Raw genomic sequence first — 110,184 nt, forward strand, 5'->3', positions numbered from 1 at the left:
TTGAGTCCCCTGAAGGGCCGTCGAAGACTACGACGTTGATAGGTTGGGTGTGTAAGCGCTGTGAGGCGTTGAGCTAACCAATACTAATTGCCCGTGAGGCTTGACCATATAACACCCAAGCAATTTGATGCTCCTAGTTGAAGAAACGAAAGAGACCAGATTGCGGTGTGTGAAGACGAAAGAACCGAAAGTTCGGCTCTGCTCACAAAAGCAGCACAAAACACCGAAAGCTGTCACATACCCAATTTGCTGAAGCGAGGCCAACTGGTCACGACTCAGTACCCGAATTTCTTGACGACCATAGAGCGTTGGAACCACCTGATCCCATCCCGAACTCAGCAGTGAAACGATGCATCGCCGATGGTAGTGTGGGGTTTCCCCATGTGAGAGTAGGTCATCGTCAAGATTAAATTCCGAAACCCCAATTGCGAAAGCAGTTGGGGTTTTGTTTTTGTCCGCAGGAAAGTTCCTACACAGTTATTCAGGGTCTCCAGTGCGAAATATCCCCTGACATTGAAAGTAATCGCCCTGGAAATTCCTCCTTTAATCTGGTTTCGCAGACCACTGATCTGCAGTCACCGGCAATCACAAGGAGCGAGCAATGTATTTTGAGATTTACAGGCAAATCCGCGGCACCGTCCTGACTGGCAAGGGCCAATGGCGGTGGCGGCTGAGGGCGGGGAATCATGAAACGATTGCCAGCGGGGAGGCTTACGTCAACAAGGCCGATTGCGTGCATGCAATCAGTCTGATCAAAGGGACCTGCGAGCAGACCCCGATCAAGGAAGTCTAGGTAGAGAGCGGTGAAGCTGCTCGTACAGAGCAGCTTCGTTTCAATCCGCCTTACGGCTGGGTATGGCCCAGTTTTCTCTTGATCAGTTCGTAGACGTCCTTGTGGGTGGAGTTGTGCAGGGATTTGTCCTTGCAGGCCGAGGCGAGGAATGTCTTGACCTCTTCCCTGGCATGCGGGTACAGGTTGGCGACGTAGTCGGCTTCGTGTGCCTGGGTGCAGTTGAAATGTTTGTCGTCTTTGGCTTTGTCTCTGGCCATGGTGCCGCTCCTTGTGATTGCGCATGTTTTGGATGACGAGGGTGGTTTTTCACCTCGTGCGTCGCTGAGCTTAGGGACTCAAGGGCTGCCTGCCAGGGATTCCAGGTAAAAAGGAAGCGACTGTAGGACGAAGCGTGGTCCAGCATTTTGCTTAAACGTGAACGGCGTCAGCCTGTTGAACCTGAGTTGGATAGACGGCAGTCGCACCAGCTACCTAAACTGTCAGCAGATTTGGAGATCGGGGGCAGTGGATGAATCGCAACGAACTTCGCAAGGCGGATATCAACCTGATGGTGGTATTCGAAACACTGATGCTCGAGCGCAATGTCACTCGGGTGGCGGAGAAGCTGTTTCTCGGTCAGCCGACCATCAGCTCTGCGCTCAACCGCTTGCGTGCGATGTTCAATGATCCGTTGTTCATACGCGTTGGCCATCGCATGGAACCGACGGCGCGGGCAGAGGAGATCATCAAGCACCTGTCACCGGCACTGGACTCCTTGTCCGTGGCTTTGAGCCTGACCCATGATTTTGACCCGGCCAGCAGCACGATGTCGTTCCGCATCGGGTTGTCCGACGATGTCGAGTTCGGCCTGTTGCCGCCATTGCTGCGAGCTCTGCGCCAGGAAGCGCCTAACGTGGTGTTTGTGGTGCAGCATGTCGATTACTGGCGGATTCCCGACTTGCTGGCGTCCGGCGATATCACGGTGGGTATCAGCCAGACCCGTGGCTTGCCGGCCAATGCCAAGCGCAAGTTGCTGCGGCACATCCAGCCCAGCATTTTGCGCGCCGATGCCTCCGACACACCGCTGACCCTCGATGAATATTGCGCGCGACCGCACGTGCTGGTGTCCCATACCGCCAACGTCAGTGGCTACGCCGACGAGTGGCTGGCAGACATCGGCCGCACGCGCCAGGTGGTGCTCTCGGTACCGCAATACAGTTCTTTGCCGGCACTGCTCGCCGGGACGGACCTGATTGCCAGCCTGCCGGACTACACCGCCGAGGCGATGGCTGCATCGGGAATGCTGTTCAAGGAACCCTTTCCGATCCAGACACCTACTCTGGACCTGTCCATGGTCTGGCTCAGTCATGTCGATACCGACCCCGCCGAGCGCTGGTTACGCTCGCGGCTGGAAGCGTTCATGAGTGAGCGTGCCGTTTTGCCGCTGCCTGAATGAACAGGGCGGCGCTGTGTTATATGTACGACCCGTCCACCCACCTACAGGAACCCGCTCATGCCTCACCTGCACATGGAATACACCGCCAACCTGACCGATCTGAATGCCGATGTGGCATTGATGCGGTTGAACAATACATTGGTGGGTTCCGGTCAGTTTGCTGCCGAATTCGACATCAAGAGCCGCGCGGTCAAGGTCGACACGTTCAAGGTCGGTACGGCACTGGCCGAGCGGGCGTTCGTGCATGTGAAACTGGCGCTGTTGAGTGGTCGTTCCGCAGAGATCAAGAAACAGCTGTCTGAAAGCCTGCTGGCAGTGGTGCGGGACCTGTGTGAGTGGCCGAGCAGCCTCGAGGTCCAGTTGTGCGTGGAAATTCTCGACATCGATCGCGACTCCTACAGCAAGACCGCCATCAACAACTGAACATCAGGCTGACTCCTGCTCGACGCAGGCCTGGATCACTTGCGCTCGCAGCCAGGTGTTGGCGCTGTCCTGGTCGACACCCTGGTTCCACTGCATGTCGAGGGTGAAACCCGGCAAGCCTTCGGGCACTTCACAGTGTTTGAAGGTGTCTGCACTGGCCAGCAGTCGCTGGATGCGCCGGGGCAAGGTCAGGGCATAGTCGGTACCGGTAATCAGCTTCAGTGCTGCACTGTAGCTGTTGGCGCGTGCGACGATCTGGCGCTGTTGTGCCTGCTGCGCAAGCCAGCCGTCGACCATGTTGGTGGCGGACGTCCAGGGTGTCGGGAACACGTGTCGACGTTCGACATAGGTTTGCAGGCTCAAGCGTGGTTCCGCTGGTGTGGCGCGCTTGTCGAAAACACATACCAGATCGTCTTCGAGTAGCGTCTGCGATTTGAAATCGACGTGACTGCGATGGAAGTTCGGACCGAAGCACATCACCAGGTCGAGGCTGCCTTCGCGCAACGCTTCGGCTGGGATATCGGCCTCGAGTTTGAACACATTGACCATCACCGGAAGATCGGCGAGGTCAAAGGTTTTCAACAGGCGCGGCAGGATCAGTTGCTCGAAATATTCCGGGGCGCAGATGTTGAAGGTCACGGGTTGCAGGCCAGGGTCGAACGTGGGTAAGCCGGCGTGACACAGGTTGATGCTTTCGAGGATTTTCAGCACGTGAGGGTACATCGCGCTGGCCTTGCCGGTGGGCTGCATGCCGCCGGTACGGGTGTTGATGAACAGTTCGTCCTCGAAACTGGTGCGCAGTTTTTTCAGGCAGTAACTCACTGTGGACTGGCTGACGCAAAGCGTCTCGGATACGTCGGTGACGCTGTTCTGCTCATACACGGCGACGAACACCATGAGGTCCTGCATGTCGAGTTTTCTAAGCGAATTACTGTTCAGCATCCATTGCGTCTCGCTGCGTCCCTTGCGCTGACCGTGCGCAAGGGTGGGGGAATGATCCTAGCGGAATGGGCGAGCAGGGAGAATGCCTTGCAGGACGTTTCGCCCAAGACCGTGTCAGCCCTGGACCATCGCCGACACGGCGCGGCGGCTGGACATCAATAGCGCGAACATGCCGAGGCCCACCAGCACTGCGCCGGCCATTTCCTGCGGCAGCGGCATCTGGCGCCCCCAAAGCCAGTGAAACAAGGTGATAAACAGTGTGCTCAGGTAGATGTAGGAAATCACCGAGGACGGCGCGATCACGCCGATGGCCCGATGCAACAGCCAGAACGTCGCCAACGTTGCGAACACGGCCAGGTACATCAGCCAATAGAAATCGTTGAGCGTCAGTAATGATGCTGAGCGCCAACCGCCACTGAATCCACAGAACACCAGCAGAAACAGCGCACCAAACAGCATGTTCCAGAACGTCATAGGCACCGGCCCGCGCCCCTTCAGGCTATCGGCTTTCAGGCGTTGGCTGAGAGGGGCGTAGAGTGCCATCGCCAGGCAACCGATGCCGTACACCGCCAATGCATACGACGATGGCAACTCGCCGGGATCGGTGCCTTTCATGATCAGCAAGACTGCCCCGGCAGCGGCGAGCAGCATCGGCATAATCCGTTGTTTCAGGCGGCCGTCAGGTGTCAACACGGCTTCGAAACCCAGGGTCAGCAGCGGCACCAGCGTGAACATCGTCCCGGTGTTGACGGCCGAGGTGTAGCGCAATGCTTCGAACAGCGAGCCGAAGTACAGCGCCAGCAGCATGCCGAGCACAGCGTGGCCGAGCAGCCCACGGGAGGTCATGACGGCATCGCCTTTAAGCAGCAATAGCGGCAGAAACACCACGGCACAAAACAACAGGCGCAAACCGGTCAGCAGGATCGGGTCGATGGCCTGGCTGACTTGCGCCGCCGCGGAAAACGACGCAGCGATCAATAAGGCCCAAAGCAGCATGCTGGCGTGAGCGACGGCGAAACCGGTGGTTTTCATGGCAGGCTCCGGGTCAATGGATGTGGCGGGTGTAGTGCCTTGGGTTGAAGCGCAGGACCATCAACATCATCAGCGCCATGACCGCTGTCAGTGACCACCAGGCCCATTCAAAGCTGCCGAGCTGGTCGCGGATGATCCCCGCCAGCAGCGGTGAAAGGCCGGCGATCAAGTAGCCGATGCCTTGAACGAATGCGGTCAGGCCACCGGCGCGCAATGGATTGTCCAGGTGATCCAGCGATACGATCAGGCTCATCGGGAACAGGCCGCCAATGCCCAGCCCCAGCAGGCAGGGCCACATCAGGCTCAAATGCTGTGGGCTCAGAATCAGTCCGCAGAAACCGGCGATGATCAGTGTCAGCAATACCATCAGCACGACGCGGCGGTCGCGGCTGCGATTGGCGATGACGGGCGTCAGCAGGCCCGACAGCACTTCCATGGCGGTCAGAAATCCGAGCAGCAATCCGGCGTGTTGTTCGCTCCAGCCCTTTTCCACGTAGTACGGCGCCAGCCAGGCCAGGACACAGGTGTAGGACGCAGTGCCCAGGCCAAAGAAAATCGCGAGCAACCACGCGCGGGAATTGGCGAAGTACGAACCTCTACTGAATGTCCTCGAATCCAGTGTTGGCATCCCCGCGCTTTGGCTGCGCCAGAAAAGCAATGCCAGCACGGCGAGAACGGCCCAGATTGCCAGGCCCATACGCCAGCTGCCGGTACGCTCCATCACCAGCGGCGCAAAGGAAGCACCCATGGCGGCACCGCCCATGATCGACGTGACGTAGAGCCCCATGCACAGGGCAACGTGGTCGCTGAAGCGCGATTTGATCAGCGCTGGCATCAGGGCCTGGATCAGGGCGATCCCGATGCCTGCCAGCACCGCGCTGAGAAGCAACTCCGCGGCTGAATCAAGGAGCAACCGCGAAATCGTGGCCACGCCGATGATCAGCAATGAGAACACCACCGTGCGCTGCTCGCCGAATCGCTGGCTGACGCGCAGGCCGACAAACATCGCCAGTCCCATGGCCGTCACCGGCAACATTGTCAGCAGTGAAGCCTGGCTGAAGCTCAGCGCAATGTCGTCGCGAATCGCCGAGAGCAGAGGCCCGACAGCGGCCATGGAAGGTCGCAGGTTCAGGGCAACCAGGACAATGCTGAACATGAACCAGAGGGCAGGGCGGGAAGTGGCTCGGGTGTTTTCCATGATCGGACCTTGAACAATAGGGTTCCGATTAGGCGCACGAGGCCTGGAGGCGGCAAATCAGAAATTCCGGCGAAGTATTTAGAAATTAAATACAAGTCGCAGCCAAATGTTTAGCCAGACGATATCCAAGGTTCTTCAAATCCTGATTTAACGACTTAACCCATCGTGTGACGCTGCAGGCCATCTGTTTTCTGCGGTTCTCTCTATGGACGGTTGGCCAGTCGCAATCCACTTCAAGGCATCCATCGACGCTCGAGCGTCGAGCCTTCTTCGTCGATTCACGCCCGCCACCGCGCCAAACCTCTCTGCACTTCCTTCTGAACTGGCCTTCTGGGCGCTGTGGCATTGCCGCCATGCGCGCCCGCCGGATTCCTGCTTTTTCCGCTGATTGTTCCTACATATTCCGCTTGATGGCGGGATTAAAGTGCGGGTGCTTTTGCGTACCCGCCTGACACGGAAAAAGAGAGTTCCCATGAGTAGTGCCACGACCTCGTTTGCCTCCAAGCAAGAAGCCCTGACCTTTCTGGAGCAGAACCCGGATATTGAAATGTTCGAGCTGTTCATCCTCGACAACAACGGTGTGCCGCGGGGCAAGCTGCTGCATCGTGACGAGTTGCTGGCGGTGTATGAAAGCGGGCGACCATTGCCGAGCACCATCCTCGGCCTGACCATCAACGGTGATGACGTGGAGAACTCCGGGCTGGTCTGGGATGTCGGTGATATCGACTGTCGGGCCTACCCGATCAGCGGCAGCCTCACGCGTATGCCATGGCGTCTGATACCGACCGCAGCCGTGCAGGTCAGCATGCATCCGACGGAGGGAATGCCCGCCACCATTGCCGATCCTCGTCATTTGCTGGCGAAAGTCATCGAAGGCTTACAGGCTGACGGTTATTACCCGGTCATGGCGGCGGAATTGGAGTTCTATTTGCTGGATCAGCAACGCGACAGCAATGGCCGACCGCAACCGGCACGGGATGTCGATGGCGGGCGGCCGCACGGCACCCAGGTCTATGGTTTGCGCGAGCTTGAACAGATCGAGCCGTTCCTGGCCGATCTCTATAGCGCCTGCAAGCTCCAGGGGATTCCGGCGCGCACGGCCATTTCCGAATACGCGCCGGGGCAAGTGGAAATCACCCTCGAACACCGCTCCGACGCGCTACAGGCGATGGATGAAGCGGTGCGCTACAAGCGTCTGGTCAAGGGGGTGGCGCACAAGCACGGCATGACAGCCTGTTTCATGGCCAAGCCATTCGATGACCTGGCCGGCACCGGGATGCACATGCACGTGAGCCTGGCGGACAAGGATGGCAACAACCTTTTCGCCAGCGAAGCCCCGGATGGGACGCCACTGCTCAAGCAGGCGGTCGCAGGCATGCTCAGTACCTTGCTCGATTCGCTGTTGCTGTTTTGCCCCAACGCCAACTCCTACCGTCGATTCCAGGCCAACAGCTATGCGCCACTGGCGGCCACCTGGGGCGTGGACAATCGCACCGTGAGTTTGCGCGTACCGGGCGGGCCGGCATATTCCCGGCACATCGAGCATCGAATCTGTGGCGCAGATGCCAATCCTTATCTGGCGGCTGCGGCGATTCTGGCCGGTATTCATCGCGGTATCCGCGAACAACTCGACCCTGGTACGCCGGTGGAAGGCAATGGCTACGCCCAAGCTGCGAGACTGTTGCCGACAGACTGGCTGACCACATTGCGATCGCTGGAAGGTTCGAGTTGGGCCAAAGAAGCGTTCGGCGGGGAATTCCTCGGCGTCTACCTGGCGGTGAAACGCGCCGAATATCGTCAATTCATGGGGGAGGTCGGTGAGCAGGACTGGCGCTGGTATTTGCATCAGGCTTGAGTCGAAGCTGCACCGGAGCTGAACCATTCTCAAATAGTCTGGAAGTATCAGGTTGGTTTTATAAGCTAACTAATCGTTGGCTTCTTTTTCACAAAAAATTGATGGTTGGCTATCTAAAATTAGAGCTGTCTCGGTAAATGAAATTTTCACATTTGCCGAAGACACTTTTTTCAGGACCCGCCGAATCTCATGCTTAAGATTAAAGCCGTGCGCCCCGAATGGGTGACACTGATTGCCAGCGCATTTTTGTTAGTTGGCTTCAATTTTGTACTCTGGCAGCACCTGTTCGAAATCACCGCGTCCGATGGCAAAGGCATCGTCATGCGCGTGGCCTTCGGGGCGATGATCTTCGCGGCGTTCAACATTGTGCTGACCCTGCTGGCGTTCCGGCCGGTGCTCAAGCCGGTCCTGACCCTGCTGTTCATGATCAGTGCGGGCGTGGCGTATTTCATGAGCCAGTATGGTGTTCTGATCGACACCGGCATGTTGCGTAATTTCGCTGAGACCAATGCTACGGAAGTGCGCGACTTACTGTCGCCTAAGTTGTTTGTATTTATTGTGCTGCTCGGCGTTTTACCGTCTTGGCTGTTGTGGAAGACACCGGTTTATTATCGTCGCTGGCACCGTGAGCTACTCAGTAAAGTTCTGGTGACTTTTGCCTCGGCAGCGGTCATTGGTGGTGTTGCACTGGTTAACTATCAAGGCCTGTCTTCGCTGTTTCGCAATCACCACGAGTTGCGCCTGATGGTGGTACCAAGCAACTACATTGGTGCCTCGGCTGGTTTCTTGCGCGAGAAAGTAGCAACTGCACGGCAACCCTTTGTCAAAATCGGTGAAGATGCCCAGCGCAATCCGGTCTGGCAAACACACGGGCGTAAATCCCTGACGGTTCTTGTCGTGGGTGAAAGTGCCCGGGCGGAGAACTTCGGCATCCTTGGCTATAGCCGTGACACCACGCCGAAACTGAGTAAGGAAGACGGCCTGATCGCCTTCACCGATGTGCATTCCTGCGGTACTGAAACCGCCGTGTCGGTGCCTTGCATGTTCTCCAATATGGGGCGCAAGGACTACAACGCCAGCAAGGCAAAGAACGAAGAAGGCCTGCTGGATGTGCTCAAGCATGCGGGTATCGACGTGATCTGGCGTGACAACCAGTCAGGCTGTAAAGGTACATGCGATCGCGTCACCATTCAGGACGTCAGCAATCTGAAGGACCCGGCGCTGTGCGCCAATAGCGAATGCCGCGACGAAATCCTGCTGCAAGGACTGCAACATTTCATCGATACCCTGGACAAGGACACGGTATTGGTATTGCACCAGATGGGCAGCCACGGTCCGGAGTACTTCAAGCGTTATCCGAAAGAGTTCGAACGCTTCACCCCGGTTTGCGAGAGTAATGCCCTGAACAATTGCAGTCGCGAAAGTATCGTCAACGGCTACGACAACACCTTGGTATATACCGACCATGTGCTGTCGACATTGATCGATCTGTTGCGCAGTAATCAGGAAAAAGTGGATACCGCGATGCTGTATCTGTCGGACCACGGCGAGTCCCTGGGTGAATACAACTTGTTCCTCCACGGCACGCCATACATGCTGGCACCGGAGCAGCAAAAGCATGTAGCCATGTTTGCCTGGTTCTCCAACAGCTATAAAAAGTCGTTTGCGGTAGATACCCACTGCCTGCAACAGAGTCGTGAAAAACCCCTGAGCCAGGACAACCTGTTCCATTCGATGCTTGGGCTGCTGGAGGTCAACAGCAAGGTCTACAACCAGGACCTGGACATGTTTGCCGGATGTCGTGGTCCAGTGGCCAACGGCGTGTTGGCCAAAGATTGAGTGCTTCGATTTTGTTTCACGCGGCGGCCGCCGACCTGCGGCCTGTAGAACTTTTATCAAGAGCCATTGCACATGTCCGCTCAGCCCCCATCCGCCATCGAGCTTGAGATCGCCCGGCGCTACGACCGGGAGCACGCGCGCGTCTGCCTTCAGCCGCAAGCGCCGGGTCTGGTCGGGCGTCTGGCGCTCTGGCGTGAGGAGCGGCTGGTGCGCAAGGCACTCAAGGTCGCCGGCGAGCCGGGGCTGATCCTCGACGTGGCCTGCGGTGTGGGGCGTTTCTGGTCGGTGCTGGCCGAACATGCCAATCGGGTGATTCTCGCGACGGATCCGTCCCAAGACATCCTCGATCATTCCCGTACACATCACCCGCAGAGTTTGTTGAAGCGGGTCAAAACCTTTCAAAGCTCTGCGTTCTCGATTGGCTTGTCGGAGAACGCGGTTGACTGCATTTTTTGCATGCAACTGTTTCAGCACCTCACCAACCCGGAACATCGTCTGGCGATGCTTGGCGAGTTTTACCGGGTCAGTCGCGATACGGTGATTGTCGCGGTGCGCCTCGACGGTCTTTTCAAGGCCGCGCGCTCGGGTGTGGAAGGGCCGTTACCGAGCAAGACCGAGGTGGAAAGCGAATTCAGGCAGGCGGGTTTCCGTTTGCTCAGCCATCAGGACTTTTTCCCCGGTTGTGCGCGGATGCGGGTCTATGTGCTGGGTAAGACCAGCTAGCCCGACTTTGTAGGACTATTCTGTATGTCACGCAGTAATTTTCGCTAACGCTCTTGTTCAGTGGATGCGCGGAAATCGCCGGGGGCGATATATACTGCGCGCCATTCTTCAAGGGAGAGCCGTGTGGCCATCGATATTCACTGGATTCGCGACAACGATAGCCTCGGACGGTTGTGCGCCGAGTGGCAACAGTTGCCATTCGTTGCCCTCGACACCGAATTCATGCGGGTCGACACCTTCTACCCAATCGCCGGCCTGCTGCAGATCGGTGATGGCGTTCGCGCCTATCTGATCGACCCGCTGACCATCGACAACTGGCAGCCATTGGCCGCGTTGCTGGAAAACCCGGCGGTGCTCAAAGTTGTCCACGCGTGCAGCGAAGACCTCGAAGTCCTGCTACGCCTGACCGGCAGCCTGCCGGCGCCACTGTTCGATACGCAATTGGCTGCCGCTTACCTGAACCTCGGTTTTTCCATGGGTTATTCGCGGCTGGTGCAGGAAGTGCTCGGCATCGACCTGCCCAAGGGTGAAACCCGTTCCGACTGGCTGCAACGTCCGCTTTCCGAAACCCAGATCAGCTATGCCGCCGAAGATGCCGTGCATTTGGCTGAGGTCTTCGTAAAGCTGCGTCCAAAGCTGTCTGACGACAAATACGTCTGGGTCCTGGAAGACGGCGCCGAACTGGTGGCCAACCTGCGCCGCGAGATCGACCCGTACGAGGTCTATCGCGATGCCAAGCTGGCCTGGAAGCTGTCCCGCGCTCAACTCGCCGTTTTGCGTGAGCTCTGCGCCTGGCGTGAAAAGGAAGCCCGGGTCCGCGACCTGCCGCGCAACCGGATTATCCGCGAGCATTCGTTGTGGCCGCTGGCGCGTACGCAACCGGATAACCTCGGCGCCCTGGCGAAAATCGAAGACATGCACCCGCGTACCGTGCGTCAGGACGGCCAGTTTCTGCTTGATCTGATCAAGCGCTCTGGCAGTGTGTCGCCAGATCAATGGCCGCTAGCCGTGCCGGAGCCGTTGCCGGTGGACGCTGCCGTTCTACTCAAGCAGATGAAAGCCATCGGCCAGGCCGAAGCCGAGCGCCTGAACATCGCGCCGGAACTGATGCTGCGCAAGAAAACCCTGGAAGCGCTGCTCAAGAGCGGCTTCCCCAATGGTCCCTACCAATTGCCTGATTCGCTGCGTGGCTGGCGCCGCGAATTGATGGGCCAGGCGCTGCTCGACAGCCTGGCCACCGCCGGAGAACAGCCTTGAAACGTATTTGTTCCATCTACCGCAGCTCGAAGAGAAACGAAATGTACCTGTATGTGCTCAAGAGCGATGCTCTGGAACGCGTGCCGGATCCCCTGATGGCAGCCTTCGGCAAGGCCATCCACGCGTTCGACCTGGTGCTGAGCCCCGAGCGCAAACTGTCGCGCGAGGACATCACAGTCGTGCTGGAAAACCTCGAAAAACAGGGTTATCACCTGCAAATGCCACCTGCCGAAGACGAGTACATCGAGCACTTGCCGGAAGAACTGTTGCGTCGCAACGATCCGATGTGAGCGGCAGACAGGCTCTGTTCAGAGTGGTTATGAAACACTGATTGATTTTAGCGATGGCAGCATCGACGGAGCACTGCTCCGTCGGCGGCCGTCTGCACCGTTTTTGAAAGGTTTGAAGCATGCGCGTCCTGATTGCTGAACACGACCATCCCGTGTACGCCCAACTGTTGCGCGAGGCGGCACCGGAACTGGAGGTGCTGACCAGTGGTGATTCCGCCGAACTGGCCAGCCAGGCCGCCGATTGTCCGGTGTGGCTCGGCCAGCCTGATTTGCTGGCGACCCTGTTACGCCAGGGCCATCAACCGCAATGGCTTCAATCGACCTGGGCCGGTATTACGCCGCTGCTGGCCGATGGCTTGCCGCGGCACTATCGGCTGACCCGTGCGGTCGGAATCTTCGGCCAGGTCATGGCCGAGTACGTGCTCACGTACATGCTCGGTCACGAACGTGAAGTGCTGGCGCGACTGGTCAGCCAGGTCGAGCGCAAATGGGACAGCCGCCATGGCCAGAGCCTGGCGGGGCGTAAGGTGCTGATCGTCGGCACAGGTGATATCGGCCAAAGTGTCGCGCAGTTCCTCGTGCCGTTCGGCGTCGAGTTGTATGGCGTTGCCAGCAGTGCGCGGGAACAGGCGCCGTTTATCGAAGTCGGTTCACTGGCGGATTTGCCGCGGCTGGTCGGTGAAGTCGATTACGTGGTCAATCTGCTGCCGAACACGCCGGAAACCCACGATATCTACGACGCGGCGCTGTTCAAGCATTTCAAGCCGACCGGGTTGTTCATCAACGCCGGGCGCGGTGTGGCGGTGGTCGATGCGGATCTGGTGGAAGCCTTGAAAGAAGGGCATCTGGCGGGCGCGGTGATCGACGTGTGCCGTCAGGAACCCTTGCCCCAGCGTCATCCGTTCTGGACGGCCTGGGGCCTGCTGCTGACCGGCCACAGCTCGGCACCGACTTCGCCTTCGATGATGGTGAAGCTGTTTGTCGAGAACCTGCGGGCGTATCAGGTGGGAGAAGCGTTGCGTGGGGAAGTGGATTTCGATCGCGGGTATTGATACCGCCCCAATCAAAAATGTGGCTTAGAGGGTGAAATCACCTTCAGCCGCCAACTCGCTCAATGGACGACGCGGGCTCGGTTCTTCTCGGGCTTGCAGGTAATCCGCCAGGCTTGCCTTGTCCCCCAGCTTGCCCACCGCGACGGCGGCGTGCAGGGCGTAGCCTTCAGGAATGTTCAGCTCCTTGCGGGTCAGCTCCTGGTCGAAGCCGGCCATGCCGTGGGTGTGCCAGCCGCTCAGGCTCGCTTGCAAGGCCAGGTGACCCCAGGCGGAACCTGTGTCGAAGGTGTGCCACAGGGCCGGGGTTTCTTCGGTGGCGCCAGGCACGGCGAAGGTGGTTTTCGAAATCACGATCACCAGGGCCGACGCATGTTGCGCCCAGCTGCGGTTGAATTCGTTCAGCAGGCCCAGGTAACGCTCCCAGTTCGGCGTGTCGCGACGTGCGTAAAGGAAGCGCCAGGGTTGCGAGTTGTAGGCCGAGGGTGCCCAGCGGGCGGCTTCGAAGAAGCTCAGCAGGGTTTCCTCTGGAATCGTTTCGCCAGTGAAGGCGCGGGGCGACCAGCGATCGGTGAACTGAGGGTGAATGGCGTAATCGGCAACGCGTGGGTTGGCACTCATCAAGAGATTCCTTGCTACGTTTGAAAGTGGGAGCGACGCAAAACCCTACTTGGCAGCGCAAAAACTGACAAGCCCGTTCTACCGACAGTCGCCAATGCTTGGCCCAAGGAGCTTCGGGCACTAGACTGGCGGCCTTTTCACCACCTGATGTCGATGCTCGAACCATGGCCGCCAAAGTAGAACCGTTCTGGATACGCAAAACCCTCGATCAACTCGATCAGGAGGAATGGGAGTCGCTGTGCGACGGCTGTGGATTGTGCTGCCTGCAAAAGCTTGAAGACGAAGACGACAACAGCGTCTATTACACGCGCATCGCCTGCAAGTTGCTGGATCTGAAAACCTGCCAGTGCAAGGACTATCCCAACCGTCGTGACTCCGTGCCGGACTGTATCCAGCTCACGCCGGGCAAGGCCGACGAATTCAAATGGCTGCCACCGACTTGCGGCTATCGCCTGGTCAGCGAAGGCAAGGACCTGCCGTTGTGGCATCACCTGGTGTGCGGTGATCGCGATGCCGTTCATCACGAGCGGATTTCCCAGTCCGGGCGCATGCTCGCCGAAGGCAGCGTGCCGGAAGATGACTGGGAAGATCACCTGATTTTCCGCGCAGGCTGATGGCCTGAGGTTCAGCATTTCACGAAGGAGTGTGTATGGCTGTGGGATGGCGGCAGGCGTGGATCGTTGGATTACTGGCCGTGAATTCGCCCGTATGGGCTGCGAACAAGGTCAATCTGGATTACCACGTGCGCCTGCTGCCGCAGAGCGATCAGGCCGAAGTACGCCTGACGCTCGCCCAGGGCTCGGCGGTACGCAGCCTGGATTTCGACCTCGGCGACGGCAGCCACTACAGCGATTTCAAGGCTGATGGCCAATGGCAACTAACCCCCGGCAAAGCGGCGCGCGGTGTCTGGCGTCCGGCTGCCGACAAGGCCAGCCTGACCTACCGGGTGAACATCAGTCACGGGCGCAAAAGCGGCAGCTTCGACGCGCGCATGACGCCAAACTGGGCGTTGATGCGCGGCGACGATCTGGTGCCGTCTGCCAGACTCGATCAGCAGGACGGCATCGAGCTGATTGCACGCCTCGAATTCGAGCTGCCCGGTGGCTGGAAAAGCGTTGAAACCGCGTGGCCACGAATCGGCCCGAATAAATTCCGTATCGATAATCCTTCCCGACTGTTCGACCGGCCCACGGGCTGGATGCTCGCTGGCCAGCTCGGCAGCCGCCGCACTCGTCTGGGCGAGACCGAAGTCACCGTAGCCTCGCCGCTGGGGCAGGGCATGCGCCGTATGGATGTGCTGACGCTGCTGACCTTCGTCTGGCCGCAAGTGCAGGCGCTGTATCCGCGACACCCGGGCAAACTGCTGATCGTCGGGGCCAATGACCCAATGTGGCGTGGCAGCCGGTCGGCGCACGAGTCGATCTACCTCAACAGTCGCCTGCCGTTGGTCAGCGAAAGCGGCACCAGTGCCCTGGTCCGCGAGTTGGCCCAGATGTTCGGGCGGATCAACGGCAAGCAGCGCAGTGACTGGATCAGCGAAGGCTTTGCCGAGTATTACGCCATCGAACTGGTGCGTCGGGCGGGCGGCATGAGCGATGAGCGCTACGAGAACCTGCACGGCAAACTGGTCAGGAACAGCCAGAAAGTCACCACGCTGCGCGGTGAGCAGGTCAGCCCGGCGCAGGTGGCCAGGGCGGTGGTGTTGCTACAGGAACTGGATCGCGAGATTCGCCTGAAAACCCACAACAAGCGTTCGCTGGACGACGTGTTGCGCGGGGCGATGCGGCTGGGGGATATCGATACCCAGGCGTTTGTTCAGCTCAGCGAGAGCGTGATCGGAGGTTCTTCAAAAGTGCTCAGTACCGAGTTGATTCAGTAATACCGCCATTCGCGAGCAAGCCCGCTCCCACAATTGATCTGTGCCAGACACTAAACCAATGTGGGAGCGGGCTTGCTCGCGAAGAGGCCAGTGGCTTCAGCGCAAATCCCGATTCAAACCCCGGCTTTCGGCGACTTCAAGGAATCATTGCCGGTAACGGTGGCGGTTTTGGTCGCCGCCTCGGCATTGGCCTTCATCTGACTCAGCTCCTCACCCGCCCGCTGGATTTTCGCCCGCACGTTGTTCATGTCCTGACGGCCTTTCTCCAGCAGGCTTTTCGCCGAGCTGTGGCCGGTAATACCACGGGCCAGGGCCACGCCGCCGATGGCCACCTGGACCAGGCCAAAGATGCCGCCACGCCGCAGCCCCTTGCCCACCATCACCACGCCGCCGGCCAGGGAGCCAATACGTTCCCATCCCTGCACGTTCTGCTCGGACGGGCTCTGGAACGGGGTGGATTCGATACGCTCGACGCGTTTGAGTTCGCTCATGGTCTGTCTCTCCAGGCTTCGGTGATCGATAGTCAAGCTGACAGCCTGGGCGGGCAGCTTGTTCAATCGGATGTGCGGCGATTCAGCGGAATTTTGGCCCGGAGCGGGTATTGAGCCCCTTGGACATGCGATCGTAGAGCACGACGTTGACCGTGGCGGCCAGGTTCATGCAACCGGTGGTCGGAATGTAGACCACGTCTTCGCACCAGTCGCGAATCTCTTTATCCAGCGATCCGTCTTCCGGGCCGAAGATGTAGAGCGCGCGATCCGGGTGGGTGTATTCCGGCAGCGGGCGAGCGCCCTCGACCAGTTCCACGGCGACGGGCACACAATTGAGGGGCAGGATTTTCTTCAGGTCGTCGATGCCGATCAGCGGGATGTCGTAGTGCACGCGCTTGGTATCGGTGACGAAGTCGGCGGCGCGCTCATAGCGCTTGCCGGTGTAGAACACCGACGCCACGCCGTAACAGCCAGCGGCGCGCATCACCGAACCGACGTTCTCCGGTGATTTGGGGTTATACAAACCAATGCAGCTGTACCGTTTGTCTGCCACGAGCGGGGTGCCTTTCGGGAAAAAAGCGCGATTATACGGGGATTGGGGCGGGGGTGTTCGGTTTGAGATTGGTGGTGTCTGAGCGATTGCTATCGCGGGCAAGCCCGCTCCCACAGAGGTCTCTGTCGTACACAAATTTTGTGTACACCCGAGAACCTGTGGGAGCGGGCTTGGTCCGGGCGGCGATCCGACGAAGAGGCCGGTTCAGGCACTGAAGATTATTAATCTTCTTTTTTCATCAACCCCGCCAATGCGGCAAACGGGTTGTGCGTGGCCTTGGCGATTTTCGGCGTGCTCAGCGAGCCTTCGTCGAAATACTGCTGGTCGGTATAACGCGAGTGCTCGTTATCGTGGCAGTACAGGCACAACAGCTCCCAGTTCGAGCCGTCCTGCGGGTTGTTGTCGTGGTTGTGGTCGCGGTGGTGCACGGTCAGTTCGCTCAGGCGCTTGCCGGAGAACTCACGGGCGCAGCGGCCACAGACGTGCGGGTACATCTTCAGGGCCTTGTCGCGGTAGCCCATTTCCTTGTCGCGCTGGTTGTCGGCGAGGATGCGATCCAGTTTCGAAGTGTTGGTTGGGGTGGACGAACTCATGGGTTCACCTTTGTAAAATGACTAATGACGGTATTAAGCGAAGTTTAGCTCAGCCCTTGAGCTTCTCGGCAATCCAGATGGTGTGGCGGGTGCCCTTGTTGCCGTGGGCGAAGACCTGCACTTCCTCGGCCTTGAAACCAGCCTTCTTCAGTTTGTCGGAAAACTGCCGGTCAGCGCTGGCCGACCACACGGCCAGCACACCTTTTGGTCTCAGGGCCTTGGCGCAGGCGCTCAGGCCGCCGGCAGAGTACAGCCAGCTATTGGCTTTCTGGGTCAGGCCTTCGGGGCCGTTGTCGACGTCGAGCATGATCGCATCGAAACCCTGGGGTTCGGCTTGCAGGACTTTGGCCACGTCTTCCATGCGAATCACGGTCCGCGGGTCTTGAAGCGGGTTTCCGGCTTTCTCGCCGAGTGGCCCGCGATTCCATTCCACAACGCCAGGCACTAATTCAGCAACCACCACTTCGGCGGTCTTGCCCAGGTGCTTGAGCGCCGAAGCGAGGGTGAAGCCCATGCCCAGGCCGCCGATGAGTACCCGCGAATTCGGCCGACCGGCGACCTTGCGACACGGGATCTCGGCCAGGGCATCTTCGGAACCGTGCATGCGCGTGTTCATCAATTGTCCGCCATCGCCACCCTGGATCTTGATGACGAAATCCTCGCCGTATTCGAACAGGCACAGGGCACCGCCGTTTTCAGGAATGGGGGTGGTGTCCAGCAGAACGAAACGTTTCATGGGGCTCACTTGAAGAAAATTGGCAGAACTCGGGAGGGCAAACAGACGCAGTTGGGAGTAGCCTGTTTATGACGACAAGGCCAACGGAGCCATTGATGAAGCGCACCATTCTAACGGTCATTGCCCTGGCCGCGCTCTCGATAACTGCAGTGCAGGCTCAACAGCTGCAATCGATTCCCGTCAGCCCCGCGCCGATGCCCGGCTCGCCCGGCACGGCGACGCCCACACCGTACCCGCAGATCAGCCCGGCGCCTTTGCCTAAAGTCGGCCCCGGCAGTAGCGGTCCGCCGTTGGTGCCGATTGAAATGCCGAGCCCGCCGACCAAGGACCAGCCCGTGCCGGGGCTGGAGCCCAATCCGCCGAAACCCAAGTCGCCGGGCGGCTAGACCTGCTGCGAGAGCAGTTGGCCGTCGGCCATGCGCAGGCGTTTGGAAAGGGATACGGCGAGGGCGCGGATGATCTTGGCGGCGATTTTCGGTGCGTCGTTGAGCATCTTTTCCAGCGAATCCTTGCCCAGGTTGAGCAACTGGCAATTGCTTGCGGCCACGCAACTTGCCGAGCGTCGTTCGCCATCAAGCACGGCCATTTCGCCGAACGAGCGGCCGCTGCGCAACGTGGCGATGGTGACTCGTTGCCCGTCAGCGGTGGTTTTCTGCACCGCCACCTGACCGGTGTGGATGATGCACATGAAACTGCCCGCATCGCCCTCCTGGAAGATCTCCTCGCCCTGGGCAACAGTGCTGATGCTGAAGTAGCCCGAAGCCGCGGCGAAGTCCGCCGGCAGCAGTTGATTGAACAGGCCGCAATCCATCAGCCAGTCGCGAATTTCGTTGTTCAGAAAGGTTGATTCAGACATGTCGTCACGGTCTTTTTTGGGATTGTTGCTGACTCGAATTCACCGCAAATCCCCTGTGGGAGCTGGCTTGCTCGCGAAGGCGGTGTGTCAGTCAACATCTCTGCTGAATGTTACGGCCCCTTCGCGAGCAAGCCCGCTCCCACATGGGTATTGTGTTGTATCGGCTAGCGGTGTGCGCAATTAAGACAGGCACACCGCGCCAGGTTCCTCAGGCAATACCCAATACCTTGAACAAAAATGCATATTCGAGTGCTACGTCACGCAATCCCTGATATCGACCGCTCATCCCTCCATGCCCGGCACCCAGTTCGGTCTTGAGCAGCAGGGGATTGCTGTCGGTCTTGGTCGCGCGCAATTTCGCCACCCACTTGGCCGCCTCCCAATACTGCACGCGGCTATCGTTGTAGCCGGCGATCACCAGGGTCGCCGGATAAGCTTGTGCGGTGACGTTTTCGTACGGGGCGTAGGCCTTGATCCGATCATGGACGTCCGGTTCTTCAGGGTTGCCCCACTCGTCGTATTCCGTGACGGTCAATGGCAGGTCAGGGTCGAGCATGGTGTTGAGTACGTCGACGAACGGTACTTCGGCGATGGCGGCGCCAAACAACTCTGGCCGTTGATTGAGCACCGCGCCGATCAGCAAGCCACCGGCGCTGCCGCCACTGATCGCCAACTGCGGTGCAGTGGTGAAGCCCAGGGCGATCAGGTGTTCGGCGCAGGCGATAAAGTCGCTGAAGGTGTTGTGCTTGTGCTCCTGCTTGCCGGCGCGATACCAGGCTTCCCCCAGTTCGCCGCCGCCACGCACGTGGGCAATGGCAAATGCCATGCCGCGATCCAGCAGGCTCAGGCGCGCATGGGAAAACCACGGGTCGAGGCTTTCGCCATAGGCGCCATAGCCGTAGAGGTACAGCGGCACGGGTTTGCCCAGGTCTGCGCGTTTGATCACCAGGCTGATGGGCACTTGCGTGCCGTCCGGCGCGGTGGCCCACAGGCGCTGGCTGACGTAGGCGTCGGCATCGAACGGGCCGAGCACCGGGGTTTGCTTGAGGACTTTCTGCTCGCCGGTCGCCAGTTCAAGCTGGCGGATTTGCGCCGGACGGTTCAACGCTTCGTAGCGCAGGCGAATCCGGTCGCTTTCGAATTCCAGGCTGTTTTGTACGTGCAGGCTATAGGCTGCGTCTGGCAGTTGCACGCGATAAGGCGCCAGGCCTTGTGGGTGAACTTCGATGACCGGCAAGCCGCCGACCCGCAGGCTGAGAGTCATGGCCCGGGTGTTCAGGCTGATGCCGTCGATCATCACCGTGTCGCTGTGGGGGATCAGGTTCTGCCAGTCGGCTTCGGTCGGCGCGGCGCCGGTATCGACAGCGGTGCACAAGGCGAAATTGATGCCGTCACGGTTGCTGCGAATGAACCAGGTCCATTGACCGTCGAGTACGCCGTGATCAACGTCGTACTCATGCTCCTCGACCCGTGGCGCGATGCAGGTAAAGGCTTGCTGCGGCTGGTTGGCGTCGAGGACCCAGGCTTCGCTGGTGGTCTTGCTGCCCACGGACAGCAGCAATTGCTGCTCGGAGCTTGAACGGTAGCAATGCATGAAGAAGCGCCCGTCCGGCTCATGGAACACTTCTTCGGCCGCCGTGCCGTCCAGGCGATAGCGATACAGCTTGTGCGGGCGATGGGTGTCATCCAGTTCGCCAAAGAACAGCGTCAGGCTGTCGTTGGCCCAGGTCATGCTGCCGTCGCAGTCTTGGAATTCCAGTTCGCTGACACGTCCGTCCGACAATTCCTTCACGAACAGCGCGTAAATCTCGTCGCCGCTGGAGTCGATGCTGTAGGCCAGGCGCTGGTGGTCCGGGCTGATGCTGAACGCACCCAGGGAAAAGAAACCGCCGTTGGCCAGTTCGTTCGGGTCCAGCAGCAGTTGTTCGCGGCTTTCGTCGAGGGTCAGGCTGTCATCGGCCGGGCGCGGGCAGCGGTAGTGCCGGGCGTACTCATCGCCCGCCGTGGTGCGGGTGTAATACAGATACGGTCCCCACGGTGAGGGCAGGGACAGATCGGTCTCGAGAATCCGCCCCTTGATCTCTTCGAACAGGGTTTCACGCATCCCGGCCTGGTCGGCGGTTTGCGCTTCCTGATATCTGTTTTCGGCTTTCAGGTAGTCGAGCACTGCTTCGGTGTCGCGCTCTTGCAGCCAGGCATACGGGTCGGAGCCATCAGCCATGCGGGCAATCGGAGCGTCGTGAGTGTTGGCGGATAGGGGCATGAAGGGCTCTCGAACAGTGTACGGAATAGGGGCTGGTAACATGGATAGCGCCCAACAGTCAGGCATTGATGCAGCCTGATGGGCGAAAAGCCGTTATCATAAGCGCCTCTTTGCCTGCCTTGCCATGGACACCATGACCGAGAACGACTATCTGATCGCTTGGGGCCTCTACGCCTTCGCCGCTTTGGGCTGCCTGTTGGTGTGGATGCGCTTGACCCGCTGGATGTGGCGTTGGCTACGCGAGCCGCTACGTCTGGCGATGGCCGTGCTGCTGTTCAGCCCGACCATCATCGACCCGGTGAAGGACAAAGTCGCACCGGCTGTCGCCATTACCGCGCTCGACCTGTTGTTCAAGGTCGGCAACAACGCCTGGCGGGCGATTTCCGATCTGTTCATGTACGGCATGATCGCGTTCGGCCTCTATCTGGTGCTGGTGGCGATCCGTTTCCCCATCGAACGCGCCTCCAACGCCCGCAAGGAACGTGAGGCTGCCACCAAAGCTGCCGTCCGCGCTGACGAGCCTGAGGATGATCAACCGTTCGGCGGTGCCGGCGATGATCGTTACGGTCGTCCTCCCGTGCCGAGCAATCCTCAGCGGATGCGAGTCGAACCCCGTCTGTAACCTTGCCCCTGCGATTGAGCGAGAGTCCGAGCATGTGTGAGTTATTGGGCATGAGCGCCAATGTCCCGACCGATATCGTGTTCAGCTTCACCGGTCTGATGCAGCGCGGCGGACGCACCGGCCCGCACCGCGATGGCTGGGGCATTGCCTTCTATGAAGGCCGTGGACTGCGGCTGTTCCAGGACCCGGCGGCGAGCTGCGAGTCGGAAGTCGCGAACCTGGTGCAGCGCTATCCGATCAAGAGCGAAGTGGTGATCGGGCACATCCGTCAGGCCAACGTCGGCAAGGTCTGCCTGTCCAACACGCATCCGTTCGTTCGTGAGCTGTGGGGGCGCAACTGGTGTTTCGCCCATAACGGCCAGTTGGCGGATTTCCAGCCTGCGGCCAGTTTCTATCGCCCGGTCGGCGACACCGACAGCGAAGCGGCGTTCTGCGATTTGCTCAACCGCGTGCGTGCGGCGTTCCCCGAGCCAGTCGAGGTCGAAGTGTTGCTGCCGGATCTGGTGGCCGCTTGTGCCGAATACCGCAGCAAAGGCGTATTCAACTGCCTGCTCAGCGACGGCGACTGGCTGTTCTGCTATTGCTCGACCAAACTGGCGCAAATTACCCGTCGCGCACCGTTTGGCCCGGCGCGCTTGAAAGATGTCGACGTGATCGTCGACTTTCAGGCCGAAACCACACCGAACGATGTGGTGACCGTCATCGCCACCGAACCCCTGACCGAAAACGAAACCTGGACCCGTTACGAACCGGGTCAATGGAGCCTGTGGCGACGCGGCGAATGCGTCAGCCAGGGCCAGACCTCATAAGGATTCAACCCCCCATGTTGCTCAGTTATCTACGGCTGGTGTTGTTTGCGGCGGGCCTGTTGATCGGTGTCCAGGTGTCGGGCTTCATCAGCGATTACGCCAAGCGGGTCGAGGCGCATCTGATCGAGGCGCAAGCCGGGTTGAGCGGGTTCCAGAACACCGCCAATCAGTTCTTCAAGGGTGACATGCAAGCTCTGGTGGCCCACTACCGCGCCAGCGAAGACCCGATCTTTCGCAGCGATGCCGACAGCCTGAGTAACCTGCTGACCCGCCAGGTGGCGTTGGACAAGCAGTTTCAGGCAATGCAAGGCCCGTGGTACATCCGCTTCCTGCAAGTGGTGCTGGCTGCTGATCCGGACATCCGCAAGGAAACCTGGAATGGCTACAGCTACCAGATCCTGTTGACGCCCGAAGCGATGGTTTGGGGCATGAGCGGCGCGTTGCTGCTGTCGTTCGGGATCGAGTGCCTGTTCCGTCTGATCGACTGGGTGGTGTTGGGCGGCAAGCGTCTGCGCCAGAGCCGGCCGATCGAAGAGCGGGATTTGCGCGGCTTGTAACACCGTCGAACGTCAAGGAGCCGGCAAGCCGGCTCCTTGCTTGATTACCAATCAATCGAATAGGTCATGCTCAAGGTACGGCCTTCGGCGTTGGGGAATGGCGCTCTGGCGTTGGCCTGGGCGAACAGGTTGACGTACGTGCGGTTGGTCAGGTTGTACACCCCGCCTTCCAGACGACCGACCGGCAAGTACACGGAGCCGAGCAGGTCCACCAGCGTATAGCCTTCGATGTCGCGCCCGTTGTTGTCCTTGGCGGCAGCGTCGTAACTGGCCAGGTGCATGCCTTGCAGGCGCAGGGTGTAGTCGTCTTCGGCGTAGCCGACGAACAGCGTGGTTTTGGCCGGTGAAATGCGTGTCGCCGGCAGATCGATCCATTTCCCGTTCTGCTCGGTCTCGCCTTTGGCCCAGGCATAGGTGCCACCCACCGACCAGTGATCGGTCGCGAGGTAGGTCAGGCTGTTTTCGATGCCGCGAACCCGCTCCTTCTGGTTGATCAGACGCAAGACACGGTTATTGGCATCGTAGAACTGAGTCACGTCCGAGGTGTTTTCATAGACGGTGACGTCGGCCTGCCATCGGTCCCAGTCACCGCGCCAGCCCAGCTCGTAGCTGTCGACCTTGATGGCCTGGGCGTTGAGGCTCTGGATGTCGAAGGTGCTGTTCACGTCACGCAAAAAGCGCTGGATGTCCGGCAGCGAAAACCCCTGGCTGTAATTGGCGAAGACGTCCTGATGTTCACTCAGGTGATAGACCGCGCCCAGGTTATAGAGCGTTGCATCGTACTTGAGGGTGTCACCGGGCAGGATGGCGCGTACGCCGGTCTGGACGATCTGACCGTAAGCGATGCTGTCGGAGACCTCGCTTTCGATCCATTCGCGGCGCACACCGCCACGCAAGGTCCAGTCTCCGATGTCCCAGGACATCTGCCCGAACAGTGCCTTGGTGGTGGTTTCGATATCCGGGCCCATCTCGTAAGTGGTGCCAGTCTTGGTGTAGGTCAGCCCTTTGAGGGTGTATTGGTCACCGCGCTGGCGGGAGCGTTCGTGATCATAGTCGGCGCCCCAGACCAGGTTGCCCGTGGCGCTGCCGATGGCCGGCAACGGCGTGTCGATGGCCGCACGCAGGCCGTAAACATCCTGCACGCTGTTGTTGTCGGCGATCCCGGCCTTGCCCCGCGACAGGTCCGGGAAGAACAGCGCATCGGCCCGGCGCCAGTAGCTTTCCAGTTGCAGGCCCTGGCCGTAGAAGTCGTTGTCGGTGTAGTTGAGGTTGGCCGCCTGGTTATGGGTGTAGGGCTGGTCGTCGAGTTTCAGTCCTTTGACCGCCACGGCCTCTTGCAGGTTTTTCGGGTCTTTTGTGAAGTCAGTGTCCTGCTGGTCCTTGTAGTCCTGCAGCGACAGGCTGAGTTTTTTATCGGCATCCAGTTCGTAACCGAAACGACCTTGCAGGTCATAGGTGTCGGTGTCCATGTTGCTGCCCTGGGATGTGTCCTGAGGGATGCGATTGCCGTTGCCGTCGTACTGATCGTTGCGCTGGGTCAGGTCGGCGGACACGTACCAGTCCAGGGCATCCTTGCGCCCGGTCGCACTCTGAAAGGCCTCGTAGGCGAAACCCTTGCTGTTGAGGTTGTTGCCGGTGGTCAGGCCCAGTTTGCTGCTGTAGGCAAGGTCCTGACCCTGGTTGCGCTTGGTGATGATGTTGATGATGCCGCCCGAAGCGCCGGCGCCATAAATGCTGCTGGCGCCGGAAACCACCTCGATGCGTTCGATACTGGCCGGTGCGATGCTGTTGAGCTGGCGGAAGTTGTCCCGCGTGGCGTTCTGCGACACGCCGTCGATCAACACCAGCATGTTGCGCCCGCGCAGGGTCTGGCCGAAGTTGCTCATCCCGCCGCTGGACGGCGCCAGACCGGGAACCAGTTGCCCCAGAATGTCGGAGACCCGACGCCCGGCGCCACTCTGTTGGCGGATCTGTTGTTCGTCGATCACTTGGACCGAGCCTGGAATCGAGGCAATGGTCGCTTCGCTGCGCGTCGCGGAAACGACGGTGGCCTGCATGTTCAATGTGCCGGGTTGCTGGTCGGTGTCCTCGGCCCAGGCCTGGGCGCTGAAGGAGCCGAGTAGCGGAATCATCAAAGAAAGTTTGGTTCGGGTCATGAGTTAGTCTTTTTTTAGTCGTGATAAGTGTGGGTAGACAAGATTGCGGGGGCAGGGGTGGAGGTGAATGAGCGCACCCAACGGATCCCGATGGCGGCCAGTGCATAGGTCAGCGCCACCAGCCAGAAACTGTGGGCCAGCCCGACCAGCCCCATGCCGATCCCGCCGAGGACGGCACCGAGCAGAGCGCCAGCCTTGGCCGCGCTGTTGCCCAGGCCGAGGGCAAAGCCCTGCTGGCTTGAAGACACGGTGTTGGCGATCAGCGCATAGGCGACGGGGAGCAGTGCGCCTTGCCAGATGCCCCAGACCAACCGGCTGACGAGAAAACCCAGCCATTCGTTAGCCAGTGCCGTGGCCGCGAGCGTCAGGGCGCAGAGCCAGGCAACGCCTTCGATGACACGCAAGGTGTAAGCCGGCTGCCAGCGGTCGAACAGACGCCCCCACAGCGGGGCGGAGATGGCCAGGGTCGCTGCACTCGCCGCGTAAGTAGCGCCGATCAGCCAGCCCGGTGCGTGCAGAATGTCGGCGACGTACAGCGCGTAGAAGGGTTGCGGCATCATCTTCGCGGCTTGAATCAACACGATCACCAACAGGATTCCACCGAGCCAGCCTTTAGGCAGGGCCACCGGCGCAACCGGTTTCTTCGTCGAGGCTCGCGCCTTGTCGGCCGGCAGGAAAAAGCTCCCCAGTGCACACAGCAGGCAAATCGCCGACGCGCCATAACAGAGCAAGGCAAACCCCGAGATGTCCATCAGCCAGCCGCCCAGTACCGGGCCGATCAACGAGCCGACGGCGGTCGCCGATTGCAGACGGGCCAGGGTGTGACCGCGCCGGGAACTGTCGCAACAGGCCAGGGCATAGGCTTGCGCGGCGGCGAGAAATCCGGCCAATGCGCCTTGCATCACGCGAATGCCCACCAGCAGCCACGGGTCGAGGGTAATCGCCGCCAGCCCTTGGCACAGCGCAAGTGCCAGCAACGCCCGAACGATCATCGGCTTGTGCCCGGTGCGATCACCCAACCGCCCCCACGCGGGCGTCAGCAGCATGGCCGCCAGCATCGGGCCGGCATACACCAGCGCCGAAAGCAGCGCGGTGTAGCCGGCACCCTCTGGCCCAAGCAGATGCTGGATCTGCAAGGGCCAGAACGGGCCGCTCATTTCCATGGCACCCATGGAGACAAACTGGATGACGATCAGCAGTCGCAACGCACGGCTATCAGCGAGCATCGGCGTTGGTTCGCAGCGGATTACTCAGGCGTCCGACGATGTCGGCGTGGCTGTCGTGCAAGCGCATGCGCATGAACGATTTGGCCGGCCAATCCTGTTCCAGCAGGGCCTGACGCTCGCTTTCCCAGCGTGCCGGTTCGACGTGCTCGCGCACGCTCTCGAAGCACTGTTGAACGTGCGTAGCCAAGCGCTCCCAAAGGCTATTTTCCGGCACATTCCAGTGGCGGGCGCAGAGCAACGTCAACTCACCGAGGTGGCACATGAACGTGGTGTGCAGGAGCTTGTCGCGGACAAAACCGGCGTCGTCGTACAGGGTCATTTTCGGATCGTGCAACTGGATATCCAGGCCCTTGGCGTGCAGGGTTTTGCGATCAATGCGAATGTCGCCGAAGTCACGCAGCAGCAGCCGATTCAACTGCCCGTCAGCGCCCATCACCATGAAGCTGTTTTGCTGGTGCGCTTCGAACGCCACGCCATACATCAGGTAGATGCCCAGCAGGCTCGGGACGGCAATCGACAGGTAATCATCGAAGAACGCCAGCATGGCCTCGCTGTCGTCACGGCCCTGAGCCAGTTGCACCCAGTCACGCAGCAACGGTTGTTCGAATTCGTTGACGGCGAACAGGCTGCCGACCGGCACGGCCAGTTCGCCTTCTTGCAGCAGGGTCAGCGGGTTGTCGCGGTACAGCACGGCGGCATGTCGGGACCGTTCGTCATTGGCCGGTTGTGGCGCGTAGTGCACGCCGATGCGCTCCGGCACGATGTTCAGCAGGCGCTGAATCTGCGATTCATGATCGAGAATCTGCAATATCAGTTGGCTGATGCGCGGACCCATCCGGGCCGAGCGCGGCGACACGGTGCGCTGCACGCTGGTCAGGCGCAAGGCCACCGGCAGTTTGACCATCGGCGCAACGCGGCTGGCCTCAGGTACGACCGTGCGGAAGGACATGGTCGGGTGACCAGTGAAGGCAACGATGTCGGTGACGATCAGCAGGTTGTCGGCGATCTCGCCGGCGAACGAATTGGGCAGTTCTTCATTGGCTTGCCATGGGTGCGACGGCAGCGGGAGGTAGTCCGCTGCCTCCAGGCCCCGTTGCTGCAAATGGCGCTGCAATTGTTCGGTGACCTGCGGGAAGTGGCCCTGCCACCAGTCCCAGTAATCGGCGGTGCCGGCCAGTGACTCGACGTGTGCGTACTGACGGTGCAGGGCGCACAGCACAATCGGAAAACTCGCTTCGAATTCTGGTGAGAAAGCGATGACCTGCGCAGTGCTCAAGCCCAGTTTGGTCTTGTAGTTCGGATGCCAGGGGTGGCCGAGCGTGCCCCACTGCTCGAGCAGTGACGTCGGGTTCTGGTGGTCGGGGCTGGCTTTGAGCCAGGCGAACAGATTGTCGTTGTGCTCGGTGTCGATCTGCTCTCTCAGGCGCTCGGTCCATCCATGGTGGAACGCCAGGCACAGGGTGTCGTTGCTGTAGCTATCGTCCAGCTCGCGGGCCAGACGTTCCAGTACCTGCGGGGAGGCGGGCGGGTTGAGCTGAGTGCTGAGGTGAGCGAGCAGTTCGCTGGGCAACTGGATTTTGTGGGGCAGGCTGTCGGGGGTGTGCAGGACGATGCTGCCACGCACGTCCCAGCTGTTCATTCTTCCGCCCGTCAGGTGATCGAAGCAAAGCTGCGCACCGTCGCCAAGCGGCAGCCAGCAACGATTGTTGTCGTCGTATTCGCAGGCGTCGGGGTTGATCAGACCTTCGCGAAACAGCGCCTGGATCAGGCGTTGGAAGCAGCGCTGGGCGGCGGGCTCCAGGGCATTGCTCAAATGGTCGAGGGTGATGCGGTGGGACTGGAAGGCCGGAGTGCCGAGGGCTTCGCTCCAGTTTGAGAGCAATTGCTGCTGTTTTTGCGTGTAAGCGCGCATCGAGTCCGACTCCTTCTGGACAGTGGTTTAGCTGAATGCGCGCAGAGAATACATTTTTCAAATTATAATGCAAATGATAGTAATTCCTACTTGTAGTATGGAGAACTCCTTTTCAGAGGCTGGCCAGGGGTTTGCTCAAGACCATGTAGCGCTCGCCCACCTTCCGCGCATACTCCTCCAACACCTGCTGACACAAGGCCACAATCTCCTCGACCCACTCAACGCCCACCCGCCACGACACCACCACCTGCAAGTTCGGTGGTCGTTGATCGATGTCCAGCAAGGTCAATTCACCGCGCGCCAGTTCCTCGGCCACCAGCACCGGCGGCAATGCGCCGATGCCAAAGCCGTCGCGCAGCAGCCGGGTAATCGCCGACACCGAGTTCACGCAGTTCAGACGTGGCGCCGTCACGCCATTGGCCTGCATCAGCGCCAGCACTTCCTGATGCGGGTGAGAGTTTTTCGAGTAGGTAATGATCCGCTCTTTCGCCAGATCGGCGACGCCTGAATACTCACGGTTGTACAGGGAATTGCTGGCGACAATCCAGCCCATGGGGTGGCTGGCCAGTTCCAGGCTGCGCACGCTTTCCTGGCGCAGCAGGTCGGTTTGCAGGATCACGTCGAGAAAGCCTTTTTGCAGCTGATCGCAGAGGTTGAGCGAGGTATCAGCCACCAGTTCGATTTCCACCAGCGGGTAGTGATCGGTCATCTGCGCCACCAACGGGCTGAGCCAGGTGTGGATTACCGTGTCCATCACGCCGATGCGCACCCGTCCGGCCTTGCTCGAACGGGTCTCGATCGACTGCTTGAGTGCCTGCATGGTGTCCATCATCTGCTCGGCGTAATCGAGCACTTTCAGGCCTTCGGGCGTCAGGCTCACGCCGCGCGAATCCCGCAGAAACAGCTTTACTCCGAGCTCGCCTTCAAGCACTGCAATTCGGCTGGAAATCGACGCCTGGGTGGTGAAGAGCTTGTCGGCGGTCAGGCGAAAACTCTTGAGTCGGGCGACCCAGACGAAGGTCTCGAGAAACTTCAGGTTCATGGGATAAAGATTTCTTATGTCTAAGGCGGGTTTTTATTAGTTGGACGCAGCAGGGGCGCGCGTCCAAAAATCGACGCATCCGGTTCCCACGATAGGCGTCGTCGGGGCTCAGAACAATACCAATAAAATCAGCGCGGAGATTTGCCATGAGTGCGCCCGACACCACCTCCATTGCGAAAGCCTCGGCCCGTCCGGGACCTTTCGACTGGTATCGCAACATCAATCAGCAGGAACGCCGCACCTTCTGGAGCTGCAAGATCGGCTATGGCCTGGACGGCATGGACACCCAGATGCTCAGCTTCGTGGTGCCGACCCTGATTGCCATGTGGGGCATCACCACCGGCCAGGCCGGGCTGATTCACACCAGCACGCTGATCGCTTCGGCCATCGGTGGTTGGGTGGCGGGGATTCTGTCCGACCGTATTGGTCGTGTGCGCACGCTGCAACTGACCGTGCTGTGGTTTGCCTTCTTCACCTTCCTCTGCGGCTTTGCCCAGAGCTACGAGCAACTGCTGATTGCCCGCACGTTGATGGGCTTCGGTTTCGGCGGCGAGTGGACGGCCGGCGCGGTGCTGATCGGCGAGGTGATTCGTGCCCAGGACCGTGGCAAGGCTGTTGGCATGGTGCAATCCGGCTGGGCGCTGGGTTGGGGGCTGACGGCGATTCTGTATGCGCTGCTGTTCTCGGTGTTGCCACCGGAAGACGCCTGGCGCGCGTTGTTCATCCTCGGCATCGTGCCAGCGATTTTCGTGATATTCGTCCGCCGTCTGGTCAAGGACCCGGAAATCTATCGTGAAGCCAAAGCCAAACAGGAACCGAGCAATCCGTCGAAGTTCTACGAGATCTTCGCCCCCGGCATGCTCTTCACCACGATACGCGCTTCGTTGCTGACTACCGGCGCGCTGGGCGGCTACTACGCGATCACGTCCTGGCTACCGACGTTTCTGAAAAACGAGCGCGGTCTGAGCGTACTCAATACCAGCGGTTATCTGGCGATGGTGATCATCGGGTCCTACGTGGGTTATGTCATCAGCGCCTATTTGACCGACATCCTCGGACGTAAAAAGAACTTCATCCTGTTCGCCGTGGGCTCGTTCACCATTGTGTTGCTGTACACCCAACTGCAGGTCAGCAACGGCGTGATGCTGTGGCTGGGCTTTCCGCTGGGCTTCTTCGCCTCGGGGATTTTCAGTGGAATGGGCGCATTCCTGACCGAGTTGTTCCCTACACGCATTCGCGGTTCGGGCCAGGGTTTTTGCTACAACATCGGCCGGGCGCTGGCGGCGTTGTTCCCGCTGCTGATCGGCCTGCTCAGCCAGACCGTGCCGCTGAGTGTAGGCATCGGTGCCTTTGCGGCGGTTTCCTACGGCGTGGTGATCCTCGCGGCCCTGAGCCTGCCGGAAACCCGTGGCAAGCAACTCGACGCCCAGTAACTGATAATCTGCGGGGCTGTCTTATAGATATGTCCCGCAGCTAAAAAGAAAAAAGCCTACAGGAGTGTTCAGCGTGAGCCGCCTGCTATTGAACTGCGACATCGGCGAGAGTTTCGGCAGCTGGACCATGGGTCTGGACGCGGAAATCATGCCCTACATCGATTGCGCCAACATCGCCTGCGGTTTTCACGCCGGTGACCCGAGCATCATGCGCAAGACCGTCAGCCTGGCCCTCAGCCACGGTGTGCAAGTTGGCGCGCATCCGGCCTATCAGGACCTGGTGGGATTCGGCCGCCGCTCCATGGCCTATGCCACCCAGGAACTTCAAGACATTCTGCATTACCAGATCGGCGCCCTCGACGGCATCTGCCGGGCCCAGGGTGGGCGAGTCAGTTACGTCAAACCCCATGGTGCGATGTACAACGACATGATGGCCAACCCGGCGCAACTGCGCGCTGTGCTGCAAGCGGTAGCGTCCTATGACCGAAATCTGCCATTGATGTTGATGGCCACCCGCGACAACAGCGCCGCCCAACAACTGGGCGATGAATACGGTGTGATCCTGTGGTTCGAGGCCTTTGCCGATCGTGCTTATGACAGCGCCGGCAGGCTGGTGTCGCGACAGCTGCCGGGAGCGGTGCATCACGACCCGGAAACAATCATCGAACAGGCGCTGACCATCGCCCGTGGCGATCCGCTCACCGCCAGTGACGGCAGTGCCCTGCATTTGCAGGCCAACACCCTCTGCGTGCACGGCGACAACGCCAGTTCGGTCGCTGCTGTGCAACGCATCCGTGAAGCCTTGAACCGGCAGAGCGCGTCATGAAGCTGCGGGTGGAAGTGGTGGCGCTGGATTGCCTGATGGTGCGCCTGTTCGATGAAATTGCCGAAACCAACATGCCGTGGATGCTGGCGGCCAGTGAAAGTCTGCGCACGGCATTCGCCGGGCATCTGATCGATCTGGTGCCGTCCTACACCACCTTGATGGTGCATTACGACTTGACCGCGCTGAGTCCCGCCCAGGCCCGGGAGTTGATTGCCCAGGCACTGATCGATCTGTCGCCCAATGCGCGTACGCGCGGCACCTGTCATGTGTTGCCGGTGTGGTACGACTTGAGCGTCGGTCCGGAGCTGAGCCTGTTGTCGCAGCGCAGCGGATTGGCGGTGGAGGAGGTGATCCGTCGTCACTGCGAGCGTGAATATCAGGTGTTTGCCCTGGGTTTTGCACCGGGCTTCGCTTTCATGGGGCTGGTAGAAGAGGTGCTCGCCGCGCCGCGTCTGAACACGCCACGCAAGAAAGTCGCGGCCGGCAGTGTCGGTATCGCCGAACGGCAGACGGCGGCCTACCCGGTGGTGTCGCCGGGGGGCTGGAACCTGATTGGCCGCACGCCGGCCAAATTGTTCGATCGCCACCGTGACGGCTACAGCCTGATGCAACCCGGTGACACCGTACGGTTCGAAGCGGTCGGCCATGCCGAATTCATTAACCTGGGCGGTGACGATACGCCACTGGAGGCCCAGGCATGAGCCGTCTGATGATTGAAGCGAGTACGCCGCTGTGCCTGTTGCAGGATGCCGGTCGATTCGGCGTACGGCATCTGGGCGTGACCCAGGGCGGAGCCGCCGATTGGCGTTCGATGGCTTGGGCCAACTGGCTGTTGGGCAACGGGCTGGATGCGCCGGTAATCGAAATCACCCTCGGCGGATTCACCGTCGTTGCCGAGGATGATTGCGTGCTGGCCTTGGCCGGAGCGGATCTTGGTGCGCAGGTGGACGGCGAAGCGCTGGCGCCATGGCGCAGTTTCAGGCTGCACAAAGGCCAGCGTCTGCAATTCACCCGGCCGTTGCTCGGTGCCCGGGCCTATCTGGCGGCGCCGGGTGGGTTTGATGCACCGAAAGTGCTGGGCAGCAGCGCGACGGTGGTCCGCGAGGAACTTGGTGGCCTGGACGGAATGGGCCATGCGCTGGGTAAAGGCGCGTCATTGAGCTACTCGGGGAACTCGCTGGTATTGCTGCGGGAGTTGCCGAACGAATACGTGCCGGATTTCACCGGCGAGCCATTGCTGGATCTGGTGCTTGGTGCGCAGATCGGCGAGTTCAGCGGGCAGAGCCTGTTCGATGCGTTCAACAGCGTGTGGAGCCTCGACAGCCGAGCCGACCGGATGGGCATTCGCCTGTTGGGTACGGCGCTGCAGTACCAGGGCAAACCGATGATTTCCGAAGGTATACCGTTGGGTGCGGTCCAGGTGCCGCCCGACGGGCAGCCGATTGTGTTGCTCAATGATCGGCAGACCATTGGTGGTTATCCGCGTCTGGGAGCGTTGACGCCGTTGGCGCTGGCGCGATTGGCGCAATGCTTGCCGGGGGCGCGGGTGCGGTTGCGGCCGGTGGTGCAGGATGTGGCGCACCGCGAGCAAGTCCAGTATTTACGTAGTCTTACAGACCGCTAAAAGCTTCGTCGGATCGCCGCCCGGAGCAAGCCCGCTCCCACATTGGTTTTGTGTGCGACACAGATCCAATGTGGGAGCGGGCTTGCTCGCGAAGAGGCCTTCACAGGCGACGAATTTTTACTTGGAAAGAAACCGCATCCCTTCCTCCAGCCCGCGAAGGGTCAGCGGATACATCTGGTCCTCGATCAAATCCCGCACAATGTTGGTCGAAGAGGTATAGCCCCAGGTGTCCTTCGGATACGGGTTGATCCAGATGAGCTTCTTGTACTTCTCCTTGAAACGCTGCATCCACACGTAACCGGCTTCTTCGTTCCAGTGCTCGACGCTGCCGCCCGCCTGGGTGATTTCGTAGGGTGCCATGGCGGCGTCGCCGATGAAGATCACTTTGTAGTCGGCACCGTACTTGTGCAGCAGGTCCATGGTCGAGGTGCGCTCGGAGGTGCGGCGCATGTTGTTCTTCCACACCGATTCATAAATGAAGTTGTGGAAGTAGAAGTACTCCAGATGCTTGAACTCGGTCTTGCAGGCCGAGAACAACTCTTCGCAGATCTTCACGTGCGCATCCATCGAACCGCCGATATCAAACAGCAGCAACAGCTTGACGGTGTTGCGCCGCTCCGGCCGCATCTGGATGTTCAGCAGGCCGGCATCCTTGGCGGTGTGGTCGATGGTGCCATCGATGTCCAGTTCCTCCGCTGCCCCCTGACGGGCAAACTTGCGCAGGCGGCGCAGGGCGACCTTGATGTTGCGGGTGCCCAGCTCGACCGAATCGTCGAGGTTCTTGTATTCGCGCTGGTCCCAGACCTTGGCCGCCTTGCCCTGGCGCTTTCCGGCATCGCCGACCCGAATGCCTTCCGGGTTGAAGCCGCCGGAACCGAACGGGCTGGTGCCCCCAGTGCCGATCCACTTGTTGCCACCGGCGTGGCGTTCCTTCTGTTCCTCGAGGCGTTTCTTGAACTCTTCGATCAGCTTGTCCAGGCCGCCGAGGGACTGGATCGCCGCCCGCTCTTCATCGGTCAGCGAGCGTTCGAACTCCTTGCGCAGCCAGTCTTCGGGAATCAGCGCCTGCAGGTGGTCGTCGAGTTTTTCCAGGCCGTTGAAGTAGGCACCGAACGCCCGGTCGAACTTGTCGAAATGCCGCTCGTCCTTCACCAGGATCGCCCGGGACAGGTAATAGAACTCGTCCATGTCGGCGAAGGTCACGCGCTGTTTCAGCGCGTTGATCAGGTCCAGCAGCTCACGCACCGAGACCGGCACCTTGGCTGCGCGCATTTCATTGAACAGGTTGAGCAGCATGGCATCAGCCTCTTAGCGGGTGCCGCGACGGCTCATGAACGCCAGACGCTCCAGCAGTTGCACGTCCTGTTCGTTCTTTACCAAAGCACCGGCCAGCGGCGGAATGGCCTTGGTCGGATCGCGCTCGCGCAGCACCGCTTCGCCGATGTTGTCGGCCATCAGCAGTTTCAGCCAGTCCACCAGTTCGGAGGTCGAAGGCTTCTTTTTCAGGCCCGGCACCTTGCGCACGTCGAAGAACACGTCCAGCGCTTCGCTGACCAGGTCTTTCTTGATGTCCGGGTAATGCACGTCGACGATCCGCTGCATCGTGACACGGTCCGGGAAGGCGATGTAGTGGAAGAAGCAGCGGCGCAGGAAGGCGTCCGGCAGCTCTTTCTCGTTGTTGGAGGTAATGATGATGATCGGGCGCTTCTTGGCCTTGATGGTCTCGTCGATTTCGTAAACGTAGAACTCCATTTTGTCGAGTTCTTGCAGCAGGTCGTTGGGGAATTCGATGTCGGCCTTGTCGATTTCGTCGATCAGCAGGATGACCCGCTCTTCGGACTCGAAAGCTTCCCAGAGCTTGCCCTTTTTCAGGTAGTTGCGAACGTCGTGAACCTTTTCCGTGCCCAGTTGCGAGTCGCGCAGGCGGCTGACCGCGTCGTACTCGTACAGGCCTTGGTGGGCCTTGGTGGTGGACTTGATGTGCCAGGTGATCAGCTTGGCGCCAAAGGATTCGGCCAGTTGCTCGGCGAGCATGGTCTTGCCGGTGCCCGGTTCGCCCTTGACCAGCAACGGCCGCTCCAGGGTGATGGCGGCGTTGACCGCCAGCTTCAGGTCATCGGTGGCGACGTAGGCCTGGGTGCCTTCGAACTTCATCTGCTAATCCTCGAACGGTAACGCCGACCTGTACGAGGCAGGGCGGGGGGGCAATAAAAGAGTCAGCCCCGACTATAACGCGGTGCCCGGTCGACTGTGAACGCAGACGGCTTATTCAGTCTCTGAATGGGGCGTCACATCTTGACTCAGTCTCGGCTGCTGGCCAGTATTGAGCTATCGCCATTTTGGCGATAGCTTGCCGGGCATGTCTACTAAATACCGATTTCGAGATACGTATCGCATTCAGTTGCGAGAGAAGGATCATCCACCGCCCCATGTTCATCTGACCGGTGGCGGGCTGGATGTAATGCTTAGCCTGGAAACCGTCGAAGTGATGGTAGGCAAGGCACCGCTGCTGATTATCAAGGAGGCGCTGGAATGGGTCAGGGCTCATCAGGCGCAATTGCTGGAGGATTGGAAACGATGCTACCCATGAAACGACCACGGCTGCTGGCCGTACAGGCACTACCGGAATATCGCCTGCAGCTGACCTTTATTGACGGTCAGCAACTGACTCTGGATCTGAGTCGTGACCTGCTGACCTTTCCGGGCTTGCAGTCATTGCAGGGACGCGCGTTCGATGGCGCGGCTCTAGGTGATGATGGCTGGTGCGTCGAGTGGTCTGAGCAGGACATCCAGATTGGTGCAGACACGTTGTACCTGGATGCGATCGCACAAAATGCCTCCGACGAAAATACCCGGATCTTCATCGACTGGCGCGCTCGCACCGGGCTGACACTCACGCAGGCCGCCGAGGCGCTGGGGGTCAGTACCCGCAGCATCAGTCGTTACAGCGGTGGCAGGGAAGCGGTGCCCCGGTCTTTGGCATTGGCCTGCCTGGGCTGGGACTACTTGCAGTTGCAAGCGAACGTTCCACGGGCGGCCGAAGAAACAGGCCGCTACACCGTCACTCGTAAAAGTTAACCGGCTTGCGGCTTGGCAAGGCGATGTGTGGAGTTATCAGCAGCACAATCAGGCCGATGAGGGTCCGCAGGGGCCAACTGTATCGACGTTTCATGGTGGCAAATCTCTGACGATCCAAAGCCATTGACTGCACTGATAAGCGGACGTTCGACCCGACTGGACGCCTGCGGGCAAGAGGCTTACCTTGATGCCCTATTTCAATGCTGTCGTTAAGGACCCAGCCATGAGCCGCATTTTCGCTGACAACGCCCACTCCATCGGCAACACGCCGCTGGTGCAGATCAATCGCATTGCGCCGCGTGGTGTGACCATCCTGGCCAAGATCGAAGGGCGCAACCCCGGTTACTCGGTCAAGTGCCGGATCGGCGCGAACATGATCTGGGATGCCGAGGGCAGCGGCAAACTCAAGCCGGGCATGACCATCGTCGAACCCACCTCCGGCAATACTGGCATCGGCCTGGCCTTCGTGGCCGCCGCCCGTGGCTACAAACTGATGCTGACCATGCCGGCGTCCATGAGTATCGAACGCCGCAAGGTGCTCAAGGCACTGGGTGCCGAACTGGTGTTGACCGAGCCGGCCAAAGGCATGAAAGGCGCTATCGAGAAAGCCGGTGAAATCGTTGCCGGCGACCCGTCTAAGTACTTCATGCCGGCGCAATTCGACAACCCGGCCAACCCGGCCATCCACGAAAAAACCACCGGCCCGGAAATCTGGAACGATACCGACGGCGCGGTCGACGTGCTGGTGGCAGGCGTCGGAACCGGTGGAACCATCACCGGGGTTTCACGGTATATCAAGAATACCCAGGGCAAGCCGATACTTTCGGTAGCGGTGGAGCCGGCGGTGTCGCCGGTGATCACCCAGGCCCTGGCCGGTGAAGAAATCAAGCCGAGCCCGCACAAGATCCAGGGCATCGGTGCCGGTTTTGTGCCGAAGAACCTCGATTTGTCGATCGTCGATCGAGTGGAGTTGGTCAGTGACGAAGAGTCCAAGGCCATGGCCTTGCGCTTGATGCAGGAAGAAGGAATTTTGTGCGGGATTTCCTGCGGCGCCGCCATGGCAGTGGCCGTTCGGCTGGCCGAGACCCCGGAAATGCAGGGCAAGACCATCGTCGTGATCCTGCCGGATTCCGGTGAACGTTATCTGTCGAGCATGCTGTTCAGTGATCTGTTTACCGAACAGGAGAATCAGCAGTAAGCATTAAACCATTGGCGGATCGTGGCTGGCGGTGATGGCTGAGGCGTTGTCGCGGGTTGCGATCTATTGATGTGGTCTGGTTGATGATGGATTTGCATCAGCCAGCGTTCAGGCGCCTTATGTTAAGAAATACTTTGTTGCACATTCATTAACATTGAATGTTAAAAAGTGCAGGTTTTTCACCGGGTCGGTAGTGTTTATCATGCTGGCAGCCATGTCGGGCAATGGACTTGGCGCAGTGTCGTTTATCTTCAAAGGAGTTGTTGATGACCTTATCGTTTGCCGCGAAGGCCTCGTTGTTGCTGCTGTTTCTCGGCAGCACCCTCTATGTGCATTTACGCGGTAAGGCGCGCTTGCCGGTTTTGCGCCAGTTCGTGAACCATTCGGCACTGTTCGCACCCTATAACGCCTTGATGTACCTGTTTTCCGGTGTGCCTTCGAAACCGTATCTGGATCGCAGCAAGTTCCCTGAACTGGATGTGCTCAAGGACAACTGGGAGGTAATTCGCGACGAAGCGATGCACTTGTTCGACGAGGGGTATATCCGCGCAGCGGCAAAGAACAACGACGCCGGTTTTGGCTCGTTCTTCAAGAAGGGCTGGAAGCGTTTCTATCTCAAGTGGTATGACGAACCGCTGCCTTCCGCCGAAGCCTTGTGCCCGAAAACCGTGGAACTTGTCAGCAGCATTCCCAACGTCAAAGGCGCCATGTTCGCGCTGCTGCCAGGCGGCAGCCACCTCAACCCGCATCGCGATCCGTTTGCCGGTTCCCTGCGTTATCACTTGGGCCTGTCCACCCCCAATTCCGATGATTGCCGCATCTTTGTCGACGGTCAGGTGTACGCCTGGCGCGATGGTGAGGACGTGATGTTCGACGAAACCTACGTGCACTGGGTCAAGAATGAAACGCAAAAGACCCGTGTCATCCTGTTCTGCGATATCGAGCGTCCACTGAGCAATCGCTTCATGACCCGCATCAATCGCAGTATCAGCGCCTGGCTGGGTCGCGCCACCGCCCCTCAGAACCTGGACGACGAGCGTGTGGGCGGGATCAACCGGGCCTATGCCTGGAGCAAGAACTCCAGCGATAAATTCAGTGGCGTGGTCAAGCAATGGAAGCGGCGCAATCCCAAGGCCTATCGGGTACTGCGCCCGGTACTGGCGGTGGTGGTGCTGACGTTACTGGGGTATTGGTTGTTTGGCTGAAGCCGGATACAGAACAGAAAAACCGCTCGTTGCGAGCGGTTTTTTTATTTCCGGGGAGTCCCGGGCAACCCCTCCAACCGCACAATGCTGATTCTGTGTCAGCTGTCATTACTGGCCTTTTGGCCGAGTCGTTGCAATCCATGTCAAACGCTGGTTATAGTCGGCGCACGGTGAGTTTTGGACTCACCTTTTTATCCCTCGAGCAAAGATCAGCCCAATGCCTGCATCCCTCATCAACGCGGTAGTCGATTCAGCGGTCAACGCTGGTGTCGTGCTGTGCGGGAATCAGCAGCCCGGGCAGATCAGTCATTACCCCCCACCTGTCAGTAGCACGTCGGTGTGCGCAGTCGCATCACCGCCAGGCGTTGGCATTTCGGGCTGATCAGCTGCCTTCTGCTGTTCCCCATGCCTGCCTGAAAAACTACTGGATTTCAGCTTTTTGCTGAGTTGGCTTTTTGCCTGACTACAGGTGGTATTCATGTTTGTCCTTTCGAAAAAGTCCGCGCTCGCGGCGGCGTCCACGAGCCTGTTCGTTCTGCTGTGGAGCAGCGGGGCGATTTTCTCCAAATGGGGGCTGGCTCACGCGTCGCCCTTTGCCTTCCTGATGTTTCGTTTCGTCATCGCCCTATGCGGCCTGGTGTTGCTGGTGCCGTTGCTCAAACTGAAGTTGCCCAAGGGCGGCAAACCGATGCTGTATGCGATGGCCACCGGTGTGGTGTTGTTGGGGGCTTATCAGATTTTCTATCTGCTGGCCCTGGACTTTAAAGTCACGCCCGGGGTGATGGCGACCATCATGGGCGTGCAGCCGATACTCACCGTGGTGGTGATGGAGCGCCAGCGTTCCTGGAGCCGAATGTTCGGTCTGGCCCTGGGGCTGACCGGGTTGATCATGGTGGTCTATCAGGGCATCGGTCTGGCCGGGATGTCGTTGGCCGGGATGCTGTACGGGTTGCTGGCGCTGGCGAGCATGACGTTCGGTTCGATCATGCAGAAACGCATCACCGACAATCCCCTCGGCACATTGCCGGTGCAGTATCTGGCCGGACTGCTGTTGTGCGGGATTTTCGTACCCTTCCAGCCGTTTCACTTCGAGCACAACAGCGGTTTCATCTTGCCGGTACTATGGATGGGGCTGGTGGTATCGGTGCTGGCGACGCTGTTGCTGTACCGCTTGATCGCCCGGGGCAATCTGGTGAATGTCACCAGCCTGTTTTACCTGGTGCCGGCGGTAACGTCGGTGATGGACTATCTGATCTTCGGCAATCGCCTGGCGATGTTGAGCCTGTTCGGCATGCTGTTGATCATCCTTGGTCTGGTATTCGTCTTCCGTAAAACCGCGTAATTGCGAGGAAACCCGATAAGGCCTGGAGCAATGCTCCGGGTCTTTGTGATTTTTGGCGTCATCCGCAACGCAACAATGCTACCGGTCAGCCACCAAGCCCGGCTTCAACACCAACCACAACGCCAGCGAAATCAACAACCCGCCATAGATATGCGCCATCGACAGCGGCTCATCGAGAAACATCGCCCCCCACAGCACCCCGAACGGCGGGATCATGAAGGTCACGGTCGACGACTTTACCGGGCCGATCGAACTGAGCAACCGGAAGTAAATGATGTAGGCAAACGCAGTACACGCCAGCCCCAATCCCAGCAGCGACAACCAGACCTTCCATCCCCCCCAACTCGCCGGTGGCTGGCTGATCACGCTGTAGCCGAACAACGGCAACATGAACAGGGTCGCTCCGAGCATGCTGCCCAGCGCTGACAGGCGACTGTCGAGCCCACCGGCCTGATCGAGCCAGCGTCGGGCGAGAAATCCGGCGAAACCGTAGCAGGTGGTAGCGAGCAGGCAGGCGAGGGCGCCCATCAGCAGTTGCATGTCGAACGCCACCGGACCGGCGCGGGTCAGGACGCCGACGCCAAGCAACCCGAGGAAAACCCCGCCGAGCTTGGCGGCGCTGAGTCTTTCATGGAAGAACAAGCCGCCGATCAGCACGCCCATCAGCGGCGTGGTGGCGTTGAAGATCGCCGAGTAACCGGCCGGCAAGACTTGCGCCGCGACCGAGTAGAGCGTCGCCGGGATGCCGGAGTTGATCACCCCGAGCAGCATCACGGTCTTGAGTTTTCCCTTGAAATCCCAACTGATGCGCATCAGGCCGAGAATTACCAGCAGCCCGACAGCGGCAATCGACACGCGGAAAAACGCCGTGGGAATCGTGCCGATCACCGGGGCGATGATGCGCATGAACAGAAAACTCGCACCCCAAATGGCCGCCAGTGACAGTAAACGGAAAATATCGACGGGGTTCACAGCGCGGTCCTTCCTTGGGGGAGGGGCGAAAGTGTTGCTGAGTGTGTGATCGATGGCAACCGAAAACCGGGCATTTAATTCGTCCGGAAAATTACGCTTCTCCTGCCCCCGGTTCACTGGCTAAGCTCAAGCCTCCCGAATTCCCGCAGAGGTCTCACCATGCCGCAGCAATGGCCAGCCGCCGACATCGCCCGCTTGATCCTCGATGGCTTTGACGATTACCGCGAGCATTTTCGCCAGATCACCGACGGCGCCCGGGCTCGCTTCGAACAGGCCCGGTGGCAAGAGACGCAGTCGGCGTCGGCGGCGCGGATCAATCTGTACGAAGACAAGGTCGGTGAAACGGTGGCGCGACTGCGCACCGCGTTTGACACCGACACCCTGGACGTCAGCTGCTGGCCGCTGGTCAAAAGCGCCTACATCAGCCTGATCGACCTGCGCTTCGACGATGAACTGTCCGAGACCTGGTACAACTCGATCTTCTGCGGGCTGTTCAGCCATGACCTGATCAGCGACGGCTGCATGTTCATCCACACCACCCGGCCGAGCCTGCGCCGTGCCCGGGCCGCGCAAACCCGCACCTACAAGCCGCAAGGCCAATTGTCGGCGATGCTCGCCAGCATCTTCGCCGACTACCGCTTCAGCGAGGATTACGCCGACCTGTCCGGTGACCTGAAGCGCCTCGAAGCGCAGTTGCGCGAGAACCTGCCGGATTGGGTGTGCAAGGACCCGGAGCTGAGCGTCGAGCTGTTTTCCTCGGTGCTGTACCGCAATAAAGGCGCGTACCTGGTGGGGCGCATCTACACCACCGACGAGCAATGGCCGCTGGCAATTCCCTTGCTGCACCTGGAAGGTCGCGGCATCCAGATCGATGCGCTGATCACCGATGAGGCGGACGTGTCGATCATCTTCTCGTTCACCCGTTCGTACTTCATGGTGGATGTGCCGGTGCCGGCGGAGTTCATCGGCTTCCTGCGGCGTATCCTGCCGGGCAAGCACATTGCCGAGCTGTACACCTCGATTGGCTTCTACAAGCACGGCAAGTCGGAGTTCTACCGGGCGCTGATCAATCACCTGGCCAACACCGACGACCAGTTCATCATGGCCCCCGGCGTGCGCGGCATGGTGATGAGCGTGTTCACCCTGCCGGGTTTCAACACCGTGTTCAAAATCATCAAGGACCGTTTCTCACCGTCGAAAAACGTCGACCGCGCCACGGTGATCGAAAAGTACCGCCTGGTGAAAAGCGTCGACCGCGTCGGGCGCATGGCCGATACCCAGGAGTTCGCCGATTTCCGTTTCCCGCTGAGCAAGTTCGATCCGGCGTGCCTGGAGGAATTGCTGGAAGTTGCGCCGTCCACGGTGTCGGTGGAAGGCGACACGGTGCTGATCCGCCACTGCTGGACCGAACGCCGCATGACTCCGCTGAACCTGTATCTGGAAAACGCCAACGAGGCGCAGGTGCGCGAGGCCCTGGAAGACTACGGGCTGGCGATCAAGCAACTGGCGGCGGCGAACATCTTTCCCGGCGACATGCTGCTGAAGAACTTCGGGGTGACCCGTCACGGTCGGGTGGTGTTCTACGACTACGACGAGATCTGCTTCCTCACCGAGGCCAACTTTCGCCATATCCCGCAACCCCGCACCCCGGAAGATGAAATGGCGTCCGAACCGTGGTACTCGATCGGACCACTGGACGTGTTCCCGGAAGAGTTTCCACCGTTCCTGTTTGCCGATTTCGGGCAACGCAAGTTGTTCGATCAGCTGCATGGCGAGTTGTACAACGCCGATTACTGGAAAAGCCTGCAGGAAGCGATCCGGGCGGGGAAGGTGATTGATGTGTTTCCGTATCGGCGTAAAGGGCTGGATAACGAATAGGAACAGTTGCAAGCGGCAAGCTACAAGCGGCAAGTTAGAAGCCGCTTTTAACTTGCGGCTTGTAGCTTGCCGCTTGAAGCTGCTTTTCTGCGACAATCCGCACCCTTGCGCCACTAGACGACTGAATTGCGTACCCGATGACCGACGAATCGCCCTCCATCGACAAACTGCTGAAAAACCTCGATCACGCCATGCTCGCCGACCGCCACCGGCTGCGGCGGCAGTTGCTTGAGCTGCGCAAGAAACCCGACGAGGCCAGACTGGGCCAGTGGGTGACGCGGATGCAGGCGTCCTGTGAGCAGGTGCTGGCGCGCAAGGCCAGCCTGCCGGTGATTCGTTACGACGACAGCCTGCCGATTGCCGCCAAACGCGACGAAATAAAAAAGGCGCTGGAAAAGCATCAGGTGCTGATCATCGCAGGTGAGACCGGCTCGGGTAAAACCACCCAGTTGCCGAAAATCTGCCTGGAAATCGGTCGCGGCCAGCATGGCCTGATCGGCCACACCCAGCCGCGCCGGATCGCTGCGCGCAGCGTCGCCAGCCGGGTCGCCGAAGAACTCGGCACGCCGCTGGGCGCGCTGGTCGGCTATCAGGTGCGTTTTGAAGATCAGAGCGATTCCAGCACCCTGATCAAGCTGATGACCGACGGCATCCTGCTGGCGGAAACACAGAACGACCGCTACCTGGAACGCTACGACACGATCATCGTCGACGAAGCCCACGAACGCAGTCTCAACATCGACTTCCTGCTCGGCTACCTGAAAACCCTGCTGCCGCGCCGTCCCGACCTGAAAGTCATCATCACCTCGGCGACCATCGACCTGGAGCGTTTCTCCAAGCACTTCGATGACGCGCCGATTGTCGAGGTGTCCGGCCGCACCTTCCCGGTGGACACCTGGTATCGTCCGCTAACACTTGAGCAGGACGAAGAGGGCAACCGCGTCGAGGACGACCTGACGGTGGATCAGGCGATCCTCGCCACCCTCGACGAAATCGCCGCCTATGAGCGCAGTGAACGCCGCAGTCCCGGTGACGTGCTGGTGTTCCTGCCCGGTGAGCGCGAGATTCGCGACGCCGCCGACATGCTGCGCAAAGCCCAGCTCAAACACACTGAAATCCTGCCGTTGTACGCGCGCTTGTCGCCGGCCGAGCAGCAGCGGATTTTCCAGTCGCACCCGGGCCGTCGCGTGGTACTGGCGACCAACGTCGCGGAAACCTCGCTGACCGTGCCGGGCATTCGCTATGTGATTGACAGCGGTACGGCGCGCATCAGCCGCTACAGCTACCGGGCCAAGGTCCAGCGTCTGCCGATTGAAGCCATTTCCCAGGCCAGCGCCAACCAGCGCAAGGGTCGATGCGGGCGGGTTGAGCCGGGCATCTGCGTGCGCCTGTACAGCGAAGAAGATTTCATCGGACGTCCGGAATTTACCGATCCGGAAATCCTGCGCACCAACCTCGCGGCGGTCATCTTGCAGATGCTGCATCTGCGTCTCGGCGAAGTCAGCGCGTTCCCGTTCATCGAGCCGCCTGACGGCAAAGCGATCAGCGACGGTTACAACCTGCTGCAGGAGCTCTCGGCGGTGGACCGCAACAGTCAGCTGACCCCTCTCGGTCGCCAACTTGCACGCTTGCCGGTGGACCCGCGAATGGGCCGCATGCTGCTCGAAGCGGCGAAGCTCGGCAGCTTGCAGGAAGTGCTGATCGTCGCCAGCGCCATGTCGATCCAGGACCCGCGCGAGCGTCCGCCGGAGCGTCAGCAAGCGGCGGATCAGGCCCACGCCCAGTGGAAAGACGCTGACTCGGACTTCGCCGGGCTGGTCAATCTGTGGCGCGGTTTCGAAGAGCAGCGCCAGGCGCTGACTGCCAGTCCGCTGCGTAACTGGTGCCGCAAGAATTTCCTCAATTACCTGCGCCTGCGCGAGTGGCGCGACTCCCATCGCCAGTTGAGCCTGATCTGCCGCGACATGCAGCTGAGCCTCAATAAAGAGCCGGCCGATTATCCGAAACTGCACAAAGCGGTGCTGGTGGGACTGCTGAGCCAGATCGGCCAGAAAACCGAAGACGGCGACTACCTCGGCGCGCGTCAGCGGCGGTTCTGGATTCATCCGTCGTCGGGCATCGGCAAGAAGCGCCCGCAATGGCTGATGACCGCCGAACTGGTGGAAACCACCAAGCTTTACGCGCGTATGGTCGCCAAGATCGATGCCGACTGGATCGAGCCGCTGGCCGGGCACCTGATCAAGAAAAACCACTTCGAGCCCCATTGGGAGAAGAAGCGCGGCCAGGTCGTGGCGTTCGAGCAGATCACCCTGTTCGGGCTGATCGTGGTCGGGCGCCGGCCGGTGCATTACGGCCCGGTCGACCCGGTGGTGTCCCGCGAATTGTTCATCCGTGAAGCGCTGGTGCGCGGCGAGATTCAGTCCAAGGCCAAGTGTTTGTCGGCCAACGCGCAGTTGCTGGAACAGCTCGACGAACTGGAAGCCAAGGCCCGTCGTCGCGACATCCTCGCCGACGAAGAAACCCTGTACGCCTTCTACGACGCACGGCTGCCGGCGGAGATCCACCAGACCGCGACCTTCGACAGCTGGTACCGGATCAACAGCCAGAAAGACCCGCAATTGCTGATCATGCGCGAAGAGGACGTGCTGGCCCGCGAAGCCAGTGAAGTCACCGCCCAGTATTACCCGGATACGCTGCACATCGGCGATCTGGAATTGGCCCTCAGCTACCACTTCGAACCGAATCACCCACGGGACGGCGTGACCCTGCGCGTGCCGGCACCGCTGTTGCCGATGTTGCCGCCGGAACGCCTGGAATGGCTGGTGCCGGGCGTCATCGAAGCCAAGTGCATTGCCCTGGTGCGCAACCTGCCCAAGGCCTTGCGCAAGAACTTCGTGCCAGTGCCGGACTTCGTCAAGGCGGCCTTGCAGCGCATGACCTTTGCCGAGGGCTCGCTGCCTCAGGCCTTGGGTCGCGAGCTGCTGCGCATGACCGGTGCGCGGGTCAGTGATGAAGCCTGGGCCGAGGCGGCGCAGCAGGTCGAAAGCCATTTGCGGATGAACCTGGAAATCGTCGACGCCCAGGGCAAGTTCCTCGGTGAGGGTCGCGATCTGGCCGAACTGACCGCACGTTTCGCCGAGGCCAGCCAGGCAGCATTGGCGGTGCCGCAAACCGCGAAGAGCCAGCAGCCGGTGGAGCCGAAAGTATTCGCCGCCGTGGCCGAGAAAACCCAGCAGAAGATCGCCGGGCTGTCGATGACGGTCTACCCGGCGCTGGTGGAGGAGACCGGGATGGTCAAGGAAGGGCGCTTCTCGACCCCGGCCGAGGCCGAGTTCCAGCATCGCCGTGCCCTGCAACGCTTGCTGATGCAGCAACTGGCCGAACCTGCCAAATTCCTCCGTGGCAAATTGCCGGGCCTGACCGAACTGGGCCTGCTGTACCGCGACATGGGGCGCGTCGATGCGTTGGTGGAAGACATTCTGCTGGCCAGCCTCGACAGCTGCATTCTTGAGGGCGAGGACCCGTTGCCGCGCGATGGTGCCGGATTGGCGTCGCTGGCGGAGCGCAAGCGTGGCGCCTGGACCGAGCACGCTGAGCGTGTGGCGAAGCTGACCCTGGAAATCCTCAAGCTTTGGCATGGCCTGCAAAAGCGCTTCAAGGGCAAGATTGATCTGGCGCAAGCCGTGGCCCTGAACGACATCAAGCAGCAGCTCAGCCACTTGGTCTATCCGGGGTTTGTCCGGGAAACGCCGATGCAGTGGCTCAAGGAGTTGCCGCGTTACCTCAAGGCGATCGAACAGCGCTTTGAAAAAATCGGTGCCCAGGTGCAGCGCGACCGGGTCTGGAGTGGCGAATTGAGCGGACTGTGGGCGCAATACCAGACCCGCGCCAACAAACATGCCCAGGAAGGCAAGCGCGATCCGCAACTGGAGTTGTATCGCTGGTGGCTGGAGGAATACCGGGTTTCGCTGTTTGCGCAGCAGTTGGGAACCAAGGTGCCGATCTCCGACAAGCGCCTGAACAAGCAGTGGTCGCAAGTCGAGCCGTAGGCCGGAGGCTGGTGCAATACCCTGTGGGAGCAAGCCCGCTCCCACAGGTCAGGTGGTGTGTCAGTGGGAGTTTGATCCAGCAAAAGGGGCGAAATGCCCACGTTTATGGCAAACTTCGCGCCTATAAACGCCGGCCCCGCGGTTTTGAGCCTTCACGGTCTCGGGCAGGTCGGAATAAAGCGATGCCAGGTTTTCGTCCCCCGGACGGGAATAGACCCTTTGTGTATTGGTACGACTGTGCCAATGCTTTCTGCCTGAACAGATTAGAGACACGACCATGCATAACGTCGTCATCAGCGGCACCGGCCTGTACACCCCGGCCAACAGCATCTCCAACGAAGAGCTGGTGCAGTCTTTCAATACTTATGTGGCGCAATTCAACGCCGACAACGCCGACTCCATTGCGCGCGGTGAAGTCGAAGCGTTGACCGAATCCAGCGCAGCCTTCATCGAAAAAGCTTCCGGCATCAAGAGCCGCTTTGTCATGGACAAGGAAGGCATCCTCGACCCGCAGCGCATGGCTCCACGCCTGCCGGAGCGTTCCAACGACGAGTGGTCGGTGCTTTGCCAGATGGCCATCGGCGCGGCCGAACAAGCCTTGCAGCGCGCCGGCAAGACCGCCGCGGACATCGACGGCGTGATCGTCGCCTGTTCCAACCTGCAACGTGCTTACCCGGCCATTGCCATCGAAGTCCAGGAAGCGCTGGGCATCCAGGGTTTCGGTTTCGACATGAACGTGGCGTGCTCCTCGGCGACCTTCGGTATCCAGACCGCCGCCAACAGCGTGCAACTGGGCCAGGCCCGGGCGATCCTGATGGTCAACCCGGAAGTCTGCACCGGCCACCTGAACTTCCGTGACCGCGACAGCCACTTCATCTTCGGTGACGCAGCAACCGCGGTGATCATCGAACGTGCTGACCTGGCGACGTCCAAGTACCAGTTCGACATCGTCAGCACCAAGCTGCTGACCAAGTTCTCCAACAACATCCGCAACAACTTCGGCTTCCTCAACCGCGCGGCACAAGAGGGCATCGGCGCCAAGGACAAACTGTTCGTGCAGGAAGGCCGCAAGGTGTTCAAGGAAGTCTGCCCACTGGTTGCCGAGCTGATCAGTGAGCATCTGCAAGAGAACCAGCTCAACGTCAGCGACGTGAAGCGCTTCTGGCTGCACCAGGCCAACCTCAGCATGAACCACCTGATCGTCAAGAAACTGCTGGGTCGCGACGCCACCGAACAGGAAGCGCCGGTGATTCTCGACACCTACGCCAACACCAGTTCCGCAGGTTCGGTGATTGCGTTCCACAAGAACCAGGACGACCTGGCCGCCGGTTCGCTGGCCGTGCTCAGTTCGTTCGGCGCCGGTTATTCGATTGGTAGCGTGTTGCTGCGCAAGCGCTGAGTTTGAATTAACTGTCGCAGCAGATGAAAAGATCGCAGCCGAAAGCTGCGATTTTTTTTGCGGGGCTTTTGTGGCGAGGGAGTTTGCTCCCGTTCGGCGACGAAGTCGTCGTAAAACAGGCTGATGCGGCATGTCTGGCAAATCGAGGTGACTGGTTCTGGGACCGCTTCGCAGTCCAGCGCGAGCAAGCTCGCTCGCCACATGAAGCTGATTCGATGGGGAGGGGAGAGAAAACAGTCTCGCGTTGATGCATCGGAGGATGATGGGGACCGACACACCAACGCCAGGCTGTAAAAGGAGCCCGGGCTTCCTTGCCCGAGTCGTGTAGCGGGGTGAATCAGAACTTGGCTTCGGCATCCAGTTGCAGGGTGTTGATGTCCGAATCGGTTTTCTTGATGTTGGCGTTGGTCTGGTCCGAAGTCGCCATGAAGTAGGTCGCGCCCAAGGCAAAGTTCTTGTCCAGATCGTAGCTCACTTTCATCTTGCTGCCGCGCGAACCGGTGAAGCCGTTGGCGAAGTCGGAGTCGGTGAAGGCACCCACCACAGCGTTACGCTGCACGTCGCGGTAGTTGTAGTCCAGGTTGAAGCCGTAGACCTTGGACTTCACACCAGCCAACCAGCCAGTGTCCTGGTCGTTGCTGGCATCGGTGTTGTTGACGTACTGACCGTAGATCGACAGCGGAACTGGCAGGTTGGAGAAGTCGAGCTGACCAAAGCCTTCGTACAGTTTGAAGGTTTCGCCCGGGCTGTTGCCGTTGACGGCCAGTGCGCATGGCGTGGTGACGGTACCGGAGGTAGGGCAGGCACTGCTGCTGTCGTTGTCGTAGGAGTAGATACTGCCGCCCAACGTCATTTTCATGCTGTCGGTGATGGCGAAGCGACCACCCAACTGGCCAGCGTATAGGCGCAGGTCGTGTTTGAACTGCACGCCTTCACCGTCGACGTTGTCCTTGAGGGTGTAGTGACCGGCGCTACCGAACAGCTCGGTGCTGCCGCTCAGCGGGTACTTGTAGGTGACTGCCACACCTTCCGGGTTGATGTCGCTATCCCAGATGATGTCGCCCATGCTCACCCATTGTTGCGGCATCTTGCCGCCAACCAGGTGCAGGTTCTTGATCGCATCCGGGTGGTAGTCGATGTAACCCTGGTCCAGCCAGATCTGCTTCTTGTCGAAGTAGTTGTTCAGGTCCTGGTTGGTCGAGCGAGCGTCGTCGTTGTTGCCGGTGGCGATACGGATACCGGTGTCGACCTGCGGGTTGATTTCGCTGTAGGCACCCAGGCGGGCACGAATGCGCTGACGGTCCTGGTCCTTGTTGTTTGGCACGCCATCGTTGTGCACGGTTTCTTCACGGAAGCGTACGTCACCCTTGAACTGGGTCTTGGCGGCCCATGCCAGCTTCTGGTCGAAGGTGCTCAGTGCGTCGGTTTTCTTCGCGGTTGCCGCGATTTGCTCGTTAGTCTCTTGCTGAGCCTGACGGGCGATCTGTTGGTCTTTCTGATCCCTGGCCAGCTCGGCTTGCAGTTCGCTGTACTGCGCGTTGGTGATCGAGCCGTTAGCCTTGAGCATGTCGAGCAGTTTGGCGTCGACTGCGGCACTGGCCGGAACACTCATGGCCAGCAACAGGCCGCCGCACAAGGCCGCCGCAGTTTTCGTGGAAGCAAGACGCATATCAATCTCCGAAGATGAGAGGGGATGACAGAGCCATCCGGGACACAACCGACCATTTAGTGGCGGAAAACAGTGACCGGGTATAACCCGGCGCTCTAAAAACAGGCGCCAGTATCGCGATGGTTTATGACAGAGCAGTGGCAATGTGATGTCATGTCCGTGACGATACAAAGCCGCCGTGAACTATTGAGTTAGAGCACTGTCGTCGTTTTGCCCGTGTGCATTGCAGAGCGATAGGCGATACTCGCGAGGCTTTCACGCCATGAAGAGTGAGGATGGTGATGCCGTTGCAACGCCTGCAAAAATTGTCAGAAATCGCCCCGCAGCAGTGGGACGCACTGGTGCCCGAGACTCAGCCTTTTCTGCGTCACGCTTTTTTGAGCGCACTGGAAGACAGCGGCAGCGTCGGACCCCATACCGGCTGGCAGCCTGAGCATTTATTGCACGTCGAAGGCGATCGACTGATCGCCGCGCTGCCCGGTTATCGCAAGTGGCATTCCTACGGCGAGTACGTGTTCGATCACGCCTGGGCCGATGCCTGTGAGCGTGCCGGCATCGACTACTACCCTAAGCTGTTGACCGCGGTGCCGTTTAGTCCGGTCACCGGGCCGCGGCTGTTGGCGGCCACGGTCGAAGACGGCTTCGAGTTATTGAAAAGCCTGCCGGGCTACCTTGAGCTTGAAGGGCTCTCCAGCGCGCACATCAACTTCACCGATCCGTTCACTGACGCGGCATTGAGTGAGCAGCCCGGCTGGCTGCAGCGCGTTGGCTGTCAATACCACTGGCAGAATCGCGGCTACCGGGATTTCCAGGACTTCCTCGACGTGCTCAGTTCGCGCAAGCGCAAACAGATGCGCAAGGAGCGCGAGCAGGTGGCGGGGCAGGGCTTCGAGTTTGAATGGCTGGAGGGGCGGGATCTGAGTCAGGCGCAATGGGATTTCGTCTATGCCTGCTACGCCAATACGTACGCGGTGCGCCGGCAAGCGCCGTATCTGACGCGGGAGTTTTTCAGCCTGCTGGCCGAACGCATGCCGGAATCGATTCGCGTGGTGCTGGCCAAACAGGGTTCACGGCCGGTGGCGATGGCGTTCAGTCTGGTGGGGGGCGACAGCTTTTATGGCCGTTACTGGGGATGCCTGGCGGAGTTTGATCGCCTGCATTTCGAGACCTGTTTCTACCAGGGTATGGACTATGCCATTGCCAACGGTTTCCAGCGTTTCGATGCCGGGGCACAGGGCGAGCACAAGTTGATTCGCGGGTTCGAGCCGGTGATCACCCATTCCTGGCACTACTTGCGGCATCCGGGGTTGAAAGCTGCGGTGAAAGACTTTCTGGAGCAGGAGCGGTTGGGGGTGCTGGCTTATGCAGAGGATGCGAAGTCAGCCTTGCCTTATCGACAAGGCTGACATTCACACCGTGCAGCGTGTCAGTTTTCTTCTTTGCCCAGCCAGCGATACAGCACGCCGCCGACCACTGCACCGAGTAGCGGTGCGACCCAGAACATCCACAGTTGTTGAATCGCCCAGCCGCCAACGATCAGCGCCGGGCCGGTGCTGCGAGCCGGGTTGACCGAGGTGTTGGTGACCGGGATCGAGATCAGGTGGATCAGCGTCAGCCCCAGGCCGATGGCAATCGGTGCCAGGCCTGCCGGTGCACGTTTGTCGGTGGCGCCGAGGATGATCAGGATGAACATCGCGGTCATCACCAGTTCACAGACAAATCCCGCCGCCATCGAATAGCCGCCAGGCGAGTGTTCGCCGTAGCCGTTGGACGCAAGGCCCCCCGCCAGTTCGAAACCGGGTTTGCCGCTGGCAATGAAATACAGCAGGGCGGCTGCAATCACGCCGCCAATGACCTGGGCAATGATGTAGGCCGGCAATTCATTGGCCGGAAACCGCCCACCCACCACCAGGCCGAGGGATACCGCAGGGTTGAGATGGCAGCCGGAAATATGGCCGATGGCGAAAGCCATGGTCAGCACTGTCAGGCCAAACGCGAAGGACACCCCGAGCAGACCGATCCCCACATCCGGAAAAGCCGCCGCCAGCACCGCACTGCCGCAACCACCCAACACCAGCCAGAACGTACCTACCAACTCTGTAGCCGAACGTTTTAACAGAGACATGAGAGTGAGCCCTTTCGAGATTATGCTGCCTTTAGCATCCAGCCGATGGACTGCAGAACCACCTCCAGAACATTGAAGTGAGTACAGCACGGTTTTTTCAGAATTCCAGCAGGCATAAAAAACCGCCAGGACCCGTTGTTGACAGGCTCTGGCGGTTTTTTGGGGGCTATCGGTCGCGCCAATCCTTGTGGCCGCCGCAATACTCAATCGATCCCGACAAACCCACCGGTCTGGTGTTGCCACAACCGCGCATACAAACCGCCATGGGCGAGCAGTTCGGCATGGGTCCCGGTTTCGGCGATCTTGCCGTTTTCCAGCACCACCAGCCGGTCCATCCGGGCGATGGTCGAAAGCCGGTGAGCGATGGCGATCACGGTTTTGCCCTGCATCAGGGTTTCGAGACTTTCCTGGATCGCCGCTTCGACTTCCGAATCCAGTGCCGACGTGGCCTCGTCCATGATCAGGATCGGCGCGTCCTTGAGCAGTACACGGGCAATGGCGATGCGCTGGCGCTGGCCGCCGGAGAGTTTCACCCCGCGCTCACCGACGTGGGCATCGAAACCGGTGCGGCCTTCAGCGTCCGACAGCGACGGAATGAAACCGTCAGCCCGGGCCTTGTGTACCGTTTCCCAGAGTTGGGCGTCGGTGGCGTCGGGCTTGCCATACAGCAAGTTGTCACGGATCGAACGGTGCAGCAGCGACGTGTCCTGGGTGATCATGCCGATGCGTTCGCGCAGGCTTTCCTGGCTGACGTCGGCGATGTTCTGGCCGTCGATCAGGATGCGTCCGCCTTCCACGTCGTACAGGCGCAGCAGCAGGTTCACCAGGGTCGACTTGCCGGCACCGGACGGGCCGATCAGGCCGATTTTCTCGCCAGCCTTGATGGTCAGGTTGAGGTCGCCGATGATCCCGCTCTGCTTGCCGTAGTGGAAATCCACCTGTTCGAAGCGCACTTCGCCACGGGCCACCGCCAGGGGTTTGGCCTGGTCGCGGTCGGTGACGGAGACTGGTTGCGAGATGGTCTGCAGACCGTCCTGGACCATGCCGATGTTTTCGAAGATGCCGGTCACCACCCACATGATCCAGCCGGACATGTTGACGATGCGGATCACCAGGCCGGTGGCCAGGGCAATCGCCCCCACGCTGATCAACGACTGCGTCCACAACCACAGGGCCAGACCGGTGGTGCAGACGATCAGCAAGCCGTTCATGCTGGTGATGACCACGTCCATGCTGGTGACCACGCGGCCGGCCAGTTGCGCCTTCTCGGTCTGTTCCTTGATGGCTTCGCGGGCGTATTGTTGTTCGAAGTTGGTGTGGGCGAACAATTTCAGGGTAGTGATATTGGTGTAGCCGTCGACAATCCGCCCCATGAGTTTGGAGCGCGCATCGGAGGCCACCACCGAGCGATCCTTGACCCGTGGCACGAAGTAACAGAGGGCGCCGATGAAGGCGAAGATCCATGTCAACAGCGGGATTATCAGGCGCCAGTCGGCTTCGGCGAACAGCACCAGGGAGCTGATGGCGTAGATCAGCACATGCCACAACGCATCCACGGCCTGCACGGCGGAATCGCGCAGTGAGTTGCCGGTTTGCATGATGCGTTGGGCGATGCGCCCGGCGAAGTCGTTCTGGAAGAAATTCAGGCTCTGCTTGAGCACGTAGCTGTGGTTCTGCCAGCGGATCATGCTGGTCATGCTGGGGCTCAGGGTCTGATGCACCAGCAGGTCATGCAGGCCGACAAAGATCGGGCGCAGCACCAGCGCAACCACCACCATCCAGGTCAGTTCGAGGGCGTGATCCTGGAACAGACTGACGTTCGGCGTCCCTTGGGCCAGGTCGATGATGCGGCTCAGGTAGCTGAACAGCGCCACCTCGATCAATGCACCAATCAGGCCGACGATCAGCAGGGCGGCGAAGCTTGGCCAGACCTGCTTGAGGTAATAGGTATAAAAAGGAAAAACCCGGTCCGGCGGAGACGCCGTCGGTGCTTCACGGAAAACATCGATCAGTTTTTCAAAGCGGCGATAAAGCATTGGTTATTCGCCCGCGAGCGGGCTCTCCTTTTAACGGTTTGAGCGTTGCCGGCAAACACCGGCAACGGCTCGGACATCCTTGTCCAGCTTAGTCTCAGTCGATGCGCTTGGCCGACTTGATGAACACCGGATCGGCCGGAACGTCTTTCATGCCGCCACGAACGGTGGTTGGCGAATTGACGATGATGTCGACCACGTCCATGCCTTTGACGACTTTGCCGAACACCGCGTAACCGTCGCCCTGGTCAAGGAAGTCGTTGTCCTTGACGTTGATGAAGAACTGGCTGGTGGCCGAGTCAGGCACCGAAGTACGGGCCATGGACAAAGTGCCACGAACGTTGACCAGGCCGTTCTGGTGCTCGTTCTTGATCGGTGCCTTGGTGTCTTTTTGCTGCATGGCCTGGGTGAAACCACCGCCCTGGACCATGAAACCCGGGATCACCCGGTGGAAAATCGTGTTGTTGTAGAAGCCACTGTCGACGTACTCAAGGAAGTTCTTGGTACTGATCGGGGCCTTGACCGGGTCCAGTTCGATTTCGATCTGGCCGTTGGTGGTGTCCAGCAGCACATGGGGGGCCTTTTCCGGCGTCGCGGCCATCAGGTTGGCGGCAAACAGTACGGAGCCTGCGGCGAGGGCGATTTTTTTCAGCATGGGTCAGTGATCCTGAGTGGTGGTGTCGACTGCGGTCAGAAACTCCAGCAGTGTTTGGTTGAAGTGTTCCGGTTGGTCCAGCGGCGTGGCATGGCGTGAATCGGCGATCACCACCAGCCGCGCGTCGGGCAGCAGTTTTACGTAGTTTTCCTTCAGCGCCACCGGTGTGTAGTCACGGTCGGCGCTGACGATGAGGGTTGGACAGGTGACCTTCGAAAGTCGTTCCTGAACCCCCCAGCCGACAATGGCATTGAAGCTGGCGAGATAAGCATGTTTGTCGTTTGTTGCCCAGCGTTTGGCCATCTTTTGTCGCAAGTCGGCCTGCTCGGGCTTCGGAAACAACTTGTCGCCCAGCGCCTTGCCGATGGCGCCCAGGCTAAGGGCGCGCGTCAGGCTCCAGCGCTTGAACCACTGCCAGTAGTCATCGCGGCTGCGCAGTTTGACCTCGGGCGCGCTGTTGACGATGCACAGGCTCTTGAGCAGTTGCGGCTGATCCACGCCCAGTTGGAAGCCGATCATGCCGCCCATCGACAGGCCGACATAATGTGCCGGACCGAGATTGAGGTGCTCGATCAGTGCAATCAGGTCAGCGCTGAATCCAGCAATGCTGTAGCGCTCCCGGGGTTTGTCCGAACGGCCGTGACCGCGGACATCCGGGACGATCACCCGGTAGCGGGTGGCAAGTGCCGGGATCTGTTTTTCCCAGTCCAGGGTGCTTGAGCCCAGACCGTGGACCAGCAGCAACGGCGTGCCGTGGCCATATTCCTCATAGTGCAGGTTGCAACCTTCGTGTTCGAAATAGGCCATGCATACACTCCGTGTCAGGCTTGTTCGGGGGCGGCGAACGGTGCGTCCAGTGGTGCGGTGTCAAACGTACGCAGCAGTTCGATGAGAATCTGCGTGGCCGGCCCGAGCGGTTTGTCCTTGTTCGAATACAGGTAAAAGCTCGGGTTACGGCTACCGCCCTGATCCAACGGTAGCAGCTTGAGCGTACCTTCCTTGAGTTCCCGTTCGATCATGTGCCTGGGCAGCCAGGCAAACCCCAGACCGCTGCTGACGAAGGTCGCGGCGGTGGCCAGGCTGCCGACGGTCCAGCGCTGTTCGGCACCGAGCCAGCCAACGTCCCGTGGCTGCTGGCGGCCCGAGTCGCGGATCACCACTTGCATCTGGCTTTCCAGGTCCTGGAAGTTCAGTTCGCGGTTGAGGCGGTGCAGGGGATGCTCCGGATGGGCGACCGCGACGAACTCGACGTCGCTCAACTCCGCGCCCAGGTAACCGGGAATACTGAACCCGGTGATGGCCAGGTCGGCCACGCCTTCGAGCAGGACCTCCTCCACGCCCGACAGCACTTCCTCACGCAGCCGCACCCGGCAGCCACGGCTTTGCGGCATGAACGCGGTCAAGGCGCGGACGAGGCGGGCGCTTGGGTAAGCGGCATCGACCACCAGGCGCACTTCGGCTTCCCAGCCCTGCTCCATGTGATGGGCCAGGTCTTCGAGTTGACTGGCCTGTTTCACCAATTGCCGGGAACGGCGTAACAGCACGCCGCCGGCTTCGGTCAGCACGGCTTTGCGTCCGTCGATGCGCAGCAACGGCACGCCGAGCTGATCCTGCATGCGGGCCACGGTGTAGCTGACTGACGATTGCGAGCGATGCAGCGCCTCGGCGGCCTGGGCGAAACCACCGTGATCGACCACGGCCTGCAGCGTTCGCCATTGATCAAGGGTCACGCGGGGCGCTTTCATGTTGAGCTCCTCTTGTCCTAAGCTGGCAGCCCTTATTGGAGGCTGCTGAATGAAAAAATTCTGTTGTGTGCTGCTGGCGCTGCTGCCGCTGACGGCGATGGCTTACCCGATCGATGTGAAAAAAGACCTCAACGGCATGAAGATCGATTACCAGACCTACGACACGGATAGCGACATCGGCTCCATTCAGGTGGCCAACTACGGCGACGTCGATGCCAGCTGCAAGGCCGTTTTCATCAATGGCCCGGAAGCACCGCGTACCCGCAAGATCGACGTATCGGCCGGCAAACACAAAAATGCCACCGTCAAGTTCACCCGCAGCATCATCAAGCTGCGCATCGAGCTGACCTGCACCCCGAAATGACAGCGATCTCCTGTGGGAGCAAGCCCGCTCCCACAGAGGCATGGGTTGCTTATAAACGAATTTATTGATGGGTTATAGCAGTTATTTGCGCTTTTTCATCGATATGACTCTGTTTAACCTTCACTCCATCGACCTACCGCATTCTCAGATGGAGGCTACATCCCATGTCCCGCGTTCTGATCATCGAAAGCAGTGCCCGTCAGCAAGACTCGGTTTCCCGCCAACTGACCCAGACCTTCATCAGCCAGTGGAAAGCCGCTCACCCGAATGACCAGATCACCGTCCGCGACCTGGCCGTCAAGCCGGTGCCGCACCTGGACATCAACCTGCTGGGTGGCTGGATGAAACCCGCCGAGCAGCGCAGCGACATCGAACAGGCGTCCTTGGAACGCTCCAACCAGTTGACCGATGAATTGCTCGCCGCCGATGTACTGGTCATGGCCGCGCCCATGTACAACTTTGCGATCCCCAGCACCCTGAAAGCCTGGCTCGACCATGTGCTGCGTGCCGGCGTGACCTTCAAGTACACCGAAACCGGTCCGCAAGGCCTGCTCAGCGGCAAGCGCGCCTATGTGCTGACGGCTCGCGGCGGCATCTATGCCGGCAGCACCGCCGATCACCAGGAACCGTACCTGCGTCAGGTCATGGGCTTCATCGGCATCCACGACGTGACGTTCATCCACGCCGAAGGCATGAACCTGGGCGGTGACTTCCAGGAGAAAGGCCTGAACCAGGCGAACGCCAAGCTCTCGCAAGTGGCCTGACCGGTTAATCGCCAGATAATCGCTGGATGGTCTAGTGACCTGGCGCAACCCTTCAAGGCTGTACGCGCATCGAACCTCCCTTCGCACTGGTTGCTCCTGAGTGCCCTGGCCCGATTGAACGCTTTAGCGAGATCGGGCTTTTTTTTGCCTGCGATCTGACAAACACCTACAAAACTCTGTGGGAGCGAGCCTGCTCCCACAGGATTTGGCGTATTTTCCGACAGCTTTCGGGGATCGCGATTCAAAGCGAAAACCGCTATCGTCGCCGCCATTCGAAATGAGGCGAGCATGGGCTATCTACTTTTTGTCACGCTGATCCAGGCGTTTTCCTTCAGTTTGATCGGCGAGTATCTGGCCGGTCATGTCGACAGTTATTTCGCAGTCTTGGTACGTGTGCTACTGGCGGGGCTGGTGTTCATTCCACTGACCCGCTGGCGCTCGGTGGAACCGGCGTTCATGCGCGGCATGCTGCTGATCGGTGCGTTGCAGTTCGGCGTGACCTACGTCTGCCTGTACCTGAGCTTTCGCGTACTGACGGTGCCGGAAGTGCTGCTGTTCACCATCCTCACGCCGCTGCACGTGACCCTGATCGAAGATGCGCTCAATCGCCGTTTCAATCCCTGGGCCCTGGTCGCGGCGCTGGTGGCGGTGGCGGGGGCGGCGGTGATTCGCTTTGACCGGATCAACCCGGACTTCTTCATGGGGTTCCTGTTGCTGCAACTGGCCAACTTCACCTACGCCGCCGGTCAGGTGCTCTATAAACACCTGGTCGCCCGCCACCCGAGCGATCTGCCGCATTACCGTCGCTTCGGCTACTTCTACCTCGGCGCACTGGCGGTGGCGTTGCCGGCGTTTTTGTTGTTCGGCAAGCAGAACTTCCTGCCTGAAGCGCCGTTGCAATGGGGCGTGCTGCTGTTCCTCGGCCTGGTCTCGACCGCTTTGGGGCTCTACTGGTGGAACAAGGGCGCGTGCCTGGTCAATGGCGGGACGCTGGCGGTGATGAACAACCTGCATGTGCCAGTGGGGTTGCTGATCAACCTGCTGATCTGGAACCAGCATGAGGAACTGGGGCGGTTGTTGCTCGGCGGTTCGGTGATTTTGCTGGCGGTGTGGATCAGTCGGTTGGGTATACGCAAGCCGATAGTGGCACGCTGAACCCTGTGGGATTGTGTGATGCCTTACTGTTACTTCGGGGCTAACTGCCCCACCAGAAACTCGATAAACGCCCGGGTCTTCTGCGGCACCCGCCGGGCTGACGAATACACCGCGTTGATGGTGATCGCCGGGGCCTGCCATTCGCACAGCACCGGCATCAGTCGCCCGGCCGCCAATGCATCCTCGACGATAAAGTCGGGCAGCAGGGCGATGCCCATGCTGGCCTCTGCAGCCTGGGCCAGCAAATCACCGTTGTTGGCGTGCAACGGCCCGGTGACATTCACCCGCTGGGTTTCCTTGCCATTGCACAGTTGCAGGCTGACACCACTCTGTAGATACCCGTAGTTCAGACATTGATGGGCGCGCAGATCCTGCGGAGTCTGCGGAACACCCGCACGCTCGAGATAAGCCGGGGATGCCACCATGATGCGCGGCGCGGGCGCCAGTTGCCGGGCGATCATCGTCGAGTCAGGCATGCTGGCGATGCGGATGGTCACGTCAAAGCCGCCCCGCACCGGGTCGACCTGCTGGTCGCTGAGCACCAGTTGCAGTTCGATGTTCGGGTGCTGTTCATGAAACAGCGGAATCAACGGCCCCAGCCGCCGAAGACCGAACGACATCGGCGCATTGACCCGCAACACACCGCGTAACTCGCCGATGCCGTCACGGGCGCGTTGCTCGGCCTCGTCCAGTGCCGCCAACACCTCCCGTGCTGCATCGAAATACTCGGCCCCGGCCTCGGTCAGGTGCAGGCTGCGGGTGGTGCGTTGCAGCAATTGCACGCCGATGGCTTCTTCCAGCGCCTGAATCTGTTTGCTGACTTTCGAGCGCGGCACGTCCATGGCGCGGGCGGCTGCGGCGAAGCCGTTCTCGCCGACCGTGACGACGAAGGCGCGCATGCATTCGATGCGATCCATATTGTCCCTATTTTAGAATCAATGATTCTCTATTTTAGGTAATTGTCCCTTTTATCGCCAGTCCCTAAAGTGACATCCAAGCCGACAACAACGCCGCTGAAGGCAACGTCGACTAACCCCTTACCCATTCGAAGTATCGACATCAAAAGGAACGCGCCATGTCTATTCGTGAACTGCTCAACCCAACCAACTCCGCCCTGATCCTGATCGACCACCAGCCGCAAATGGCATTCGGCGTGCAGTCCATCGACCGTCAGACTTTGAAGAACAACACCGTGGGCCTGGCCAAGGCGGCGAAGATCTTCAACGTACCGACCATCTACACCTCGGTCGAAACCGAAAGCTTCAGTGGCTACATCTGGCCTGAATTGCTGGCAGTGCACCCGGATCAAAAGCCGATCGAGCGCACCTCGATGAACTCTTGGGAAGACAAGGCGTTGGTAGACGCGGTGAAAGCCACCGGGCGCAAGAAGCTGATCATTGCCGCGCTGTGGACTGAGGTCTGCCTGACTTTCCCGGCGCTGGAAGCCCTGGCCGAAGGCTACGAGGTCTACATCGTCACCGACGCTTCGGGTGGCACCAGTAAAGAAGCCCACGACATGTCGGTGCAACGGATGATTCAGGCCGGCGCGGTGCCAGTGACCTGGCAACAAGTGTTGCTCGAATACCAGCGTGACTGGGCACACAAGGACACTTACGAGGCGGTGATGGAACTGGTGCTGGAACACAGCGGCGCGTACGGCATGGGCGTGGATTACGCCTACACCATGGTGCACAAGGCACCGCAGCGGCAGGTGAAGTAATCCATAAATACATCAGTAACGATGCGGTTCATGTGGGAGCGGGCTTGCTCGCGAAAACGGAGTGTCAGTCGACATCAATGTTGAATGACCCACCGCATTCGCGAGCAAGCCCGCTCCCACATTTGTTTTTGGGTGTTACATCCTGCGTTTTTCGGCTTCGGGAAGATGGCTTGCGCCCAGTACCGCCGGCAATATCCCCGCCCGCAAATCCGATCCACTCGGCTGCTGATAAAGACTCAACCCAAACTCCGGCAGCACCGCCAACAGATAGTCGAAAATATCGCCCTGGATCCGCTCGTAGTCGGCCCACGCCGTGGTGCGAGTAAAACAGTAGATTTCCAGCGGAATGCCCTGGGCCGTGGTCTGCATTTGGCGGACCATGCAGGTCATGTTCGGCTGGATCCCCGGGTGACTCTTCAGGTAGGCCAGCGCATAGGCGCGGAAAGTGCCGATGTTGGTCATCCGCCGACGGTTGGCCGACATGGCCGCGACGTTGCCCTGGGCTTCGTTCCAGGCCTTGAGTTCGGCCTGTTTGCGGCTCATGTAGTCGGTGAGCAAGTGCACCTGGGACAGCTTCTGCTCTTCGTCGTCACGCAGAAAACGTACGCCGCTGGCGTCGATGAACAGGCTGCGTTTGATCCGGCGGCCACCGGAAGCCTGCATGCCGCGCCAGTTCTTGAACGACTCGGACATCAGGCGCCAGGTAGGGATCGAGACGATGGTCTTGTCGAAGTTTTGTACCTTGACCGTGTGCAGCGTGATGTCCACCACATCGCCGTCGGCGCCCACCTGGGGCATCTCGATCCAGTCGCCGACCCGCAGCATGTCGTTGCTGGTCAACTGCACGCTGGCGACGAACGACAGCAGCGTGTCCTTGTAGACCAATAGAATCACCGCCGACATGGCACCCAGACCCGACAGCAGCAACAGCGGCGAGCGGTCGATCAGCGTGGCGACGATGATGATCGCGCCAAATACGTACAACACCATTTTCGCCAGTTGCACATAGCCTTTGATCGAGCGGGTGCGGGCGTGCTCGGTGCGAGCGTAGATGTCCAGCAGGGCGTTGAGCAAGGCGCTGACCGCCAGCAGCAGAAACAGGAAAGTGAAGGACAGCGCGACGTTGCCGAGGAAATTCAGGCTGGTTTTGCTCAGGTCCGGCACCAGATTGAGACCGAACTGGAGCACCAGCGAAGGCGCGATCTGCGCCAGGCGATGGAACACCTTGTTCTGTAGAAAATCATTGACCCAGTGCAAGGCCGGCTGGCGGCCGAGCATTTTGGCCGCGTGCAGAATGAGGTAACGCGCCACCCGTCCGAGGAACAGCGCAATTGCCAACAGCAGCAACAGCGACAGGCTGGAGTGCACGAGCGGGTGCTGGTCGAGGGCCCCCCAAAGGTCCAGGATGTTGATCCAGAGCTGTTTGATATCCATGGTCGAAAACGATTCTTCTGTAAGGCGCGAAAGGGGATTAGAGCATTTAAGACGCTTTGTATTACGTTCGGGGAAAAATCAGGCAACAAAAAACCAACTGTTTACCGCCATTTGTATAAAGAAACTCGGCCTGAGCGCTCGAAACCGTTACCCTATGCAGCTGTTTTTTTGCATTTCTTCGAGGTAGCACCCGTGTTTTCCCAATTCGCCCTGCACGAACGCCTGCTCAAAGCCGTGGCCGAGCTGAAATTTGTCGAGCCAACGCCTGTGCAAGCCGCGGCCATTCCGCTGGCGCTCCAGGGGCGTGACCTGCGGGTGACGGCGCAAACCGGTAGCGGCAAAACCGCTGCATTCGTTTTGCCCATCCTCAACCGTCTGATCGGCCCGGCGAAAATCCGCGTCAGCATCAAGACCCTGATCCTGCTGCCGACCCGCGAACTGGCCCAGCAGACTCTGAAAGAAGTTGAACGCTTCTCGCAGTTCACCTTCATCAAGTCCGGCCTGATCACCGGCGGCGAAGACTTCAAGGTCCAGGCAGCGATGCTGCGCAAGGTGCCGGACATCCTGATCGGTACGCCGGGCCGGATGATCGAGCAGTTGAACGCCGGCAACCTCGACTTGAAAGAAGTTGAAGTACTGGTGCTCGACGAAGCCGACCGCATGCTCGACATGGGCTTCGCCGAAGACGTTCAGCGTCTGGTGGACGAGTGCACCAACCGTCAGCAGACCATGCTGTTCTCCGCCACCACCGGTGGTTCGGGCCTGCGCGAGATGATCGCCAAGGTCCTGAACAACCCTGAGCACCTGCAGCTCAACGCGGTCAGCCAGCTGAACGACACCACTCGCCAGCAAATCATTACCGCTGACCACAACCAGCACAAAGAGCAGATCGTCAACTGGCTGCTGGCCAACGAGACCTACCAGAAGGCCATCGTCTTCACCAACACCCGGGCCATGGCCGACCGTATCTACGGCCGCCTGGTGGCGCAGGAATACAAAGCGTTCGTGCTGCACGGCGAGAAAGACCAGAAGGATCGCAAACTGGCGATCGACCGCCTGAAGCAGGGCGGCGTGAAAATCCTCGTGGCCACCGACGTCGCCGCTCGCGGTCTGGACGTGGACGGCTTGGACCTGGTGATCAACTTCGACATGCCGCGCAGCGGCGACGAATACGTGCACCGCATCGGTCGTACCGGCCGCGCCGGTAACGATGGCCTGGCCATCTCGCTGATCTGCCACGGCGACTGGAACCTGATGTCGAGCATCGAGCGCTACCTCAAGCAGAGCTTCGAGCGCCGCACCATCAAGGAAGTCAAAGGCACCTACGGCGGACCGAAAAAGGTCAAGGCCTCGGGCAAGGCCGTCGGCGTGAAGAAGAAAAAGACCGACGCCAAGGGCGACAAGAAGAAAACTGCCGCCAAGACCCCGACCAAGCGCAAGAGCGCCAACCGGCCGAAGAGCGATTCCCTGGTCAGCAAGGACGGCATGGCCCCGCTCAAGCGCCGCAAGCCGGAAGCGCCGGCGGCTGAGTAAGTCGATGCCGTGACCAAAAAAACCGGACAAATGTCCGGTTTTTTTATGCTCGAAATTCCTCAAACGATCAGCTTTCGGCTTTCTTGTCTGTCGTCTGCAACTTTTTCAAACGCTAATCAATCAACTGGTATTTATCCGGCAAATCCTTGCTGGCCGTGCCCAGACCCATCTTCTGCAACTCGTCGTTGATCTCTTTGGTTTTGGCCGGATTTTGCTCGGTGAGCTTGGCCACTTCCCGGGCCAGTTGCTCGCGCTTGGCGGTAGCTTTCTCGGGGGGGGGGAGGCCCAATCGGGGAGGGCGCAGGCGAAGTTAGTGGCGAGAGTGAGCGTCAGAAGGGATTTCATGAGAGGCCTCGGGATCCGTGTTGGGCGGTTAATCGGTTGAGGCTGTGGGGTTCGGAAAGTTCATACCGCTGCTTCTGTAGGATAAATACGCTCTCGGAAATACCGTCGCCTGGCCGCCGCTTTCCCCCCTTGTATCAAGAAACGTCCTGCATACCGGTCGGAATCGCCCGATTTAACCGCTACCGTTCGTCCCCCATACTTTTCGAATGGATCCATTATCTGACGTCAGGATGACGGCTCTCTAATATCGCGCCGCTATTGTGCTATCACCTTCCGCTTCGAGGGATCGAACATGTACTCACCCGCCCTTGTGGCGAGGTTGTGCCTGGCTTTGCTGTGCCTTTCTCCGCTGAATTCTGCAAGTACTGTCACCACCCCGGGTGACACTGATCTCATCCGCGAACGTCAGGATCGTCTGCTCGAAGAGCAACGTCGGCGTCTCGAAGATCTCAAGGAATTGCCCAGTAAGGAAACCAAACCCGTTCAACCCGCGGCGCCTGCGGACACCCGTTGTTTCCCCATCACAGACATCGAACTCAAGGGCGCCGACAGCCTTTCCGATAGCAAAAAAAAACGTCTGCTCAAGCCTTACATTGGCCAATGCCTGGGCGTCACTCAGCTCAACGAACTGCTGAAAGTCATCACCGATCACTACATCGCAAAAGGCCTGGTCACCAGCCGTGCTTATTTGCCGCAGCAGGATTTGTCCGGCGAGCACCTGAAGGTACTGGTGGTCGAGGGCAAGCTCGAAGGGTTGAAAGGCGCGCAGGGCAGCAAGCTGTCGGACCGTGAGCTGGGCATGGCATTCCCCGGAAAAACCGGTGAGTTGGTCAACCTGCGCGAAATCGAGCAACTGGTCGATCAACTCAACCGCTTGCCATCGAATCAGGCACAGATGGAGTTGGCACCGGGCAAGAACGTTGGGGGCAGCGAAGTACTGGTCAAAAACTCCCCGCAAAAACCCTGGCGCGCCGGGTTGTCCCGCAGCAACGACGGCATGCGCAGCACCGGCGAGCAGCAGTGGGGCACGACGTTTGATTGGGACAGCCCGCTAGGGCTGGCCGATCAGTTGAATCTGCGAGGTGGTCACGATGCGGTGAGCGATCACCAGCGCACCTCCAGCAACACAATGCTCAATTACAGCCTGCCGTGGGGCTGGTGGAACTTCAGTTACGCCTACAGCCAGAGTGACTATCGCTCGTTGGCCCAGGCCAACGGCTTCAATTTCAAACAGATCGGCGACAGCGAAAACCATCAACTACATGCTGAGCGGGTGATCCATCGCGATGCAGTGAGCAAGACCTCGCTCAGCACTGGCTTGTCGTACCTGCGCACCAACAACTTCATCGAAGGTAGCAAGCTCAAGCTGAGCAGTAACCGCATCAGCGAAGCAAAGTTTGGGATCAATCACGGTCGGCGAGTCGGCAGCGCATTCGTCAACCTCGACCTCGGGATGCAAGAGGGTATCGGTGCGTTCGATGCGCAGGGCAACGATCACCCAGGCCCTGGCGAACCGAACGCGCGCTACCGCAAATACACCGCCACGGCGAGCTACTTGCAGCCGTTCAAGCTATGGGGCGAGTCACTAAGTTTCAGCAGCCTGATGACCGGCCAGCGCAGTGAAGACGTACTGTTCGGCCCGCAGCGCACTAGCCTCGGCGGGTTGTCGTCGATCCGTGGTTACAAGGACCAATCCCTGTCCGGTGACAGCGGCGGTTACTGGCGCAACGACCTGCGCTGGAGCCGGCAGGTCACCCTGGATTGGCTGCGCTCTGTGTTCGCTGAATACGGCACCAGCCTCGGTTACGACCAGGGCGTGATTCGCAACGATCGCTTCAACGGCGATCAACACGGGCGCATGTCCGGCAACTCGGTGGAGGTGTTTGCTCGCGGCCAGCACCTCGCCGCGAGCGTGACCTTTGCCCATTCCCTTGAACGTCCGGACGCCCTGACCGAGCGCGAAGCGCCGATCTGGTTCCGGATGGATTTCTTTCTCTGATTTCGCCTCACCGAGACCTTCGACATGGACGCCCGCCAATACGCCTTCCTGAGCCGCCAGCCTTCTGCCGCAGTGAGATCGCGCGAGCACTTCTGCGGCATGCCCAAGCGCGGTCTGGCGTTCCTGTTGGCGAACGTGATGTTCTGGCAACCGATGTGGGCGCAGGCCGACGGCATCGTGGTAGCCACGCCGGGCACCAGCCTCGGTCAGGCGGGCAACGGCGTGCCGATCGTCAACATCACCGCGCCCAATGGCAGCGGGCTGTCACATAACCAGTTTCACGATTACAACGTCGGTACCCAGGGCGTCATTCTCAACAACGCCACCGCGCGTACTCAATCCACCCAACTGGGCGGGATCATCGTCGGCAACCCGAACTTCAATGGGGTCGCCGCGCAGATCATCCTCAACGAAGTCAACGGCGGCAGCCCGAGCCAACTCAACGGTTACACCGAAGTGGCCGGCCAATCGGCACGGGTCATTGTCGCCAACCCTTATGGAATCAGCTGCAACGGCTGCGGCTTCATCAATACCCCGCGCGTGACATTGACCACCGGTAAACCCGTGCTGGATAACGGGCGCGTGGATCGTTATCAGGTGGATCAGGGCAGCGTCTCCATCGACGGCGCAGGGCTGAATGCCAACAACGTCGACAGCTTCGAAATCATCACCCGCAGCGCGAAGATCAACGCCAAGATTCAAGCAAAAAACCTGACGATTGTGGCCGGTCGCAACGACGTCAACGCCCAGACGCTCAGTGCTACTGTTCGCGCCGATGACGGCAGCGCCAAACCACAATTGGCCATCGACAGTTCGGCGCTGGGTGGCATGTACGCCGGGGCGATCAAACTGGTCGGCACCGAGGCCGGGGTCGGGGTGAAGCTGGCCGGTAATCTGGCCGCCAGTGGCGGTGACATCCAGATCGATGCCAATGGTCATCTGAGCCTGGCCCAGACTGCTGCCGCTGGTGCAGTCAACGTCACAGCCGCGAGTCTCGATGCCCAGGGACCGGTTTATGCGGGCACCAGCCTTGCAGTCACAACCTCGGGAGACCTCAACACACAACAAAACCTCGCTGCCCGCGACCGCATCAGCCTGTCCAGCGACGGGCAACTGAGCAATCAGGCGGTGATCGAAGCCGGCGTCAACGCCGACAACAGCCGCAACACCAGCGGTGATGTCAGCCTCGCTGCGCGGAACCTCACCAACAGTGGCAGCGTGATCGCCAGCCGTTCGCTGCAAGCCACGGTGGCACAGACCCTGTCCAACCAAGGTGGGACGCTGAACGGTCAAGGCAGCGCGCAAATCTCCACCTCGACCCTGGATAACCGTCAGAGAGGTCGAGTGTTGAGCCAGGGCAGCCTGGGCGTCACCGCCAATCAGGTGTTGAACAGCCAAGGCGGCCTGATCACCAGTACTGGCAACCTCAATGCCAACGCCGGGTATCTGGATAACAGCGGCGGTGAACTGTCCAGCCTGACAGTCAGTACCGTGCAGGTGGGGGCTCTGGATAACGTTGCCGGTTTGATCGGCGCCGGGCAGAGCCTGAGTATCACCGCCAGTGGCCAGATGAATAATCAGGGGGGGCGTGTTCTTGCCCAGCAGGACCTGCAGATCAGCGCAGGTGCACTGGACAACAGTCAGCAAGGTTCGCTGGTCAGTCAAGGCACGTTGGGCCTGAACGTGGCTGGGACGTTGGACAACCATCAGCAAGGCAAGCTGACCAGTGTCGGTGCGCTCACCGCCCGAATTGCCGGAGCACTGCTCAATCAGTTCGGGCTGATCAACGCAGGCGGCAATCTGCAACTCACCGCCAATTCGCTGGACAACCGCAACGGCCATCTGTCGAGTGTCGGCGATCTGACATTAAGCGCCAGTCAGGCGGACAACAGCAGCAGCGGCCAGATCCTGACCAACGGCGACATCGCACTGAGCCTCGACAGCTTGAACAATCAGCTCAATGGCGTGATCGCCGGACAGCGTGATGTCCAGCTCAACGCCGGGCAGCTGGATAACAGCGGGGCGGGCAGCCTGTACGCGAAACGCCATCTCAACCTGATCCTGGCCAATCAACTGAACAACGCGCAGGGCACTCTGCGCGGCGACGGCACGCTCACGCTCCAAGCGGCGAGTCTCGGCAACCAGGGGGGCAGCGTATCTGGCGTGGGCGGATTGACCGTGACCAGCAGCGGTGCGATTGCCAACCAGGGCGGCGCCCTGCTGACCAACGCCGGTCTGACCTTGAACAGCGGCAGTCTCGACAACAGCCAGCAAGGCCGCATCGTCGGTAACGGCGTGGTACTCAACACCGGTGCGTTCACCAATCAGCAAGGCGGGAGCCTGACCAGCACTGGCGCGCTCAGCCTCACGGCCGGCCAAGTGGATAACAGTGTGGCTGGCCGCATCGCCAGCGCCATGGCGTTGACCGCAACCGTCACCGGCCTCGATCAGCACGCGGACGGGCAATTGTTCAGCAGCACGGATGTCACCCTGGACTTGAGCAATGGCCAGTTGAACAACCAGGGTGGTTTGCTGACGGCACCGGGTCAACTGCTGCTGAAAAACCTCAATGCCGTCGCTAACCAGGGCGGTGAAATTTCCAGTGCCAAGGCGTTCAGCCTGACGGCGCAAAGCCTCGACAACACTGACGGCAAGTTGCTCAGCGACCAGGGTTTGACCGTGCGCCTCAATCAGACACTGACCAACGTCAGAGGATTGATTTCGGCAGCGAGTGTGGATGCGCGCGCCGCTCGGCTGGACAACAGCAACGGCAGCATCAGCAGCGATGCCGACCTGAGCCTGCAACTGGCTGGCGCGCTGCTCAACCAGAACGGTGAACTGTCCAGCGCCGGAAACACCACCCTTGTAGCCATGAGCCTGGGCAATGGCGGCGGTCAGGTGCTGGCTGATCAACGCCTGAGCCTGATGATCAGCGGCGCCGTGGATAACCAGGCCGGTACTTTGGGGGCCGGGCAAGGGCTGAGCCTCAGCGCCGCAAGTCTGGATAACAGTCAGGCGGGCAGCCTCGTGACTGACGGTAACCTCGACCTCGGCCTTGGCGGCTTGCTGAACAACCAGAGCGGCGGCAGCGTGCAGGCCAAGGGCGTGATGAACCTGCAAAGCCTGAGCCTGGATAACCGCGGTGGTCGCATCTCAGGCAAAAATCTGCTGACCTTGCGCAATGGCTCGTCGGACAATCGCGGCGGTGTCATTCGTGCCGACAAGGACGTGCAGCTCTACATCGATCAACTGGATAACCGCCAGCAAGGTCTGCTCAGCAGCAAGGCCGGTATCGGCTTCACCGGCCAGCGTCTGGATAACCAGAGCGGGCTGCTCAGCGCCATAGGCCTCGTACAGCTGCAAGCAGGCGTCGTGCTCAACAATGCCGGTCGCATCGCCAGCCAGAGCGACCTGAACGTCAACATCGACGCGTTGACCCAGCAGGGCGGCGAACTGGTCGCCCAAGGCACGCTGACGCTGACTGGCACCAAACTGGATAACAGCCAGGGTGGTTTGGTCGGGGCGACAAAAGCGCTGAAACTCAATGTCGGTGACATCGACAACCGCGCGGGTGAAATCTCCAGTCAGGTTGATGTCGCCATCATTGGCCAACAACTGAACAACAGCGACGGCGGCAAGGTGCTGGCGGGCACCGCACTGGGCCTGAGCGTCGCCAAACTGATCAACCAGAACAAGGGGTTACTGTTCGGCGACACACTCAACCTCAACGGCGCTAGCCTGAACAATGCCGGCGGCACGCTGGCCAGCCAGAACGGCCTCGGCCTCAACCTCACAGGCGACCTGGACAACATTGCCGGCCTGCTCAGCAGCGAAGCCGCCTTGACGGTCAATGCCGCCAGCCTGAATAACGGCGCGGGCAGTCTGTCCAGCGCCGGTGCCTTGAACGTCACCACCACCGGGATATTGAGCAACCAGGGTGGCTCGATCACCACCGACGCCGGACTGACCCTCAACAGTGCCAGTCTCGATAACCGAAATAGCGGTGTACTGTCCGGCAAAGGCGCGACTCGGGTCAGCACCGGTGCTTTCGACAACAGCCACGGCGGTCGCCTGACCAGTGCCAACCCCCTGGACCTGAACGCTGCCCAAGTGACCAACCAAGACGCTGGTCGCATCGCCAGTGCCATGGTGCTGAACGCCAACGTCACCGGCCTCGATCAGCAGGGTGGTGAACTGTTCAGCAACACCGCGTTGAGCCTCGATCTGAACCACGGCCAGTTGAACAACCAGGGCGGCTTGATCAATGCCCCCGGTGCGTTGCTGCTGAAAAATCTCAATGGCGTCGCCAACAATAATGGCGAAATCTCCAGCGCCCAAGCCTTTACTGTTGACGCTCAAACACTCGACAACAGCGGCGGCAAGCTGCTCAGCAATCAAGCGCTGACGCTGCGACTGGCGCAGGCGATGAGCAACATCAACGGCATCATTTCCGCTGCCGCGCTGAACGCCCACAGCGCCAGCCTGGACAACAGCGGCGGTTTGATCAGCAGCCGTGATGGCCTGAAACTGGCCGTTGACAACAGCTTCACCAACCACAACGGCACCTTGATCGCCGACGGCAATCTGCTGCTCAGCGCTACCACAACGGACAACAGCCTCGGCCAGATCGCCGGTAAACAAGACCTCACCGCCACCGTTGGCAGCTTGCAACAACAGGGCGGACAGCTGATTGCCCAAGGTAATTTGAGCCTGACCGGCGATCGCCTGGACAACCGCCTGAACGGCATCGTCGGTGCGACGGGCACACTGGATATCAAGGTTGGCATCGTCGACAACCGTGGTGGTGAACTCTCCACCAAGGGCAACCTGACCCTGGTCGGCCAGCAACTGGATAACAGCGACAATGGACAAATTCTTGCCCAGAACACCCTGCTGCTGACAGTCGATCAAATCATCAACCGCAACAAAGGCCTGCTCTTTGGCAAGACCGGATTGAGCGTGACAGGCACCGGGCTGGATAACACCCGCGGATCCTTGCTCAGCCAGCAGAGCATCGACGTTGACCTCGGCGCTACGCTGGACAACAGCCTCGGTCTGTTCAGCAGTGAAGGTTCGCTCGGCGCGCGCGTGGGCAATCTGATCAACACGGCAGGCAGCTTTTCCAGCGCCGGTAGCTTGAGCGTCAATAGCGTTGGGGCAATCAGCAATCAGGGCGGGCAACTGGTCACCGATGCCAACCTCGACTTGCACAGTGCCAGCCTCGACAACCGGCAGCAGGGCCGGATCAGCGGCAAAGGCCCCGTCTCGATTCAAACCGGAGCCTTCGACAACAGCCAGAGTGGCCGCGTCAGCAGCGCCGGTCGCCTCGACGTGACCGCCGCAAAACTGACCAACCAGGCAGGCGGCAGCATCGGCAGTAGCGATGCACTGACCGTCAGCGTCACGGGGCTGGACCAGCAAAACGGTACCTTGTTCAGCAACAGTGCCTTGACCCTCGACTTGAACAACGGCCAGTTGAACAACCAGAACGGTCTGATCAATGGGCCGGTTCTGCTGCTGAAAAACCTCAACGGCGTCGCTAACCAGAGCGGGGAAATCTCCAGCGTCCAAGCCTTTGCCCTGGCGTCGCAAAACTTCGACAACAGCGGCGGCAAACTGCTGAGCAACCAGGGCCTGACCCTGCGCGTCAATCAAGCGCTGAGCAACGTCAACGGCATGATTGCGGGCGCCAGTGTTGATACGCGCGCCGGCACGCTGGACAACCGCGGCGGCCTCCTGACCAGCCGAGGCAACCTCGCACTTGACGTCAATGGTTTGCTGAGTAACCAGAGTAACGGCCTGATCAACGCGGCGCAGGCGCTCAATGTCGCTTCCGCCGACCTCAACAACCAGGGCGGCCAACTGCTCGGCGGCACGGCGCTGACGGTCAACGCGGCAGCCCTGGACAATAGCGCCAATGGCTTGATCAACAGTCAGGGCGGATTGAGCCTGACGGCCAACAGCCTGGACTCCAGCAATGGCGGTGAAGTGTCGGCCAAAAGCGCTATCGGCCTGAACCTTGGTGCATTGACCCAGAACGGCGGTCGCTTGCTGGGCGATGCCGGTATCACGCTTGACCTGGGCGGTGGAGACCTGAGCAACAACAACGGTTTGATCACAGCCAAAGGGCCGCTGACCATCAGCAACCTGCGCGATCTGAACAACCGCAGTGGTGAAGTCTCCAGCACTCAGAGCATTGCCCTGGTCGGACGCATCTTCGACAACAGCGGCGGCAAGCTGATCAGCAGCAACCTGCTGAGCCTCGATGCCACCGGCGGCCTGCTCAACCAGAACGGCCTGATCTCCGGTTGGCAGGGCCTCTCCGTAACGGGCGCCAGCCTCGACAACCGCAACGGCGGCACGCTCTCCAGCCGCAGCGGCAACCTCGGCGTGACCTTGAGTGGCGCCTTGCTCAACAGTGGCGCCGGTGCACTGGTCAGCCAGAATACACTCAGCGTCAACGCCTCCAGCCTCGATAACAGCGGCGGCATCCTGTCCAGTGGCGCTGGCCAGACCCTGACCGTCAGCGACCTGCTGGACAACGGCCAGAACGGCCTGATCGACAGTGGTGCGGCCCTGGTCATGCAAGCCATGACCCTCGGTAACGCGACGGGTGCGATCAACGCGCAACAGGGCTTGAGCTTCACCGGCACCACCTTGGACAACACGGCCGGCAACCTGATCGGCAATGGCACGGTCAGCCTCGATCTGCTCGGCGCTTTAACCAACACCAACGGCAAACTCGCCAGTGCCGGCCCGCTACTGATTCAAGGTGCGAGCCAAATCAACAACCGGGGTGGGCAACTGGCGAGCCAGTCCCTGCTGACCCTGCTCACCGGCGGCCTCGACAACAGCAATCGCGGCACCGTGGCCGCCAACGGTCAACTATCGCTCACGGCAACGGGCACCGTGCAGAACAACGCCGATGGCTTGATCTACAGCAAGAATGGTGGCGTGCAACTGCAAGCCGCGAGTCTAGCCAACAGTCATGGCGCACTGCAAAGCCAGGGCGTGCTGAACCTTAACTTCACCGGCGACATCGACAACGATAGCGGTCGCATCATCGCCCAAGGCGGCGACCTGACCATCATTGCCGGCAACCTCGACAACCGTGGCGGCGTGTTGGCCAGCCTGCAAGGCGCGTTCAGCGCCCACCTCACCGGCGTGCTGAAAAACGGCTACGACCCAAGCAACAACAACCAGGGCGGCGTCACCCAGGCCCAGCGCCTGGACCTGACCGCGCTGGCCGGCATCGACAACTACGGTGGGCGTATCGCCGCGCAAGCCGGCGATACGATCATTCATACCGCTGACTTCGACAACCGCAACGGCGGCCTCTACGCCCAAGGCCGAGTCAGTGTCACTGGTAACAACTTCGACAACAGCGGCAGCAATGACGGCCAGATCGCCGGCAGCCAGATCGACCTGACCCTGAGCGGTGGTCTGAACAACCGCCTGGGCATCATCGAAAGCGACAGTACCCTGGCGATCACCGCGGCGAGTATCGATAACCAGACGGGCCAACTACGTGCCCTCGGCACCAGTGGCGCGACCCAATTCAATGTCGATGGCCTGTTCGATAACCGTAATGGCACCGTCGAAAGCGCCAACAGCGACCTGACCCTTGCTGCCGGCAGCTTCCTTAACACTGGCGGCACCCTGTTGCATGTCGGCACCGGCACTTTTGGCCTGTCCATGGCCAACGTCGTCAACGCCGGCGGCAGCCTGATCACCCGTGGCGGCCTGACTCTAAACGCGGACACCTGGACCAACAGCAGCGTCATTCAGGCCGGGCGCCTGAACGTCAACGTCAACAACTTCAGCCAAACCGCCGGCGGCCAACTCCTGGCCTCCGACAGTTTCACGGGGAGCGGGGGCAACTGGTACAACGACGGGTTGATTGCCAGCGGTGGCAGTCTTGCCCTCAACCTGGGCGGTGTCTATAGCGGCAACGGCAGCGTGAGCAGTGTCGGCAATCTTGGTCTGAGTGCTGCGCAGATCGACCTTACCTCTGTGGCGAGTATCACGGCTGGCGCCAGTGGAACCGTCGGTAGCAGTGGCAGCCTGACCAACCTCGGACGCCTCACTTCAGTCGGGGCACTGACGGTCAATGCCGCCTACCTGAACAACCAGGGCACCCTGGGCAGTGGTGCCAACCTGCGCGTCAACGCCCCCACTATCCTCAACCAGAATGGCCTGATCTTCAGCGGCGGCGACATGGCGCTGCACACTGATAACTTCACCAACCGCTACGCGGATGTCTATGGCCTCGGCAACGTCAGCATTGCCAGGGACGACAACAATGGATTGAGTGCGTCGATCTCCAACGTGTCGGCGACCATCGAGAGCGGTGGCGACCTGAGCCTGGCGTCCAACTCCATCGAGAACCGCAAAGACGTATTCCAGACCACGGGCGGGTTGGTCTCTGGCGAGATCGGGGTGCAATGCTACACCTGCTCTTCGCTCGATCCTCTTGCCCCGTTGGGCTTAAACAGTTATGCGGTCTGGGTGGAAAACTACCAGTCGCAGATTGTTCAGGATTCAGCCTCGGCCAGTATGACGGCTGGGCGTAACTTTCTGGCAACCGGCGGGGTGTTACTCAATCAGGCGTCGACCCTCAGCGCAGGAAACAACCTCACGTTCAACCTGCAGGCCTTTACGAATCAAGGGGCTTCTGTAGGCGACTATAACGTGCGGCGATCTATTGCTCTTACTGCCGGGCAACAGACTACCGATTTGAATCTATGGAATTCGATCATGGCTTACAACGCTGCCAATGATCCTTCCTACGATCCGGGATCATTGGGATACGTCGGCGGCAGCAACCCGACCTTCTCAAGGCCTAATCTCCATTTCTGGAACAGTTCCGGCGCTGAATCCGTAATACAGGTAGCACCTCACCCTGACGGCAAAAACCTGGAAACCTACATTAGGTTTGGTTCGGTATATATCACCGTGCCTGCTGGATCCCTATGGTACGACTTTACGCTTCCTCATTACGGCGACGGTGTGCGGACCGCTGCACCGGACGCGATCCAGTCCGCAATTCCCTTCGACACCACGGTGACTTACAACAGCCCATCGTCTTACGCTAATGCGGTCGTGCAGGCGGGTGGTGCAGTCAATATCACCGCGTCGCAAAATCTCACCAACAGTGTGATCCGCGAAGGGGTGGTCAACGGTTCCGGTGCATCACGCGTCGGCTCGACCCAGCTCAATGGGCAGACCGCCCCGACCATCGTCAACCTCAACGCCCAACTACCGCCCAACCTAGCCCAACAGCAGGTCAATCCCCTGACACTGCCGGGCTTCAACCTGCCAACCGGCCAAAACGGTCTGTTCCGCCTGAGCGGGCATGGCGGTAGCGGTGCCCAGGCAACTCAGGCCAACGCTGCGCCACAAAGCTGGACCTTCGGTGGTGCCAGTGTCGCCTTGGCTCAACGCGACCAAGCAGTGCCGGATGCTCAGGTGCGCGACATCCAACTGAGCGATATCACGCAGACCTCGGTCGCCAGCCGTCAGGTAGTCGCGGACGCCCGTCAAGGTGTCGGCGTTGTCAGCAATGCATCGTCGATCAATGTTACGGCGCCGAGCGATGGCGGTGCCGGCAGCGTCGTCGTGCCGGGGCACAGCGCCGATGCGCCCGCTGCCACCGTGGTCAGCGATATAACCGGCGCGAACCTATCCAGTCATCCCGCCGCCGTCGCTCCGCAGCCCGGTCAGTCCAGTGTCGTCGCTCCGTTGCCCGGTCAGCCCGCCGCCGTCGCTCCGCAGCCCGGTAAACCCGTCGCCGTCGCTCCGCTGCCCGGCCAGACATCGCCTGCCATTGCGCAAATTACCCCGGCAGCCAGCCAGACCGTTGCACGGGTGCAAGGCCTGCCCAGCAGTAGCGGTCAGTCCGAACCGCAAAAATACCTGATCGAAACCAATCCAGTGCTCACCGACCTCAAGCAGTTCATGAGCTCGGACTACCTGCTGGGCAACCTCGGCTACGATCCTGACGACAGCGCCAAGCGCCTCGGCGATGGCCTGTATGAACAACGCCTGATTCAGCAAGCGGTGGTCGCCCGTACCGGTCAACGTTTTCTCGACGGCCTGACCTCGGACGAGGCCATGTTCAAGTACCTGATGAACAACGCCATCGCCAGCAAGGAGACGTTGAATCTGTCGCTTGGCGTATCCCTCACCGCCGAACAGGTCGCAGCACTCACCCACGACATCGTCTGGATGGAAAACGCCGTGGTGAACGGCGAACAGGTGCTGGTGCCGGTGCTGTATCTGGCCAACGCCAACAACCGCCTGGCCGCCAACGGTGCGCTGATCCAGGGCAGCGACGTGACCCTGATCGCCGGCCACGACCTGAACAACGCCGGTACTCTGCGCGCCACCCACAACCTGTCGGCCACTGCGGGTAACGATCTGGTCAACAGCGGCCTGGTCGAAGCCGGCAATCGCCTCGACCTGTTGGCGGGGAACAACCTCGTCAACAAGGCCGGCGGCATCATCGCGGGCCGTGACGTCACCCTGACTGCCGTCAACGGTGACGTGATCAACGAGCGCAGCGTGACCGCCGCGCAAGCCAGCAACGGTGAATTCAGCACCGGCCGCGCGTACGCCGATAGCGCCGCCCGCATCGAAGCCGCCAACGACCTGACCATCAAGGCCGGTCGTGACGTCAACAACATCGGCGGGGTGCTCCAGAGCGGCCGCGACACTACGATCAACGCCGGTCGGGATGTGAACCTGGTTTCCGCGCAGGCCGAAAACAAGCTTGCGAGCGGCAGCAGCTTTCTCGAGCAAAACATCACCCAGATGAGTGGCTCCGTCAGCGCCGGTCGTGACCTCTCGGTCAATGCGGGGCGTGACATCAGCGTCATCGCCAGCCAGATCGACGCCACACGCAACATTGCCATGGCGGCCACGGACAACCTGACCTTGAGTTCGGCGGCGGATGAGGAGCACTTCTACTCCGCGAGCCATCATGTCACCAAACAGACGGACCACGTCAGCCAGGTCGGCACCCGCCTCAGCGCCGGCGGCAACGTCGCCCTGAGCGCCGGGCAGGACCTGACCCTGCTGTCCAGCCGGGTCAGTGCCGGCGACGAAGCCTACCTGGTGGCGGGCGGCAATCTTGAGTTGCTGGCCGCACAGGACAGCGATTACTCGCTGTACGACATGAAGAAGAAGGGCGGCTTCGGCGGTAGCAGCAAGACGAAACGCGACGAAGTGACCGATGTGAAGAACATCGGCAGTGAAATCACCAGCGGCGGCGACCTGACCCTGGTCAGCGGCGGTGACCAACGTTACCAGGGCGCCAAGCTCAACAGTGGCAACGACCTGACGCTGGACAGCGGTAGCAGCATCACCTTTGAAGCAGTCAAGGACCTGCACCAGGAGAGTCACGAGAAGAGCAAAGGCGATTTGGCCTGGAACTCCGCCTCTGGCAAGGGCAATACCGATGAGACGGTGCGCCAGAGCAGCCTAGAACATCAGGGCCAATTGGCGATAAAGGCCGCTGACGGCCTGCAGATCGACCTCAAGCAGATCGATCAGAAGTCGGTCAGTCAGACCATCGATGCCATGGTCCAGGCCGACCCGAATCTGGCTTGGTTGAAGGAGGCCGAAGCCCGTGGCGACGTAAACTGGCAGATGGTCAAGGAGCTGCACGACTCTTTCGACTACAGCAGCTCCGGCTTGGGTGCAGGGGCACAACTTGCCATCGCTATTGTCATGGCAGCTTTTGTCGGTCCATATGCCCTGACTGCGTTGAGTTCAATGGGTCCAGTAGTTGCCGGAGCAGGTGCGGCGATTGCCGCCGGGGCGGCGACCAATGCCTCTACCAGTCTGGTCAACAATCGTGGCGACCTGGGTGCCGTATTCAAGGACGTCACCTCCAGTGACGCGCTCAAGGGCTATGCCATCTCCGGTATCACGGCAGGTTTGACCGCCGGCGTCTTCGATAACTGGACCGGTACCACTACTGATCCGGTTACCGGCAAGGTCACCACCAATCTCAGTACCTGGAAAGGGATTGGTCAGTTCGCGGCCAACCAAGGTTTGCAAAACGGCACATCGGTGGCGCTAAGCAGAATCATGGGACAGGGCGGTGACTTGGGTGATGCCCTGCAAAGCACGTTGTTCAACACCCTGGCGGCGGCGAGCTTCCATGCAGTGGGAGATAACGTTCCAGCTGCTGACGGTAGTCTGCAAAAGATCATGGTTCACGCCATGGTCGGTGGTCTGTTGGCTCAAGTCAGCGGCGGCGATTTCAGGACTGGCGCCTTGGCGGCCGGGGCTAATGAAGCGCTGGTGGCAGACCTCAATAAGCTGGTTCAAGGCAATCCGAATCTCCTGAGCATGAGCTCGCAGCTGGTCGGTTTGCTTGCCGCGTCCACACAAAGCGGCGCGGACGAACACAGCCTGAGAACCGGGGCATGGGTCGCACAGAACGGCACCCAGTATAATTTTGGCGATCACCTGCCTCCGGGTTTAACCGAATATGGGCAAGCGGCAACTACCCTTGTGGAGTACATGCAAAACCAAGGGGCACCAGTTGAAGAGGTTGATCAGGTTGCAAGAGCACTCGCGCAAGGCCAGGGATTTGAGGGCGTCCAACCTGCGAACGAATTCGTCAAGGCGTGGGGCGAATTCATGGCCGGAGAGCTCTCTGGTTTAGGGTTAGCAGCCGTGCTGGGGAAGGCCGGTTCTTGGTTTGCCAAAGGCACTGTGAACACCTCTTTGCTCGATGAGTTAACAGCAAATGGTGTGAAATTCACCCCAGAAAATGTTGTTGCGACAACTCGCAGTTCTAACGGGAAAGTTGTATTTCTAGAGACTGGAAACTCAAAAGCAGGATTGCAGCACATCATCGAAGAGCATGGTAGCCAATTCGCTCAGATGGGCGTGTCTGAGGCTCAAATTCCAAGCGTGGTGATGAAGGCAGTTTCTGAGGGTAAACTCGTTGGTTATCAAGGCTCTGGAGCGGGACGCCCAATCTATGAGTTAACTATTAATGGTCAGCAGCAGCGTATTGCTGTGACGGTTGGAGACAATGGTTTTGTCGTCGGCGCAAATCCAAGGGGGAGTATTAAGTGAAAAGCATAAAGTTGATGGCGGACTACCAGTGTCACCCGCTATGGAATATGTCCCCCGGTGAGTATAGGGACATAGCTCCCAGCGAGCTTCCTATTTCTAAAGAGCTTCAGGTGCGCCTATCAAAGTGGGCTGCGATGTACGATGGAACACTTGATGCTGATTATCCGCCAAATTCTGGATTCAAGAGTGAGGAGCTAGAGCGTGAATTCAAGCTAGAAGGAGAGCGATTGGCTGAAAGCCTGAGGGACGAACTGGGTCCGGATTACTCTATCCTTCTTAAAACTTAGTTATTAAAGAAGTGACCTGAGAAGGTTTGGCTTCGCAGAGGCAGGACTCGTAATTGGTGGTGGCAATCAGGTGTTATTTCCGAAAGATTTCAAAATTGACACTTCTTGGATAAGACAATGAATGAGTGTAACTGGGAAGTTATAGAGGGATTTTCATCTCCGAAGGAGTATGAGCGATTTTTTGCCTGGATCACTGAGCAGGTTCAAGCTGGGATGGTAGAGCAGGTTCCTGTTCAGGAAAGCTATGCTGGGCCAGGATTTGAAGAAAAGTGGTTCAAATGCATAGTGTCAAATGAAACATGGAGATTGGTTTCTCCCGAAGATCCATTTCACGGTTATTGGGGGCCAGTGTAGAAAAATCCGGTTATTGAGTTGGTGCAAAAGCAACAGGCGGTGCGGTAGGGCTAACGATTATGAAACGTCGGCTGTTGTCGTCGACATGCTCTTTAAAAATGCATCTTTAAGAGAAAACGGGGACGAGAAAACGGGGACAAAGAGAAAACGGGGACAGACCACGTTTTTCTGTGTCGCGAGAAAACGGGGACAGACCACGTTTTTCTGTGTCGCACTTTAACGATCTGAAATAGTGTGAAATAGATAGGGAGATTGTTTTTCGTAGGATTGACTAAGCTTTTGGCATCATTAATTGTGAACGGATTCACCATATGCCACGCAGAGCACGTGTCTTGATACCAGGTGTTCCCTTGCATCTGATTCAACGAGGAAACAATAGATCAGTTTGCTTTTTTTCAGAGGATGATTACCTTTTTTATTTAGAACTGCTTGCTGAGCAGGCCGACAAAAAATGCGTGTGAAATACACGCGTGGTGTCTTATGACTAATCATGTCCATTTGTTGATTAGCCCTCACGAGAAAAACAGTGCCAGTTCGCTTATGAAAGGAATAGGGCAGCGATATGTACAATACATAAATCGTACATATGGACGTAGTGGAGTTTTATGGGAGGGACGCTTTCGTTCGTGCCTTGTTCAAAGTGATAGTTATGTATTGGCCTGTTATCGCTACATTGAGATGAATCCTGTCAGAGCCAAAATGGTGACGCATCCTGCGGAATATCGTTGGTCGAGTTATCGTGCTAACGCACAATCAGATTTTTCGCACCTCATTACCCCCGCATGCTCAGTACCTATCGCTTGGGGGCACACATATATCGACTGCTGATGTCTATCGCGAGCTTTTTAGAAGCGAGTTGGAGATAGGATTGGTTGACCAGATTCGGGCTGCCACCAATGGCAACTATGTGCTTGGTGGTTCGCGATTTGCTGCCGAAATTGAAGCTATGATTGGGCGACGAGTTCGGCGGGGATGCCCGGGTAGACCGAAAAAGTATTCGATTTTTTAGATGGAAAACGTGGTCTGTCCCCGTTTTTCGTAGGCGTGATTCTTTGCGCGGTATTGAAACCAAACCAGGCCTTGATCGTGATGAGTATCCACCTGCAATGTTCCAAGAAGGTGGTCAAGGGGCCTCTGTAAGGCATATCAACCCTAGCGACAACCGTGGGGCAGGTGCCTGTATTGGTGCTCAATGTAGAGAGTTGCCAAACGGAACGAAGGTTCGAATAGACGTGGTGGATTAGAATATGACCAGCTTGGATAAATTGTTATCGAACGCAAGTTCATCTTTGAGCGAGCATGAGCCGGAAATGTTAGGGCAAACGCGTAGATTGGCAGGCACTTTAGCTGATCAACTTTTGGGAATGCTGTGTCAGCGTAATGGTTTTTATGTTCTAGAAAGTGCTTTGCATGTATTTCCAACACACTCTAGTCAGCACGAAATTGGTATTTGTGATTGGAACGAGAGTACTCTGTGGCGCAGTGGCTACAAAGGCCTGGCCGATGGTTGCCTTTTTTTTGCTGAAGATGTTTTTGGTGGGCAGTTCTGCATTAAAGATAGCAAGGTCTATACCTTTGACCCAGAAACAGGCTCGTTAGAGTACTTGGCTGATGATATTGAAAGCTGGGCACAAATGCTTCTCAGTGATTATGAGGTGCTTACGGGCTATCCGTTAGCGCATCAATGGCAAAAGCAGAACGGTCAGCTCCCTGCTGGGAAGCGTTTGTTACCTAAGGTGCCGTTCGTACTGGGCGGTGAGTTTGTGCTGGATAATTTGTACTTGGCTGATGCTGTGGAGGGGATGAGATTTAGAGCTGATATAGTCAGTCAAATTAAAGACCTGCCAGACGGTGCTCAGATTAGATTCAATCTTGACAGCTAATTTTTTATAACAGGTAACAGATTTATATAAAATCATACTCGATCTGACACCGGCCTCGTGCCGGTGTTGTTTTATCTGGCTTTTGATTTTCCGACTTTTATTTAGTCGCCCGATTATTCCTTCCCTTTAGTCGCTGGTCCTGCTACACGGGCAACCTGCTGACCATGAGTTCGCAGATCGTTGAAAGAAAACGGGGACAGACCACGTTTTTCTGTATCGCACTTTAACGATCTGAAATAGTGTGAAATAGATAGGGGGGATAAACGGGGACAGACCACGTTTTCGGTGCTTCTTCATACATGGGGCGCGACCCCGGCCATGATGGCGGCAGCTATGAGTTCGTCAGGCTGACCGACACGCAAACCGGCCTGGTGGTCAACGAGAAAAGGGGACGGATTTATTTGTTTGCAAAAGTCATGTAGAAAAGGGGATGGATTTATTTGTTTGGTTTGTGTGATGACCACTAAATAAATCTGTCCGCTATTTCCGACAACCGCCCCGTCCTCCGTGTTACCGGCCTAACGGACATCAACGCGCCGAGCAACGCTCACAAATACCTGATCGAAACCAACCCGGTCCTCACCGACCTCAAGCAGTTCATGAGCTCGGATTACCTGCTGGGCAACCTCGGCTACGAACCCGACGACAGCGCCAAGCGCCTCGGCGATGGCCTTTATGAACAACGCCTGATTCAGCAAGCAGTGGTCGCCCGTACCGGTCAACGCTTTCTCGACGGCCTGACCTCGGACGAGGCCATGTTCAAGTACCTGATGAACAACGCCATCGCCAGCAAGGAGACGTTGAATCTGTCGCTTGGCGTATCCCTCACCGCCGAACAGGTCGCAGCACTCACCCACGACATCGTCTGGATGGAAACCATGCAGGTCAATGGCGAGGACGTGCTGGTGCCGGTGCTGTACCTGGCCAACGCCAACAATCGCTTGGCACCCAACGGGGCACTGATCCAGGGCAGCGACGTCACCCTGATCGCTGGCCACGACCTGAACAACGCCGGTACTCTGCGCGCCACCCACAACCTGTCGGCCACCGCGGGCAATGACCTGGTCAACAGCGGCCTGGCCGAAGCCGGCAATCGCCTCGACCTGCTGGCGGGGAACAACCTCGTCAACACGGCCGGCGGCATCATCGCGGGCCGTGACGTCACCCTTACTGCCGTCAACGGTGACGTGATCAACGAACGCAGCGTGACCGCCGCGCAAGCCAGCAACGGTGATTTCAGCACCGGCCGCGCGTACGCCGATAGCGCCGCCCGCATCGAAGCCGCCAACGACCTGACCATCAAGGCCGGTCGTGACGTCAACAACATCGGCGGGGTGCTCCAGAGCGGCCGCGACACTACGATCAACGCCGGTCGGGATGTGAACGTGGTGTCCGCGCAGGCCGAAAACAAGCTTGCGAACGGCAGCAGCTTTCTCGAGCAAAACATCACCCAGATGAGTGGCTCCGTCAGCGCCGGTCGTGACCTCTCGGTCAATGCGGGGCGTGACATCAGCGTCATCGCCAGCCAGATCAACGCCAAGCGCGACATCGCCCTGGCCGCCACGGACAACCTCACGTTGGCCTCGGCAGCGGACGAGGGGCATAGCTACAGCAAAACCAAAAAAGTCACGACGCAGGAAGACCACGTCAGCCAGGTCGGCACCAGCCTCACCGCCGGCGGCAACGTCGCCCTGAGCGCCGGCCAGGACCTGACCCTGCTCTCCAGTCGGGTCAGCGCCGGCGACGAAGCCTATCTGGTGGCGGGCGGCAATCTTGAGTTGCTGGCCGCACAGGACAGCGATTACTCGCTGTACGACATGAAGAAAAAGGGCTCTTTCGGCGCCAAGAAAACCCAACACGATGAAGTCACCGATGTGAAAAACATCGGCAGCGAAATCACCACCGGCGGTGACCTGACGCTGAAAAGCGGTGGGGATCAGCGCTATCAGGTGGCGAAGCTGGAGGGTGGCAAGGACATCACGCTGGACAGTGGTGGCAGCATCACTTTCGAGGCGGTGAAGGACGTTCATGATGAAAGCCATACCAAGAGCAATGGTGATGCGTTCTGGACCTCATCGAAAGGCAAGGGCAACACCGACGAGACCCTGCGCCAAAGCCAACTGGTGGCTCAGGGCGAGCTGGCGATGAGGGCCGCTGGAAAAATCACGATCGACATAAAACAGATTGATCAGAAAACCGTTAGTGAAACCATTGATGCAATGGTGAAAGCTGAGCCCGAACTAGCGTGGATAAAACAGGCGGAAGCCAACGGTCAGGTCGATTGGAGGTTGGTCAAGGAAATCCATGACAGCTGGAAATATGACAACTCCGGACTCGGGGCTGCATCTGCGTTAGTCATTGCCATTGTCGCCAGCATGTTTCTCGGTCCTTTGATGGGGGCGATGGCCACCAACTTTACAGTGGGTACCGTGAACAACGGTGGCGATTTGGGGGCGGGCCTGAAAGCTACCGTCAGCAAAGATGCAATCAAGGGTTATGCCACGCAATTTGCTACCGGCTATGCGTTGAATGGTCTTGATGGGATGGTGAGTGGCTGGAGTACCGATGGAGCGCTCATTCTGAAAGCGGACGGGGTCATGAATCCCGGCTACTCGGCAAGCATGCTGGATTGGAACACCGTCAGTCAGAATGTCCTGCGCAGCACGGCACATGCACTGGTTGTAGGCTCGATCAACACCGCCATCAATGGAGGCAGTTTAAAAGACAATCTGGGTACCTCTCTGGTCTCTGAAGGCCTGGATCTTGCCGCTGCCTTTGGTAATAAACAGGTTGGAGACCTTGCCGATCATTTGAACGTCGATCCAGGGTCGGCACAGAAAATACTGATGCATGCGATCTTGGGAGGTGCACTTTCAGCGGCAAGAGGGGGCGACTTCAAGACCGGAGCCCTGGCAGGTGCGGCGGTGGAGGGCCTGAATGCGATTACAACCGAGGCCTTGGGTAACTATCTGGATTCGCGTTTTGCCACCGATGATCAATTCAAGGTGGGCACCGCTCAGATTATCGGTGTCCTGGCTGGCGCCATGGGTAGTGGCGATCCAGAGATTGCAAGCTGGGTGGCGGGCAATGCCGAGCGTTACAATCAGCAAGTGCATAGAGAGGCAGCAGCCCGTTTGGAGAAAGGCTTCGCTACTCTGCATGAGCAAAACCAGTTTGTGGATCTGCAGCCACAGGATGTACTGGCAGACCTGCAGAAAATTGCCGATGGTGAAAAAGACCCTGCGAAGCTGAACCCTCGAACTGTTGAATTTCTGAATCAATTCTCTCCTGGGGATCTTCGTGAAATTTTCTTTGAGCCGACTCTGACGGAGCAAATTGTCGGGCTGGGCATTGACCTGTTTTTCCCCACGCCAACAGGGAAGGGTAAAGCGGCGGTTGCCATCTCTGGCCCGGTAGGCAAAGAGATTCTGGAGGCCTTGGAGAAAAAGTTCGGTGCGGCGTTGGCGGAGGGAGGTGCAAAAGGACCTTTGAATACCTTGGAAGGTGTTCCTGGTCGAGTCCAGTCCCGAGTCAACTTAGCTAATGATGGTATGGAGCACTTGGCTTCACGTCACTTGTCGGGCAAAGTAAATGCAAGCCAGTTTTCTATCGGGGAGCCTGAGTTGCGTGGTCTTCTGCAAAGCAAAACGGTTGTGAGTACACCTGTCACACGAATGGTAGACAGTGCTGATGGTGTGCGCTATGTGCGCGAAGTTGAAGTTGGGCGTTCTATTGGTACGGATAAATTCAGTGGTGGACAGTCAACCTCGATAATGACTGTTATGACTGATAAATTTGGGAATCTAGTAACAGCATTCCCAGGGGTGCTCAAATGAGCTCTCGTGACCATGTGCGAGCGGATTTGCTGAGCTCTATGGCGTCGCTGTTTTCAGGGGACACTAATCCTCTGCTGTTGGCTGCTCTTAAAGCGGCGTTTCCCTGGTTGTCTTTTGCTCTGATCGTAAACTGGATTCCTGAACAGGCCGAGGATATTTACTGGGTGCTGATCGACTTAGATCGTATTGCAACTGTAGAAATCTCGCGATTAAGTAGTGACTTGGAAGACGTATCAGTCGAAGTGTTAGATTTAAATAAATATAAGGAGCGTCGCCTTTCCATTGAGAGCCGCCGAAAGCTCGAGGTTGCGATTGATCTGATGAAGGAAAATTACGCTAGCTAGAGGTTTTCTCTAGTGGTGCAAAAGGGACTGGGGATTCTTTGGCGAAACTGAGCCAAGGACAACAAAGAGCTATCAGCAAAATTGACAATATTCTCAGTAACTTCAAAGATAGCGATATCACGGGTACCTTAAAGGATATGGCCGGTACTCCTGTTCCGAAGCCGGGTGGCGGTTATTGGGATCACTTGAAAGAGATGAACGACATGCTTCGAGGATTACGAAACCATGCAGGCCCTCTAAAGGGTGTGAGTGATCCTGCAGCGCAAGCTGCACGTCAAAGAGCAATAGATTCTATTAATCGTATTGAGTCAGCTTTAAATGGTGCGGGGATATGAAGTTTCGCGATTTAGAAAAAGAAGCTCCAAATTATTGGTTGCCTGAAAATCATCCATCGCCTTTAACCGAGTGGTATTTGTCGGTGCGCGACACCCCTCTAGAGCAGTTAAGCGTAGGGGATGTGTGTCGCACATTAAGACAGGGTCTTTTTGTTTGCGAGATACTTCCTATTGCGGTAGCCCTATTAAACGATGATGTTCTGGCGGGAGAGCGGTATGACGGTGAGCTGATAGCCGCTCTTGCAGGTGTGAATACGTGTTACTGGCAAGCGAGCTCAAATGCGATGCTGCAAACAGTCTGTGCTTTGAATGAAGTAAAACATTTAACTAGCGATGCTGAGCTATTAAGGGATTCTTCAAATTTGAAGAGGATGCTTGGGGAGTTAATGGGTAATAGCTCATAAGGTACAAAAGGTATCGAAATTGCGCCGGGTAAATTTGATTAGTCGCAGCTTGTGTCCAGCGCTTAGCGTCGTGCATGTTTAATACGCTACTGATTACTGTCTCCCAAGAGAAAAGAAGAGAAAAGGGGACAGAAAAGGGGACGGATTTATTTGTTTGGTTTGTGTGATGACCAGTAAATAGATCTGTCCGCTATTTCCGATAACCGCCCCGTCAGCCGTGTTACCGTCCTACCGGACATCAAAGCGTCGAGCAACGCCCATAAATACCTGATCGAAACCAACCCGGTCCTCACCGACCTCAAGCAGTTCTGAGCTCGGATTACCTGCTGTCCAATTTTGGTTACGACCCGGACAACAGCGCCAAGCGACTGGGCGATGGTCTGTATGAACAGCGCCTGATCCAGCAGGCCGTCGTGGCGCGTACCGGTCAGCGGTTTATCGACGGCCAGACCTCGGACGAAGCGCTGTTCAAGTACCTGATGAACAACGCCATCGCCAGTAAACAGGAACTCAACCTGGCGCTGGGCGTCAGCCTGACGGCCGAGCAAGTCGCGGCGCTGACCCACGACATTGTCTGGATGGAAAACGCCGTGGTGAACGGCGAACAGGTGCTGGTGCCGGTGCTGTACCTGGCCAACGCCAACAACCGCCTGGCCGCCAACGGTGCGCTGATCCAGGGCAGCGACGTCACCCTGATCGCCGGCCAGGACCTGAACAACACCGGCACCTTGCGCGCTACCCACAACCTATCGGCCACCGCGGGCAATGATCTCCCACAGGGTTTTGGGGACTATTGGTCTTTTATTGCGATGCACATGTCCATTTCCATCACGCCGGTGTTCTCATCGTAGGAAGCCTCCACCGGGTACCGTTCGAAACCCGGACGCTGGTCGTAGGCCAATCCGCTTTCCGGCATCCACTGTCCGCACAACTCACCCCACGCCGCCGGGATTTCACTGGCCGGTCCTTTGAAGTGAGCGACGGCGTAGCGCCCGCCGGGCAGGTGGGTGACGGCGAGCGGGTATTTGGGTTCGAAGTCGGCGGGCACTTCGACGCAGGCGTCGTAGCGGCAGTATTGCGCTGGCGTGGCGCTGGGGTCGTCGTGGCCGATGCCGTAGCGCACGCGGTTGAGCAGGTTGTTTTCGATCATCCAGGGGGCGACGGTTTCGCGCCAGAAGGTGCCGATTTCCGGGCCGTAGGGGCCGGTGTAGCGCAGGTAGGCGACACGGGCGGGGGGCAGGGTTTTGAGGGTGACGTTCATTGTCTTGGCCTTGTTTCTAATCTGGGGACTTTGTGTTGAATGGTCGGGCCTCTTCGCGGGCAAGTCGGATCGCCGCACCGCCGCTCCCACAGGGGCCTGGTGTGAGCACATATCTTGTGTACAACACAAAACCTGTGGGAGCGTGGCTTGCCCGCGAAGGCCGCGCCTCGGTGCCTGGGGGGCTAACCACCATGACAGCAGCTCGACTTCTCCTGTTCCTCATATTTGTCGTGATGCCGCACCCACTCCATGATTTCCTCCTCGTTGCGACCCTTGGGCGTCAGGTCGAGGTAGTTGTAGGCGCCGACCAGCAGGTCCAGGCCTCGGGCGTAGGTGGAGTAGGTATGGAAAATTTCGCCGGCTTCGTTGCGATAAAACACGCTGAGACCGGGGAGTTCTTCCTCGGAGCCGTCGGTTTTTTCGTAGTTGTACGTAGCCTTTCCGGCGGCGACCTCTTCGGCTCGGGCACAGACGCCAAAGTCGTAGTTGAAATCGCATCCTGCTGACGACACCCAGTCGAACTTCCAGCCCATGCGCCGCTTGAACGCCTGGAATTCAGCGAAAGGTGCGTGGGAAACCGCTACCACGGCCACGTCATGGTGGGCCAGGTGCTGGTTGGCGCCGTCGATGTGATCGCTCAGGTACGAGCAACCGGGGCAGCCCTCGTCCCAACCCTCGGCGAACATGAAGTGGTAGATGATCAACTGACTGCGGCCACCGAACAGGTCCGCCAGTTTCAGTTCGCCGTTGGGCCCCTGGAAGCGGTAGTCCTTGTCGATTTTAACCCAGGGCAGGGCACGGCGTTCGGCGCTGAGCTTGTCCCTTTCCTTGGTGAAGGCTTTCTCGCGGGCCAGGTGCTGTTTGCGGGCGGCGAGCCATTCTTCCCGCGACACGACGGGATGGTTCTGGATGTTCATATTGATTTCTCCTGCGTGGGGCGGGGAGGTGACTTACACAGCCTAGTCGTTTGGCTTGCGTGGATTTCGACATGCCGCCGGTCGGTCGTCAGCAAATGCCCGGCTGATGGACAGCAGTATTCCCGGCAATGATCACCAGCGACAGGTGCTGGACGAGCAGGCTCGCTCCCACATGGGACTTGTGTTGCAGTCAGCCTTGTTTCGCCGCTTTCAGGCACTTCAAGTCGCTGAAGTCCTTCCTCACACCTTCAATTTTCTTCAGCAAGCGTTCACGCTGGTTCGACGTGCTTTCAGCCATCAGATCCACGAACAGTGAACGCGCCTGGGCCTCGGTGTTGGCAAAGGCCTGATGATAGGCGGGTGTCCACAAGCTCTCGCGATTGACCAGAAGTGTCTCGATGCGTTGTGGGAATTGGGGACTCTGGCGTTGCGCAACGGCCGCACTGAACTGCTTCTGCCAATGGACGCGGTTGGCAAGCCACTGGGTGTTCTGCTCGCCCAGGGCGCTGGACCATGTGGCTACCCGCTGTTGCTGGGTGGTGCTCAGTGGCCCGAGCCAGTCATTCAGGCGCTTCTCCATGCGTGCGCCGCGTTCCCTGATCTGCTGGTCGAGGGAAGGTTTGAGGTATTCCTCCTGGCGTTTGCGCTGGTCCTTGGCAAAGGCGTCGTTCATTTCGGCGACTTGCTTGTCATCCAGCCCTTGCAGCAACTCGATGGCCGACGGGGTGATTTCCCGCGCGGTCTCGGCGATCGCCTGTTCGGCTTCGTGGGCGCGGGCCTGCAAGGCGGCATCGGTGACCTGGTTGGTGGCGATCATGGTTTGCAGGCGGTCCAGCCAGTCGAGGTAGCCGGGCAATTGGGTGGTGCAGTGCCAGCTCAGGTGTTCCTTCAGGCGTTCGTTCAGCCAGCTTTTTTGCTCGCCGTTCATGTCCAGGTAGTCGCTGAGCGTCCACGGGATGATCACATCGAGATTGCGGTAGGCCAGGCCCACGCGGCTGCACGCGCCGAGGGTGAGGGCGATGGTCAGCACAAAGGCGATATGTTTGAACCAGCGGGACATGGGCGAATCCTTGCGAAAGCCAGCCTTCGGGGTCTGATTCTCATGTGAACCCGGGAGGAGCCCGGCAGTTCAGCCGATCAATAGAACGGGCGTTCGGCCTTGAGTGTAACCAGCCCGTCGCATTGGCTGTTGTGTCCGGCATAGGCCGAGCAACCGCTGCCGCTCAGGCTGGAGTCACTGTAGATCAGGTCGAGGTCGACGCCCATGAACGGGCGGGACAATTTCAGCGACCAATCGGTAAAACTGCCTACATACCCGCCATCCACCGCCACTGGCGTATTGAATTGGTGGGCGGTGTATTTCAGGCTGATACCGACACCGAACGGTTGATTACCGCTCAAGTCAGCGAACAGGGTGTTGTTCTGTTTGTCCGGGTCGTCGCTGAAGGCGATGCCGAAACGGCTGCCGAGCAAGGTCAGGCCGCCGAACAGTTCCTGGCTGTCGGGTGTCGTGACTTCCGGGTAGCTGTAGCGGATCAGGCCCACTTCGTAGCCGAGGGTTTGGTCGAAGGGTTGTTTAAAGCCCATGTAGGAATCGATCTCGAGGTTTTTCCCCGGGCTGATGCCCATGCTGGGCGACCATTGGCCCACGTAGAAACCGCTGTCGTGGCTCAGGTCCAGGCCGCCGTGGAACGAGCCGACGGCCGAGGGTTTGACCAGGCCTTGGGCCATGCTGCGGGTGGGGGTGGTGCCTAGCTTGAGGTCGAAGCCCCCCAGCTCACGCTGAAAGATTTGTGCGTGTGCTACGGAGCAGGCCAGCAGGCTGGCGAGCAATGCCGATAGATAGAAAGGTTTGAACATGCGTCACTCCATGAACAGCGAGGGCAGGCTGGTGAGCCCGCTGGAACGCTTGATCCAGACGCGTGCAAGGATACCGGCGAATGATCGGCAATGAAGGCCGTTCGTCGATTTTCAGAGGATTTGATAGTGTGGCGCAGGGGAGAAGCGAGGGTTCCAGTCCAAGCGCTTCGAAGCTCAAAGCGCTTTGGGACCAGGTGACGCGAGGGGATTACTTTTTGCCCAGGGTGATCTGCTTGGACGGGCCGAACGTCTGGCCGCTGACGCCTTTGGCAATTTGCTGGATTTCACCGCCGGACTTGAGGAACGCAGCGATCTGGCTGTTGATCGATTCGCTGGTTTCGACGGCTGGAGCTGGCTTTGCTTTGCTGGTGGATGCTTTTACACGCATGGCGGCCATTAACCTATAGAAAATTAACTTGGCCAGGCATCGTACAGGAATTACCTGATAATTGCTTGGCAAATATCCCCTCGGCATATTCGTGAGGGCGGGGTAATTAGTCGTCGGCCAATATTCGAAATAAGCACCTAAGCCGCTGTTTTAACTAAAAACATTGCCCGCAAAAATACCGCGTTAGGCTTGCCTGGGCATGGCGTAAATGCCCGGATCGGCCTGACGAGCGGCCAGGCGCGGGATGAAACCCCGGGAAAATTAAGGGTTTCAGAGGATTTTCTTGCGCCACCGGGCCGGCTGCCAAACGCAGCGCTTAAAACCGGGTAGAATGCCGCCCACGCAATGAGGGTATTGGACATGGCTTTAGTCGGGCGTTACAACAGTTTGCAAGTGGTTAAACACACTAACTTCGGTTTATATCTGGACGGTGGTGCGGATGGCGAAATCCTTCTGCCTAATCGTTATATTCCAAAAGATATTCCTAGCGAAGATGAAGACTGGCTCAACGTTTTTATTTATCTGGACAGCGATGACAAACTCATCGCAACTACTGAAAAACCGAAAGTTCAAGTTGGTGAATTCGCCAGTTTGAAAGTTGTTGAAGTCAACAGCATCGGCGTATTCCTGGACTGGGGGTTGCCGAAAGACCTGTTGCTGCCGTTCTCCGAAGAGAAGCGTCAGATGACGGCGGGCGAGTATGTGGTGGTGCACGTCTATCTCGACAAGCACACCCGTCGCATCACCGCCACCGCGCGCCTGGACCGCTACCTGGACAAGACCCCGGCCAACTACACCGCGGGTCAGGAAGTGGATCTGCTGGTGGCCGAAGCCACGGACATGGGCTTCAAGGCCATCATCAACAACAAGCACTGGGGCCTGATCCACAAGAACGAAATCTTCAAGTTCATGCGCGCCGGTAAAGAAGAAAAAGGTTTTATCAAGGAAGTTCGCGCCGACGGCAAGATCAGTCTGAGCCTGCAACCGGTCGGCCAGGAAGCGGCCACCAGCCTGAACTCGAAGATCCTCGCCAAGTTGCGTGAAAACAACGGCACCCTGGCGGTGAGCGACAAGAGCGATCCGGCGTTGATCAGCAGCCTGTTCGGTGTCAGCAAGGGCAACTTCAAGAAGGCCATTGGTACGTTGTACAAGAATGGCCAGATTGTCATTCATGCCGATCGTATCGAACTCAGTTGATACGCTGACAAGACAGAGGGCCAGGATGGCGCAAGCAGAGAAGTAGAGGTCTCTGGCGGGCGGCATTTTCTGGCCTTCTGGTTAATAATCGACAACATGATTCTTCGCCCCGGTGTTTTCTTTTCAACGAGAAGGCCGGGGTTTTGCTTTTTTTCTGCCGAGTCTTTGCCATGGATTGTGTCCTCGAGGTGTTTCGGTGAGCGCCACCCGGCGCAGCGCCGACGGGTTTGCCCTGCAAGTGATGGTCGGGTTGTGCCTGGTCTGGGGCGTGCAGCAGGTGATGATCAAGTGGGCCGCGGCCGATATCGCGCCGGTGATGCAGGCGGCCGGACGTTCCGGTATGTCGGCGTTGCTGGTCGGGCTGCTGATCTGCTGGAAGGGCGGCTGGAACCAGGTGGGTGCGACCTGGCGCGGCGGTCTGTTGGCCGGCGCCTTGTTCGGCCTGGAGTTCTTCTTCATTTCCGAAGGCCTGCAACTGACCACGGCGGCGCACATGTCGGTGTTCCTCTACACCGCGCCGATCTTCACCGCATTGGGTGTGCACTGGTTGCTGCCCAGTGAGCGTTTGCGGCCGTTGCAATGGCTGGGGATTGTCCTGGCCTTTATCGGAATTGCCATTGCGTTTGCTGGCGGGGTGTCCTGGGACAACCTTGATTACCGCATGTTGATGGGCGATGCCTTGGGTGTGCTGGCGGGTGCCGCTTGGGGCGCGACCACGGTGGTGGTGCGCGCCTCGCGCCTGTCGGAAGCGCCGGTGACCCTGACGCTGTTCTATCAGTTGATTGTCGGCTTCTTCGGCTTGTTGTTGATTGCGCTGCTCAGCGGTCAGATCAGCCATGTCAGCCTGACCAGCGTGGCGGTGGCCAGTGTGCTGTTTCAGGGCGTGGTCGTGTCGTTCTTCAGTTACCTGATCTGGTTCTGGCTGCTGCGCCGTTACCTGGCGGCCAACCTCGCGGTGTTTTCGTTCATGACGCCGTTGTTCGGCGTCACCTTCGGTGTGGTGCTGCTCGGTGAGGAACTGAGCCTGAACTTCGTCATCGGTGCCGTGCTGGTATTGGCGGGCATCACTTTTGTCAGCGCCGAGCAGTGGTTGCGCCGTCGTTTGCGCAAAGCCCTCGGGCAGTACTGACCGGCGCGAGCAAAAGACCGCCGGCGATCAGCAAGCCGCAGCCGGCGACCACCAGTGCCGGCTGCAAACCGCCACTGAAATGACTGCTCAGCGCCGCCAGCAATGGCCCGCTGAGCTGGCCCACGGCGAAACAGGCTGTCAGCAGGCCGGCATTGCGCTGGGTGGCATGGGGCGCCAGTTCCCGGGAGCGTTGCATCACCAGTTGCATGCAGGCCAGGAACGGCGTGCCGCACAGGACCACACCCAACGCCAAGCCTGGCCCGTTGCCCAGCAGGCAGGCGAACACGCCAGCGGCTTGCAGCCATAACGTCGCCATCAACCAGTGACTCGTTGCGCCAGGTTTTTGCCGCCGCAGACTCACCAGCACCACGCCGGTTGCCGCCGCCAGGCCAAAGCATGGCCAGAACAGGTCGGCCTGCCATTGGCCATGGAATTGCGCGTTGGCCATTTGCGACAAAAAGGTCGCCGGAATGATGTAGCCCAATCCGTACAAGCCATAGATCCAGCCCAGGCGAGCGATGCCTTGATTGCCCGACGCGCTGGCACTGGGCGCAGCCGTCGCGGTGACAGCCGGTTGTGGCAGGAACGGCAGGATCCCCAGCAACATCGCCAGTCCTGCGGCGGCATACACCAGCCACAAGGTGGCGGAAGTCTGGCCCAGCAGATTCGAGGCCAGGGCCAACAAACCTGTCAGAAAAATCCCCAACCCCGGTCCGGCGAAGACCAGGGCGCCGAGCCGAGGACGACCGGCCTCTGCCGCGAGTGGCTGGCTCAGGGCGGTAATCATCACCAGCACCCAGGCACTGGCCACGCCGGTGCCGAAACGCAGGAGCAGGTGCGACCAGAAACCATTGGCCCAGAACGACGCCAGGGTCAGCAGCACGCAGAGCCACAGTCCGCCGAGCAAGCGTCGGCGCACTTGCGCGGGACGTCGGGAAAACATGGCGTCCACCGCGCCGATGAAATACCCGAGGTAGTTGGCGGCGGCAATCAGCCCGGCGGCGGTCAGGTCGATCTGGCCTTCGCTGAGCAGGTGCGGCAGTTGCGGTGTTAGGGCAAAACGGCCGATGCCCATGGCCATCATCAGGGCAACGAAACTGGCGGATAAGCGGATCAGGGGAGACATGGTCTGGATTCCGTCTGGAGGATCAATGACCGTCAGGCTAGGACTGATTGACTTTCTTTAAAAATGAATAATAGTGAGTAACTTGTTCTTTTTTGGAGAATGTCGTGGAATTCAGCCAATTGCGCATCTTCCAGGCGGTGGCGGAAGAAGGGTCCATCACCCGGGCCGCCGAACGGCTGCATCGAGTGCCGTCGAACCTGTCGACCCGGCTCAAACAGCTGGAAGAGCAACTGGGTGTCGAACTGTTCCTGCGCGAGCGTCAGCGCTTGCAGTTGTCGCCTGCGGGAAAAGTCCTGCTGGACTACACCGCCAGGCTGTTTGCCTTGCGCGATGAAGCCAGCGCGGCAGTGCAGGGTGGGCAACCGGCGGGCGACTTCGTGCTCGGCACCATGTACAGCACGGCAGCGATTCACCTTCCGGGGCTATTGGCGCACTACCACCGTTTGTATCCGGCGGTGAACCTGCAAGTGCAATCCGGCCCCAGCGGTGAATTGCTCGAAGGCCTGCTCACCGGTCGACTCGATGCGGCGCTGGTGGATGGCCCCCTGGAACTGGCCGGGCTCGACGGGGTGCCCTTGTGCGACGAGCGCCTGGTGCTGATCAGCGAGGCCGACCATCCACCCGTGCGTAGCGCGCTGGATGTGCAAGGTCGTTCGGTGTTCACCTTTCGCCAAGGCTGCTCCTACCGCATGCGCCTGGAAGCCTGGTTCGCCCATGACCATGCGGCCATGGGCCGGGCGATGGAGATCGAGTCCTATCCGGGGATGCTGGCGTGTGTGATTGCCGGTTCCGGCGTGGCGCTGATGTCGGAGTCGATGCTCGCCAGTCTGCCGGGCCGCGAGAGTGTGGCCGTGCATCCGTTGGCCGAACCGTTCGCCAGCGCTACCACCTGGCTGATGTGGCGCAAGGGCATGGTCGGGGCCAACCTGAATGCCTGGATCGAGCAGCAACAGGTGGTTTTTCCGCCGGCACGGGTGCGGGCGCAGGAAATTGCCTGAACACAGGCTGATTGTGATTGATTCAGTAACAGATCATTGCGACTTTGCGCGAGCATTGCACAGGACTTCGGACTATTATCAGTGCGAAGGGGCTACAGAACTTTGGCCGCTCGGCACTACCCTGAAGGGGGCACCATGAAAGAGAAAATTCAAAACTGGCTGCATGACCTGGGTGTGGCTCTCGGTTTGATCGAACCGCCTCTGCAACCCGTGCCTGTTCGTACTGACGACGAACAGCGCCGACGCCAGCAGCGTCGCCGGTAATGGCAGATAACATCTGACAGGTGAAAGGTTTTCCGTGGCGAGGGAGCAAACTCCCTTGCCGCTTCGTGTACGTTTGATCGCCAGCCTTAGTACCGCCCAATCTCCAGCAAAAACCGGCTCAAATCATTCGCCGTCCTGACGGTCTTGAGCATCCGGTCTTCCTCCGCGGTAAACGCCGTTACACCCAGTTCATCTTCCAGATGGAAGATCAGCTCTTCGATATCTTTTTTATCCAATCCCAATTGCGCCAGGCTGGCGTTGTCGTCGAAGTTATCCCGGCCTTCCAGCAGGCGGCTGATGTAGCGATGTACGACAGCACGAAGGGCAGCTTCTTTCATGATCGTTCTTCGAGGAGGTGGGTGTAGGTCTCCCTGCCGGTGCAGGTCCTGCCGTTGAGTACAGCAGGCTTTAGCCGTGTGAGCGCTGCCATTCGTCAATCATGCTGCGCAAATGCTCCCCGGAAAAACTGCCGAAATGCCCGCCATGCACCGTGCGGATCGACAGCTCACGCAAGCGTTGCAGGCTGCGCGCGTAGTCATCGAGGTTGGAGTGGTAGGCGTCTTCGATCAGCGGGCCGTCGTAGATGATGTCGCCGCTGAACAAGGTCTCGGTGGCGGCTTCGTACAGGCAGATGCCGCCCGGTGAGTGTCCCGGTGTGTGCACGACGTGCAACACCCGATTGCCCAGGTCCAGCACATCTCCGTCTTCGACAAACCCCGTGGCCGGTGCGGCCTTGACCCGGTATTTGGCGTAGCACAGCGGGCAATCAGGGTGCGCCTCGAACATGTCGTCGCCGACGAAGGCTTTGCTCAGGTCGTTGTCGCCATCGGGTGCGGCGAGAATGTCCGCCTCGGCCGGGTGCACCAGCCGTTCAGCGAATTCGTGATGACCGGCGATGTGATCGAAATGGCAGTGGCTGGCCACGGCCACCAGCGGCCGTTCAGTGATCCACGGCAGTTGCTCGCGCAGGCTGACCAGGCCCGAGCCGCTGTCCAGCAGCAGGTCTTTGTCACGGCCCTGGATGTGCCAGAGGTTGCAGCGGTAGAAGGGGCGGATGTACGGCTCGTGAATCAAGCGGATGCCGTCACTGAGTGGTTTCACCTCGAACCACTGGTTGCGAGAAACAATCTTCATAGTTCATTTTCTCCAGGCGAAAAAAAACGAGTGTGGCAACCGACACCACACCCGTCGAAGAAAGCATCAAGTCGTTATGTTCAGCTTAGGCAGCGCTGGCCACTGCTGCCGGGCGGCGGGACATCAAGCTCACCAGCACGAAACTCACCAGGCCTACACCGAGGCTGTAGTAGATCGGGCTGTTGGCATCCAGACCATCCTTGAACATGAACAGCAGGGCAGTGGCGAAGCCCATGCCCATGCTGGCGATGGCGCCGGCGGTGGTGGCACGTTTCCAGAAGATCGCACCGATCAGCGGGATCAGCATGCCGCCTACCAGCAGGTTGTACGCCAGGGTCAGGGCGCTGATCACGTCGTTCACGACCAGAGCGATACCCAGCACCACAATACCGGTCAGCATGGTGACCAGGCGGTTCAGGCCCAGGCTCGACTGTTTACCGCCGCGCAGTTTCGGCAGCAGGTCTTCGGTCAGGGTGGTGGCAGCGGCGAGCAGGCCGGCGCTGGCGGTGGACATCATGGCGGCCAGTGCAGCAGCAATCACCAGACCACGGATACCGTCCGGCAGCGACAGTTTGACGATGGCGGCGAAGGCGTTGTTGACGTTATCCAGATCCGGGATCAGCACGTGAGCGGCCATGCCGATCAGGGCGCAGGCCAGACCATAAACGATGCAGTAGATACCGGCAGCAGTACCGGCAACCTGAGCCACTTCAGCGGTCTTGACGGTGAACACCCGTTGCCAGATGTCCTGACCGATCAGGATCCCGAAGAAGTAGATCATGAAGTAGGTGATGATGGTGTCCCAACCGATGGTAGTGAAGCTGAAGGCGGTTGCCGGCAGTTTCAATACCAACTCATCCCAGCCGCCAACGCGGTACAGGCAGATCGGCAACAGTATGAACATCAGGCCGACTGTCTTGATCACGAACTGGACGATGTCGGTCAGGGTCAGGGACCACATGCCGCCAATGGCCGAGTAGATCACCACGACGCCACCGCCGAGCAGAACGGACACCCAGAATGGCAGGCCGAACAGCACTTGCAATACGGTGCCGATAGCCAGGATCGAAACCACGCCGATCATCAGCGCGTAGGCCAGCATGATCACCGCGCTCGCCGAGCGGGCCATCGGGTTGTAGCGTTTTTCCAGGACCTGGGTAACGGTGTAGATCTTCAGTTTCAGCAGCGGTTTGGCGAGGAACAGGTTCAGCGCCACGATCCCGCAACCCAGCGCCGCACACAGCCAGAAACCGGAGATGCCGTGCACGTAGCCCAGACGCACGGTGCCCACGGTGGACGCGCCACCCAGGACGGTGGCAGCCATGGTGCCCATGTACAGGCTTGGGCCGAGGTTACGACCGGCGACCAAAAAGTCTTCGTTGGTCTTGGCCTTGCGCATGCCGTAGTAGCCGAGTATCAGCATCGCGGCGGCGTAGATGAGTACGACGAATAAATCCAAAGCCATTGTTGCGTGTCTCCGATTGTCTTTTTTATGGTGGAACTAAGTTGCGTTATGGCTATGGGGTGGTTTTTGTGGCGAGGGAGCTTGCTCCCGCTGGGCTGCGAAGCAGCCCCAAACCCTGCAAAGGCGTTTCTTCAGGAAAAACCCATTAGCCTGTTTTGCGACTGCTTCGCAGTCGAGCGGGAGCAAGCTCCCTCGCCACAGAGGTCACCTCATGGCCCTGTCTTCAAAAAATCAGGCGGCTTGACGCATCGCCGGTTTAGCGAGCGAATCCGTGCTCTGGCTGCGTGAATCGTTCGGGCCGAACACTGCGCTCGATTCCGGGAACAGGCTCAGCAGCGCCAGGTACACCAGCGAAGCCAGGCCCAGGGTCACCGGCAGGCTGATGTCGATACCACCGGCCATTTCGCCCAGCGGCCCGACAAACTGACCCGGCAGGTTGACGAAGCACAGGCCGACGGCCGCGCTCGGGATCCAGGCACCCAGGCCACGCCAGTTCCAGCCGTGGGTGAACCAGTAGCGGCCACCTTTCTCGCCGCGGGTGAACACTTGCAGGTCATCCGGGCAGTAGAAGCCGCGACGCACCAGCAGGCCGATGATCATGATCACCATCCACGGGGTGGTGCAGGTGATGATCAGCACGGCGAAGGTCGACACGCTCTGCACCAGGTTGGCCGCGAAGCGCCCGATGAAGATGAAGGCAATCGACATCACACCGATCAGCAGCGTGGCCTTGACCCGCGACAGCACCCGCGGGAACACGCTGGACATGTCCAGGCCGGTGCCGTACAGCGAGGTGGTGCCGGTGGACATGCCACCGATCACCGCGATCAGGCACACCGGCAGGAAGAACCAGCTCGGCGATACCGCCAGCAGACCGCCGACATAGTTGTTGGCCGCGATGTAGTCCGGTGCTTTGATCGCCACGATGGTCGCGGTGGCCAGGCCGAACAGGAACGGGATGAACGTCGCGATCTGCGAAATCACCACCGCCGCCATGATGCGGCGTTTGGAGGTGTCACGCGGAATGTAGCGCGACCAGTCGCCGAGGAACGCACCGAAGGAAATCGGGTTGCTCATCGCCACCAGCGCAGCACCGATGAAGGCGGCCCAGAAACCGGGTTGCCCCATGTTGACGGTGCCGGCGTAGTTCGCATCGAAGGGACCGGCGAAGGCGAAGATGCCCAGCAGGAACAGCAGGCTGGCACTCCACACGGCGATCTTGTTGACCCACAGCAGGAAGCGGAAGCCATAGATGCACACGGTCAGTACCAGGATCGCGAACAGACCGTAGGCAAGGCCCAGGGTCAGGTCGGTTTCCGGCAGGCCGATCAGGCGTTTGGCGCCACCGATCAGCGCATCCCCCGAACTCCACACCGAGAGCGAGAAGAAGGCGATGGCGGTCAACAGCGACAGGAACGAGCCGACGATCCGCCCGTGCACGCCGAAGTGCGCACCGGAAGACACGGCATTGTTCGTGCCGTTGATCGGGCCGAACAGGCCCATTGGCGCGAGGATCAGCGAACCCAGCAATACGCCCAGCACAATCGCCCAGACGCCCGCCTGGAAAGACAGGCCGAACAGTACCGGGAAGCTGCCGAGGACGGCGGTGGCAAAGGTGTTGGAACCACCGAAGATCATCCGGAACAAGTCCGTCGGGCCTGCGGTGCGTTCGTTGTCCGGGATCTGTTCGACCCCGTGGGTTTCAATTTGAGTAAGGCTTTGGTCTTTGTTGTTGTTATTCATGATCAGCTCCGATCATAAAGGCGCGCTCATCGTGCGTGAGCGTCACCTGTGTTGGCTAAGGGGTTGGCAGCCCTTCCGGCATCGCGGACAAATGTTCGTGGCAGGCCAGCCATAGGCCTTGTTGTTCTTGGCCAGACGCTTGTTTCTTGAAAACAATCGTCTCGCGCTCCTGGCTAAAGTGCTGCTCCCCTTGCATGCGCAACTCGGTGGCTACGTCATGGATGAAAATCGCCACGTCACCCTGCAGGCTGACGAATGCGTTGCTTGAGGTGCACGAGAGCACCTCGAAGCCATCCTCCGAGCGCCAGCCGTCCCACATCGCCTGATAGGCGTCGCGCGACAGCAGGGGCTGTTCGAGGGTGTAGAAGACGAAGCTGGCGTCGGCGCTGAACGCGCCGAAGTAGACTTCGCGATCGTTACGGGTAAAAGCGGACACCAGATCGGCGGCGGCTTTGAGCACCTGATCACGTTCATTCATGACCAATCCTCAGCGGTGGACTACGCCAGGCAGTACGCAGAGCATTTCGTACAGCAGGTTGGCAGCCAGCAGCGAGGTGTTGCCGGTGGTGTCGTAAGCGGGCGAGACTTCTACCAGATCGCAACCGACCAGGTCGAGGCCTTGGCAGCCACGAACGATCTCGATCGCCTGAATGGTCGTCAGGCCACCGATTTCCGGGGTGCCGGTGCCAGGTGCCCAGGCCGGGTCGATGCCGTCGATGTCGAAGCTGAGGTAAACAGGGCCGCCGCCGACTTTCTCGCGGACTTCAGCCATCAAAGGCTCCAGCGATTTGTGCCAGCACTCTTCGGCCTGAACCACACGGAAGCCCTGGTTGCGGCTCCAGTTGAAGTCGTCAGCGGTGTAACCCTGGGCGCGCAGGCCGATCTGCACGACGCGGTCTGGGTCCAGCAGGCCTTCTTCAACAGCGCGACGGAAAGTCGTGCCGTGGGCGATTTTCTCGCCGAACATGTGATCGTTCACATCGGCGTGAGCGTCGATGTGCACCAGGCCGACCTTGCCGTGCTTTTTATGAATGGCACGCAGGATCGGCAGGGTGATGGTGTGGTCGCCGCCCAGGGTCAGGGGGATCACGTTGTGTTCGAGGATGTCGTCGTAGGCTTCTTCGATGATGCGAACGGCGTCCAGCAGGTTGAAGGTGTTGATCGCTACGTCGCCGATGTCGGCAACCGACAGCGAGTCGAACGGAGCAGCACCGGTGGCCATGTTGTAAGGACGGATCATCACCGATTCGGTGCGGATATCACGAGGCCCGAAGCGGGTGCCAGGGCGTAGCGAGGTACCGATGTCCAGAGGCACGCCTACGAAGGCAGCGTCCAGGCCGGCAGCGGTATTCAAATGGGGGAGTCGCATCATGGTGGCGATGCCGCCGAAGCGCGGCATTTCGTTGCCGCCCAGTGGTTGGTGAAGAATCTTGTCCACGGGTAGGGCCTCATCGTCGTTGTTTTATTTATTGGGTTGCGCCGTTCACGGAAGGGACGGGCACCGTTGTGGGCCGATTCTGCGAAATGTAGTGGCCGGGAAGAATCGCTACGGGCAAATACTTAGTTCAGATTTTTCTAAACTAATGGCTGGGACAGCGATAGACTTAAAGTGCTCCGCAGAATCCTGTGGCGAGGGAGCTTGCTCCCGCTGGGGTGCGAAGCAGCCCCAAACCATTCACCTCAGTGCGGCAGACAAACCACATGAGCAGGTTTTACGACTGCTGCGCAGCCGAGCGGGAGCAAGCTCCCTCGCCACAAGAGCAGGAGTCCCCATGGCCAACGCTTTACCCGACCTGAAACTATTGCGCATCTTCGTCAGCGTGGTGCGCCATCAGGGGTTCGCCAACGCCCAGCAGGAGCTCAATCTCTCGACGTCGGCCATCAGCACCTACATGAGCCAGCTCGAAGCAGCCCTCGGCCTGGTGTTGTGCCATCGCGGCCGTGGCGGGTTCAGCCTGACCAGCAAGGGCGAGTTGTTCCATCAGGAAACCCTGCGTCTGTTGGGCGAACTCGAAGGCTTCGAGCAGTACGCCGCCGCCCTCAAGGGCGAGTTGCGCGGTACGTTGAACCTCGGGGTGATCGATTCCACTGTCAGTGACAAGGCCTTGCCGTTTGCCGAGGCCATCGGCGCCTACAGCCAGGAACACCCGGCCGTGCACTTGCACCTGTCGGTGATGAGCCCTTACGAATTGCAACTCGGGGTGCAGGACAACCGTCTCGACCTGGCCATCGGCGCGTTTTCCACGCGCATGAGCGGCCTGGTGTACATGCCGCTGTACCGTGAACAACACTGGTTGTATTGCAGTACGAGGCATCCGCTGTTCAATGAGCGGCGCATCCCCGAGCAAGTCATCACCCAGCAGCGCATGGTCGGTCGTGGCTACTGGAGCCAGGCCGAACTGGCGCGCCACGGTTTCAAGCACAGCGCCGCGACGGTAGAAAGTATGGAGGCCCAGTTGATTCTGGTGCTGTCCGGCGCCTACATCGGCTATTTGCCGGAGCACTACGCCCAGGCCTGGGCCGACAAGGGTGACCTGCGGGTGTTGCTGCCGGCGACCTTTGGTTATCAGGCGCCGTTCTCGATGATCGTGCGTCGGGGGCGTAGCCGCGAGCCGCTGATCCAGACATTCCGTGATCTGCTCAAAGCACAACTGAATCAGGCATAAAGACGATGTCCAGAATTCAATGTCCGCGTTGTCTGCGCCCGCAAACTCATTGCCTGTGCCCGTTGATTCCCAGCCTCGACAGCCGCACCCGGGTACTGTTGTTGCAGCATCCGAGCGAAGTGAATCATGCGTTGAACACTGCGCGTCTGGCGGCGTTGGGCTTGAACAATGCCGAGTTGATCGTGGGGGAAGTGTTCGAGGATTTGCCGGCGCTGTTGAATCAGCCGGGGTATCGGGCGCGGTTGCTGTTTCCCGGCGACGATGCCCAACCTATGCAGGCTTGTGCCGCGACGGACGAACCCTTGTTGCTGGTGGTCCCCGACGGTACCTGGCGCAAGGCGCGCAAGATGCTGCACCTCAATCCGCTGCTGGCGGCGCTGCCGAGGGTGACGCTGGCCGAAGGCGGAGTGTCCCGTTATCGCCTGCGCAAGGCACCGGGGCCGGGGGCGTTGTCGACGGTGGAGGCGATTGTGCAGGCGCTGGAAACCCTCGAAGCACCGGCGATATTTGCGCCGTTGCTGAAGCCGTTCGAGGCGTTGATCGAGGGGCAGATTGCGGCGATGGGGGAGGAGGTTTACCAGCGTAACCATGGGTCGAAATAGTTGTTGTTTATACTGGTCCCATCGTGAGCAGGCTCGCTCCCACAGGGGATTTTCGGTGGTTACAAAAATTGTGTTCACCGAAGAGCCAATGTGTGCGAGCCTGCTCACGATGGCGGTGGAACAATCACAGAAGATCTTGAATAGTGACTACCGCTCCCGCATCGCCTCGGTCCGCGCTTTCAATACCGGTTTAAGCAAGTAATCCAGCACCGTTTTCTCCCCGGTAATAATGTCCACCGTCGCCACCATCCCCGGAATGATCAGCAGCGGTTTGACGTCCCCGCCCAAATGGTTTTTGTCGGTACGCACCTGAATCAGATAGAAGCTGTTGCCCTTGTCGTCGGTGATGGTGTCGGCGCCGATCAACTCCAGTTTGGCGCTCAGGCCGCCGTAAATGGTGTAGTCGTAGGCACTGAACTTGACCATGGCTTTCTGGCCCGGATGCAGGAATGCAACGTCCTGTGGACGGACCTTGGCTTCGATCAGCAGGTTGTCTTCCAGCGGCACGATTTCCACCATGTCACTGCCGGGCTGGACCACGCCGCCGATGGTGTTGACCTTCAACACCTTGATGATGCCGTGCACCGGCGAGACCACGGTGGTACGGGTCACGCGGTCGTCGATGGCAATGCTCGAGGCCGTGATTTTCGACAGGTCGGTGCGTTTCTCGTTCAGCTCTTTTGCCGCTTCCGAGCGAAAGGTCTGTTCCGATTCATCAATCTTGCTTTTGATCTCGTTGATCGCCGATTCGGCCCGGGGAATCGCCAGGGTCGTAGCGTTCAATGAGCCGCGAATCTCCACCGCGCTGCGTTTGAGCCGCAGGATTTCCACCGGCGACACCGCACCGGTGCCCACCAGCGGCGTGGACATGTTCATCTCTTGTTGCAGCAGCGCCAGGCTGGCGCTGAACTGCCCCTGTTTCGAGCGGAACTCTGCCAACTCCTGGGTTTTTTGCCGAAGTTGCTCGGACAGCGTGCGCTGCTCGCTGGCGAGTCGGCGTTGCCGCTGTTCGTACAGCGAGCGCTCGTCTTCAGCCACTTGCGGAGCCTTGGCGATCACTTCTTCTGACAGCTTGAACGGCCGGCCTTCGGCTTCGGCCGAAAGCCGTTCGACCTGCGCGGTCAAGGCATAGCGATCGGCTTCGCTTTCGCCCTTGTTCGACAGATAGCGGGTGTCATCCAGGCGCAGCAAAGTGTCGCCCTTGTTCACCATTTGCCCTTCACGGACGAAAATTTCAGTAACGATGCCGCCCTCCAGGTTCTGGATCACCTGGACCTTGCTCGACGGAATCGCCTTGCCTTCGCCCATGGTCACTTCCTGCAACACGGCGAATTTGGCCCAGACCAGTGCGCTGACCACCAGCGCGGCGGCCAGCCACACGGTGATTCGCGACCAGCGCGGTGAGTCCTGCAAGGAGGCGCCGGCGGTTTCCGGCATGAACTCGGTTTCGGCACTTTTGTTGAAACTGTCGAAGTAGCCACGGGATCCTTGATCGGCAGACATGGACGACTCCTAGACGGCCGCAGAGCCGACACGGCCCTTGCGCAGTGCATCGATGACCGCTTCTTTCGGACCGTCGGCGACGATCCGTCCGTTGTCCAGCACCACCAACCGGTCCACCAGGCTCAGCATCGAGGTGCGGTGGGTCACCAGCAGGATGGTTTTGCCCTCGACCCAGCCGTGAAGTTTTTGCCGCAGGACGTCTTCGCTGCTGTTGTCCATGGCGCTGGTGGGTTCGTCGAGCAGCATGATCGGCGGGTCGAGCAACATCGCCCGGGCCATCAATACTGCCTGGCGCTGGCCGCCGGACAGCAGTTGCCCACGTTCGCCCACGGGCCGGTCGAAGCCTTGCGGGTGTTGCCGGGCCAGTTCGGTGACGCCGGTCATTTCCGCCACTTCGAGCATGCGAGAGTCGCTGATATAGCGCGCGCCCAGAGTCAGGTTGTCGCGCAGGCTGCCGGCCAGCAGCGGCAGGTCGTGGGCGACATAGCCGATTTGATGGCGCAGGTCGGCGACGTCCAGTTGCCGCAGGTCCAGGCCATCGAGCAGCAACTGGCCTTCATCCGGTTCATAGAACCCCATCACCAGTCGCGCCAGGGTGCTTTTGCCTGAGCCACTGCGGCCGATGATGCCGATGCGCTCACCGGGTTTCACACTGAAGCTGGCATTGGCCAGGGCGGGAGAGCTCTGGCCGTTGTAGTGAAAGGTCACTCCGACAACATCCAGCGCGCCTTGCAGTTGGGTGCGCTCCAGCGGCCGTTGTCTGGCGTCGCGCTCCTGGGGCAGGCCCATCAGCGCATCGGTGCTTTTCATGGTCAGTTGCGCTTGCTGGTAGCGGGTGATCAGGCCGGCGATCTGTCCCAGTGGCGCCAGCACCCGACTGCCGAGCATGTAGCTGGCCACCAGGGCGCCGACGCTGAGGTTGCCTGCGATGATGCTATAGACCCCGGCGACGATGGTTGCCATGCCGGACAGTTGCTGGATGAACAGCGTGCCGTTGGTGGCCAGGGCCGAGAGGTTGCGTGCGTGGCTGTCGAGGCGGGTGAGGGCGCCGTGGGTGCTTTCCCATTTGTGCTGGCGTTCGCTTTCGGCGCTGCAGGCCTTGAGGGTTTCCAGGCCGCTGAGGGTTTCGATCAGCAGTGCCTGACGTTCGGCGCCGAGGCTGAGGCTTTTCTGCACGGTGTCGCGCAGGCGCACCTGGATCACCATGGCGAAGAGGATGGTGATGGGAAATGCCAGTATCGGGATCACCACCAGCCAGCCACCGAGCAGGCCGATCACCAGCAGCATCAGCAGGCAGAAGGGCAGGTCGATCAGGCTGGTGAGGGTCACGGCGGTGAGAAACTCCCGCAGGCCCTGGAAGTCATGAATGCTTTGGGCGAAGCCACCGATGGTCGCCGGCCGCGCTTTCATCGCCATGCCGGTGATGCGCTCGAACAGGGTGGCCGACAGGATCACATCGGTTTTCTTGCCGGCGGTATCCAGCAAATGCGCACGCACGACCCGCAGCACCAGTTCGAACACGGTGCCGATCAGCAGTCCGATCGCCAGCACCCACAAGGTCGAGGTGGCCTGGTTCGGCACCACGCGGTCGTAGGTCTGCATCACGAACAGCGGTACCATCAGTCCCAGCAGGTTGATCAGGAAACTCGCGAGGATCGCATCGCTGTAGAGCCATTTCGACAGCTTCAGCGTATCGCGAAACCAGGCCTGGACCCGTGGCACCAGCGGCGAACGCAAGTCTTCGAGTTCGTGGCGTGGCCGGGCAAACAACGCCTGGCCACTGTAGTGTTCGGCCAGCTCCTCGGGGCTGAGCCATTGTTCGCCGCCGTCGGCTTCGCTGGGCAGGATCAGCACCTTGCCGTCTTCGCCATAACGGCGCAGGACGGCCGTGCGGCCGTTGTTGAGCAACAGCAGCACGGGCAGGTTGAGCGCGGAGATGTCTTTGAGGTCACGGCGCAGCAAGCGCGCCTGCAAACCGGCCCGGGCCGCTGCACGGGGCAGCAGGTCCAGGCTCAGGCGTTGGTGTGCCATGGGCAGCCCGGCACTCAGGCTGGCGCGGCTGACCGCCGCGCCGTGGAGTTTGCAGAGGATCAGCAGACCGTCCAGAAGCGGGTCATCGAAGCTCAGTCGCGGATCGACACCGGTGTTGCCAGGTTCCATGCTGGTCATTGAACCCTCCCGGGCACTACTTCATATCAGGCAGACGCGCTTCGTTTTTCACTTCGGTCTGGGCGATTGCATCGGCGGGCAGTACGACCCGTTGTTTGCTCAACAACTGGCCCATGTTCGCCAGGACTCGGTACATCGAAAACTCTTCGGTGTAGCGCACTTCGGTGTAGCGACGGTTGGCGTTGTAGAGTTCGTTTTCACTGTCGAGCAGGTCCAGCAGGGTCCGTTGACCGAGGCCGAACTGATCCTGGTAGGCGATGCGTACGCGTTTGCTGGTGTCGGCGTATTCACGGGCGGTCGGGGTTTGTTTCTTGGCATTGACCATGGCGTTCCAGGCCAGGTGAATATTCTCGTTGAGCTGGCGCAGGGCATTGTTACGGATGTCCATGGCCTGGTTGATCTTGTGCGAGTCAGAGGCCAGACGCGCCTTGTCGCTGCCGCCGCGGAACAGGTTGTAGTTCATTATCACACCGACCCGCCATTCATTGTCGTGGCCTACATCACCCTGCACGTTGTTGTTCGCACCCACAGCGGCCTCGGCGTCGAAGCGTGGGTAGAACGGCGACTTGGCGACTTCGTACTGGCTTTCGGCCGATTGCACGTCGGCCTGGGCGGATTTCAGGTAAGGGTTGTTTTCCACCATGCTCTGCTGGGCTTCAGGGAGGGAGGTGGGGACTTCGCCGCGAATCGACGGCGGGGTTTCGAGTTCATCGGGCATGCGCCCCACAACGGCGTAGAAGTTCGACTCGGCGTCAGCCAGATCGACTTCGGCGGTGTCGAGGTTGTTTTCTGCCAGTGCCCGGCGAGCCGCGGATTGGTCGGCATCGGCGTTGCTGCCCACGCCGCGCTGGGTGCGCAGGCCGATCTGGTCGTTGACCCGCAAGTGCGCTTGCAGGTTGTTCTTGGCCAGTGTCACCAGTTCGCGGCGCTTGAGCACTTCTAGGTAAACCTCGGTGGTGCGCAGGGCCAGATCCTGAGCCGTACCCTGAGCGTAATAGGCTCGTGAGTTGACCACGCCCTCGGTGCGCCCGACTTCATTGGCAGTGTTGAACCCGTCAAAGAGCATTTGCCGCAGGCGCAATTCCGACTGGGTGTAGTTGAGAGTTTCGGTGTGGTGATTGCCGAACGCCCGGGTATTGGTGTTATCGCTGTACCCGCGCCCGTAGGCTGCGTTCAGATCAACCGATGGATAAAAGCCCCCTTTGGCGACCTTCACGTCCTCATCCGCCGACAGACGGCTGTCTACCCGTGATGCCAGTTCCGGGTGGGTCGCGATGGTGCTCTGGATTGCGTCGGTCAGCGTCATGGCCTGAGCCTGGGACGAGCAGGCCATGGCCAAAAGAACCGCGCTGCAGAGGGGGGTTAATAGGCGCATGGTACATCTCCCTGATTCCTGGTGGTGCTTATCAGTCGCCAATTATTTGACGATATTTATAGGTGGAGTTGTTTCACATCTTTAACAAAAGAGCTAAGAACATTCTGGAGCGTAGCTAAGAAATTTTTTTCATAACCGGTATGCCAAAAAAAACTTATGCGCTCTGCAAAATCCAGCACATTGTTCAATTCGAAAGCCCTTGTTTTACGAGCTCTAGGGTGCTCATCGGGGTTTGAGGAAAGTTCCAATCCACTTATCGACAAAGAGCGGAGAAGTGCTGGAGGGGAGGGATGCGAGCGATCTGATGGTGACGGTTTTTTGTCACTTTGGTGATTCAAGATCGTTACGCACCGCTCACAGGCAACGTTGTTGCGTACAGGGATCCGATGCCATTGATTGCAGAGGGTTTTTCCCGAAATCGTAAACAGCGCCGTGAGCGACTGGCTGGGCGAGATCGTTGCCGGGGCCACGGCTTACTCAAGTAAACCGGTACCCGCAGCACGATCCGCCAGACAACCCGCTTGAGCCATGAGCACGTTCTTCGCACAAACAAGCTGCCGACAGCGGTTGGCAGCGGAGGAAGTGCACATGGCTACGCTCATCGGTATCGTCAGTAAGGTCATCGGTCAGGTGTTCGCGGTTGCGAGCGACGGCTCCCGGCGTGCTTTGGTCGAAGGGGACCGGCTGTTCGCCGGCGACCAACTGAGCACTGGTGTTGAAGGCGCGGTGGCGGTGCATCTGCAAAATGGCCAGGAACTGACCCTCGGGCGCGGCAGCAGCATGCAGATGACACCGCAGCTGCTCGCCAATCAGATTCCCCATGTGGACTCACCTGAAGCGCTGACGCCGAGCGAAGCGCAGCTGACGGATGTCGCACAGCTGCAAAAAGCCATTGCGGCGGGCGACGACCCGACCCAAACCGCTGAAGCCACCGCTGCCGGGCCTGCCACGACTGCCGGTGTGCCGGGCGGCGTCCAGGGCAGTGGCCATGGTTTCGTCCTGCTCGAAGAAGTGGGCGGGCGAGTCGATCCGATCATCGGCTTCCCCACTGCCGGGTTCAATGGCATTCCCGAACTTCCAGAAGAACGCCTGAACGCTAATCCGGACAACGCTATAGCGGCCGATGCTCCTGTGGTGCCGCCGGTGGTTCCGGAAGTGCCGAACAATCCGGTCACCTTCGACGGCCTGTCGGAGCAGAACGGCGAGCGGACCGTCAATGAAGCCAACCTGGCCGACGGTTCAGCGAGGAACGCAGACTCGCTGACGCGAAGCGGCACCTTCACCATCAATGCGCCCGACGGGCTGAGCAGCCTCAGCATCGGCGGGATCAACTTGATCAGCGGCGGCGTGGCGGCAGGTTTCCCGCAGTCGATCATCTCCCCGCTGGGCAGCACGCTGACCGTTACCAGTTACAACCCGGCCACGGGCGTGGTCAGTTACAGCTACACCCTCAACCGTGCCGAATCTCACGCAAGCGGCGAGGGTGCCAATAGTCTTGTCGAACACGTCACCGTGGTGGCCAGCGACAGCAATGGCGACAGCATTACCGGTACGCTGGATATCAGCATCACCGACGACGTGCCCAAAGCAGTCGATGACAACAATGGCACCGCCTCGGAAACCCTGCTGACCCTCAACGGCAATGTACTGAGCAACGACGTGCAAGGCGCCGACCGCGTGACGCTCGGCGAAAACACCGGCCCGATCACCCCGGGCACCTTCACCGGCACTTACGGCACCCTGGTGCTCAACGCCAACGGCACTTACACCTACACGCTGAACACCAGCGATGCCGACTTCAAGGCGTTGCACGGTGGTGGCGACGGCACTGAAACCTTCACCTATACACTGACAGACGCTGATGGCGACAGCAGCACCGCCAATTTGGTGCTACAGATCCACAACAACGATGATCCGGACACGATTGGCGGTTTGAATGTTGGGGGCGGCGAGTTGGCCGTCTTCGAGAAAAATCTCAGCGACGGCAGCGCACCGGATGCCACGGTGCTGACTCTGAGCGGCACCTTCACCGTCGCCGCCCTCGATGGCGTCACGACCCTGAGCGTCGGCGGCATCGCCGTGGTCATTGGCGGTGTAGCCGCCGGCTTCCCGCAATCGATCACCACGCCGTTGGGCAGCACCCTGACCATCA

89 protein-coding genes, 2 rRNA genes and 3 pseudogenes are annotated in these 110,184 nt (G+C 59.5%); 52 read left to right on the forward strand and 42 right to left on the reverse strand.

Features of this window, described 5'->3' with window-relative positions; translation table 11 throughout:
• The 3 genes from KGA85_RS05100 to KGA85_RS05110 form a co-directional block, all read left to right on the forward strand.
• A 23S ribosomal RNA gene (locus KGA85_RS05100) occupies positions 1–108 on the forward strand; the annotation flags it as partial.
• A 182-nt stretch (positions 109–290) separates the two neighbouring features.
• Positions 291–406 (forward strand): 5S ribosomal RNA (gene rrf, locus KGA85_RS05105).
• 195 nt (positions 407–601) lie between these two features.
• Positions 602–793 (forward strand): YegP family protein, encoded by a 192-nt coding sequence (locus KGA85_RS05110; RefSeq protein WP_223456404.1) that lies wholly within the window; start codon positions 602–604, stop codon positions 791–793.
• Positions 794–843: 50 nt separating this feature from the next.
• On the opposite strand, the gene KGA85_RS05115 is transcribed toward KGA85_RS05110, so the two are convergent.
• Positions 844–1,050: a hypothetical protein gene (locus tag KGA85_RS05115; protein ID WP_223448965.1), complete on the reverse strand. Its 207-nt coding sequence runs from the start codon at positions 1,048–1,050 to the stop codon at positions 844–846.
• Between the two features lie 251 nt (positions 1,051–1,301).
• On the opposite strand from KGA85_RS05115, the gene KGA85_RS05120 reads away from it, so the two are divergent.
• Together KGA85_RS05120 and KGA85_RS05125 are read left to right on the forward strand one after the other, a co-directional pair.
• Positions 1,302–2,228 carry a LysR substrate-binding domain-containing protein gene (locus KGA85_RS05120; RefSeq protein WP_223456403.1) on the forward strand — a complete coding sequence of 309 codons (927 nt, stop codon included), beginning with the start codon at positions 1,302–1,304 and terminating at the stop codon, positions 2,226–2,228.
• A gap of 57 nt (positions 2,229–2,285) precedes the next feature.
• Complete coding sequence (locus KGA85_RS05125) at positions 2,286–2,651, forward strand: 5-carboxymethyl-2-hydroxymuconate Delta-isomerase (protein WP_223536060.1); 366 nt, start codon at positions 2,286–2,288, stop codon at positions 2,649–2,651.
• Positions 2,652–2,654: 3 nt separating this feature from the next.
• Here the strand turns inward: KGA85_RS05125 and KGA85_RS05130 are convergent, their stop codons facing one another.
• The 3 genes from KGA85_RS05130 to KGA85_RS05140 form a co-directional block, all read right to left on the reverse strand.
• Complete coding sequence (locus KGA85_RS05130; protein ID WP_223536057.1) at positions 2,655–3,593, reverse strand: LysR family transcriptional regulator; 939 nt, start codon at positions 3,591–3,593, stop codon at positions 2,655–2,657.
• A 114-nt stretch (positions 3,594–3,707) separates the two neighbouring features.
• On the reverse strand, positions 3,708–4,625 hold the full coding sequence (locus KGA85_RS05135; protein WP_223456400.1) for a DMT family transporter: 918 nt from the start codon (positions 4,623–4,625) through the stop codon (positions 3,708–3,710).
• A 13-nt stretch (positions 4,626–4,638) separates the two neighbouring features.
• A complete protein-coding gene (locus KGA85_RS05140) occupies positions 4,639–5,823 on the reverse strand; it encodes a cyanate transporter (RefSeq protein ID WP_223456399.1) in 1,185 nt (394 codons plus the stop codon).
• A gap of 472 nt (positions 5,824–6,295) precedes the next feature.
• Between KGA85_RS05140 and KGA85_RS05145 the strand changes: the two genes are divergently transcribed.
• The 6 genes from KGA85_RS05145 to KGA85_RS05170 all read left to right on the forward strand — a co-directional run bounded on the left by KGA85_RS05145 (position 6,296) and on the right by KGA85_RS05170 (position 12,839).
• Positions 6,296–7,678, forward strand: a complete 1,383-nt coding sequence (locus tag KGA85_RS05145) for a glutamine synthetase family protein (RefSeq protein ID WP_223456398.1) — start codon at positions 6,296–6,298, stop codon at positions 7,676–7,678.
• Positions 7,679–7,867: 189 nt separating this feature from the next.
• Positions 7,868–9,517, forward strand: a complete 1,650-nt coding sequence (locus tag KGA85_RS05150) for a phosphoethanolamine transferase (protein WP_223456397.1) — start codon at positions 7,868–7,870, stop codon at positions 9,515–9,517.
• Positions 9,518–9,589: 72 nt separating this feature from the next.
• Complete coding sequence (locus KGA85_RS05155) at positions 9,590–10,240, forward strand: class I SAM-dependent methyltransferase (RefSeq protein WP_223456396.1); 651 nt, start codon at positions 9,590–9,592, stop codon at positions 10,238–10,240.
• A 123-nt stretch (positions 10,241–10,363) separates the two neighbouring features.
• Positions 10,364–11,497, forward strand: a complete 1,134-nt coding sequence (gene rnd, locus KGA85_RS05160) for a ribonuclease D (RefSeq protein ID WP_223456395.1) — start codon at positions 10,364–10,366, stop codon at positions 11,495–11,497.
• Complete coding sequence (locus tag KGA85_RS05165) at positions 11,494–11,787, forward strand: YcgL domain-containing protein (RefSeq protein WP_046043850.1); 294 nt, start codon at positions 11,494–11,496, stop codon at positions 11,785–11,787. Before rnd ends, KGA85_RS05165 begins: the two co-directional genes overlap by 4 nt.
• A gap of 119 nt (positions 11,788–11,906) precedes the next feature.
• The gene (locus KGA85_RS05170; RefSeq protein WP_223456394.1) at positions 11,907–12,839 is read left to right on the forward strand and encodes a D-2-hydroxyacid dehydrogenase; all 933 of its coding nucleotides are present in this window, start codon (positions 11,907–11,909) and stop codon (positions 12,837–12,839) included.
• 24 nt (positions 12,840–12,863) lie between these two features.
• Here the strand turns inward: KGA85_RS05170 and KGA85_RS05175 are convergent, their stop codons facing one another.
• The gene (locus KGA85_RS05175) at positions 12,864–13,457 is read right to left on the reverse strand and encodes a nitroreductase family protein (RefSeq protein ID WP_007984791.1); all 594 of its coding nucleotides are present in this window, start codon (positions 13,455–13,457) and stop codon (positions 12,864–12,866) included.
• A 164-nt stretch (positions 13,458–13,621) separates the two neighbouring features.
• Here KGA85_RS05175 and KGA85_RS05180 point away from each other — a divergent pair, with 164 nt between their 5' ends.
• Positions 13,622–14,071, forward strand: a complete 450-nt coding sequence (locus KGA85_RS05180; protein WP_095945369.1) for a YcgN family cysteine cluster protein — start codon at positions 13,622–13,624, stop codon at positions 14,069–14,071.
• A gap of 35 nt (positions 14,072–14,106) precedes the next feature.
• Positions 14,107–15,336, forward strand: a complete 1,230-nt coding sequence (locus KGA85_RS05185; protein ID WP_223456393.1) for a hypothetical protein — start codon at positions 14,107–14,109, stop codon at positions 15,334–15,336.
• A 113-nt stretch (positions 15,337–15,449) separates the two neighbouring features.
• Here the strand turns inward: KGA85_RS05185 and KGA85_RS05190 are convergent, their stop codons facing one another.
• From KGA85_RS05190 to KGA85_RS05205, 4 genes are all read right to left on the reverse strand, one after another.
• Positions 15,450–15,827 carry a DUF2892 domain-containing protein gene (locus KGA85_RS05190; RefSeq protein ID WP_223456392.1) on the reverse strand — a complete coding sequence of 126 codons (378 nt, stop codon included), beginning with the start codon at positions 15,825–15,827 and terminating at the stop codon, positions 15,450–15,452.
• A gap of 82 nt (positions 15,828–15,909) precedes the next feature.
• A complete protein-coding gene (locus KGA85_RS05195) occupies positions 15,910–16,380 on the reverse strand; it encodes an RNA methyltransferase (protein ID WP_007993783.1) in 471 nt (156 codons plus the stop codon).
• A gap of 221 nt (positions 16,381–16,601) precedes the next feature.
• A complete protein-coding gene (locus KGA85_RS05200) occupies positions 16,602–16,973 on the reverse strand; it encodes a YajD family HNH nuclease (protein ID WP_007898702.1) in 372 nt (123 codons plus the stop codon).
• Positions 16,974–17,022: 49 nt separating this feature from the next.
• A complete protein-coding gene (locus KGA85_RS05205) occupies positions 17,023–17,709 on the reverse strand; it encodes a spermidine synthase (protein ID WP_046043858.1) in 687 nt (228 codons plus the stop codon).
• A gap of 95 nt (positions 17,710–17,804) precedes the next feature.
• Between KGA85_RS05205 and KGA85_RS05210 the strand changes: the two genes are divergently transcribed.
• A complete protein-coding gene (locus KGA85_RS05210; RefSeq protein WP_223456391.1) occupies positions 17,805–18,095 on the forward strand; it encodes a hypothetical protein in 291 nt (96 codons plus the stop codon).
• On the opposite strand, the gene KGA85_RS05215 is transcribed toward KGA85_RS05210, so the two are convergent.
• Both KGA85_RS05215 and KGA85_RS05220 read right to left on the reverse strand, forming a co-directional pair.
• A complete protein-coding gene (locus tag KGA85_RS05215) occupies positions 18,092–18,565 on the reverse strand; it encodes a cyclic nucleotide-binding domain-containing protein (RefSeq protein ID WP_223456390.1) in 474 nt (157 codons plus the stop codon). The two genes, KGA85_RS05210 and KGA85_RS05215, sit on opposite strands and share 4 nt — an antisense overlap.
• A gap of 208 nt (positions 18,566–18,773) precedes the next feature.
• A complete protein-coding gene (locus KGA85_RS05220) occupies positions 18,774–20,828 on the reverse strand; it encodes a S9 family peptidase (protein WP_223456389.1) in 2,055 nt (684 codons plus the stop codon).
• Positions 20,829–20,952: 124 nt separating this feature from the next.
• On the opposite strand from KGA85_RS05220, the gene KGA85_RS05225 reads away from it, so the two are divergent.
• The 3 genes from KGA85_RS05225 to KGA85_RS05235 are packed head-to-tail and all read left to right on the forward strand — an operon-like array spanning position 20,953 to position 22,816.
• Positions 20,953–21,450, forward strand: coding sequence for a hypothetical protein (locus KGA85_RS05225; RefSeq protein ID WP_007993791.1), 498 nt, complete (start codon positions 20,953–20,955; stop codon positions 21,448–21,450).
• 32 nt (positions 21,451–21,482) lie between these two features.
• Positions 21,483–22,259: a class II glutamine amidotransferase gene (locus KGA85_RS05230; RefSeq protein ID WP_223456387.1), complete on the forward strand. Its 777-nt coding sequence runs from the start codon at positions 21,483–21,485 to the stop codon at positions 22,257–22,259.
• Between the two features lie 14 nt (positions 22,260–22,273).
• The gene (locus tag KGA85_RS05235; protein WP_223456386.1) at positions 22,274–22,816 is read left to right on the forward strand and encodes a DUF2937 family protein; all 543 of its coding nucleotides are present in this window, start codon (positions 22,274–22,276) and stop codon (positions 22,814–22,816) included.
• A 44-nt stretch (positions 22,817–22,860) separates the two neighbouring features.
• On the opposite strand, the gene KGA85_RS05240 is transcribed toward KGA85_RS05235, so the two are convergent.
• The 4 genes from KGA85_RS05240 to KGA85_RS05255 all read right to left on the reverse strand — a co-directional run bounded on the left by KGA85_RS05240 (position 22,861) and on the right by KGA85_RS05255 (position 29,152).
• Positions 22,861–24,972, reverse strand: a complete 2,112-nt coding sequence (locus KGA85_RS05240) for a TonB-dependent receptor (protein WP_223456385.1) — start codon at positions 24,970–24,972, stop codon at positions 22,861–22,863.
• Between the two features lie 14 nt (positions 24,973–24,986).
• The gene (locus KGA85_RS05245) at positions 24,987–26,198 is read right to left on the reverse strand and encodes an MFS transporter (RefSeq protein WP_223456384.1); all 1,212 of its coding nucleotides are present in this window, start codon (positions 26,196–26,198) and stop codon (positions 24,987–24,989) included.
• Positions 26,188–28,110, reverse strand: coding sequence for an IucA/IucC family protein (locus KGA85_RS05250; RefSeq protein ID WP_223456383.1), 1,923 nt, complete (start codon positions 28,108–28,110; stop codon positions 26,188–26,190). The genes KGA85_RS05245 and KGA85_RS05250 overlap by 11 nt, the downstream gene beginning before the upstream one ends.
• A gap of 112 nt (positions 28,111–28,222) precedes the next feature.
• Entirely contained in the window at positions 28,223–29,152 is a 930-nt protein-coding gene (locus KGA85_RS05255; protein ID WP_223456382.1) for a LysR family transcriptional regulator, read from the reverse strand.
• Between the two features lie 146 nt (positions 29,153–29,298).
• Between KGA85_RS05255 and KGA85_RS05260 the strand changes: the two genes are divergently transcribed.
• The 4 genes from KGA85_RS05260 to KGA85_RS05275 all read left to right on the forward strand — a co-directional run bounded on the left by KGA85_RS05260 (position 29,299) and on the right by KGA85_RS05275 (position 33,035).
• Complete coding sequence (locus tag KGA85_RS05260) at positions 29,299–30,585, forward strand: MFS transporter (RefSeq protein ID WP_223536055.1); 1,287 nt, start codon at positions 29,299–29,301, stop codon at positions 30,583–30,585.
• Between the two features lie 73 nt (positions 30,586–30,658).
• Complete coding sequence (locus KGA85_RS05265; protein ID WP_223456380.1) at positions 30,659–31,411, forward strand: 5-oxoprolinase subunit PxpA; 753 nt, start codon at positions 30,659–30,661, stop codon at positions 31,409–31,411.
• Positions 31,408–32,112: a 5-oxoprolinase subunit B family protein gene (locus KGA85_RS05270; protein ID WP_223456379.1), complete on the forward strand. Its 705-nt coding sequence runs from the start codon at positions 31,408–31,410 to the stop codon at positions 32,110–32,112. The genes KGA85_RS05265 and KGA85_RS05270 overlap by 4 nt, the downstream gene beginning before the upstream one ends.
• Positions 32,109–33,035 (forward strand): biotin-dependent carboxyltransferase family protein, encoded by a 927-nt coding sequence (locus KGA85_RS05275; RefSeq protein ID WP_223536053.1) that lies wholly within the window; start codon positions 32,109–32,111, stop codon positions 33,033–33,035. Before KGA85_RS05270 ends, KGA85_RS05275 begins: the two co-directional genes overlap by 4 nt.
• Positions 33,036–33,152: 117 nt before the next feature.
• Here KGA85_RS05275 and KGA85_RS05280 read toward each other — a convergent pair whose 3' ends face one another.
• Positions 33,153–34,331, reverse strand: coding sequence for a vWA domain-containing protein (locus KGA85_RS05280; RefSeq protein ID WP_056721361.1), 1,179 nt, complete (start codon positions 34,329–34,331; stop codon positions 33,153–33,155).
• 12 nt (positions 34,332–34,343) lie between these two features.
• Positions 34,344–35,189: an AAA family ATPase gene (locus KGA85_RS05285; RefSeq protein ID WP_007984829.1), complete on the reverse strand. Its 846-nt coding sequence runs from the start codon at positions 35,187–35,189 to the stop codon at positions 34,344–34,346.
• 205 nt (positions 35,190–35,394) lie between these two features.
• Between KGA85_RS05285 and KGA85_RS05290 the strand changes: the two genes are divergently transcribed.
• The 5 genes from KGA85_RS05290 to KGA85_RS05310 all read left to right on the forward strand — a co-directional run bounded on the left by KGA85_RS05290 (position 35,395) and on the right by KGA85_RS05310 (position 39,858).
• Positions 35,395–35,625 (forward strand): DUF4160 domain-containing protein, encoded by a 231-nt coding sequence (locus KGA85_RS05290; protein WP_223542960.1) that lies wholly within the window; start codon positions 35,395–35,397, stop codon positions 35,623–35,625.
• Positions 35,613–36,113: a helix-turn-helix domain-containing protein gene (locus KGA85_RS05295; protein ID WP_223536051.1), complete on the forward strand. Its 501-nt coding sequence runs from the start codon at positions 35,613–35,615 to the stop codon at positions 36,111–36,113. Before KGA85_RS05290 ends, KGA85_RS05295 begins: the two co-directional genes overlap by 13 nt.
• 223 nt (positions 36,114–36,336) lie before the next feature.
• Positions 36,337–37,311, forward strand: coding sequence for a cysteine synthase A (gene cysK, locus KGA85_RS05300; RefSeq protein WP_150724362.1), 975 nt, complete (start codon positions 36,337–36,339; stop codon positions 37,309–37,311).
• A 266-nt stretch (positions 37,312–37,577) separates the two neighbouring features.
• Positions 37,578–38,516: an aspartyl/asparaginyl beta-hydroxylase domain-containing protein gene (locus tag KGA85_RS05305; protein WP_223456376.1), complete on the forward strand. Its 939-nt coding sequence runs from the start codon at positions 37,578–37,580 to the stop codon at positions 38,514–38,516.
• 478 nt (positions 38,517–38,994) lie between these two features.
• Positions 38,995–39,858, forward strand: coding sequence for a DMT family transporter (locus KGA85_RS05310; RefSeq protein ID WP_223456375.1), 864 nt, complete (start codon positions 38,995–38,997; stop codon positions 39,856–39,858).
• A gap of 78 nt (positions 39,859–39,936) precedes the next feature.
• Here the strand turns inward: KGA85_RS05310 and KGA85_RS05315 are convergent, their stop codons facing one another.
• The gene (locus KGA85_RS05315; RefSeq protein ID WP_223456374.1) at positions 39,937–40,830 is read right to left on the reverse strand and encodes a DMT family transporter; all 894 of its coding nucleotides are present in this window, start codon (positions 40,828–40,830) and stop codon (positions 39,937–39,939) included.
• A 159-nt stretch (positions 40,831–40,989) separates the two neighbouring features.
• On the opposite strand from KGA85_RS05315, the gene aceK reads away from it, so the two are divergent.
• The 3 genes from aceK to KGA85_RS05330 all read left to right on the forward strand — a co-directional run bounded on the left by aceK (position 40,990) and on the right by KGA85_RS05330 (position 48,156).
• Positions 40,990–42,708, forward strand: a complete 1,719-nt coding sequence (gene aceK / locus KGA85_RS05320; RefSeq protein WP_223456373.1) for a bifunctional isocitrate dehydrogenase kinase/phosphatase — start codon at positions 40,990–40,992, stop codon at positions 42,706–42,708.
• Positions 42,709–42,845: 137 nt separating this feature from the next.
• Positions 42,846–46,757 (forward strand): ATP-dependent RNA helicase HrpA, encoded by a 3,912-nt coding sequence (gene hrpA / locus KGA85_RS05325; RefSeq protein WP_223456372.1) that lies wholly within the window; start codon positions 42,846–42,848, stop codon positions 46,755–46,757.
• 277 nt (positions 46,758–47,034) lie between these two features.
• Complete coding sequence (locus KGA85_RS05330) at positions 47,035–48,156, forward strand: beta-ketoacyl-ACP synthase III (protein WP_223542961.1); 1,122 nt, start codon at positions 47,035–47,037, stop codon at positions 48,154–48,156.
• 337 nt (positions 48,157–48,493) lie between these two features.
• Here KGA85_RS05330 and KGA85_RS05335 read toward each other — a convergent pair whose 3' ends face one another.
• Positions 48,494–49,825, reverse strand: coding sequence for a putative porin (locus tag KGA85_RS05335; RefSeq protein WP_223456370.1), 1,332 nt, complete (start codon positions 49,823–49,825; stop codon positions 48,494–48,496).
• 281 nt (positions 49,826–50,106) lie between these two features.
• Here KGA85_RS05335 and KGA85_RS05340 point away from each other — a divergent pair, with 281 nt between their 5' ends.
• The gene (locus tag KGA85_RS05340) at positions 50,107–51,231 is read left to right on the forward strand and encodes a GNAT family N-acetyltransferase (RefSeq protein ID WP_223542962.1); all 1,125 of its coding nucleotides are present in this window, start codon (positions 50,107–50,109) and stop codon (positions 51,229–51,231) included.
• A gap of 20 nt (positions 51,232–51,251) precedes the next feature.
• Here the strand turns inward: KGA85_RS05340 and aqpZ are convergent, their stop codons facing one another.
• The 5 genes from aqpZ to KGA85_RS05365 form a co-directional block, all read right to left on the reverse strand.
• Complete coding sequence (gene aqpZ, locus KGA85_RS05345; RefSeq protein ID WP_223456368.1) at positions 51,252–51,950, reverse strand: aquaporin Z; 699 nt, start codon at positions 51,948–51,950, stop codon at positions 51,252–51,254.
• A gap of 203 nt (positions 51,951–52,153) precedes the next feature.
• On the reverse strand, positions 52,154–53,986 hold the full coding sequence (locus tag KGA85_RS05350) for an ABC transporter ATP-binding protein (RefSeq protein ID WP_223533286.1): 1,833 nt from the start codon (positions 53,984–53,986) through the stop codon (positions 52,154–52,156).
• A 94-nt stretch (positions 53,987–54,080) separates the two neighbouring features.
• Positions 54,081–54,638 carry a peptidylprolyl isomerase gene (locus KGA85_RS05355; protein ID WP_223456366.1) on the reverse strand — a complete coding sequence of 186 codons (558 nt, stop codon included), beginning with the start codon at positions 54,636–54,638 and terminating at the stop codon, positions 54,081–54,083.
• 3 nt (positions 54,639–54,641) lie between these two features.
• Positions 54,642–55,445: an alpha/beta fold hydrolase gene (locus KGA85_RS05360; protein WP_223542963.1), complete on the reverse strand. Its 804-nt coding sequence runs from the start codon at positions 55,443–55,445 to the stop codon at positions 54,642–54,644.
• A 14-nt stretch (positions 55,446–55,459) separates the two neighbouring features.
• Positions 55,460–56,383, reverse strand: a complete 924-nt coding sequence (locus tag KGA85_RS05365; RefSeq protein WP_095058943.1) for a LysR family transcriptional regulator — start codon at positions 56,381–56,383, stop codon at positions 55,460–55,462.
• A gap of 49 nt (positions 56,384–56,432) precedes the next feature.
• Here KGA85_RS05365 and KGA85_RS05370 point away from each other — a divergent pair, with 49 nt between their 5' ends.
• The 3 genes from KGA85_RS05370 to KGA85_RS05380 all read left to right on the forward strand — a co-directional run bounded on the left by KGA85_RS05370 (position 56,433) and on the right by KGA85_RS05380 (position 58,666).
• Positions 56,433–56,747 carry a 3-phosphoglycerate kinase gene (locus KGA85_RS05370; RefSeq protein WP_223456364.1) on the forward strand — a complete coding sequence of 105 codons (315 nt, stop codon included), beginning with the start codon at positions 56,433–56,435 and terminating at the stop codon, positions 56,745–56,747.
• A 164-nt stretch (positions 56,748–56,911) separates the two neighbouring features.
• On the forward strand, positions 56,912–57,511 hold the full coding sequence (locus KGA85_RS05375) for an FMN-dependent NADH-azoreductase (RefSeq protein WP_046043697.1): 600 nt from the start codon (positions 56,912–56,914) through the stop codon (positions 57,509–57,511).
• Between the two features lie 288 nt (positions 57,512–57,799).
• Complete coding sequence (locus KGA85_RS05380; RefSeq protein ID WP_223456363.1) at positions 57,800–58,666, forward strand: carboxylate/amino acid/amine transporter; 867 nt, start codon at positions 57,800–57,802, stop codon at positions 58,664–58,666.
• A 29-nt stretch (positions 58,667–58,695) separates the two neighbouring features.
• Here KGA85_RS05380 and KGA85_RS05385 read toward each other — a convergent pair whose 3' ends face one another.
• Positions 58,696–59,583: a LysR family transcriptional regulator gene (locus KGA85_RS05385; protein ID WP_223456362.1), complete on the reverse strand. Its 888-nt coding sequence runs from the start codon at positions 59,581–59,583 to the stop codon at positions 58,696–58,698.
• A 158-nt stretch (positions 59,584–59,741) separates the two neighbouring features.
• On the opposite strand from KGA85_RS05385, the gene KGA85_RS05390 reads away from it, so the two are divergent.
• A complete protein-coding gene (locus tag KGA85_RS05390) occupies positions 59,742–60,386 on the forward strand; it encodes a hydrolase (RefSeq protein WP_008018228.1) in 645 nt (214 codons plus the stop codon).
• Between the two features lie 135 nt (positions 60,387–60,521).
• Here KGA85_RS05390 and KGA85_RS05400 read toward each other — a convergent pair whose 3' ends face one another.
• Positions 60,522–61,820 (reverse strand): mechanosensitive ion channel family protein, encoded by a 1,299-nt coding sequence (locus KGA85_RS05400; protein WP_223456361.1) that lies wholly within the window; start codon positions 61,818–61,820, stop codon positions 60,522–60,524.
• A 192-nt stretch (positions 61,821–62,012) separates the two neighbouring features.
• Between KGA85_RS05400 and KGA85_RS05405 the strand changes: the two genes are divergently transcribed.
• Entirely contained in the window at positions 62,013–63,353 is a 1,341-nt protein-coding gene (locus KGA85_RS05405) for a DEAD/DEAH box helicase (RefSeq protein ID WP_007972492.1), read from the forward strand.
• A 112-nt stretch (positions 63,354–63,465) separates the two neighbouring features.
• Here KGA85_RS05405 and KGA85_RS05410 read toward each other — a convergent pair.
• Positions 63,466–63,698, reverse strand: a pseudogene (locus tag KGA85_RS05410) (hypothetical protein).
• Positions 63,699–63,990: 292 nt separating this feature from the next.
• Between KGA85_RS05410 and KGA85_RS05415 the strand changes: the two are divergent.
• The 10 genes and pseudogenes from KGA85_RS05415 to KGA85_RS05465 all read left to right on the forward strand — a co-directional run.
• The gene (locus tag KGA85_RS05415; RefSeq protein ID WP_223458032.1) at positions 63,991–65,697 is read left to right on the forward strand and encodes a ShlB/FhaC/HecB family hemolysin secretion/activation protein; all 1,707 of its coding nucleotides are present in this window, start codon (positions 63,991–63,993) and stop codon (positions 65,695–65,697) included.
• A gap of 24 nt (positions 65,698–65,721) precedes the next feature.
• Entirely contained in the window at positions 65,722–78,792 is a 13,071-nt protein-coding gene (locus KGA85_RS05420; protein ID WP_223542964.1) for a filamentous hemagglutinin N-terminal domain-containing protein, read from the forward strand.
• On the forward strand, positions 78,789–79,079 hold the full coding sequence (locus KGA85_RS05425) for a hypothetical protein (protein WP_223458036.1): 291 nt from the start codon (positions 78,789–78,791) through the stop codon (positions 79,077–79,079). Before KGA85_RS05420 ends, KGA85_RS05425 begins: the two co-directional genes overlap by 4 nt.
• Positions 79,080–79,913: 834 nt before the next feature.
• A complete protein-coding gene (locus KGA85_RS05430; protein WP_263288973.1) occupies positions 79,914–80,261 on the forward strand; it encodes a transposase in 348 nt (115 codons plus the stop codon).
• Between the two features lie 419 nt (positions 80,262–80,680).
• Positions 80,681–81,316 carry a DUF2625 family protein gene (locus KGA85_RS05440; RefSeq protein ID WP_223458041.1) on the forward strand — a complete coding sequence of 212 codons (636 nt, stop codon included), beginning with the start codon at positions 80,681–80,683 and terminating at the stop codon, positions 81,314–81,316.
• 500 nt (positions 81,317–81,816) lie between these two features.
• Positions 81,817–85,152 (forward strand): annotated as a pseudogene (locus KGA85_RS05445) (DUF637 domain-containing protein); the annotation flags it as partial.
• The gene (locus KGA85_RS05450) at positions 85,149–85,496 is read left to right on the forward strand and encodes a hypothetical protein (RefSeq protein ID WP_223458043.1); all 348 of its coding nucleotides are present in this window, start codon (positions 85,149–85,151) and stop codon (positions 85,494–85,496) included. The pseudogene KGA85_RS05445 and the gene KGA85_RS05450, both read left to right, overlap by 4 nt.
• 38 nt (positions 85,497–85,534) lie before the next feature.
• Positions 85,535–85,831, forward strand: coding sequence for a polymorphic toxin type 28 domain-containing protein (locus KGA85_RS05455; RefSeq protein ID WP_223458045.1), 297 nt, complete (start codon positions 85,535–85,537; stop codon positions 85,829–85,831).
• Positions 85,828–86,235, forward strand: coding sequence for a contact-dependent growth inhibition system immunity protein (locus tag KGA85_RS05460; RefSeq protein WP_223458046.1), 408 nt, complete (start codon positions 85,828–85,830; stop codon positions 86,233–86,235). Before KGA85_RS05455 ends, KGA85_RS05460 begins: the two co-directional genes overlap by 4 nt.
• A 210-nt stretch (positions 86,236–86,445) precedes the next feature.
• Positions 86,446–87,008 (forward strand): annotated as a pseudogene (locus tag KGA85_RS05465) (hypothetical protein); the annotation flags it as partial.
• 17 nt (positions 87,009–87,025) lie between these two features.
• Here the strand turns inward: KGA85_RS05465 and KGA85_RS05470 are convergent.
• The 5 genes from KGA85_RS05470 to KGA85_RS05490 all read right to left on the reverse strand — a co-directional run bounded on the left by KGA85_RS05470 (position 87,026) and on the right by KGA85_RS05490 (position 90,670).
• Complete coding sequence (locus KGA85_RS05470) at positions 87,026–87,496, reverse strand: GyrI-like domain-containing protein (RefSeq protein ID WP_223458048.1); 471 nt, start codon at positions 87,494–87,496, stop codon at positions 87,026–87,028.
• Positions 87,497–87,678: 182 nt separating this feature from the next.
• A complete protein-coding gene (locus KGA85_RS05475; protein ID WP_223458050.1) occupies positions 87,679–88,413 on the reverse strand; it encodes a DUF899 domain-containing protein in 735 nt (244 codons plus the stop codon).
• Between the two features lie 190 nt (positions 88,414–88,603).
• The gene (locus tag KGA85_RS05480; protein WP_223458052.1) at positions 88,604–89,473 is read right to left on the reverse strand and encodes a DUF6279 family lipoprotein; all 870 of its coding nucleotides are present in this window, start codon (positions 89,471–89,473) and stop codon (positions 88,604–88,606) included.
• Positions 89,474–89,550: 77 nt separating this feature from the next.
• Positions 89,551–90,273 carry a TorF family putative porin gene (locus tag KGA85_RS05485; RefSeq protein WP_223458054.1) on the reverse strand — a complete coding sequence of 241 codons (723 nt, stop codon included), beginning with the start codon at positions 90,271–90,273 and terminating at the stop codon, positions 89,551–89,553.
• A 208-nt stretch (positions 90,274–90,481) separates the two neighbouring features.
• Entirely contained in the window at positions 90,482–90,670 is a 189-nt protein-coding gene (locus KGA85_RS05490) for a hypothetical protein (RefSeq protein ID WP_015096330.1), read from the reverse strand.
• A 351-nt stretch (positions 90,671–91,021) separates the two neighbouring features.
• Here KGA85_RS05490 and KGA85_RS05495 point away from each other — a divergent pair, with 351 nt between their 5' ends.
• Positions 91,022–91,858 carry a S1 RNA-binding domain-containing protein gene (locus tag KGA85_RS05495; RefSeq protein ID WP_223458056.1) on the forward strand — a complete coding sequence of 279 codons (837 nt, stop codon included), beginning with the start codon at positions 91,022–91,024 and terminating at the stop codon, positions 91,856–91,858.
• 196 nt (positions 91,859–92,054) lie between these two features.
• On the forward strand, positions 92,055–92,987 hold the full coding sequence (locus KGA85_RS05500; protein ID WP_223458058.1) for a DMT family transporter: 933 nt from the start codon (positions 92,055–92,057) through the stop codon (positions 92,985–92,987).
• Here the strand turns inward: KGA85_RS05500 and KGA85_RS05505 are convergent.
• Positions 92,932–94,113 (reverse strand): MFS transporter, encoded by a 1,182-nt coding sequence (locus tag KGA85_RS05505; RefSeq protein ID WP_223458060.1) that lies wholly within the window; start codon positions 94,111–94,113, stop codon positions 92,932–92,934. The genes KGA85_RS05500 and KGA85_RS05505 overlap by 56 nt on opposite strands.
• Positions 94,114–94,217: 104 nt before the next feature.
• Here KGA85_RS05505 and ptrR point away from each other — a divergent pair, with 104 nt between their 5' ends.
• Together ptrR and KGA85_RS31110 are read left to right on the forward strand one after the other, a co-directional pair.
• The gene (gene ptrR / locus KGA85_RS05510) at positions 94,218–95,111 is read left to right on the forward strand and encodes a putrescine utilization regulator PtrR (protein ID WP_223458062.1); all 894 of its coding nucleotides are present in this window, start codon (positions 94,218–94,220) and stop codon (positions 95,109–95,111) included.
• Positions 95,112–95,246: 135 nt separating this feature from the next.
• Entirely contained in the window at positions 95,247–95,375 is a 129-nt protein-coding gene (locus KGA85_RS31110; protein ID WP_007972508.1) for a PA1414 family protein, read from the forward strand.
• 86 nt (positions 95,376–95,461) lie between these two features.
• Here KGA85_RS31110 and KGA85_RS05515 read toward each other — a convergent pair whose 3' ends face one another.
• The 6 genes from KGA85_RS05515 to speB form a co-directional block, all read right to left on the reverse strand.
• Complete coding sequence (locus tag KGA85_RS05515) at positions 95,462–95,713, reverse strand: acyl carrier protein (protein ID WP_223458064.1); 252 nt, start codon at positions 95,711–95,713, stop codon at positions 95,462–95,464.
• A 70-nt stretch (positions 95,714–95,783) separates the two neighbouring features.
• Entirely contained in the window at positions 95,784–96,509 is a 726-nt protein-coding gene (locus KGA85_RS05520) for an MBL fold metallo-hydrolase (protein WP_223533550.1), read from the reverse strand.
• An 85-nt stretch (positions 96,510–96,594) separates the two neighbouring features.
• Positions 96,595–97,974 carry a sodium:solute symporter gene (locus KGA85_RS05525; protein ID WP_223458067.1) on the reverse strand — a complete coding sequence of 460 codons (1,380 nt, stop codon included), beginning with the start codon at positions 97,972–97,974 and terminating at the stop codon, positions 96,595–96,597.
• 231 nt (positions 97,975–98,205) lie between these two features.
• Positions 98,206–99,717 (reverse strand): purine-cytosine permease family protein, encoded by a 1,512-nt coding sequence (locus tag KGA85_RS05530; protein ID WP_223458069.1) that lies wholly within the window; start codon positions 99,715–99,717, stop codon positions 98,206–98,208.
• Positions 99,718–99,772: 55 nt separating this feature from the next.
• Positions 99,773–100,195 carry a YybH family protein gene (locus KGA85_RS05535; protein ID WP_223458071.1) on the reverse strand — a complete coding sequence of 141 codons (423 nt, stop codon included), beginning with the start codon at positions 100,193–100,195 and terminating at the stop codon, positions 99,773–99,775.
• A 9-nt stretch (positions 100,196–100,204) separates the two neighbouring features.
• Entirely contained in the window at positions 100,205–101,155 is a 951-nt protein-coding gene (gene speB, locus KGA85_RS05540; RefSeq protein WP_008018246.1) for an agmatinase, read from the reverse strand.
• Positions 101,156–101,489: 334 nt separating this feature from the next.
• On the opposite strand from speB, the gene KGA85_RS05545 reads away from it, so the two are divergent.
• Together KGA85_RS05545 and KGA85_RS05550 are read left to right on the forward strand one after the other, a co-directional pair.
• Positions 101,490–102,383: a LysR family transcriptional regulator gene (locus KGA85_RS05545; protein WP_007972518.1), complete on the forward strand. Its 894-nt coding sequence runs from the start codon at positions 101,490–101,492 to the stop codon at positions 102,381–102,383.
• Positions 102,384–102,388: 5 nt separating this feature from the next.
• On the forward strand, positions 102,389–102,985 hold the full coding sequence (locus KGA85_RS05550) for a tRNA-uridine aminocarboxypropyltransferase (protein WP_223458073.1): 597 nt from the start codon (positions 102,389–102,391) through the stop codon (positions 102,983–102,985).
• 147 nt (positions 102,986–103,132) lie between these two features.
• On the opposite strand, the gene KGA85_RS05555 is transcribed toward KGA85_RS05550, so the two are convergent.
• The 3 genes from KGA85_RS05555 to KGA85_RS05565 are packed head-to-tail and all read right to left on the reverse strand — an operon-like array spanning position 103,133 to position 108,032.
• Positions 103,133–104,488 carry an HlyD family type I secretion periplasmic adaptor subunit gene (locus KGA85_RS05555; RefSeq protein ID WP_223533551.1) on the reverse strand — a complete coding sequence of 452 codons (1,356 nt, stop codon included), beginning with the start codon at positions 104,486–104,488 and terminating at the stop codon, positions 103,133–103,135.
• A gap of 9 nt (positions 104,489–104,497) precedes the next feature.
• The gene (locus tag KGA85_RS05560) at positions 104,498–106,657 is read right to left on the reverse strand and encodes a type I secretion system permease/ATPase (protein WP_223458076.1); all 2,160 of its coding nucleotides are present in this window, start codon (positions 106,655–106,657) and stop codon (positions 104,498–104,500) included.
• 16 nt (positions 106,658–106,673) lie between these two features.
• Complete coding sequence (locus KGA85_RS05565; protein WP_223458078.1) at positions 106,674–108,032, reverse strand: TolC family outer membrane protein; 1,359 nt, start codon at positions 108,030–108,032, stop codon at positions 106,674–106,676.
• A gap of 588 nt (positions 108,033–108,620) precedes the next feature.
• On the opposite strand from KGA85_RS05565, the gene KGA85_RS05570 reads away from it, so the two are divergent.
• The coding region (locus tag KGA85_RS05570) for a retention module-containing protein (protein ID WP_223542965.1) at positions 108,621–110,184 on the forward strand (1,564 nt) is incomplete at its 3' end.

Origin of the sequence: Pseudomonas sp. GL-B-12 (assembly GCF_019955895.1) — a bacterium.
In the GTDB taxonomy this organism is placed as follows: domain Bacteria; phylum Pseudomonadota; class Gammaproteobacteria; order Pseudomonadales; family Pseudomonadaceae; genus Aquipseudomonas.

What these genes read in the sequence shown, in the direction of transcription:
- KGA85_RS05305 (WP_223456376.1), top strand. Translation starts at nt 37,578, where the DNA reads ATGACCTTATCGTTTGCCGCGAAGGCCTCGTTGTTGCTGCTGTTTCTC.
- KGA85_RS05335 (WP_223456370.1), bottom strand. Translation starts at nt 49,825, where the DNA reads ATGCGTCTTGCTTCCACGAAAACTGCGGCGGCCTTGTGCGGCGGCCTG.
- KGA85_RS05130 (WP_223536057.1), bottom strand. Translation starts at nt 3,593, where the DNA reads ATGCTGAACAGTAATTCGCTTAGAAAACTCGACATGCAGGACCTCATG.
- KGA85_RS05460 (WP_223458046.1), top strand. Translation starts at nt 85,828, where the DNA reads ATGAAGTTTCGCGATTTAGAAAAAGAAGCTCCAAATTATTGGTTGCCT.
- KGA85_RS05400 (WP_223456361.1), bottom strand. Translation starts at nt 61,820, where the DNA reads ATGGATATCAAACAGCTCTGGATCAACATCCTGGACCTTTGGGGGGCC.
- KGA85_RS05240 (WP_223456385.1), bottom strand. Translation starts at nt 24,972, where the DNA reads ATGACCCGAACCAAACTTTCTTTGATGATTCCGCTACTCGGCTCCTTC.
- KGA85_RS05205 (WP_046043858.1), bottom strand. Translation starts at nt 17,709, where the DNA reads ATGAAACGTTTCGTTCTGCTGGACACCACCCCCATTCCTGAAAACGGC.
- KGA85_RS05215 (WP_223456390.1), bottom strand. Translation starts at nt 18,565, where the DNA reads ATGTCTGAATCAACCTTTCTGAACAACGAAATTCGCGACTGGCTGATG.
- KGA85_RS05550 (WP_223458073.1), top strand. Translation starts at nt 102,389, where the DNA reads ATGTCCAGAATTCAATGTCCGCGTTGTCTGCGCCCGCAAACTCATTGC.
- KGA85_RS05135 (WP_223456400.1), bottom strand. Translation starts at nt 4,625, where the DNA reads ATGAAAACCACCGGTTTCGCCGTCGCTCACGCCAGCATGCTGCTTTGG.
- hrpA (WP_223456372.1), top strand. Translation starts at nt 42,846, where the DNA reads ATGACCGACGAATCGCCCTCCATCGACAAACTGCTGAAAAACCTCGAT.
- KGA85_RS05270 (WP_223456379.1), top strand. Translation starts at nt 31,408, where the DNA reads ATGAAGCTGCGGGTGGAAGTGGTGGCGCTGGATTGCCTGATGGTGCGC.
- KGA85_RS05245 (WP_223456384.1), bottom strand. Translation starts at nt 26,198, where the DNA reads ATGCTCGCTGATAGCCGTGCGTTGCGACTGCTGATCGTCATCCAGTTT.
- KGA85_RS05280 (WP_056721361.1), bottom strand. Translation starts at nt 34,331, where the DNA reads ATGCTGCTCAACCTGTTCAATGAAATGCGCGCAGCCAAGGTGCCGGTC.
- KGA85_RS05150 (WP_223456397.1), top strand. Translation starts at nt 7,868, where the DNA reads ATGCTTAAGATTAAAGCCGTGCGCCCCGAATGGGTGACACTGATTGCC.
- KGA85_RS05290 (WP_223542960.1), top strand. Translation starts at nt 35,395, where the DNA reads ATGTCTACTAAATACCGATTTCGAGATACGTATCGCATTCAGTTGCGA.
- KGA85_RS05310 (WP_223456375.1), top strand. Translation starts at nt 38,995, where the DNA reads ATGTTTGTCCTTTCGAAAAAGTCCGCGCTCGCGGCGGCGTCCACGAGC.
- KGA85_RS05385 (WP_223456362.1), bottom strand. Translation starts at nt 59,583, where the DNA reads ATGGATCGCATCGAATGCATGCGCGCCTTCGTCGTCACGGTCGGCGAG.
- KGA85_RS05350 (WP_223533286.1), bottom strand. Translation starts at nt 53,986, where the DNA reads ATGCTTTATCGCCGCTTTGAAAAACTGATCGATGTTTTCCGTGAAGCA.
- KGA85_RS05505 (WP_223458060.1), bottom strand. Translation starts at nt 94,113, where the DNA reads ATGTCTCCCCTGATCCGCTTATCCGCCAGTTTCGTTGCCCTGATGATG.
- KGA85_RS05110 (WP_223456404.1), top strand. Translation starts at nt 602, where the DNA reads ATGTATTTTGAGATTTACAGGCAAATCCGCGGCACCGTCCTGACTGGC.
- KGA85_RS05375 (WP_046043697.1), top strand. Translation starts at nt 56,912, where the DNA reads ATGTCCCGCGTTCTGATCATCGAAAGCAGTGCCCGTCAGCAAGACTCG.
- KGA85_RS05170 (WP_223456394.1), top strand. Translation starts at nt 11,907, where the DNA reads ATGCGCGTCCTGATTGCTGAACACGACCATCCCGTGTACGCCCAACTG.
- KGA85_RS05275 (WP_223536053.1), top strand. Translation starts at nt 32,109, where the DNA reads ATGAGCCGTCTGATGATTGAAGCGAGTACGCCGCTGTGCCTGTTGCAG.
- KGA85_RS05360 (WP_223542963.1), bottom strand. Translation starts at nt 55,445, where the DNA reads ATGGCCTATTTCGAACACGAAGGTTGCAACCTGCACTATGAGGAATAT.
- KGA85_RS05295 (WP_223536051.1), top strand. Translation starts at nt 35,613, where the DNA reads ATGCTACCCATGAAACGACCACGGCTGCTGGCCGTACAGGCACTACCG.
- KGA85_RS05190 (WP_223456392.1), bottom strand. Translation starts at nt 15,827, where the DNA reads ATGAGCGAACTCAAACGCGTCGAGCGTATCGAATCCACCCCGTTCCAG.
- KGA85_RS05285 (WP_007984829.1), bottom strand. Translation starts at nt 35,189, where the DNA reads ATGAAGTTCGAAGGCACCCAGGCCTACGTCGCCACCGATGACCTGAAG.
- KGA85_RS05255 (WP_223456382.1), bottom strand. Translation starts at nt 29,152, where the DNA reads ATGAACCTGAAGTTTCTCGAGACCTTCGTCTGGGTCGCCCGACTCAAG.
- KGA85_RS05355 (WP_223456366.1), bottom strand. Translation starts at nt 54,638, where the DNA reads ATGCTGAAAAAAATCGCCCTCGCCGCAGGCTCCGTACTGTTTGCCGCC.
- KGA85_RS05515 (WP_223458064.1), bottom strand. Translation starts at nt 95,713, where the DNA reads ATGAAAGAAGCTGCCCTTCGTGCTGTCGTACATCGCTACATCAGCCGC.
- KGA85_RS05365 (WP_095058943.1), bottom strand. Translation starts at nt 56,383, where the DNA reads ATGAAAGCGCCCCGCGTGACCCTTGATCAATGGCGAACGCTGCAGGCC.
- KGA85_RS05420 (WP_223542964.1), top strand. Translation starts at nt 65,722, where the DNA reads ATGGACGCCCGCCAATACGCCTTCCTGAGCCGCCAGCCTTCTGCCGCA.
- KGA85_RS05330 (WP_223542961.1), top strand. Translation starts at nt 47,035, where the DNA reads ATGCATAACGTCGTCATCAGCGGCACCGGCCTGTACACCCCGGCCAAC.
- KGA85_RS05185 (WP_223456393.1), top strand. Translation starts at nt 14,107, where the DNA reads ATGGCTGTGGGATGGCGGCAGGCGTGGATCGTTGGATTACTGGCCGTG.
- KGA85_RS05220 (WP_223456389.1), bottom strand. Translation starts at nt 20,828, where the DNA reads ATGCCCCTATCCGCCAACACTCACGACGCTCCGATTGCCCGCATGGCT.
- KGA85_RS05480 (WP_223458052.1), bottom strand. Translation starts at nt 89,473, where the DNA reads ATGTCCCGCTGGTTCAAACATATCGCCTTTGTGCTGACCATCGCCCTC.
- cysK (WP_150724362.1), top strand. Translation starts at nt 36,337, where the DNA reads ATGAGCCGCATTTTCGCTGACAACGCCCACTCCATCGGCAACACGCCG.
- KGA85_RS05485 (WP_223458054.1), bottom strand. Translation starts at nt 90,273, where the DNA reads ATGTTCAAACCTTTCTATCTATCGGCATTGCTCGCCAGCCTGCTGGCC.
- aqpZ (WP_223456368.1), bottom strand. Translation starts at nt 51,950, where the DNA reads ATGTCTCTGTTAAAACGTTCGGCTACAGAGTTGGTAGGTACGTTCTGG.
- KGA85_RS05260 (WP_223536055.1), top strand. Translation starts at nt 29,299, where the DNA reads ATGAGTGCGCCCGACACCACCTCCATTGCGAAAGCCTCGGCCCGTCCG.
- KGA85_RS05560 (WP_223458076.1), bottom strand. Translation starts at nt 106,657, where the DNA reads ATGACCAGCATGGAACCTGGCAACACCGGTGTCGATCCGCGACTGAGC.
- KGA85_RS05430 (WP_263288973.1), top strand. Translation starts at nt 79,914, where the DNA reads ATGACTAATCATGTCCATTTGTTGATTAGCCCTCACGAGAAAAACAGT.
- KGA85_RS05370 (WP_223456364.1), top strand. Translation starts at nt 56,433, where the DNA reads ATGAAAAAATTCTGTTGTGTGCTGCTGGCGCTGCTGCCGCTGACGGCG.
- KGA85_RS05390 (WP_008018228.1), top strand. Translation starts at nt 59,742, where the DNA reads ATGTCTATTCGTGAACTGCTCAACCCAACCAACTCCGCCCTGATCCTG.
- KGA85_RS05495 (WP_223458056.1), top strand. Translation starts at nt 91,022, where the DNA reads ATGGCTTTAGTCGGGCGTTACAACAGTTTGCAAGTGGTTAAACACACT.
- KGA85_RS05120 (WP_223456403.1), top strand. Translation starts at nt 1,302, where the DNA reads ATGAATCGCAACGAACTTCGCAAGGCGGATATCAACCTGATGGTGGTA.
- KGA85_RS05555 (WP_223533551.1), bottom strand. Translation starts at nt 104,488, where the DNA reads ATGTCTGCCGATCAAGGATCCCGTGGCTACTTCGACAGTTTCAACAAA.
- KGA85_RS05180 (WP_095945369.1), top strand. Translation starts at nt 13,622, where the DNA reads ATGGCCGCCAAAGTAGAACCGTTCTGGATACGCAAAACCCTCGATCAA.
- KGA85_RS05565 (WP_223458078.1), bottom strand. Translation starts at nt 108,032, where the DNA reads ATGCGCCTATTAACCCCCCTCTGCAGCGCGGTTCTTTTGGCCATGGCC.
- aceK (WP_223456373.1), top strand. Translation starts at nt 40,990, where the DNA reads ATGCCGCAGCAATGGCCAGCCGCCGACATCGCCCGCTTGATCCTCGAT.
- KGA85_RS05545 (WP_007972518.1), top strand. Translation starts at nt 101,490, where the DNA reads ATGGCCAACGCTTTACCCGACCTGAAACTATTGCGCATCTTCGTCAGC.
- KGA85_RS05450 (WP_223458043.1), top strand. Translation starts at nt 85,149, where the DNA reads ATGAGCTCTCGTGACCATGTGCGAGCGGATTTGCTGAGCTCTATGGCG.
- KGA85_RS05125 (WP_223536060.1), top strand. Translation starts at nt 2,286, where the DNA reads ATGCCTCACCTGCACATGGAATACACCGCCAACCTGACCGATCTGAAT.
- KGA85_RS05415 (WP_223458032.1), top strand. Translation starts at nt 63,991, where the DNA reads ATGTACTCACCCGCCCTTGTGGCGAGGTTGTGCCTGGCTTTGCTGTGC.
- KGA85_RS05340 (WP_223542962.1), top strand. Translation starts at nt 50,107, where the DNA reads ATGCCGTTGCAACGCCTGCAAAAATTGTCAGAAATCGCCCCGCAGCAG.
- KGA85_RS05140 (WP_223456399.1), bottom strand. Translation starts at nt 5,823, where the DNA reads ATGGAAAACACCCGAGCCACTTCCCGCCCTGCCCTCTGGTTCATGTTC.
- KGA85_RS05530 (WP_223458069.1), bottom strand. Translation starts at nt 99,717, where the DNA reads ATGAATAACAACAACAAAGACCAAAGCCTTACTCAAATTGAAACCCAC.
- KGA85_RS05225 (WP_007993791.1), top strand. Translation starts at nt 20,953, where the DNA reads ATGGACACCATGACCGAGAACGACTATCTGATCGCTTGGGGCCTCTAC.
- KGA85_RS05145 (WP_223456398.1), top strand. Translation starts at nt 6,296, where the DNA reads ATGAGTAGTGCCACGACCTCGTTTGCCTCCAAGCAAGAAGCCCTGACC.
- KGA85_RS31110 (WP_007972508.1), top strand. Translation starts at nt 95,247, where the DNA reads ATGAAAGAGAAAATTCAAAACTGGCTGCATGACCTGGGTGTGGCTCTC.
- KGA85_RS05200 (WP_007898702.1), bottom strand. Translation starts at nt 16,973, where the DNA reads ATGAGTTCGTCCACCCCAACCAACACTTCGAAACTGGATCGCATCCTC.
- KGA85_RS05520 (WP_223533550.1), bottom strand. Translation starts at nt 96,509, where the DNA reads ATGAAGATTGTTTCTCGCAACCAGTGGTTCGAGGTGAAACCACTCAGT.
- KGA85_RS05475 (WP_223458050.1), bottom strand. Translation starts at nt 88,413, where the DNA reads ATGAACATCCAGAACCATCCCGTCGTGTCGCGGGAAGAATGGCTCGCC.
- KGA85_RS05210 (WP_223456391.1), top strand. Translation starts at nt 17,805, where the DNA reads ATGAAGCGCACCATTCTAACGGTCATTGCCCTGGCCGCGCTCTCGATA.
- KGA85_RS05115 (WP_223448965.1), bottom strand. Translation starts at nt 1,050, where the DNA reads ATGGCCAGAGACAAAGCCAAAGACGACAAACATTTCAACTGCACCCAG.
- KGA85_RS05525 (WP_223458067.1), bottom strand. Translation starts at nt 97,974, where the DNA reads ATGGCTTTGGATTTATTCGTCGTACTCATCTACGCCGCCGCGATGCTG.
- KGA85_RS05230 (WP_223456387.1), top strand. Translation starts at nt 21,483, where the DNA reads ATGTGTGAGTTATTGGGCATGAGCGCCAATGTCCCGACCGATATCGTG.
- KGA85_RS05535 (WP_223458071.1), bottom strand. Translation starts at nt 100,195, where the DNA reads ATGAATGAACGTGATCAGGTGCTCAAAGCCGCCGCCGATCTGGTGTCC.
- KGA85_RS05175 (WP_007984791.1), bottom strand. Translation starts at nt 13,457, where the DNA reads ATGAGTGCCAACCCACGCGTTGCCGATTACGCCATTCACCCTCAGTTC.
- KGA85_RS05235 (WP_223456386.1), top strand. Translation starts at nt 22,274, where the DNA reads ATGTTGCTCAGTTATCTACGGCTGGTGTTGTTTGCGGCGGGCCTGTTG.
- KGA85_RS05440 (WP_223458041.1), top strand. Translation starts at nt 80,681, where the DNA reads ATGACCAGCTTGGATAAATTGTTATCGAACGCAAGTTCATCTTTGAGC.
- KGA85_RS05490 (WP_015096330.1), bottom strand. Translation starts at nt 90,670, where the DNA reads ATGGCCGCCATGCGTGTAAAAGCATCCACCAGCAAAGCAAAGCCAGCT.
- KGA85_RS05380 (WP_223456363.1), top strand. Translation starts at nt 57,800, where the DNA reads ATGGGCTATCTACTTTTTGTCACGCTGATCCAGGCGTTTTCCTTCAGT.
- KGA85_RS05470 (WP_223458048.1), bottom strand. Translation starts at nt 87,496, where the DNA reads ATGAACGTCACCCTCAAAACCCTGCCCCCCGCCCGTGTCGCCTACCTG.
- KGA85_RS05250 (WP_223456383.1), bottom strand. Translation starts at nt 28,110, where the DNA reads ATGCGCGCTTACACGCAAAAACAGCAGCAATTGCTCTCAAACTGGAGC.
- KGA85_RS05155 (WP_223456396.1), top strand. Translation starts at nt 9,590, where the DNA reads ATGTCCGCTCAGCCCCCATCCGCCATCGAGCTTGAGATCGCCCGGCGC.